General features: G+C 65.0%; 103 protein-coding genes, 2 tRNA genes and 2 pseudogenes (2 of these 107 cut by a window edge). 47 read left to right on the top strand and 60 right to left on the bottom strand.

Features of this window, described 5'->3' with window-relative positions:
• The 3 genes from NGM15_RS13205 to NGM15_RS13195 all read left to right on the top strand — a co-directional run.
• Nucleotides 1-104: the final stretch of a DUF7344 domain-containing protein gene (locus NGM15_RS13205; RefSeq protein ID WP_253431780.1), read on the top strand. The gene continues 568 nt to the left of window position 1, outside the view; the window shows 104 of its 672 coding nt (coding positions 569-672); its start codon lies off the left edge, out of view; the stop codon is at nucleotides 102-104.
• A gap of 345 nt (nucleotides 105-449) precedes the next feature.
• Nucleotides 450-1,361, top strand: a complete 912-nt coding sequence (locus NGM15_RS13200) for an acyltransferase (RefSeq protein ID WP_253431776.1) — start codon at nucleotides 450-452, stop codon at nucleotides 1,359-1,361.
• Nucleotides 1,362-1,448: 87 nt separating this feature from the next.
• Nucleotides 1,449-1,760, top strand: a complete 312-nt coding sequence (locus NGM15_RS13195; protein ID WP_253431774.1) for a DUF7577 domain-containing protein — start codon at nucleotides 1,449-1,451, stop codon at nucleotides 1,758-1,760.
• A gap of 134 nt (nucleotides 1,761-1,894) precedes the next feature.
• Here NGM15_RS13195 and NGM15_RS13190 read toward each other — a convergent pair whose 3' ends face one another.
• On the bottom strand, nucleotides 1,895-2,662 hold the full coding sequence (locus NGM15_RS13190; protein ID WP_253431772.1) for a hypothetical protein: 768 nt from the start codon (nucleotides 2,660-2,662) through the stop codon (nucleotides 1,895-1,897).
• Between the two features lie 582 nt (nucleotides 2,663-3,244).
• Here NGM15_RS13190 and NGM15_RS13185 point away from each other — a divergent pair.
• Entirely contained in the window at nucleotides 3,245-3,526 is a 282-nt protein-coding gene (locus NGM15_RS13185; RefSeq protein WP_253431770.1) for a hypothetical protein, read from the top strand.
• A 53-nt stretch (nucleotides 3,527-3,579) separates the two neighbouring features.
• Entirely contained in the window at nucleotides 3,580-4,422 is an 843-nt protein-coding gene (locus NGM15_RS13180; RefSeq protein WP_253431768.1) for a polyprenyl synthetase family protein, read from the top strand.
• Nucleotides 4,423-4,515: 93 nt separating this feature from the next.
• Here NGM15_RS13180 and NGM15_RS13175 read toward each other — a convergent pair whose 3' ends face one another.
• Together NGM15_RS13175 and NGM15_RS13170 are read right to left on the bottom strand one after the other, a co-directional pair.
• A complete protein-coding gene (locus NGM15_RS13175; protein ID WP_253431767.1) occupies nucleotides 4,516-7,452 on the bottom strand; it encodes a PAS domain S-box protein in 2,937 nt (978 codons plus the stop codon).
• 98 nt (nucleotides 7,453-7,550) lie between these two features.
• Nucleotides 7,551-8,645, bottom strand: a complete 1,095-nt coding sequence (locus NGM15_RS13170) for a DUF373 family protein (RefSeq protein ID WP_253431765.1) — start codon at nucleotides 8,643-8,645, stop codon at nucleotides 7,551-7,553.
• A 249-nt stretch (nucleotides 8,646-8,894) separates the two neighbouring features.
• Between NGM15_RS13170 and NGM15_RS13165 the strand changes: the two genes are divergently transcribed.
• The 7 genes from NGM15_RS13165 to NGM15_RS13140 all read left to right on the top strand — a co-directional run bounded on the left by NGM15_RS13165 (nucleotide 8,895) and on the right by NGM15_RS13140 (nucleotide 12,946).
• On the top strand, nucleotides 8,895-9,473 hold the full coding sequence (locus NGM15_RS13165) for a cysteine hydrolase family protein (RefSeq protein WP_253431762.1): 579 nt from the start codon (nucleotides 8,895-8,897) through the stop codon (nucleotides 9,471-9,473).
• A gap of 112 nt (nucleotides 9,474-9,585) precedes the next feature.
• On the top strand, nucleotides 9,586-10,143 hold the full coding sequence (gene thpR, locus NGM15_RS13160; RefSeq protein ID WP_253431760.1) for an RNA 2',3'-cyclic phosphodiesterase: 558 nt from the start codon (nucleotides 9,586-9,588) through the stop codon (nucleotides 10,141-10,143).
• A gap of 339 nt (nucleotides 10,144-10,482) precedes the next feature.
• A complete protein-coding gene (locus tag NGM15_RS18735) occupies nucleotides 10,483-10,605 on the top strand; it encodes a hypothetical protein (protein WP_256498870.1) in 123 nt (40 codons plus the stop codon).
• A complete protein-coding gene (locus NGM15_RS13155) occupies nucleotides 10,602-11,651 on the top strand; it encodes a hypothetical protein (RefSeq protein WP_253431757.1) in 1,050 nt (349 codons plus the stop codon). The genes NGM15_RS18735 and NGM15_RS13155 overlap by 4 nt, the downstream gene beginning before the upstream one ends.
• A 194-nt stretch (nucleotides 11,652-11,845) precedes the next feature.
• Nucleotides 11,846-11,998 carry a 50S ribosomal protein L39e gene (locus tag NGM15_RS13150; RefSeq protein WP_253431754.1) on the top strand — a complete coding sequence of 51 codons (153 nt, stop codon included), beginning with the start codon at nucleotides 11,846-11,848 and terminating at the stop codon, nucleotides 11,996-11,998.
• A gap of 2 nt (nucleotides 11,999-12,000) precedes the next feature.
• Nucleotides 12,001-12,279, top strand: a complete 279-nt coding sequence (locus NGM15_RS13145; protein ID WP_253431751.1) for a 50S ribosomal protein L31e — start codon at nucleotides 12,001-12,003, stop codon at nucleotides 12,277-12,279.
• Between the two features lies 1 nt (nucleotide 12,280).
• Complete coding sequence (locus NGM15_RS13140; RefSeq protein ID WP_253431747.1) at nucleotides 12,281-12,946, top strand: translation initiation factor IF-6; 666 nt, start codon at nucleotides 12,281-12,283, stop codon at nucleotides 12,944-12,946.
• A 162-nt stretch (nucleotides 12,947-13,108) separates the two neighbouring features.
• Here the strand turns inward: NGM15_RS13140 and NGM15_RS13135 are convergent, their stop codons facing one another.
• Nucleotides 13,109-13,423, bottom strand: coding sequence for an ASCH domain-containing protein (locus tag NGM15_RS13135; RefSeq protein WP_253431745.1), 315 nt, complete (start codon nucleotides 13,421-13,423; stop codon nucleotides 13,109-13,111).
• Nucleotides 13,424-13,646: 223 nt separating this feature from the next.
• Between NGM15_RS13135 and pfdA the strand changes: the two genes are divergently transcribed.
• Both pfdA and ftsY read left to right on the top strand, forming a co-directional pair.
• Complete coding sequence (pfdA, locus tag NGM15_RS13130) at nucleotides 13,647-14,123, top strand: prefoldin subunit alpha (RefSeq protein ID WP_253431742.1); 477 nt, start codon at nucleotides 13,647-13,649, stop codon at nucleotides 14,121-14,123.
• 14 nt (nucleotides 14,124-14,137) lie between these two features.
• On the top strand, nucleotides 14,138-15,595 hold the full coding sequence (gene ftsY, locus NGM15_RS13125) for a signal recognition particle-docking protein FtsY (RefSeq protein WP_253431740.1): 1,458 nt from the start codon (nucleotides 14,138-14,140) through the stop codon (nucleotides 15,593-15,595).
• 49 nt (nucleotides 15,596-15,644) lie between these two features.
• Here the strand turns inward: ftsY and NGM15_RS13120 are convergent, their stop codons facing one another.
• The gene (locus NGM15_RS13120; protein WP_253431737.1) at nucleotides 15,645-16,283 is read right to left on the bottom strand and encodes a DUF502 domain-containing protein; all 639 of its coding nucleotides are present in this window, start codon (nucleotides 16,281-16,283) and stop codon (nucleotides 15,645-15,647) included.
• A gap of 215 nt (nucleotides 16,284-16,498) precedes the next feature.
• On the opposite strand from NGM15_RS13120, the gene NGM15_RS13115 reads away from it, so the two are divergent.
• On the top strand, nucleotides 16,499-16,876 hold the full coding sequence (locus NGM15_RS13115; RefSeq protein ID WP_253431734.1) for a thiol-disulfide oxidoreductase DCC family protein: 378 nt from the start codon (nucleotides 16,499-16,501) through the stop codon (nucleotides 16,874-16,876).
• 180 nt (nucleotides 16,877-17,056) lie between these two features.
• Nucleotides 17,057-19,687, top strand: coding sequence for an ATP-binding protein (locus tag NGM15_RS13110; protein WP_253431731.1), 2,631 nt, complete (start codon nucleotides 17,057-17,059; stop codon nucleotides 19,685-19,687).
• Here NGM15_RS13110 and NGM15_RS13105 read toward each other — a convergent pair.
• Together NGM15_RS13105 and rio1 are read right to left on the bottom strand one after the other, a co-directional pair.
• The gene (locus NGM15_RS13105; RefSeq protein WP_253431728.1) at nucleotides 19,632-20,627 is read right to left on the bottom strand and encodes a transcription initiation factor IIB; all 996 of its coding nucleotides are present in this window, start codon (nucleotides 20,625-20,627) and stop codon (nucleotides 19,632-19,634) included. The two genes, NGM15_RS13110 and NGM15_RS13105, sit on opposite strands and share 56 nt — an antisense overlap.
• Before the next feature lie 109 nt (nucleotides 20,628-20,736).
• Complete coding sequence (gene rio1 / locus NGM15_RS13100) at nucleotides 20,737-21,603, bottom strand: serine/threonine-protein kinase Rio1 (protein ID WP_253431725.1); 867 nt, start codon at nucleotides 21,601-21,603, stop codon at nucleotides 20,737-20,739.
• Between the two features lie 162 nt (nucleotides 21,604-21,765).
• On the opposite strand from rio1, the gene NGM15_RS13095 reads away from it, so the two are divergent.
• A complete protein-coding gene (locus NGM15_RS13095; protein ID WP_253431722.1) occupies nucleotides 21,766-22,944 on the top strand; it encodes a M24 family metallopeptidase in 1,179 nt (392 codons plus the stop codon).
• A gap of 132 nt (nucleotides 22,945-23,076) precedes the next feature.
• Here the strand turns inward: NGM15_RS13095 and NGM15_RS13090 are convergent, their stop codons facing one another.
• A complete protein-coding gene (locus NGM15_RS13090; RefSeq protein WP_253431719.1) occupies nucleotides 23,077-26,265 on the bottom strand; it encodes an FAD-binding and (Fe-S)-binding domain-containing protein in 3,189 nt (1,062 codons plus the stop codon).
• 6 nt (nucleotides 26,266-26,271) lie between these two features.
• Nucleotides 26,272-27,243: an NAD(P)-dependent oxidoreductase gene (locus NGM15_RS13085; protein WP_253431716.1), complete on the bottom strand. Its 972-nt coding sequence runs from the start codon at nucleotides 27,241-27,243 to the stop codon at nucleotides 26,272-26,274.
• 147 nt (nucleotides 27,244-27,390) lie between these two features.
• On the opposite strand from NGM15_RS13085, the gene NGM15_RS13080 reads away from it, so the two are divergent.
• Together NGM15_RS13080 and ilvA are read left to right on the top strand one after the other, a co-directional pair.
• Nucleotides 27,391-28,698: an amidohydrolase gene (locus tag NGM15_RS13080; RefSeq protein ID WP_253431713.1), complete on the top strand. Its 1,308-nt coding sequence runs from the start codon at nucleotides 27,391-27,393 to the stop codon at nucleotides 28,696-28,698.
• Nucleotides 28,695-29,933 (top strand): threonine ammonia-lyase, encoded by a 1,239-nt coding sequence (ilvA, locus tag NGM15_RS13075; protein ID WP_253431711.1) that lies wholly within the window; start codon nucleotides 28,695-28,697, stop codon nucleotides 29,931-29,933. Before NGM15_RS13080 ends, ilvA begins: the two co-directional genes overlap by 4 nt.
• A 196-nt stretch (nucleotides 29,934-30,129) precedes the next feature.
• Here ilvA and NGM15_RS13070 read toward each other — a convergent pair whose 3' ends face one another.
• From NGM15_RS13070 to NGM15_RS13045, 6 genes and pseudogenes are all read right to left on the bottom strand, one after another.
• Complete coding sequence (locus NGM15_RS13070) at nucleotides 30,130-31,494, bottom strand: aminotransferase class III-fold pyridoxal phosphate-dependent enzyme (RefSeq protein WP_253431709.1); 1,365 nt, start codon at nucleotides 31,492-31,494, stop codon at nucleotides 30,130-30,132.
• A gap of 134 nt (nucleotides 31,495-31,628) precedes the next feature.
• Nucleotides 31,629-33,341 carry a BCCT family transporter gene (locus tag NGM15_RS13065; protein WP_253431706.1) on the bottom strand — a complete coding sequence of 571 codons (1,713 nt, stop codon included), beginning with the start codon at nucleotides 33,339-33,341 and terminating at the stop codon, nucleotides 31,629-31,631.
• Between the two features lie 372 nt (nucleotides 33,342-33,713).
• On the bottom strand, nucleotides 33,714-34,361 hold the full coding sequence (locus NGM15_RS13060) for a DUF8102 family protein (RefSeq protein WP_253431703.1): 648 nt from the start codon (nucleotides 34,359-34,361) through the stop codon (nucleotides 33,714-33,716).
• A gap of 143 nt (nucleotides 34,362-34,504) precedes the next feature.
• A complete protein-coding gene (locus tag NGM15_RS13055) occupies nucleotides 34,505-35,785 on the bottom strand; it encodes an amidohydrolase (RefSeq protein ID WP_253431700.1) in 1,281 nt (426 codons plus the stop codon).
• A gap of 157 nt (nucleotides 35,786-35,942) precedes the next feature.
• Nucleotides 35,943-36,336 (bottom strand): annotated as a pseudogene (locus NGM15_RS13050) (Rid family hydrolase).
• Nucleotides 36,333-37,712 carry an aspartate aminotransferase family protein gene (locus NGM15_RS13045; protein WP_253431697.1) on the bottom strand — a complete coding sequence of 460 codons (1,380 nt, stop codon included), beginning with the start codon at nucleotides 37,710-37,712 and terminating at the stop codon, nucleotides 36,333-36,335. The pseudogene NGM15_RS13050 and the gene NGM15_RS13045 overlap by 4 nt, the downstream one beginning before the upstream one ends.
• Before the next feature lie 308 nt (nucleotides 37,713-38,020).
• Between NGM15_RS13045 and NGM15_RS13040 the strand changes: the two genes are divergently transcribed.
• Entirely contained in the window at nucleotides 38,021-38,467 is a 447-nt protein-coding gene (locus NGM15_RS13040) for a DUF2391 family protein (RefSeq protein ID WP_253431694.1), read from the top strand.
• A 49-nt stretch (nucleotides 38,468-38,516) separates the two neighbouring features.
• A complete protein-coding gene (gene ligA / locus NGM15_RS13035; protein ID WP_253431692.1) occupies nucleotides 38,517-40,658 on the top strand; it encodes an NAD-dependent DNA ligase LigA in 2,142 nt (713 codons plus the stop codon).
• 74 nt (nucleotides 40,659-40,732) lie between these two features.
• Here ligA and NGM15_RS13030 read toward each other — a convergent pair whose 3' ends face one another.
• Both NGM15_RS13030 and NGM15_RS13025 read right to left on the bottom strand, forming a co-directional pair.
• On the bottom strand, nucleotides 40,733-41,599 hold the full coding sequence (locus NGM15_RS13030; RefSeq protein ID WP_253431689.1) for an ABC transporter permease subunit: 867 nt from the start codon (nucleotides 41,597-41,599) through the stop codon (nucleotides 40,733-40,735).
• Nucleotides 41,596-42,519 carry an ABC transporter ATP-binding protein gene (locus tag NGM15_RS13025; protein ID WP_253431687.1) on the bottom strand — a complete coding sequence of 308 codons (924 nt, stop codon included), beginning with the start codon at nucleotides 42,517-42,519 and terminating at the stop codon, nucleotides 41,596-41,598. Before NGM15_RS13025 ends, NGM15_RS13030 begins: the two co-directional genes overlap by 4 nt.
• A 129-nt stretch (nucleotides 42,520-42,648) precedes the next feature.
• On the opposite strand from NGM15_RS13025, the gene NGM15_RS13020 reads away from it, so the two are divergent.
• Together NGM15_RS13020 and NGM15_RS13015 are read left to right on the top strand one after the other, a co-directional pair.
• Entirely contained in the window at nucleotides 42,649-43,299 is a 651-nt protein-coding gene (locus NGM15_RS13020) for an AAA family ATPase (RefSeq protein ID WP_253431684.1), read from the top strand.
• A 1-nt stretch (nucleotide 43,300) separates the two neighbouring features.
• Nucleotides 43,301-43,717, top strand: a complete 417-nt coding sequence (locus NGM15_RS13015) for an RNA-binding domain-containing protein (protein ID WP_253431681.1) — start codon at nucleotides 43,301-43,303, stop codon at nucleotides 43,715-43,717.
• A 48-nt stretch (nucleotides 43,718-43,765) separates the two neighbouring features.
• On the opposite strand, the gene NGM15_RS13010 is transcribed toward NGM15_RS13015, so the two are convergent.
• From NGM15_RS13010 to NGM15_RS12995, 4 genes are all read right to left on the bottom strand, one after another.
• Entirely contained in the window at nucleotides 43,766-44,824 is a 1,059-nt protein-coding gene (locus tag NGM15_RS13010; protein ID WP_253431679.1) for a heat shock 70 family protein, read from the bottom strand.
• A 154-nt stretch (nucleotides 44,825-44,978) separates the two neighbouring features.
• Nucleotides 44,979-45,641 carry an HAD family hydrolase gene (locus tag NGM15_RS13005; protein WP_253431676.1) on the bottom strand — a complete coding sequence of 221 codons (663 nt, stop codon included), beginning with the start codon at nucleotides 45,639-45,641 and terminating at the stop codon, nucleotides 44,979-44,981.
• Between the two features lie 79 nt (nucleotides 45,642-45,720).
• The gene (locus NGM15_RS13000) at nucleotides 45,721-47,148 is read right to left on the bottom strand and encodes an oxidoreductase (RefSeq protein WP_253431673.1); all 1,428 of its coding nucleotides are present in this window, start codon (nucleotides 47,146-47,148) and stop codon (nucleotides 45,721-45,723) included.
• An 80-nt stretch (nucleotides 47,149-47,228) separates the two neighbouring features.
• Nucleotides 47,229-47,316: transfer RNA gene (locus NGM15_RS12995), tRNA-OTHER, on the bottom strand.
• A gap of 161 nt (nucleotides 47,317-47,477) precedes the next feature.
• Between NGM15_RS12995 and NGM15_RS12990 the strand changes: the two genes are divergently transcribed.
• Nucleotides 47,478-49,403: a helicase C-terminal domain-containing protein gene (locus NGM15_RS12990; RefSeq protein ID WP_253431670.1), complete on the top strand. Its 1,926-nt coding sequence runs from the start codon at nucleotides 47,478-47,480 to the stop codon at nucleotides 49,401-49,403.
• A gap of 182 nt (nucleotides 49,404-49,585) precedes the next feature.
• Here the strand turns inward: NGM15_RS12990 and NGM15_RS12985 are convergent, their stop codons facing one another.
• Both NGM15_RS12985 and NGM15_RS12980 read right to left on the bottom strand, forming a co-directional pair.
• A complete protein-coding gene (locus NGM15_RS12985) occupies nucleotides 49,586-50,764 on the bottom strand; it encodes a class I SAM-dependent methyltransferase (protein WP_253431667.1) in 1,179 nt (392 codons plus the stop codon).
• Nucleotides 50,757-51,878, bottom strand: a complete 1,122-nt coding sequence (locus NGM15_RS12980; RefSeq protein ID WP_253431664.1) for a 60S ribosomal export protein NMD3 — start codon at nucleotides 51,876-51,878, stop codon at nucleotides 50,757-50,759. The genes NGM15_RS12985 and NGM15_RS12980 overlap by 8 nt, the downstream gene beginning before the upstream one ends.
• A gap of 651 nt (nucleotides 51,879-52,529) precedes the next feature.
• Here NGM15_RS12980 and htpX point away from each other — a divergent pair.
• The 6 genes from htpX (at nucleotide 52,530) to NGM15_RS12950 (ending at nucleotide 58,292) form a co-directional block, all read left to right on the top strand.
• Entirely contained in the window at nucleotides 52,530-53,420 is an 891-nt protein-coding gene (gene htpX, locus NGM15_RS12975; RefSeq protein ID WP_253431661.1) for a zinc metalloprotease HtpX, read from the top strand.
• 286 nt (nucleotides 53,421-53,706) lie between these two features.
• Nucleotides 53,707-54,414 carry a class I SAM-dependent methyltransferase gene (locus tag NGM15_RS12970; RefSeq protein WP_253431659.1) on the top strand — a complete coding sequence of 236 codons (708 nt, stop codon included), beginning with the start codon at nucleotides 53,707-53,709 and terminating at the stop codon, nucleotides 54,412-54,414.
• Nucleotides 54,415-54,466: 52 nt separating this feature from the next.
• Nucleotides 54,467-54,913, top strand: a complete 447-nt coding sequence (locus NGM15_RS12965; RefSeq protein ID WP_253431656.1) for a RidA family protein — start codon at nucleotides 54,467-54,469, stop codon at nucleotides 54,911-54,913.
• A 3-nt stretch (nucleotides 54,914-54,916) separates the two neighbouring features.
• Nucleotides 54,917-55,495 carry a hypothetical protein gene (locus NGM15_RS12960; RefSeq protein WP_253431653.1) on the top strand — a complete coding sequence of 193 codons (579 nt, stop codon included), beginning with the start codon at nucleotides 54,917-54,919 and terminating at the stop codon, nucleotides 55,493-55,495.
• Between the two features lie 64 nt (nucleotides 55,496-55,559).
• Nucleotides 55,560-56,165, top strand: coding sequence for a PspA-associated protein PspAB (gene pspAB, locus NGM15_RS12955; RefSeq protein ID WP_253431651.1), 606 nt, complete (start codon nucleotides 55,560-55,562; stop codon nucleotides 56,163-56,165).
• 105 nt (nucleotides 56,166-56,270) lie between these two features.
• A complete protein-coding gene (locus NGM15_RS12950; RefSeq protein ID WP_253438077.1) occupies nucleotides 56,271-58,292 on the top strand; it encodes a MutS-related protein in 2,022 nt (673 codons plus the stop codon).
• 67 nt (nucleotides 58,293-58,359) lie between these two features.
• On the opposite strand, the gene NGM15_RS12945 is transcribed toward NGM15_RS12950, so the two are convergent.
• On the bottom strand, nucleotides 58,360-58,809 hold the full coding sequence (locus tag NGM15_RS12945; protein ID WP_253431648.1) for a hypothetical protein: 450 nt from the start codon (nucleotides 58,807-58,809) through the stop codon (nucleotides 58,360-58,362).
• A 160-nt stretch (nucleotides 58,810-58,969) separates the two neighbouring features.
• On the opposite strand from NGM15_RS12945, the gene NGM15_RS12940 reads away from it, so the two are divergent.
• Nucleotides 58,970-60,100 (top strand): ORC1-type DNA replication protein, encoded by a 1,131-nt coding sequence (locus NGM15_RS12940; protein ID WP_253431646.1) that lies wholly within the window; start codon nucleotides 58,970-58,972, stop codon nucleotides 60,098-60,100.
• A gap of 83 nt (nucleotides 60,101-60,183) precedes the next feature.
• On the opposite strand, the gene NGM15_RS12935 is transcribed toward NGM15_RS12940, so the two are convergent.
• Both NGM15_RS12935 and NGM15_RS12930 read right to left on the bottom strand, forming a co-directional pair.
• Complete coding sequence (locus NGM15_RS12935; RefSeq protein ID WP_253431643.1) at nucleotides 60,184-61,539, bottom strand: carboxylate--amine ligase; 1,356 nt, start codon at nucleotides 61,537-61,539, stop codon at nucleotides 60,184-60,186.
• A 105-nt stretch (nucleotides 61,540-61,644) separates the two neighbouring features.
• Nucleotides 61,645-61,926: a DUF7553 family protein gene (locus NGM15_RS12930; protein WP_253431641.1), complete on the bottom strand. Its 282-nt coding sequence runs from the start codon at nucleotides 61,924-61,926 to the stop codon at nucleotides 61,645-61,647.
• A 168-nt stretch (nucleotides 61,927-62,094) separates the two neighbouring features.
• On the opposite strand from NGM15_RS12930, the gene uvrB reads away from it, so the two are divergent.
• On the top strand, nucleotides 62,095-64,149 hold the full coding sequence (uvrB, locus tag NGM15_RS12925; protein ID WP_253431639.1) for an excinuclease ABC subunit UvrB: 2,055 nt from the start codon (nucleotides 62,095-62,097) through the stop codon (nucleotides 64,147-64,149).
• A gap of 21 nt (nucleotides 64,150-64,170) precedes the next feature.
• On the opposite strand, the gene NGM15_RS12920 is transcribed toward uvrB, so the two are convergent.
• From NGM15_RS12920 to lipA, 8 genes and pseudogenes are all read right to left on the bottom strand, one after another.
• A complete protein-coding gene (locus tag NGM15_RS12920) occupies nucleotides 64,171-64,422 on the bottom strand; it encodes a hypothetical protein (protein ID WP_253431636.1) in 252 nt (83 codons plus the stop codon).
• A 74-nt stretch (nucleotides 64,423-64,496) separates the two neighbouring features.
• Nucleotides 64,497-65,171: a helix-turn-helix domain-containing protein gene (locus tag NGM15_RS12915; RefSeq protein ID WP_253431633.1), complete on the bottom strand. Its 675-nt coding sequence runs from the start codon at nucleotides 65,169-65,171 to the stop codon at nucleotides 64,497-64,499.
• A 143-nt stretch (nucleotides 65,172-65,314) separates the two neighbouring features.
• A pseudogene (locus tag NGM15_RS18930) lies at nucleotides 65,315-65,431 on the bottom strand (molybdopterin-dependent oxidoreductase); the annotation flags it as partial.
• Between the two features lie 74 nt (nucleotides 65,432-65,505).
• Nucleotides 65,506-67,179, bottom strand: a complete 1,674-nt coding sequence (locus tag NGM15_RS12910; RefSeq protein WP_253431630.1) for a Na+/H+ antiporter NhaC family protein — start codon at nucleotides 67,177-67,179, stop codon at nucleotides 65,506-65,508.
• Between the two features lie 106 nt (nucleotides 67,180-67,285).
• Nucleotides 67,286-68,875, bottom strand: coding sequence for a dihydrolipoamide acetyltransferase family protein (locus NGM15_RS12905; RefSeq protein WP_253431627.1), 1,590 nt, complete (start codon nucleotides 68,873-68,875; stop codon nucleotides 67,286-67,288).
• 1 nt (nucleotide 68,876) lies between these two features.
• A complete protein-coding gene (locus NGM15_RS12900; RefSeq protein WP_253431624.1) occupies nucleotides 68,877-69,863 on the bottom strand; it encodes an alpha-ketoacid dehydrogenase subunit beta in 987 nt (328 codons plus the stop codon).
• A 1-nt stretch (nucleotide 69,864) separates the two neighbouring features.
• A complete protein-coding gene (gene pdhA, locus NGM15_RS12895; protein WP_253431621.1) occupies nucleotides 69,865-70,974 on the bottom strand; it encodes a pyruvate dehydrogenase (acetyl-transferring) E1 component subunit alpha in 1,110 nt (369 codons plus the stop codon).
• A gap of 309 nt (nucleotides 70,975-71,283) precedes the next feature.
• Nucleotides 71,284-72,240 (bottom strand): lipoyl synthase, encoded by a 957-nt coding sequence (lipA, locus tag NGM15_RS12890; protein WP_253431619.1) that lies wholly within the window; start codon nucleotides 72,238-72,240, stop codon nucleotides 71,284-71,286.
• A 137-nt stretch (nucleotides 72,241-72,377) separates the two neighbouring features.
• Here lipA and NGM15_RS12885 point away from each other — a divergent pair, with 137 nt between their 5' ends.
• Nucleotides 72,378-73,775, top strand: coding sequence for an MATE family efflux transporter (locus NGM15_RS12885; protein WP_253431616.1), 1,398 nt, complete (start codon nucleotides 72,378-72,380; stop codon nucleotides 73,773-73,775).
• A gap of 58 nt (nucleotides 73,776-73,833) precedes the next feature.
• Here the strand turns inward: NGM15_RS12885 and NGM15_RS12880 are convergent, their stop codons facing one another.
• Together NGM15_RS12880 and NGM15_RS12875 are read right to left on the bottom strand one after the other, a co-directional pair.
• Complete coding sequence (locus tag NGM15_RS12880; protein WP_253438075.1) at nucleotides 73,834-74,442, bottom strand: DJ-1/PfpI family protein; 609 nt, start codon at nucleotides 74,440-74,442, stop codon at nucleotides 73,834-73,836.
• A gap of 157 nt (nucleotides 74,443-74,599) precedes the next feature.
• A complete protein-coding gene (locus tag NGM15_RS12875) occupies nucleotides 74,600-74,767 on the bottom strand; it encodes a DUF1059 domain-containing protein (RefSeq protein ID WP_253431613.1) in 168 nt (55 codons plus the stop codon).
• Nucleotides 74,768-74,944: 177 nt separating this feature from the next.
• Here NGM15_RS12875 and NGM15_RS12870 point away from each other — a divergent pair, with 177 nt between their 5' ends.
• From NGM15_RS12870 to NGM15_RS12850, 5 genes are all read left to right on the top strand, one after another.
• Nucleotides 74,945-76,702: an excinuclease ABC subunit C gene (locus tag NGM15_RS12870; protein ID WP_253431610.1), complete on the top strand. Its 1,758-nt coding sequence runs from the start codon at nucleotides 74,945-74,947 to the stop codon at nucleotides 76,700-76,702.
• Between the two features lie 101 nt (nucleotides 76,703-76,803).
• Entirely contained in the window at nucleotides 76,804-77,295 is a 492-nt protein-coding gene (locus NGM15_RS12865) for a GNAT family N-acetyltransferase (protein WP_253438072.1), read from the top strand.
• Nucleotides 77,296-77,371: 76 nt separating this feature from the next.
• Nucleotides 77,372-77,665 carry an SUI1 family translation initiation factor gene (locus tag NGM15_RS12860; protein ID WP_253431607.1) on the top strand — a complete coding sequence of 98 codons (294 nt, stop codon included), beginning with the start codon at nucleotides 77,372-77,374 and terminating at the stop codon, nucleotides 77,663-77,665.
• 127 nt (nucleotides 77,666-77,792) lie between these two features.
• On the top strand, nucleotides 77,793-78,062 hold the full coding sequence (locus NGM15_RS12855) for a hypothetical protein (protein ID WP_253431604.1): 270 nt from the start codon (nucleotides 77,793-77,795) through the stop codon (nucleotides 78,060-78,062).
• Nucleotides 78,063-78,349: 287 nt separating this feature from the next.
• Nucleotides 78,350-79,534, top strand: coding sequence for an MFS transporter (locus tag NGM15_RS12850; RefSeq protein ID WP_253431602.1), 1,185 nt, complete (start codon nucleotides 78,350-78,352; stop codon nucleotides 79,532-79,534).
• 104 nt (nucleotides 79,535-79,638) lie between these two features.
• Here the strand turns inward: NGM15_RS12850 and NGM15_RS12845 are convergent, their stop codons facing one another.
• Nucleotides 79,639-80,097 (bottom strand): hypothetical protein, encoded by a 459-nt coding sequence (locus tag NGM15_RS12845; protein ID WP_253431600.1) that lies wholly within the window; start codon nucleotides 80,095-80,097, stop codon nucleotides 79,639-79,641.
• A gap of 143 nt (nucleotides 80,098-80,240) precedes the next feature.
• Here NGM15_RS12845 and NGM15_RS12840 point away from each other — a divergent pair, with 143 nt between their 5' ends.
• Entirely contained in the window at nucleotides 80,241-81,179 is a 939-nt protein-coding gene (locus tag NGM15_RS12840) for a DUF7983 family protein (protein ID WP_253431598.1), read from the top strand.
• 66 nt (nucleotides 81,180-81,245) lie between these two features.
• On the opposite strand, the gene NGM15_RS12835 is transcribed toward NGM15_RS12840, so the two are convergent.
• Both NGM15_RS12835 and NGM15_RS12830 read right to left on the bottom strand, forming a co-directional pair.
• Nucleotides 81,246-82,112, bottom strand: a complete 867-nt coding sequence (locus NGM15_RS12835; protein ID WP_253431597.1) for a hypothetical protein — start codon at nucleotides 82,110-82,112, stop codon at nucleotides 81,246-81,248.
• A gap of 218 nt (nucleotides 82,113-82,330) precedes the next feature.
• Nucleotides 82,331-83,224 (bottom strand): hypothetical protein, encoded by an 894-nt coding sequence (locus NGM15_RS12830; RefSeq protein WP_253431595.1) that lies wholly within the window; start codon nucleotides 83,222-83,224, stop codon nucleotides 82,331-82,333.
• A 113-nt stretch (nucleotides 83,225-83,337) separates the two neighbouring features.
• On the opposite strand from NGM15_RS12830, the gene hjc reads away from it, so the two are divergent.
• Nucleotides 83,338-83,859, top strand: coding sequence for a Holliday junction resolvase Hjc (gene hjc / locus NGM15_RS12825; protein ID WP_253431593.1), 522 nt, complete (start codon nucleotides 83,338-83,340; stop codon nucleotides 83,857-83,859).
• 50 nt (nucleotides 83,860-83,909) lie between these two features.
• Here hjc and NGM15_RS12820 read toward each other — a convergent pair whose 3' ends face one another.
• Nucleotides 83,910-84,116 (bottom strand): zinc ribbon domain-containing protein, encoded by a 207-nt coding sequence (locus tag NGM15_RS12820; RefSeq protein WP_253431591.1) that lies wholly within the window; start codon nucleotides 84,114-84,116, stop codon nucleotides 83,910-83,912.
• 61 nt (nucleotides 84,117-84,177) lie between these two features.
• Here NGM15_RS12820 and NGM15_RS12815 point away from each other — a divergent pair, with 61 nt between their 5' ends.
• Nucleotides 84,178-84,438: a DUF8143 family protein gene (locus NGM15_RS12815; protein ID WP_253431589.1), complete on the top strand. Its 261-nt coding sequence runs from the start codon at nucleotides 84,178-84,180 to the stop codon at nucleotides 84,436-84,438.
• Nucleotides 84,439-84,462: 24 nt separating this feature from the next.
• Here NGM15_RS12815 and NGM15_RS12810 read toward each other — a convergent pair whose 3' ends face one another.
• The 5 genes from NGM15_RS12810 to NGM15_RS12790 all read right to left on the bottom strand — a co-directional run bounded on the left by NGM15_RS12810 (nucleotide 84,463) and on the right by NGM15_RS12790 (nucleotide 88,884).
• Entirely contained in the window at nucleotides 84,463-86,346 is a 1,884-nt protein-coding gene (locus tag NGM15_RS12810) for an acyl-CoA dehydrogenase family protein (RefSeq protein WP_253431587.1), read from the bottom strand.
• 109 nt (nucleotides 86,347-86,455) lie between these two features.
• Entirely contained in the window at nucleotides 86,456-87,085 is a 630-nt protein-coding gene (locus tag NGM15_RS12805) for an SWIM zinc finger family protein (protein WP_253431584.1), read from the bottom strand.
• A 207-nt stretch (nucleotides 87,086-87,292) separates the two neighbouring features.
• Nucleotides 87,293-88,012, bottom strand: a complete 720-nt coding sequence (locus NGM15_RS12800; RefSeq protein ID WP_253431581.1) for a rhodanese-like domain-containing protein — start codon at nucleotides 88,010-88,012, stop codon at nucleotides 87,293-87,295.
• Nucleotides 88,013-88,155: 143 nt separating this feature from the next.
• A tRNA-Gln gene (locus NGM15_RS12795) sits at nucleotides 88,156-88,228 on the bottom strand.
• 65 nt (nucleotides 88,229-88,293) lie between these two features.
• Complete coding sequence (locus tag NGM15_RS12790; protein ID WP_253431578.1) at nucleotides 88,294-88,884, bottom strand: cupin domain-containing protein; 591 nt, start codon at nucleotides 88,882-88,884, stop codon at nucleotides 88,294-88,296.
• A 128-nt stretch (nucleotides 88,885-89,012) separates the two neighbouring features.
• On the opposite strand from NGM15_RS12790, the gene NGM15_RS12785 reads away from it, so the two are divergent.
• The gene (locus tag NGM15_RS12785) at nucleotides 89,013-89,606 is read left to right on the top strand and encodes an IMP cyclohydrolase (RefSeq protein WP_253431575.1); all 594 of its coding nucleotides are present in this window, start codon (nucleotides 89,013-89,015) and stop codon (nucleotides 89,604-89,606) included.
• A 79-nt stretch (nucleotides 89,607-89,685) separates the two neighbouring features.
• On the opposite strand, the gene NGM15_RS12780 is transcribed toward NGM15_RS12785, so the two are convergent.
• Entirely contained in the window at nucleotides 89,686-90,279 is a 594-nt protein-coding gene (locus tag NGM15_RS12780) for an NAD(P)/FAD-dependent oxidoreductase (protein ID WP_253431572.1), read from the bottom strand.
• Nucleotides 90,280-90,513: 234 nt separating this feature from the next.
• Here NGM15_RS12780 and NGM15_RS12775 point away from each other — a divergent pair, with 234 nt between their 5' ends.
• On the top strand, nucleotides 90,514-90,975 hold the full coding sequence (locus NGM15_RS12775; RefSeq protein ID WP_253431570.1) for a hypothetical protein: 462 nt from the start codon (nucleotides 90,514-90,516) through the stop codon (nucleotides 90,973-90,975).
• Between the two features lie 225 nt (nucleotides 90,976-91,200).
• On the opposite strand, the gene NGM15_RS12770 is transcribed toward NGM15_RS12775, so the two are convergent.
• From NGM15_RS12770 to NGM15_RS12720, 11 genes are all read right to left on the bottom strand, one after another.
• On the bottom strand, nucleotides 91,201-93,261 hold the full coding sequence (locus tag NGM15_RS12770) for a DEAD/DEAH box helicase (protein WP_253431568.1): 2,061 nt from the start codon (nucleotides 93,259-93,261) through the stop codon (nucleotides 91,201-91,203).
• A gap of 261 nt (nucleotides 93,262-93,522) precedes the next feature.
• The gene (locus NGM15_RS12765) at nucleotides 93,523-94,221 is read right to left on the bottom strand and encodes a hypothetical protein (RefSeq protein WP_253431565.1); all 699 of its coding nucleotides are present in this window, start codon (nucleotides 94,219-94,221) and stop codon (nucleotides 93,523-93,525) included.
• A 180-nt stretch (nucleotides 94,222-94,401) separates the two neighbouring features.
• Nucleotides 94,402-95,712 carry a DUF7345 domain-containing protein gene (locus tag NGM15_RS12760; protein ID WP_253431563.1) on the bottom strand — a complete coding sequence of 437 codons (1,311 nt, stop codon included), beginning with the start codon at nucleotides 95,710-95,712 and terminating at the stop codon, nucleotides 94,402-94,404.
• A gap of 206 nt (nucleotides 95,713-95,918) precedes the next feature.
• Entirely contained in the window at nucleotides 95,919-96,572 is a 654-nt protein-coding gene (locus NGM15_RS12755; protein ID WP_253431562.1) for a hypothetical protein, read from the bottom strand.
• 198 nt (nucleotides 96,573-96,770) lie between these two features.
• Nucleotides 96,771-97,691 carry an ABC transporter ATP-binding protein gene (locus NGM15_RS12750; RefSeq protein WP_425494481.1) on the bottom strand — a complete coding sequence of 307 codons (921 nt, stop codon included), beginning with the start codon at nucleotides 97,689-97,691 and terminating at the stop codon, nucleotides 96,771-96,773.
• Between the two features lie 134 nt (nucleotides 97,692-97,825).
• On the bottom strand, nucleotides 97,826-98,989 hold the full coding sequence (locus tag NGM15_RS12745; protein ID WP_253431558.1) for a FecCD family ABC transporter permease: 1,164 nt from the start codon (nucleotides 98,987-98,989) through the stop codon (nucleotides 97,826-97,828).
• Nucleotide 98,990: 1 nt separating this feature from the next.
• The gene (locus NGM15_RS12740) at nucleotides 98,991-100,175 is read right to left on the bottom strand and encodes an ABC transporter substrate-binding protein (RefSeq protein WP_253431556.1); all 1,185 of its coding nucleotides are present in this window, start codon (nucleotides 100,173-100,175) and stop codon (nucleotides 98,991-98,993) included.
• A gap of 67 nt (nucleotides 100,176-100,242) precedes the next feature.
• On the bottom strand, nucleotides 100,243-100,641 hold the full coding sequence (locus tag NGM15_RS12735; protein ID WP_253431554.1) for a cupin domain-containing protein: 399 nt from the start codon (nucleotides 100,639-100,641) through the stop codon (nucleotides 100,243-100,245).
• Between the two features lie 362 nt (nucleotides 100,642-101,003).
• Nucleotides 101,004-101,198 carry a cold-shock protein gene (locus NGM15_RS12730; protein ID WP_252701219.1) on the bottom strand — a complete coding sequence of 65 codons (195 nt, stop codon included), beginning with the start codon at nucleotides 101,196-101,198 and terminating at the stop codon, nucleotides 101,004-101,006.
• Between the two features lie 110 nt (nucleotides 101,199-101,308).
• Nucleotides 101,309-101,548: a hypothetical protein gene (locus tag NGM15_RS12725; protein ID WP_253431553.1), complete on the bottom strand. Its 240-nt coding sequence runs from the start codon at nucleotides 101,546-101,548 to the stop codon at nucleotides 101,309-101,311.
• 159 nt (nucleotides 101,549-101,707) lie between these two features.
• Complete coding sequence (locus NGM15_RS12720; RefSeq protein WP_253431551.1) at nucleotides 101,708-102,475, bottom strand: carbonic anhydrase; 768 nt, start codon at nucleotides 102,473-102,475, stop codon at nucleotides 101,708-101,710.
• 976 nt (nucleotides 102,476-103,451) lie between these two features.
• Here NGM15_RS12720 and hemL point away from each other — a divergent pair.
• Nucleotides 103,452-104,798, top strand: coding sequence for a glutamate-1-semialdehyde 2,1-aminomutase (gene hemL, locus NGM15_RS12715; RefSeq protein ID WP_253431549.1), 1,347 nt, complete (start codon nucleotides 103,452-103,454; stop codon nucleotides 104,796-104,798).
• A 582-nt stretch (nucleotides 104,799-105,380) separates the two neighbouring features.
• Nucleotides 105,381-107,846: an ATP-dependent DNA helicase gene (locus tag NGM15_RS12710; RefSeq protein ID WP_253438069.1), complete on the top strand. Its 2,466-nt coding sequence runs from the start codon at nucleotides 105,381-105,383 to the stop codon at nucleotides 107,844-107,846.
• A 134-nt stretch (nucleotides 107,847-107,980) separates the two neighbouring features.
• Here the strand turns inward: NGM15_RS12710 and NGM15_RS12705 are convergent, their stop codons facing one another.
• The gene (locus NGM15_RS12705; protein ID WP_253431547.1) at nucleotides 107,981-109,354 is read right to left on the bottom strand and encodes an ABC transporter substrate-binding protein; all 1,374 of its coding nucleotides are present in this window, start codon (nucleotides 109,352-109,354) and stop codon (nucleotides 107,981-107,983) included.
• Nucleotides 109,355-109,604: 250 nt separating this feature from the next.
• Between NGM15_RS12705 and NGM15_RS12700 the strand changes: the two genes are divergently transcribed.
• Nucleotides 109,605-110,141, top strand: a complete 537-nt coding sequence (locus NGM15_RS12700) for a DUF5518 domain-containing protein (protein WP_253431544.1) — start codon at nucleotides 109,605-109,607, stop codon at nucleotides 110,139-110,141.
• Nucleotides 110,142-110,170: 29 nt separating this feature from the next.
• Here NGM15_RS12700 and NGM15_RS12695 read toward each other — a convergent pair whose 3' ends face one another.
• Together NGM15_RS12695 and NGM15_RS12690 are read right to left on the bottom strand one after the other, a co-directional pair.
• Entirely contained in the window at nucleotides 110,171-111,463 is a 1,293-nt protein-coding gene (locus NGM15_RS12695) for an ABC transporter permease (RefSeq protein WP_253431541.1), read from the bottom strand.
• Nucleotides 111,463-112,398, bottom strand: a complete 936-nt coding sequence (locus NGM15_RS12690) for an ABC transporter ATP-binding protein (protein WP_311136449.1) — start codon at nucleotides 112,396-112,398, stop codon at nucleotides 111,463-111,465. Before NGM15_RS12690 ends, NGM15_RS12695 begins: the two co-directional genes overlap by 1 nt.
• A 195-nt stretch (nucleotides 112,399-112,593) precedes the next feature.
• On the opposite strand from NGM15_RS12690, the gene rpiA reads away from it, so the two are divergent.
• Nucleotides 112,594-113,066 carry the 5' portion of a ribose-5-phosphate isomerase RpiA gene (rpiA, locus tag NGM15_RS12685; RefSeq protein WP_253431539.1) on the top strand. It continues 241 nt past the right edge of the window, so the window shows 473 of its 714 coding nt (coding positions 1-473); it begins with the start codon at nucleotides 112,594-112,596; its stop codon lies beyond the right edge, outside the window.

Genomic DNA, 113,066 nt, shown 5'->3' with positions numbered 1-113,066 from the left:
GCGAGAAGGGCGTCATGTACGCCGACGACCACCTCGAGGACGGAATCGTCGACACCGACTTCATCACGCCCTCGCGTCCACTCGTCGCTGGAACGTCGCTCTGATCGGTCCGCTGGCACCGAATCTCGACACGACAGCCGCTTTCCGTCTTCTCGCCGCGCTCGTGCGTCGTTCGAACGATCGCCGTGCTCGAACAGTTCCGATGGTCGCCAAGCGTGCCCCATCGGAGAACGCCCAAACAGTCGGTACTGATGGTAAAACCGATTCGCGAGCGAGAGAGACTCGATCTCGAGTTCGAGAACCCGTTCTCGAGTTCGGGGAATCGCTACCGACGAATCCTCGGTATGGATCGATCGGTAGCGTCGGGCTACTCCGATATCGATAGCTCTCGGGAGGGAGAGAAAATCGAGAACCGAACGTCTATGACCTTCGCCACAGTACACCGCCACATGACCAAGCGGTACGTCTCGCTGCCGGACGAGGCGGAAGCGGGGATGCGGGAGTTCGTGACGACCGTCGACGAGCGCCTCTCGAGCGACGAGAGTACCTGTTCGGTCGTCGAGGACGTGCTCATCGACCTCTCGGGAGACCGGGACGCCTACGAGCGCTGGCAAGCCGGTGGCGACGTCTCGTCGGCCGAACTCGTCAGACTCCAGAGCTACGACCCCTGTAACACGACCCTCGAGAGCGAGTACTACGCCGAGAAGGACGAAGCAAAGTTCAAGCGGTCGAAACACCTCCAGTGGCTCTGGCGACAGTTCGACAGCCTGCCAATCGCCGACAACGTCGAGTTCGCTCTCCGGTTCAGACAGATGCTCGCCGACCACCTCTTCGAGGAGTGCGGGGAGAACTGCCGCTTCTTCAAGGGGATCACGTTCACCTACGGCCACAACATTACAGTTGGCGACAACACGATAATCCACGATGACGTCCACCTGGACGACCGCGGCAAGCTCACGATCGGCGACCGGGTCTCCATCTCCGACGGCGCACACCTCTACAGCCACGACCACGACGTCGTCGACCAGACCGAAGTCCGAAACTTCCACACCGTCATCGAAGACGATGTCCGCCTGACCTACGACTCAATGGTGCGCGCGGGGAACAGGGTCGGCGAGAACGCCATCGTCGGCGCCCGCGCCATCGTCCAGAACGACGTGCCGGCCCACCACATCGCCGTCGGCATGCCCGCGAAGAGCATCAAGATCAAACCTGGCTGGGAAGACGTCGCGACTCCGCTGGAAGACGCCGGCGAGAACCGACAGGCCGAACGCGAAATCGAGTACGACCTGGACGACGGCCTCGAGCAGTTCGACGAGTTCCAGCGCGACCTGACGCCGCCCGGACGCCGAACGAACTGACAGCGAGCGTTTTCTCGAGCCTGTGACCGTCACAGAGAGCGATAGTTCGGGTAATAGCCAAGTGGGTTGAGAACGTATAGCACACCAATGAGCCTCTGGGTCTGGCTCGTCGGGTACGTGCTGTTGTTCGCCTTACTCCACCTGGTGCTCTACTACGCGTACGCGCGCCGCGACGGCGAGACTGGCCTTCCCGCGTCCGTCACCGACGGCGAGCACGCCGGCCTGCAGTCGGCGCCGCGATTGGATCGGGGTCGCACTCACCACGACGGCGCCGACTCACTCGACGCCGAACTCGATGTCGACGGCGAGACGACGGCCTGTCCGCACTGCGGTGCGCCGAACGAACGAGAGCCGACGTTCACCTACTGCCGGGTGTGCGTCTCGCCGCTCAGACGGTAGCCGCGAAGAATCCGTGTTCTCGGTGCAGGTCGGCCCATCGAGTTCGTCGTCACCGCGTCCACGTTCGCGTACGTATTTTCGTCCCGTCGTTGTTGCGTGTCGTCGTCACCCTATGCCATCGTTCTCGCGGGCCGTCACCGCTGCGAGCCGCCGTCACTGTCACTATCGGCCAGCGCCGTCTCGAGCGCCCGCAGGTGATCGACGCCGACGACGGCGACGACCGACCCCTCCGCCCGGAGCGACTCGAGGTGGTCGGTCATACACGACTCCCGCGTCTCGTCGCGGTACGTCGTCGCGTCCGGCCCGTCGTCCTGGAGCTGGAGGAGCGTTTTGACGCCGGAGACGTGTCGTCGCTCGTGCTCGGCCTGCGTCGCGGGTGAATCGTCCGGTGAACAGGCGTACTCGATTGGATCGCCGCAGGCGATGGTCACCGACGTCGCGTTCGAGACGGTGGCGGCGACGCGACAGGTCAGCGCCGTTCGCGTTGCCCCACTGAGACTCGAAAAGACCCGTCGAGCGGTCGACGCCGGGACGCGGTCGGCGAGCAGGCGGGTGGAGAGGCGGCGGAGAAACGACCAGTTGGGGGCGTCGATGCCCACGACGTCCGCCTCCGGTGCGGCGCGAATCGCGGCCGCCATCTCGCCGCCGAACTCGGGCGAGGGCGTCCCCTCGCTGTCGCGAGCGTAGGTTCGATACAGCGGAACGGCCGCACCCGGGAGTTCCAGGGCCAGCGTGTCGGGCTCGAGGTACTCCAGGACCGTTTCGACGCGGGCGATGCTTGCAGGGTGATCGTGAACGACGCCGAGGAGCGTCACGTCCGTCTCGCCAGAGAGTTGGCGGCAGAACTGCGTCGTAATCCGTGGATCGTCGAAGTGGTCGACGAACGACGGGTCGCCAGTCATGAATCGAGTAGTAATATGCGACTACCGTCATAACCCTTCTGGCCTCGAGTCGCGTGCACGTCGTTCGGATGTAACGTCCGTTGGAGCCGATCTCCCGCCTCATCGTCGCCCCGGCGGCGTGTAACCGTCGCTTACCCGCGTGTGGAGCGACGTAAACGATCGTTGTCGGCGTCGCTCTCAGGTGTCGTCGTAGACGTGCGCGGTAGCGATGAAGTACGGTGGCGACGAAACACGGCACGACGGAGCGCGGCAGTGACAAAATACGGCACGACGAGGCGCGTAGAGAACGTCTATACCGTATCGAGAACGTATCTGAAACGACAAGACATATCGAACGACGAGCAAACGACAACCGTTCGCGACATCCAGCAACCTGGGCACAGCCCGGCACCATCGGAGCAGGGACGTACCCCCTGGCGACGTTCATGGCCGTTCCACCACCTCTGCTGTTGCTGGCCACCGTCGCCACGCAGTACAAGGGAAACGGACGTCTTCAGCGTTGTGGCCGTCGATGGCGTTGCCTGGTGAACGTACCACCAGGCGTGAAAACGCGCTTTTCTCCCCGTGAGGCGTATTACGCGTATGAACGCCAAACAACGCCACACTGGACGCGGAGTTCCCGGACGGAGACCTGCGGGACGGGGCGCCGCCGCGCGACGAACGGACCAGCGACTCGAGGCCGTGCTCGCTCGACTCGAGGCGACCGAGCGGCGCCAGCAGTTGCTCGAAGGCACCGTGAGCGGCCTGGCTCGAGAGCTGGGCGCCTCCATCGCCGGGTCGTGCGGTCGTTGTGAGCGGAGCTACCTCCTCGTTCGTTCCGACGCGCTGTACTGTCCGGCCTGTGGCTACAGACGCGCGCTGTGAAGACGGTGGTGGCAACCGTCACCTACTTTTGAGGGCCGTCCTAAGCCCTGTCAATGGAACTGCTGGAGCACCGTCGAGCGCTCCTCGAGGAGCGACTCATCGAGGTCGTCGACGGCGTCGAGCCGGAGGCGCTCAACGACGGCGTTCGTCACGCCACCCTCGCCGGCGGAAAACGCGTCCGCCCGACGGTGACCGTCCTCGCCTGTGAGACCGTTGGCGGGGAGGCGAGCGACGCCGTCGACTTCGGCGTCGGCATCGAACTCGTCCACACGGCATCGCTCGTCGTCGACGACATCATCGACCGCTCGGAACTCCGGCGCGGTACCACCAGCGCCTGGTCGGAACTCGGGTACGGCCCCGCGATCATCACCAGCGACGGCCTCCTCGGGGAAGCCTTCGCGCTGTTCTCGAGCGACCCCGCCGCGATGCAGGTCGTCTCCGAGGCGATGGTCGAACTCGGCGTCGGCGAGGCCACCGAACTCGAGGCGAAACCCAAGACGGAAGCCGAGTACATGACCCTTGCCCGGCGCAAGACCGGCGCGCTGTTCCGGGCGGCCGCCGAACTCGGCGCCATCGCGGCCAACGCGGACACGTTCACGGTCGAAGCCCTCGGCGAGTACGCCGAACGGGTCGGCGTCGCCTTCCAGATCCGCGACGACGTCCTGGACGCCGTCGCCGACCCCGAAGCGCTCGGCAAGCCGACCGGACACGACGCCGTGATGGAGCGTCCGTCGCTCGTGCAGATTACGGAGATGACGCCGTCCGAGGCGAACGGCCGGGCCCGAGCGGAGGCCGACCGGGCCATCGACGCGCTCGGGACCGTCGACGTCGTGAACGCCGAGGCGCGAGACTACCTGCTCGAGCTGGCGGAGTTCGTCGTCGAGCGAGAACGCTAGTGGCGTTCCAGGCCTGAGCTGATGGGTGAAACCGATAGCGATCATCCGGTTTCACGCATCAGTCGACGTTTGGGAGAGTACTAACGCCGACCGTCAGGCCGTCTCGACGCCGTGGAACTCGAAGCGAGCGCCGCCGTCTTCGCTGTCCGTGATCGAGACCTCCCAGCCGTGAGCCTGGGCGATATCGCGAACGACCGCGAGCCCGATGCCGGTGCCGCTACCCGACGTGTAGCCGTACTGGAGTACCTCGTCCCGTCGTTCGGGCGGGATTCCCGGCCCCGTGTCCTCGACGGCGAACCCGTCCTCGAGCGATCGGAGGCGGACCGTGACCGCCTCGCCACCGTACTCCACGGCGTTTCGAAACAGGTTCTCGAGGAGCGAGTGGAGCTGGTCCTCGTCGACGAGCACCCGCCCGAGGTCGTCGCCCACCTCGAGCGTCGCCTCGGCCGTCTCGACGTTCTGCCAGGCCTCCGTCGTGGTCTCGGAGAGCGAAACGGGATCTGGGTCGGAGACGGTCCGGCCCTCGCGCGATGTGGTCAATAAGTTCTCGATGATCGTCTCCATGCGGTCGAGGGACTGCTCGATCTGATCGAAGTCCTCCGGGTTCCCGTCCCGCCGCGCCATGTCGGTGTAGATCTGGGCGATACCCAGTGGATTGCGCAGGCCGTGGGAGACGACGCTCGCGAACTGCTCCAGCTTCTGGATGCGTTCGTTGCGCTCGGTGATGTCCTGGGCCATCGCCATTCCGGCCGTGGAACCGCCCTGGACGTCGGTGATCGGTGCGGTGTGGATCGACCACTGCCGACCCCCGTACTCGACTTCGATCGACTGCTCGGTTCCGTCGAGTGCCTCCTGGAAGGCCGACTCGAGCGCTCGGCTGGCGCTTTCGTCGATCATCTCCACCGGCACCCGTCCCTCGAGTTCGTCAGCGGAGATGGGCAGATTCTCGAACGCCTGTCCCGCCGCGAGCGTACACCGGAGGTCCTCGTCGAACAGCATCACGACCCCGTTCGGGAAGTGCTCGGCGAGGGTGCGGTAGCGTCGCTCGGATTCGGCCAGCTGTTGTTCGCGCTCGATGCGCTCGGTGACGTCCCTGAAGTAGACGGAGACGCCGGTTTCGGAGGGGTAGATGTTCGCCTCGACCCAGAAGTCGAGGAGGTCGAAGTAGCGTTCGTAACTGGTCTGTTCCTGGGTATCCATCGCCGTGTGGAACGCGTCCCAGACCTCGTCGATCTCGGCTGCCTCCGGAAACACCTCCCAGAGCGATTCGCCGAGCAGTTCGTTCTCGCTGGCCTGGAGCAGTTCCTCAGCACGTTCGTTCACGTGTGTAAACCGGTACCCCTCGTCGAGTGCGTAGAACGCGTCGGAGATGCGCCCGAGCAGTTCCCCGAGTTCGGACTCGAGTTGTTGCTCGCGTTTTTTGACCCCGGTGATGTCCTCGGCCGTGGTGATGATTCGCTGGAGGTCGCCGCCGTCGTCGAACACGGGGGCGGCGCTCACGGAGAGCCATATCCGGTCACCGGAGGGGCGTTCGACGACGACTTTCTGGTCGAGAACCTGATTTCCGGTTTCGAGAACGCGAACTGCAGGCCGATCCGACGGCGAAAACGACGTGCCGTCAGCGTGCGAAATCGTCCACTCCTCGAAGTCGTCGAGGCCCCCGGCGAGGTCCGGCTCCGTGAGGCCGAACAGCTCTCTCGCGCGGTGGTTCGCCAGGAGAAGCGAGCCGTCGGCGTCCCGGACCGAAATCGCGATCGGCGAGGTCCGCAGGAGTTGCTCGGTCTGGTCGCGCTCGCGACGGAGTTGCTCCTCGTGCTCTCGCCGCTCAGTCATGTCTCGCGTGACCTTCGCGTACCCCACCGGGTCGCCGTCGTCCCTGATCGCGGTGATGACGACGTTCGCCCAGAACCGCGAGCCGTCCTTCCGGACGCGCCACCCCTCGTCCTCGACCTGTCCCTCCTCGCGTGCCGTCGCCAGGAGACGCTCCGGTTTCCCGTCCGCGGCGTCCTCCTCCGGGTAGAACGTCGAGAAGTGCTCGCCGACGATGTCGTCGGTGGTGTAACCCTTGATCTCCCGGGCACCCGTGTTCCACGTGACGACCTGTCCACTGGAATCGAGCATGAAGATCGCGTACTCGTCGACCGCCTCGACCAGCGTCCGCAACTGCTCTTCCCGTTCGTACAGCGCGACCTCGGATCGTTTCCGGTCCGTGACGTCGTAGTAGAGTTCGATTCGCCCGCCCGCGTACCGACCGGCCGTGATCGGATTGCTCCGGTGTTCGAGCCACCGTTCATCGGCCCCATCTCGGGGTCGGAGGCGACACTCGAATCGCTCGGAGACGGTGTTGTCCTCGTAGCTCGAGCGGACGACGTCGACGAACGACTCCGGATCGGCCACCCGGTCCGCAATCGTCTCCTCGAGCACGTCGCGTTTGTCGCGGCCGACGACGGCCTCCCGGTCGAGGCCAAAGAACCGCTCGATCGTCCGGTCGGCCCACACGATCTCGAAGTCCGAATCGAGGAGGAAGACGCCGACGTCGGCCTCGTCGAGGACCGACGCCATCGACTCGAACGCGTCCTGGACGCTCTCGAGTTCGGCCTCTCGTCGCACCCGGTCGGACACGTCGCTGACGACGCAGACCGCCCCTCGGGACGGCCCGTCGGCCGACACGACGTTGAGTCGAAGTTCGCAGGGAATCGATTCGCCGGCGGCGGTTCGGATCGTGAGTTCGAGCGTCGAGACGTCGGCCGTGTCGGTCGTCAGTCGTGATCGAAATTCGGCGTCCAGTCGGTCCCGGTCCGCGTCGTCGTCTGCGAGGAGCGCAGAGGCGTGTGCACCTACCAGTTCCTCGCGGTCGTATTCCGTCAATTCGACGAGGGCGTCGTCGACGGCGACGAGGCGACCGTCCGCATCGAGTTGACAGACCCCACCGGGGACGGCGTCGACGAGCGTTCGATAGAGTGCCGAGAAGGAGGCGTCTGCGCCGGGTGGTGAAGACGCGACCCCGTCGTTTTCCGGACGTTCACCCATATACCCGTTTGCCACTCACTGGACGTATAAATACTCTGTTACCCGCTGTATCAGTTCGTACGGGCGTTTGCGTGGCAGCGTGCACCTGTCATCGGCCGTCAGGCACCCTCGGCGCGTCGACTCCCCTCCGCCAGGCGCGACTCCGCGACGGCGAACGTGAGCGTGCTCACGATCCCCAGGAGCGTCCCGCCCGTCAATGCCGTCGCGAGGTACGGGATGCCGGCCCGATCGAGGAAGAAGGCGCTCACGGCGTGGAGAACGATCGCCATCGCGATCACGTAGAACGGGGCGTTGAGGTAGCGCAACTCGAGGCTCCCGGCGATGTACTCGTCGGTGATCTGGCCCAGACTGGTCGTGATACCGGCGGCCGCGATCCACTGGATCGAGCCGTAGACGAACGCCGCGAGCACGACCGGAACGCCCCCGCCGGTCTCGTCCTGGACGGTCTCGATCGTGTCGAGACCGCTGACGCCCCCGAGCACCATCAGCGTGGCGGCGACGACGTACGCGATGAGGGTCATCCGTCCGGCGTACAGCGAGAGCCGAAGTCGCTCGACGCTCTCGTCGAGGTGCTCGCCGAGGCCGAGGCCGCGCGAGATCAGGTACAGGCCGAGCAGTGCCGAGGTCACCCCCAGCATCAGCCCCGGCAGGTTGAACAGGCTCCCGAGCAGCGCGAGGGGGTACACCAGGAGCAAGATCCCGATCGGGATCAGGACCGTCCCCCGGGTCTCGGGGTCGGCCAGCACCTGCTTCATCGTGTAGTACATCGATTCGAGGTTCTGGGCCTGGCGGACGACGACCCGGCGGACGCCGTCGATGGGTACCCGCGAGCGGATGATCGGAACGACCGACTCGTCCTGGGCGCCGTCGGTGACGAGCAACGCGGTGACGTCCTCGCCCGTCGTCAGGCTGGCCAACACGGTGTCGACCTCGTCGCCGACCTTGCGGTTGGCTTTGACGTCGGATCCCTCGAGACCGGTGACGACGGCGACCTCGACGCTCTCGTCGCGAGAGTCGAGGTCGTCGTAGATGTGCAGTCCCTGGAAGACGACGTTGACGTCGGAGTCCTCCGGGTCCGCGGTTGCGAGGGCGACGGCCGCCTCCTCGACGTCCTCGCGGCCGATGACTGGCGTCGAGAATCCGGTCTTCCGACCGAGGTCGTCGTCGAGGTCGACACAGAGGACCAGCAGCATCGTGGGGACGTTGGGTTGCCCAGTATTTCCCTCTTCTGGGAATGAGAGGGCATGTCACACCTTCTGAGAGCGAGCGGTGGTCACCCTCTGCTGTGAGCGAGACGGCGTGTTGCCATTTTTGGTGAACGAGGCGGCGTGTCGCGATCGAGGCCTGGTGACAGGCAGCGCGCTCGAGCAAAGCGAACGACCGCAGGAGTTGCCTCGAACGCTGGTCGAAGCGTTCAACGCACTCGAGCGACACCTATCGGCATGAACGGACTCGAGACCGCGCTCCCCGCGAACGCGACGTTGCTCCTGGTCGACGTCCAGCGAGGCTTCGACGACCCCGTCTGGGGCGAGCGTAACAATCCCGACGCCGAGGCGCGAATCGCCGACCTGCTGGCGGCCTGGCGCGAGACCGAGCGGCCGGTCGTCCACGCGAAACACTGCTCGACCGAGGCGGACTCGCCGCTGCGAGCGGGTCAGCCGGGAAACGCGTTCAAGGCCGTCGGTGAGCCCGAGGCGGGAGAGCCCGTTCTCGAGAAGCGAGTCAACGGCGCGTTCGTCGAGACGGACCTCGAGGAACGCCTGCGTGACTGGGACGTGGAGACGGTCGTCCTCTGTGGCTTCACCACCGACCACTGCGTGTCGACGACGACCCGAATGGCCGAGAACCGCGGCTTCGGCCCGGTCGTCGTCGCGGACGCCACGGCGGCGTTCGACCGCGAGGGCCACGACGGCAGGGCCTACGACGCCGAGACGAGCCATCGACTCGCGCTCGCCCACCTCAACCGCGAGTTCGCGATAATCGCGGACGCGGCGACCGTGGTGGACGCAGCTCGGGCGTGATCGGCCCTTGATATATGATATGGTTTTCATAGTATAAGAATATAATTTCTGTAGTTATAGGACTGCCACGCCCGCCACCAGCATTCAAGCCCGTACGCGCCGTAGCACCGGTATGCGACTGTTCGTCAGCGTCGACCTCCCGGAATCGCTCGCCGACGTCGTCGCCGCGGTCCAGGAACCGCTCTCTGACGCCTCGGGAATCCGACTGACCGACCCGACGCAGGCGCACATCACGCTCGTCTTCCTCGGCGACGTCGATCCCAACCGCGTGCCCGACATCGAACGAGAACTCGAGGCCGCCGTCGACGATGCCGGGATCGACCCGTTCGAGGCCCGCTTCACTGGCCTGGGCGTCTTCCCAAGTCTCGAGTACATCCGCGTGGTCTGGCTCGGCGTCCAGGACGGAAGCGAAGAACTGACGCGCCTCCAGGCGGCGGTCGAGAATCGGACGACGGCGATGGGCTTCGAGGCCGACGACCATGAGTTTACGCCCCACGTCACCCTCGCGCGAATGGACCATGCCGGCGGGAAAGAGCGCGTCCAGTCGGTCGTACGCGAGCGCTCGTCGACCGTCGGCACGACCATGGTCGACGAGATTCGGCTCACCGAGAGCCGACTCACCGACGACGGCCCCGTTTACGAGACCCGCGGGCGCTTCCCGCTCGAATAGCCGGTTCGCCGCGACTTTCGCTCGGGTAGCCGGTTCACCGCGACTTTCCGCTCGAGTAGTCGGTTCACTACGCCCCTCGCCCGAATCGGTTTCAACGTCCCGTGTCCCGTCGACGAACCACCTGTTCTCTCCGCCCACTATCCGTCGTTCGTGACAGTCCGAAACCCGCGTCAGTATCGCTCGAACGACCGTCATCAGAAATAGACTGTTTTGTGATACGTACGCGTACATCTCGATTCAAGTAGAGTCATCGAACAACCATTAGAGATTCTGTAACACAAGTTATCGACGAAATACAGCGAGAAGAGTAATACCAGGTTCTGTTGTAACAGAACAGGTATGATCGAGGTGACAGGGACGGTCGACGTCGGTCGCGACCTGACTGTCGTGAACGCAAACGCGTCCGTGAGCGCGACCGCCACCGCGGTGGTCGAAGCGGGCCACGATCGACCGACCTCATGACCGAGGCCGACGGATCCCGTGATTCCGGAGGTGACGGAACGACAGTCGGTACGACAGCGGACACAACGGCCGGCACGGCGGACGACACGACGGGTGATACAACGACCGGTGCCACAGACGACACGTTCGTCGACGGCGTCACGACCCGACGAGAGGTGCTGGCTGCCCTCGGCGGCGCGGCCGTTCTCTCCTCGACCACCGAAACGACGACCACGTCGGTCACCGAAGGTCCGGTCCACCTCCGCGTCTACCCTGGCGCCCTCCCGACGACCGGCTGGGCCCGTTACGGCTGGCAAGGCGTCTCGAGCGGCTGGCCGCCGCCGTACGAGGACGCCCTCGATGCCATCAGGGACGCGTTCGACCAGGTGACGGCGTACGCCGTGGACCAGGGACGGCTCCAGGACATCGAGGTGATCGTCGAACGTGGCGGCCAGGTCGACCTCTCGCTCGCGTCCGGGTCCTCCCCGCGAGACGCCGTCGCACCGACCCAGCAGGGCGTCCTGGACGCCTTCGCCGAGGTGCTCGATGAGCGAGGGGCCGTCACGGGGCGATGTAGCCACCTCCTGTGCTGGTGGGGGCCGGTTCACTACGCGGTCGGATACGGCGGCACCCGGCGGCCGAACCACCACGTCGATGCGGTCGAAGGCGAGGACGCGCAGGTCGTCGCCAATCTCGGCGCCACGGAGACGTGGGACTCCCGCGACGTGACGAAGAACGTCGCCATCCACGAGGCGTTCCACACGTTCCTCACCGGCAACGTCGTCGAGACGGTGATCGACAGCCGGTGTGAACACGACCTCGGGTCCGCCGTCCGCGTCGACGAGGACACCCTCGAGGTGTCGCCGATGGCGACCGCCTACGCGGGCCCGGACGAGGTCGGCGGCGGGACGCAATTCCACGGCACGACCTGTCACGACCACGACTCGTTCTACCGCCACGACGGCTACGACGGGGTCGAGAACTGGCGGTACACGACGACCGTCAGCGAGGCGACCCTCGAGGCCGTCACAACCTACATCGAGCACTATCTGCTCGAGGAAGGGTGACTCGGGGCGTGTCGCTCGAGCGTGCCTCGACGGACGATCATGACGTGCCCCTAGATGCCTGAAGTCACGGGTACGGAAAGCGGGTAGTCGCGGATGGGGATTTGGGTCAGCATCCAGGACTGCCCGAGTGCACGCGAGTCCTCGACGGCCAGATGGACAAGATTTTAAGCCAGCGTCGGTTACCTGCGTCCACTATGGGTAAAAAATCGAAGGGCAAGAAAAAGCGGCTTGCCAAACTCGAGAACCAGAACAGCCGCGTCCCCGCGTGGGTCATGCTCAAGACCGACATGGACGTGCAGCGAAACCCCAAGCGACGCAACTGGCGTCGAAACGACACTGACGAGTAACCATGAGTGCAAGTGATTTCGACGAACGCGTCGTCACCGTCCCGCTGCGTGACGTGAAGAAGGGGCCAAACCACGAGGCCGCCAACTACGCGATGTCGGTCGTCCGCGAGCACCTGGCGAAACACTTCGCCGTCGACGAGGACGCCATCCGCCTCGATCCCTCGATCAACGAGGAGATCTGGGCCAACGGCCGCGCGAACCCGCCACGGAAGCTTCGCGTTCGTGCCGCCCGGTTCGAAGACGCCGGCGAGGCGATCGTCGAAGCCGAGGTCGCCGAGTAACTTGCTTCGCGCCGCGTTCGGCGGGTCGTCGTACATCGGCGTCTTCGCCCGTACGACCGACTCGCACCTGTTCGTCCGCCCCGACGCCGACGACGACCTCGTCGCGGACCTCGCCGAGGAACTCGCGGTCGAGGCCGTCCAGACGACCGTCGGCGGCTCCTCGACCGTCGGTGCGCTAGCGATGGGTAACGAGAACGGCCTGCTCGTCAGTTCGCGCGTCCTGGAGTACGAGCGCGAACGGCTGGAGGAGACCCTCGACGTACCCGTCACCGAGTTGCCCGGACAGATCAACGCCGCCGGAAACGTCGTCCTGGCGAACGACTACGGCGCGTACGTCCACCCCGACCTTCCCCGGGAAGCCGTCCAGGTCGTCGGGGATGCCCTCGAGGTGCCCGTCGAGCGCGGCGACCTCGCCGGCGTCCGAACGGTCGGGACCGCGGCCGTGGCGACGAACGACGGCGTCCTCTGCCATCCCAAAGCCACTGATGGCGAGTTAGACGCCCTCGAGGACGCCCTCAACGTCCGCGCGGACGTGGGGACGATCAACTACGGCGCGCCGCTGGTCGGCTCTGGCCTGCTCGCCAACGCCCAGGGGTACGTCGTCGGCAGAGACACGACGGGACCGGAGCTGGGCCGGATCGAGGACGCACTCGGGTACATCGACTGAGGGTGTTTCTTGCCCGCGTTGGCCGGGTCGGCCAGCGGGTTCTCCTCTACAGTGCACGCGTGAGCGCTGGCGACCTCGAGCGGCGGCTACACTTCACCGCTTCGTCACCGATTCCCGACGCTCGAACGTCACTCACTACCCCCGATGCTCGGTGTTCACCCCCTACTCCCGACGCTCGAACCGATGGCGAACGACCTCGCTCTCGTCGTCCCACTCGAAGTTCTCGTGAGCGCGCTCGAGCAGGTCGCGATACGCCTCGAGGCTCTCGACGCCCTCTCTTCTGGCGTCGGCGTCGGTCAGATCCCCGAGGGTTCGCTCCGTGACGTCGACGACCTCGAACATCGCGTCGTCGACGACGAACGTATCGCCCACTTCGGCGTAGGCCCGTCCGCGGTGAATCTGGGTGATTTCGCCGTCGGAAACCTGCGATCGCATCCGAGGCGAGGGGAGCAGGATATCCGGCTCGAGTTCGGGCATACCCGGCATTCGGTCGGCGTGGCAAAAACGCTTGAGCCTACGGTGGGGATGGTCTCGAGCACGGCTGGCGTCTCGGAGCCCGGATTCATCGATCCCGAGTAGTCGGGTCGGCAGGGAAGGGAACATTCTTCCGACTGCCTGACGGACCAATAGCCATGCGAACAATCGATAGCCGCGAGGCGACACACGCGCGAACCGACGCCGCAACCGAGGTGGCTCACTGATGGGCGCTAGTCAGCAACAGCTGCAGGAACTCTCCCAGCAGCTCCAGGAGATCGAAGAACAGATCCAGGTCCTCCGGGGCGAGGTCGAGCAAGTCCGGGACGAACAGGACGCCGTCGACGAAGCGACCGACGCCATCGAACAACTCGAGACCGGCTCGACGGTCCAGGTTCCCCTGGGCGGCGGCGCCTACGTTCGAGCGACGATCGACGACATCGACGAGATTATCGTCGAACTCGGTGCCGACTACGCCATCGAACGGGACCAGGACGGCGCTGCCGAGACGCTCGAGCACAAGAAAGACCGCCTCGGCGATCGAATCGACGACCTCGAGGAGGAGATCACGGAACTCGAGAGCGAGAGCGGTCAGCTCGAACAGCAAGCTCAGCAGCTCCAGCAGCAGGCGATGCAACAGCAGATGCAGCAGATGCAGGGTCAGGGCCAGGGTCCGGGATCGGATCAGGGTCTCGACGAGTAACGTAGGCGACGCCCATGTTCGACAACCTGAAGGAGAAACTCGGCAGTTTCCGCAAGGACGCCGAAGAAGCCGCGGAGGCGAACGTCGAAGACGTCGACGAGGACGAACTCGAGGACGGCGACCTCGAGGAACCGGTCGACGCGTCAAAGGCGGAACCCGCGGAACCGGAATCTGAACCGAACGCCGAGGACGGACCAGCAGCGACGGCGGCAGCTACCGCGTCCGACTCGCGCTCGGGTGTCGAGTCCGACTTCGAGGACGAAACGGCCGCTGGTGCGGGTACCGAATCTGAACGCGAGGTCGCGGAGACAACTGACGCTGGCGCCGAACCTCGAGCCGACGCTCCCGTTGCAGAGACCGACGCTGCACCCGTCGAAGACGGAGCGTTCGAGGAGGAAGCCACGACCGACGAGGGGTCCGTCGAAAGCGGTTTGGTGGGCGAAGAGGGAGACGAATTCGAAGACGAGGAGGGCCTCGAGGACGAATTCGAAGACGAGGAGAGCCTCGAGGACGAAGTCGAAGCCGAAACCGAAGTTGAAGCCGAATCCGGAGCTGAAGCCGAAACCGACGCAGACGACACCGGCGGCATCGGCTTCGGCCGCAAGGCCAAATCACTCGTCCGCGGCAAGTTCGTCATCGAGGAAGAGGACCTCGAGGGGCCACTCCAGGAACTCGAACTGGCCCTGCTCTCGAGTGACGTCGAAATGGGCGTCGTCGACGAGATCGTCGACAACATCCGCGAGGAACTCGTCGGCGAGACGCGCACGTTCACCACCTCGACGGGCGCGGTCGTCGAGGAGGCCCTGAAGGACGCCATCTACGACGTGATCAGCGTCGGTCAGTTCGACTTCGACGAGCGAATCGCCATCGAGGACAGGCCGGTCGTCATCGTCTTCACGGGCGTCAACGGCGTCGGCAAGACGACCTCGATTGCGAAACTTGACCGGTACTTCGAGGAACGTGGCTACTCGACGGTGATGGCCAACGGCGACACCTATCGCGCCGGTGCAAACGAACAGATCGGCGAGCACGCCCGGGCACGCGATACCAAACTTATCGCCCACGACCAGGGCGGCGACCCCGCGGCCGTGCTCTACGACGCCGTCGAGTACGCCGAGGCCAACGACATCGACGTCGTCCTCGGAGACACTGCCGGGCGCCTCCACACCAACGAGGGGCTGATGGACCAGCTCGAGAAGATCGGCCGGGTCGTCGATCCCGACATGATCCTGTTCGTCGACGAGGCCGTCGCCGGCCAGGACGCCGTCAACCGTGCTCGTGAGTTCAACGCGGCCGCCGAGATCGACGGCACGATTCTCACGAAAGCCGACGCCGACTCGAACGGCGGGGCAGCCATTTCGGTGGCCCACGTCACCGGCAAGCCGATCCTCTTCCTGGGCGTCGGCCAGGGCTACGAGGACATCGAGCGATTCGACCCCGACGAGATGGTCGAACGGTTGCTCGAGGAGTAGGTGCCGACGCTCTCACAGCGGACGACGTTTTTCGAGGGCATCGAGTAAATCAGCGATCCTCGTCCACGCCGTTAGACGCAACGCCGAGCGTCGCGGTCATTCGCACGGCTTCCTCGACGCTGACGTCGACGTCGGAGACGGCGTCGTCGGGGACGTGGACGATGAACCCGTTCGTCATCGGATTCGGGCCGAGCGGGATCATGATCGTTTGCATGTCCCCCGCATCCGCACTCTCCTCGATCACGGTCGGAGTATCGGCGGTCAGAAAGCCGAGGACGTGCGCGCCTCGGTGGGGAAATTCGACGAGTTTGACGTCCTCGAACTGGTCGACGTCGTCGTCGATCAGGACGTTGCTCGCCTGGCGAACGCTCGTGTAGATCGTTCCAATGCCGGGAATCGCCTCGAACGTGCGGTGGAACCGATGGGAGAGGTACGTCCCGGGGGTGTACTCCGCGACGAGCCCGACGAGGAGGAAGAACGCGAGCAGCGCGAGGATGGTCAGCACTTGCATGACCGCCGTCGACGGCTCGTTGTCCCAGAGGTAGCCGACGCCGGCGATCGCCGGCGAGAGGAGACCGAGGAGGAACTCGAAGACGACGAGGAGGACGATGAGCGTGACGATGATCGGAATCGTGATCACGATCCCGTTGACGAACCACCGCCTCAGCCGCGACGACAGCGCGTTCATACGTCCGGTATACGATACGAATCCCTGAAATTCGTTCGGCCTGCAGTAATCGCGAACCTGGTCGTATCGATGCGTTGGTTTCTATCGGTCACGGTCATTGCAGCGTTCGAGGACTGCCAGTGATACGGTCGCACCGGTGCTCGAGGAAGAACGGCGACCGACGACTGAAACCAGCGAGGGACAGACCTTTCGGCCGGCCGGCCGTCGATAGGGACATGACAGCAACGCCACTACCGCGACTCGTCTACGACGACGACTGTGGCTTCTGTACCTGGTGTGCCGAGTACGCCGACGCCCGCGGCGCGTTCGAGCTCGTCGGGTTCGAGGACCTCTCGCCGGATCAACTCGCCCGACTGCCCGACGACTACGAAACCTGCGCCCACCTCCTCACCCAGGACCGGGTCTACTCCTGCGGCGAAGCCCTCGAGGAGGCCGTGGCCCGCCTCGAGACGCCCGACCGGTTCGTGGCTCGAGCGTTCCGGCGACTCCCCGGACACGGTCGATTGCGAGAGTGGGGATACCGCGCGGTTGCGGACAACCGGGTCCTGTTCGGCAAAATCGCGAGCCGGGACCCACCGGCGAGACAGCAGTGACAGCAGCCGTCACCTCGTACGAACGATATTGATCCTCGCTATACCATCTATACTATTACCGAACAACGAGTCTCGAACGTCTCGGGTGGTCGAATTACTCAGGGAACAAGAGAGTCAGGCTGACCACTTTCAGCCGGCTATACGACCATTTATACCCCATGGCGACCCTAGACGATTTCAATGGCGCAAGCGGGCAACTCTGAACTCGTCGACGCGTTCGAGCAGTTCTTCCGTAACTACTACGACAACGAGATCAAGCAGCTCGCCCAGCGTTACCCCAACGAACAGCGCTCGCTGTCGGTCGACTGGCAGGACCTCTACCGGTTCGACCCGGACCTGGCCGACGACTTCCTGAACCAGCCAGAACAGCTCCAGCGCTACGCCGAGGAAGCCCTCCGACTCTACGACCTGCCGATCGACGTCAGCCTTGGACAGGCCCACGTCCGCATCCACACCCTCCCGGACACCGAGTCCCCCGAGATCCGCGAGATTCGCGCCCGCCACATGAACACCCTCGTCCAGGTGCGCGGCATCGTCCGGAAGGCTACCGACGTCCGCCCGAAGATCGAGGAGGCCGCCTTCGAGTGCCAGCTCTGTGGCACTCTCTCGCGAATCCCCCAGTCGACCGGCGACTTCCAGGAACCCCACGAGTGCCAGGGCTGTGAGCGACAGGGCCCCTTCCGCGTGAACTTCGACCAGTCCGAATTCGTCGACTCCCAGAAACTGCGCATCCAGGAGAGCCCCGAGGGACTGCGCGGCGGTGAGACGCCCCAGGCCATCGACGTCAACATCGAGGACGACATCACCGGCGAGGTCACCCCCGGCGATCACGTCTCTGCGGTGGGCGTCCTGCGCCTCGAGCAACAGGGCAACCAGCAGGAGAAGTCGCCCATCTTCGACTTCTACATGGAGGGAATGTCCGTCAGGGTCGACGAGGAACAGTTCGAGGACATGGACATCACCGACGAGGACAAGAAACAGATCTACGAGATTTCCCAGCGCGAGGACGTCTACGAGGACATGGTCGGCTCCATTGCGCCGGCCATCTACGGCTACGAAGAGGAAAAGCTCGCGATGATGCTTCAGCTGTTCTCGGGCGTGACGAAGCAGTTACCCGACGGCTCGAGGATTCGCGGGGACCTGCACATGCTACTTATCGGAGATCCTGGTACGGGGAAATGTGTTTCGGGTGATACTCGAGTGACGCTCAGTGACGGGCGCAACGTACCTATTCGGGAACTCGTCGAGTCGAACCTCGAGGATCCGAAACCCATCGACGACGGTTGGTGGGACGAAATTGACCTGCAAGTGCCTTCGCTTCAACATGACGGCACCATATCGAATCAACGAGCCACCAAGGTCTGGAAGCGTGAAGCGCCCGATCAGCTGTATCGAATTCGGACCTCGAGCGGGCGCGAAATCGAAGTGACGCCGTCGCATCCGTTGTTTGTCGCAACCGATCGCGGGTTTTCGCCACGCCGTGCGGGAGAACTGAAACGCGACGACACGATCGCGGCAGTTCCGGAACCTCGAGATTTCTCAAGTAGTTCGAAGCCAACACCGGCGCTCGCAGACGGTGGATCAGACTGTGCCACAACGGCACAAATAGCGTCCATCAGATCCATAGAACCCAAAGAGGATTGGGTCTATGACCTCGAAATCGAAGGTACACACAACTACATCTCGAACGGGATCATCTCACATAACTCTCAGATGCTTGGGTACATCCAGAACATCGCACCCCGTTCGGTCTACACCTCGGGCAAAGGCTCGTCCTCGGCAGGGCTTACCGCTGCTGCCGTTCGCGACGACTTTGGCGACGGCCAACAGTGGACCCTCGAGGCCGGTGCCCTCGTCCTCGCCGATCAGGGAATTGCAGCGGTCGACGAGTTAGATAAAATGCGCCCGGAAGATCGCAGCGCTATGCACGAAGCCCTCGAGCAACAGCAAATCTCGGTCTCGAAGGCGGGCATCAACGCCACGCTCAAATCCCGCTGTTCGCTGCTCGGCGCAGCCAACCCCAAGTACGGCCGCTTCGACCACTACGAACCCATCAGCGAGCAGATCGACCTCGAGCCGGCGCTCATCTCGCGATTCGACCTGATATTCACCGTCACGGACCAGCCAGACGAGGAGAAAGATCGCAATCTGGCAGAACACATCCTGACGACGAACTACGCCGGCGAGTTGACGACCCAGCAACGGGAGATGCCCCAGCTCGACGTCTCCACCGAGGAGATCGAGGCGATGACCGAGGAGGTCGACCCGGTGATCGACGCCGACTTGCTGCGTAAGTACATCGCCTACGCCAAGCAGAACTGCCACCCGCGGATGAGCCAGGAGGCCCGTGAGGCGATCCGGGACTTCTACGTCGACCTCCGCTCGAAGGGCACCGACGAGGACGCTGCGGTGCCGGTGACGGCCCGAAAGCTCGAGGGCCTGGTCCGCTTGTCGGAAGCCAGCGCACGGATTCGCCTCTCCGATACGGTCGAGGAGGAAGACGCCACGCGTGTGATCGAGATCGTTCGCTCGTGTCTCCAGGACATCGGCGTCGACCCCGAGACCGGAGAGTTCGACGCGGACATCGTGGAGGCGGGGACCTCAAAGTCCCAGCGCGACCGGATCAAGAACATCAAGCAACTCATCAGCGACGTCGAGGAGGAGTACGACGAGGGCGCGCCGATCGATGTCGTCCTCGAGCGGGCGGACGAGATCGGCATGGATCAGTCGAAAGCCGAACACGAGATCGAGAAGCTCAAGACGAAAGGCGAGGTCTACGAGCCGAGTACGAACAACTTGCGGACGACGTAGACGCTACTCGCACTCGGCGTCGTCCACTGCGGAAATGATCAATGCGAAAATAATCGCTCCGAATCCTCACTCCACCTGGTCGACCAGTTCGACCGCCGATCGGATCGTGGTCGGCGAGGTCGGCGGCGGCCTGCTGGGTGATGGTCTCACAGTCGAGAACGAGCGAGGCGTGATACAGACAGCCAGCGGCGACGCCGCCCGGATTGCGGCCACCGATCACACCCTGTTCGAGGAGGGCGTCGACGCGTTCCTGGGCGTGTCGCTCGACATCGGCATCGAGGTCGAGTTTCGACGCGAACCGCGGCAGGTACTGGGATGGGTCGATCGGACCGGTCGGCAGGCCGAGTTCGCGGTTGAGGGCGTCGTAGGCGGCCTTGAGTTCGTTTTCGCTGGCACGGGAGACGGCGACGATTTCGTCGATAGTGCGGGCGATCGACCGCGTTCGACACGTCGCGTAGACCGAGGCCGCGGCGAACCCCTCGAGGGACCGACCCTGCAACAGGTTCTCCGACTGGGCCGATTTGAAGAGGGTACACGCCTGTTCGCGGACGGATACGGGTAGCGAGAGGCGACTCCGAATGCGACGGATCTCGGTAAATCCGTAGACGCGATTTCGATCCGCTTTCGTCGCGATGCGAGCGCGGTTGTGTTCGCGCCTGAGTCTGGCGAACTGACGACGTTTTCGGCCGGTGAGACGCGTGCCCGAACCGTAGCCGATTTCGGTCGAGAGACCGCGGTCGTGTCGTGACCGCGTGAGCGGCGCGCCAGTTCGGCGCCGGGATCGGTCCTGGTCGTCGTAGGCTCGCCACTCCGGTCCAGGATCGATCGCGTATTCCCGACAGACGGGTCCACACTGGCTACAGATCTGTTCCGTCTCCGTCGATCGGATAGTCCCCTCACATTCGGGACACCGGTCCTGATGTGCACCTTGTTCCACCATACATTCGTTGGTACGTTGATAGTATTTAAATTATCCTATTGGGAATTGTCTTCAATTTATCTATAATTTCCTAAAATACGGTTATACCTGGTGTCGAAATTCCACCGTGTTAGGCTCGAGTCGGGTCCGGTTCGGGCTGGGTGACAAACTCGAGAACCTCGTCGTCGGTCACCTCGAGCCCCTGTCGCCGGAAGAACGAGGCAACGTTGTGGCAGTCGCGTTCGAGGAAGCCCCGACTGTTGGGGTGGTGAACGGTGACGGCCTGGCCGAGGTCGATGACGATGAGTTGATTCTCGTGGACGATGACGTTGTACTCGCTCAGGTCGCCGTGGATCAGGCCGGCCGAGTAGAGGCGACGCATGTACTCCCGAATCACCTCGTAGGCCGTCTGCGGGTTCTCGACGTGAACCTCGCCGAGGCGCTTCGCTCGACCGTCCTCGTCGTTCCCGAGGTACTCCATCACGAGAACGTTTCGTTCGGCCGCGATTGGCTCCGGAACGCGAACGCCGGCGGCGCGCGCACGTTCGAGGTTGGCCAGCTCCTTGCGGACCCAGGCGAGGACGACGTCCTTCTTCTTACCGCCCAGTCCCTCGAACCGGGGGTCGCCCTCGAGGTAGTCTCGCATCTGGCGGAAATTCGAGGCGTTGATCCGGTAGATCTTCACGGCGACCTCCCGGTCGTCGCCGAGAGCGTGGTAGACGTTCGCCTCTTTGCCGGTCGAGATGGGGCCACCGAAGGCCTCGACGTAGCCGTCCTGGACGAGTTTGTACAGCGCGGCGAAGGTGGCGTCGTCGAACACCGACTGTTCGACCTTGAACTGGTCGGCGTCCTTGATGCGTTCCTCGAACTGCTCGAACTCGCGGTCGCGCTTGCGGGCGATGCGGTCGGCTTCCGTATCGGTGACGTCGATTTCCTCCCACTCGTCACCGGGGGTGTCCGCTTCCTCGAGGTCGACCAGTTCGAACGCGGCTGTCATCTAGCTATAGATAGGGCGCGAAACGGGTAAAGGGTGGGTATGAGTGACTGGTCGGACTCGGCAGCAGCGACGACCGGGGGAAGAAGTAAACGGTATCTGTATCCATTATACACGAAAAACTTTTAGTATTCCTGGTGGACCACCACTACAGGGCCTGTTACCATGTCTCGAGATGTCTTCGACGAACGCGAGTACGAACGTCGGGTCGAGCGAGCGAAAACACGGTTGCGAGAGGAGGAACTCGACGCCATCGTCGTCACCGACCCGGCTAACATGAACTATCTCACCGGCTACGATGGCTGGTCGTTCTACGTCCACCAGGCTGTCGTCGTCACGGTCGACCGCGACGAGCCGGTCTGGGTCGGCCGCGAGATGGACGCAAACGGCGCCCGGGCGACGACCACCCTCTCCGAGGAGAGCATTCGGGCGTACAGCGACGACCACGTCCACTCGCCGTACGACCTCCACCCGATGGACTACGTCGCGGGCGTACTCGAGGATCTCGAGGTCGCTGACGGCCGAATCGGCCTCGAGATGGACGCCTCGTACTTCACCGCGAAGTCCTACACCCGGTTGCAGGAGAACCTCCCGGAAGCCGAATTCGAGGACGCGACGCTGCTGGTCGGCTGGGTCCGGGTCAAGAAGTCCGAGCAGGAACTCGAGTACATGCGCGAAGCCGCTCGCATCTCCGAGAACGCGATGGAGGCGGGCCTCGACGCAATCACCGAGGGCGTCCCAGAGTACGAGGCCGCGGCCGCGATTTACGACGCCCTGATCACCGGCACCGAGGCGTACGGCGGGGACTACCCGGCGATCGTCCCGCTGATGCCCTCAGGCGACCACACCGGAACCCCACACCTCACGTGGACCGACCGCCCGTTCGAGGATGGCGATCCCGTCATCATCGAGCTTTCGGGGTGTCGTCACCGGTATCACTCACCGCTGGCCCGGACGACGTTCGTCGGCGACCCGCCCGCGGAACTCGAGCGAACCGCAGACATTGTGGTCGAGGGGATCGAAGCGGCCCTCGACGCCGTCGAGCCTGGGGTCACCTGCGAGGCCGTCGAGAAGGCCTGGCGCGACACGATCGCCCAGTACGGCCTCGAAAAGGAAGACCGGATCGGCTACTCGATGGGGCTCGGCTACCCGCCGGACTGGGGCGAGCACACCGCGAGCATTCGCCCGGGCGACGAGACCGTCCTCGAAGAGGACATGACCTTCCACATGATCCCCGGTATCTGGACGGAAGAAATTGGGATGGAGATCAGCGAGACGTTCCGCGTGACGGGAACCGGCGCGGAGACGCTGGCCGACTTCCCACGTCGGTTGTTCAGGGCGTAGCCACCACGGTCGTACGGCCGACGGAACGAACGGCGGAGTTCGTCGCGAACTGGCGCTCAGTTCGGCGCCAGTCACCGTTCGTCGCTGACTCCAGGGCGAAATTTCGCCGAACCGGGTCGAAGCGATCGGCCGTCACTCGGCCGACAGCGCCGCCGCCACCGTCTCGATGGGGTGTGGCGGCTCGTCACAGCCGTCGTGTGCGGAGAGCTGCGTTCGACAGGACGCCCCTGGAGCGACGACCACCTCCCCGTCGCTCGCGTCGACCTGATCGAACAGGACGTCGCCGATGGCCCGACTGAGCGAGTAGTGTTCGGCCTCGTAGCCGAAGGAGCCGGCCATCCCACAACAGCCTGAATCTAGAACGTCGACTTCGTAGCCGACGGTCTCGAGGACGGCTGCGGCGTGACCGTCCTTCTTCGTCGCCTTCTGGTGACAGTGGCCGTGGTAGGTCAGACGACGGCCGGCCCCGTCGGCCGGCAGTTCGCCGGCCAGGTCGAATCGATCGAGGTACTCACAGACGCCGTAGGTGTTCCTCGAGAGTCGTTCCACATCGGGACCCGACAGCAGGTCCAGATAATCCGACTGGAGCATGACCGCGTCGGAGGGTTCCACCAGGACGACCTCCCACCCGTCCTCGAGGAACGGCGTCAACGCGTCGACGTTAGTCCGGGCGCGTTCGCGGGAGAGGTCGAGGAACCCCTTCGAGTGGGCCGGACGTCCGGTCGAGGTCACGCCGTCGGGAAGTCGAACGTGAACGCCAGTCGTCTCGAGGACCTGCACCGCCGCCTTGCCGGCCCGCGGATGGTTGTAGTTCGTGTACGTATCCGGAAAGAGGAGCACCTTCCGGTCCGCCGCCTCGAGCGGGATTCGGGAACCGCGCGCCTCGAACCAGTCCTCGAAGCTCTCGCTCGCGAACGTCGGGAAATCGCGCTCACGGGCGATTCCGACCGTTTTCTCGGCGACCGTCCCCGATCCCGGTAGCGACGCAGCCCAGTTCGACAGCGGCGCAAGCGCCGAGCCGACGGCGTTGAGCCGGTCGACGTTCGCGAAGAGGTGGTCCCGGAGAGACGCCCCGTTTCGCTGGTGGGCGGCGTGTTCCACCTCGGCTTTGAGCTTTGCCATATCCACCTCGCTCGGGCAGTCGCGCTTACAGCCCTTGCAGCCGATACAGAGGTCCACAATTTCGGCCAGAAACTCCTCGTCGACCGCGTCGGCGTCGAGTTCGCCACTCATCGCCCCCCGGAGCGCGTTCGCGCGGCCGCGGGTGCTGAGGCTCTCTTCCTCGGCCGCGCGGAACGTCGGACACATCACGCCGCCGGTCGTCTCCTGGCCGCTCCGACAGCCAGCACAGCCGTGACAGAGGTCGACCATCCCCTGGAAGCCGTTCTCGTTGTCCCAGTTCAGGCTCGGCTCGAGCCCCGGGTCGAACGCGTAGTCGGGGTCGAACCGGAGGTGCTCGGTCATGTCGTGGTCGCCACAGACGTTCCCGGGGTTGAGCAGCCAGTCAGGGTCGAACGCCGTCTTCAGGTCGCGAAAGAGGTCCCACACGTCGTCGCCGTAGAGCTTGTGATTCCACTGCGTGCGGGCGCGGCCGTCCCCGTGCTCGCCCGACACCGAGCCGCCGTACTCGACGACGAGGTCGGTGACGTCGTCCGCGAGCGACTCGAACGCCTCGAGTCCAGCCGGGCTCTTGGTGTCGACGAGCGGGCGCATGTGCATACAGCCCGGCCCCGCGTGGGCGTAGAAGCTGGCGAACGTGTCGTACTCCTCCAGGACGTTCTGGAAGTCCGCGACGTAGGCCGCCAGGTTCTCGGTCGGGACGGCCGTGTCCTCGATGAACGAGATGTGCTTCGCGTCGGACGTTCGCGAGAGGAGGATTGGGGCCGCGCTCTTGCGGAGCTTCCAGAGTTCGGCGATGCCTTGCGGGTCGTGGGCTTCGATGGCGTCGAAGGCCCGGACGGGGTCGCGCTCCGGGTTTGCCGCGGTGTCCTGGTCTTCCGAATCCGCTTCGTCGGCCCCCGGATCCGGGACGTCCGTGTCCGGCAGGCGGTCAGACAGCAAGTCCGCAACCTGCTCGCGGCCGTGGTCGTCGTCCTCGGCGTAGAACTCGACGAGCAAGGCGGTTTCGGTGCCCGCGGGGAGTCGTTCGGCGACGGCCGCGAACTCCTCGGTTCGTTCGGCGAGGTCGATCAGCACGTCGTCGATCGCCTCGATCGCCGCCGGATCGTGGTTGCGGACGATCGTATCGACGTCGGCCATCGCTTCGAGCAGGTCGTGGTAGGTCAACAGCGCCACGGACGTGGTCTCGGGCACGGGCTCGAGCGAGACCGTCGCTTCCGTCACGACGCCGAGGGTTCCTTCGCTGCCGGCGAGCACCCGGGCGAGGTTGACCGTCGCGTCGGGGTCGGGATCGCCGTCGATCACGAGCGGGCCGTCGCCACGCTCGTCGAACGCGTCGGGCCGCCCGTAGGCCTCCGCGACCAGCCGGTCCAGGTTGTACCCCGAGACGTTGCGCTTCAGTTGCGGGAAGGCCTCGCCGATAGCGCCTGCCTCCTCGTCGATCACGCGGCGCAACGCCTCGTAGATTCGGTCGAGCAGGTCGCCGTCCGGGTCCGCCGTGTCCCGGAGGTCGGCGACCGTCACCTCGCCGAAGCGCTCGACGGAGCCGTCGGCGAGGACGACCTCGCACGTCTCGACGTAGGCGTCGGTCTTGCCGTACTGCAGCGAGTGGGCGCCCGTCGAGTTGTTTCCGATGGCGCCGCCGACCGTGCTGCGGTTGCCGGCGGCAGGGTCGGGCGCGAACTTCAGCCCGTGGGGCTCGAGCGCCGCGTTCAGGTCGGCGAGAACGGCCCCTGCCTGGACGGTCGCCCGGCGTTCGTCGGGGTCGATCGTGCCGACTGCGTCCATGTGCGCCGTGAGGTCGAGGACGACGGCCTCGTTGACCGCCTGGCCGGCGAGGCTCGTGCCGGCGCCGCGGGGCAAGACGGGAATCTCGCGGCGAGCGCAGTAGCCGACGACGCTCGAGACGTCCGCCGTCGATCGCGGCAGAACGACGCCGACGGGCGTCCGTTCGTACGCGCTCGCGTCGGTCGCGTACAGCTGACGGGTGTACTCGTCGAATCGGACCTCGCCGTCGATTCGGGCGTCCAGATCCGAGACGAGAGCCGGTCGATCGACGGCCCCGCCGACGTAGTCGTAGTTCGCTCGCGAATCCGCCGCGGGACTGGGTCCTCGATCCGCCGCCGAATCGGATTGGTTGGAGGCCACTTCCCCCGTTTGGTCGGTGCGGTCGGTCGTGGAGGCGGGATCGTCGGTAGCCACCGTCGGTCACCCCGACGTCGGCTCGAGGACGGCGTTCTCGAGGGCGTCGCCCGACTCCAGCGCGCGGACGTTGTGGGCGACGATGTCGGCCAGCCGATCCCAGTGTTTCGGCGTGTGGCCGCCCGTGTGCGGGGTGATCAGACAGTTCTCGAGGTCCCACAGCGGGTGGTCGCCGGGCAGTGGCTCGGGGTCGGTGACGTCGAGAGCGGCCCCCCGGATGCCATTGAATTGCAGCGCCGAAACGAGCGCGTCGGTGTCGATGAGCCCTCCTCGAGCGGCGTTGACGACGACGGCGTTCGGCGGGAGCGTCGCTAGTTCCGCCTCGCCGACGAGGCCGCGGGTCGTATCGTTGAGCGGGCACGCCAGGACGACGTAGTCGCTGCGCGAGAACGCCTCGTGCACGTCGTCCGCCTCGAAACCGAGGACCTCGTCGGTCGGGCCGCCCTTCGACGGCGTGTACCGGATGCCGATCGTCTCGACGTCGAACCCCTCGAGCCGTGTGACGATCTGCTGGCCGATCGAGCCGAGGCCGACGACCGTCACGGTGCTGTCGGTGAACTCGTGGGACTGGAAGTGGCGCCACTCGCCATTTTGCTTGCGGCGCCACCCCTCGTGGAGGTTTCGCGCGAAGACGAGCATGTTAGCGATGGACTGCTCCGCGATGCCGGGTGCGTGGATGCCACCCGCATTGGTCACGGCGACGCCGTGGTCGGCCAGCGCATCCATTGGGACGTGGTCGGTCCCGGCGAACGTACACGCGAACAACTCGAGGAAGTCGGCGTACTCGAGCATGGCCTCCTCGATCGTGATTCCGGTCACCACTCGCGCCTGCGAAACGAGTTCGCGCTCGGCCGCCGGCGTGCGAGCGAGCGCGATGGTGCGTTCGGGGAGGCGCCCGCGAAGCGTTTCGGCGTACGATTCCATCGACAGGCCTTCCGTACCCTCCCGGAGAACGACGATGTCTGGGTTCGTGCTCATGTGAATAATCCTCTGTCACAGCGACGGCCCACCGTCCCTGAAACGTTCGTACGCTACGGTTGTCACACGCTCCCTTATCCTTTTTGTGTACCCGTCGTTAACACTGATTGTGTATAATTAAGTGCGTGGGTCGCGTCAGCGTCTCGCATGAGCGAGCCGATACGGGACCGACTCGTCGCCCTCCGTCGCAGCTTCCACCGGCATCCGGAACCGGCCTGGCGCGAGTTCCGGACGACCGCCCGCGTCGTCGAGGAACTCGAATCCCTCGAGGTCGACGAACTCGCCGTCGGGGCGGACGCGTACGACCCCGCCGACCGAATGGCCGTTCCCGACGACGAGGAACTGGAGCCCTGGCTCGAGCGGGCGCGCGAGGCCGGTGTTCGCGAGGACCTCCTCGACCGGATGGAGGGAGGTTACACGGGGGTCGTCGCGGTACTCGATCGAGGCGACGGGCCGACCATCGGGCTTCGAGTCGACATCGACGGCCTGTTCATCGAGGAATCGACCGACGCGGATCACGAACCGGTCGCTGAGGATTTTCGGTCGGCGGTCGACGGCACGATGCACGCCTGCGGCCACGACGCCCACATGACCTGGGGGCTGGCCACGCTCGAGGCGATCGTGGAGAGCGACTTCGGCGGACGATTGGTCGTCTTCTTCCAGCCAGCCGAGGAGGCCGGCGGCGGCGGATGTCCGATGGCGAAGAGCGAGTTCGCGGCGAACCTCGACTACCTGCTCGCGATTCACGTCGGCCTCGATCACCCGACGGGGGAGATCGTCGCGGGTATCGAGAAACCCCTGGCGATGTGCCACGTCGACGCGACGATCGAGGGGACCTCTGCACACGCGGGAAAGGCCCCCAACGAGGGGGACAACGCCTTACACGCCATGGCCACGGCGATCGAGAACGCCTACGGCATCCCCCGCCACAGCGACGGGATGACCCGCGTGAACGTCGGCCGTGCGGAGGCGGGAACCGCGAGCAACGTCATCGCCGAACGGGCCCACATCGTCGCCGAAGCCCGCGGCGAGACCACGGCGCTGATGGAGTACGTGAAGGAGCGACTCGAGCGGACGATCAAATCGGCCGCGACGCTCCACGGCTGTCGGGCGGACGTCGAAATCGTCAGCAAATCGCCGCGGGCCGACAGCGACCCCGAACTGCAGGCGCTCGTGAGCGAGGTCGCGACCGAGGTGGCGGGCGTCGAGTGCGTGCTCCCCTCGGCCGACTTCGGCGCGAGCGAGGACGCGACCTTCCTGATGGAGCGCGTCCAGGAGGAAGGCGGGCTCGCATCGTACCTCATCGTCGGCACCGACCACCCCACCAGTCACCACACGCCGACGTTCGACGTCGACGAGCGGAGTCTCGCACACGGCGTCGACGTGCTCGTCGAGACGATCCGCGAACTCGAGCGACGGCATCCGGTGTCTCGTCGCGACGAGAGCGAGGCATGAGCGAGAGTCGCGTTACCCTCGCGGACGTCGAGGCGGCCCGGGAGCGCATCGACGACGTCGTCCACCGCACCCCGCTCGACACGTCGCGCACCTTCGCCGAGATGAGCGGCGCGGCCTCGGTGGGTCTCAAACTCGAGAACGTCCAGCGAACGGGCTCCTTCAAGATTCGAGGTGCGTACAACGAGATGTCCCAGCTCTCCGACGTGGAGCGAGAAGCGGGGGTCGTCTCCTCGAGTGCGGGAAATCACGCCCAGGGCGTGGCGCTGGCCGGCCAGTTGCTCGGCATCGAGACGACCATCGTCGTCCCCGAGGTGACCCCCGCCACGAAGATCGAGGCTACTCGTGGCTACGGCGCCGAGGTGGTCGTCGAGGGCGACATCTACGAGCGATCGTACGAGTACGCCCTCGAGCGGGCCGACGAGACCGGCGAGACGTTCGTCCACCCCTTCGACGATGAGGAGATTATCGCTGGCCAGGGAACGATTGGCCTCGAGTTGCTCGAGCAGTACCCCGAGATCGACACCCTCCTCGTCGCCATCGGCGGCGGCGGGCTGATTTCGGGCATCGGGACGGTGCTGAAGGCCCACGATCCCGAGATCCGCGTGATCGGGGTCCAGCCGGAGGGAGCCGCTCACGCGAAGCCCTCGCTCGAGGGGGGCGAAATTCGGGAACTCGAGACCGTCGACACCGTCGCGGAGGGCATCGCCGACACCCGGATGCTGGGGACTACCTTCGCCATCGCCCGCGAGGTCGTCGACGACGTGGTCAGCGTCACCGACCGGGAGATTGCGGCCGCGGTGACGTTGCTGGCCGAACGCGCGAAGACCGTTGTCGAAAGCGCGGGTGCGACGCCGCTTGCGGCCGCGCTGTCGGACGAAGCGAGCCTCGATCTCGAGGGAGTACACGTCGGCGTGATCGTCTCCGGGGGCAACGTCGGCCTCACCGAACACGCGGAACTGACACGGACCGGTCTGCACGAACTCGGACGCTACGTCGAGGCAAGGTTGGCCGTCGACGGGTGGCCCTCGATCGTCGGTGACGTCGCGGAGACCGTCGGGTCCGAGGGCGCCGAACTGGACGTCTTCGAGCGCGCACGACGCGGTCCCGTCGACGAACCGAATCGAGTTCCGGTGACCATTGGTCTCGAGGGGAGCGGACGGGAGCACCTCAAGGACGTACTCAAGTCGCTGGACGGCCTCGAGGGCGTGTCAGTGGTCGAGCGCTCGATCGACTGAGCGGCGGAGCGCCCGTTCCTGGCGCGTTGAACCGCGACAGAGTCGTAGTTCGACGGACGTGGAAGGTGAGTGAGCGACTATCGGGAGCGAGCGAATCGCTCTCGAGTCGATCACCGTCGAGTCGATCGCTGAATCACATCGAGGCGACATCGAGAACGAGCGTCGAAGCGACCGCCGATTCTCGACGAGCGCCGTCTCAATCGGCCACTTTTGCGCTCGGCCCGACCGCCTCGATCGCTTCGAGGAAGATGCCGATACCCAGTTCGATCTCGCGCTCGCTCGAGTCGAGCGGCGGGAGCAGCCGAATCGTCTTCTTGCCACAGCCCAGGGTCAAGAGGCCGCGTTCGAGGGCGGCCTCGACCACGGCGCTCCGGCGCTCGGGGGTATCGAACTCGACGGCCAGCATCAGCCCCTTGCCGCGGACGTCCTCGACGTACTCCGGTGCGTCGTCGCGCAGGAGTTCTTTCGCCTGCTCGCCACGGTCGGTGGCGTTGTCGAGCAGGTCGTACTCCTGGATGGCCTCGAGCGTGAACGCGCCCATCATCGAGCCGAGCAGGTCGCCGCCGCCGAAGGTCGAGCCGAGCCGGTTCTTCTCGTCGGGGAAGACCTCCGAACGCGAGATCGTCGCGCCCACGCGAAGTCCCTTCGCGCTCGCGATGACGTCGGGTTCGATCGGGTAGTGATCCGAGGCCCAGATCTCGCCGGTGCGACCGAGACCGGCCTGGATCTCGTCGACGACCAGGGGGATGTCGTACTCGTCGGTGACGTCCGCCACCTCCTGCATGAACGCCTCGCTGGGGAAGCGGTAGCCGCCGACGCCCTGGATCGGTTCGAGCGCGAGGAAGGCGATCTCGTCGGGGTCGATGTGGCCGCCCTCGGGCGCGAGCATACTGCGGAGCTGGGAGTCGCCGCCGGCGAAGAAGCCGCAGTCGCAACTGTCGGCGTCACAGCCGCGATCGGCGCAGAACGGTACCGTCTCGATCCCGCTGATCTGGGGGTAGTGGCGCGTGTAGACCTCTTTGGACTTCGTGATCGAGAGCGTGCCGAGCGTCCGGCCGTGAAAGCTGCCGGCGAAGGCGACGCCGTACTTCGCCGGGGCGCGGTGGTCGTTCGTGATCTTCATCGCGTTCTCCATCGCCTCTGCGCCGGAGTTCGAGAGGAACACTGTGTCCATCCCGTACTGGCTCGAGACTTCGACCAACTTCTCCATGAGGTGACTCGAGCCAGGTACCGCCGACTCCTCGGGCGTGGGACCGGCGCCGAAGTACAGGTCCTGGCCGGCGATTTTCATCGGTTCGACGAGGTCGAACGCCTCGAGTTTGTCGAGGACCTTCTCGTTGTTGTAGCCGAGGGGTGCAGCACCGATGTGGCAGGTGAAATCGAGCAGGACGTTTCCGTCGACGTCCGTGACGAACGGGCCGTCGGCCTCGCGCGTGATATCCCAGACGAAGTCGTGGGAGTACTCGCTGGGCGCGGAGTGCGCCTGATGGAAGTCGACCCATCGCTGGGCGTTCGGACCCGGAAGCGCGTCCGCATCGGGTTCCGCGGTGTCCCTATCCATACACAGATTATGTATACGCCGTACATTAAATCTTGGTATAGGGCAGGGAACGAGTCGGTCCGTCGCACGAAAAAGCGGGACGAAACACGGAAGGGGAGGGGCGACTGGCAGCGAGGCCGATAGCCGCAGGCGACTCAGTCGTCGTCGGATTCGACGGGGCCGCCGGGGCCGGTTGGCGGTGAATCAGTTTCCGTTTTCCTGCTCGAACCGATGAGCACGGTCTCGTCCTGCAGTAACACGCGGCCGTAGTTCGAGCCGAAGTCCTTGATCAGTGCGAGCATCGCGAGGAAGCAGACGAACGCGAAGGGAGTGCCGGTGATGATCGCTGCCTGCTGGAGCGTGTTCGCACTGCCGCTGCCGCCGAGGATCATCAAGATTGCGGCGGTCATTCCGAGGACGACGCCCCAGAAGACTCGGTTGATGGTCGACGGCTTGGCCTTCCCGCCGGTCGTCATCATCGAGACGGCCAGCGTCGAGGAGTCCGCGGACGTGACGAAGAACGTCGTCACGAGGATCAGGAACATGTAGATCAGAACCCCGCCGACCGGGATGGCGTACGTGCCGAGTCCGACGGCGCTCAAGTCGATCGTGAACTGCAACGCCTCGAAGAGAATGAAGCCGGAAATCTCGGCGCCGGCATCACCGGAGAGCACCGCGCCGAAGTCCGCGACGTCATTATGTTGGGCCCACACCGCCGTCCCGCCGACGAACGTGAACCACGGGATGGTCGCCGCCGACGTCGCGACGATGCCGGTGAAGGCGACCTCGCGGACGGTCCGTCCCTTGGAGATGCGGGCGATGAACAGTCCCGCGAACGGGGACCACGACAGCGCCCACGCCCAGTAGAAGACCGTCCAGGCGTTCATCCACTCGGTAGCTGCCGGATCACCGTTGCCCATCGGCCCGGCGCCAGTGAAGAGACTCATCGAGACGAAGTCAGTAATCATGCCGCCGAGGGCCTGAGAACCGAGCAATACCAGAAACAGCGTCGGCCCAACGATGAACGTCGCGAGCATAAGCACGACGAATAGGACCATGTTAAAGTTCGAGAGGCGTCGGATTCCCTTGTCGACACCGAGAACCATCGAGATCGTAAACAGCAACGTCATCATCGTTACGACGGCGAGGATTCCGATATTCCCCATACTGATTCCCCACTGGTAGTCGAGGCCAGTGACGAACTGGCTACCGATGAATCCCAGCGAGGTCGCCACGCCGCCGATCGTCGCGAAGACGGCGAGGATGTCGATGACTTTGGCCGCCGGTCCATCGAGATTTTCCTTCCCGAGAATCGGCGTCAGTGCCGAGGATACGCGCAACGGGACCGAGTCGTAGTTGTACGCGAAGTACCCGATCGCGATTCCCATGATCGTAAATACGGCTAGCTGGGGCAATGCCCAGTGGAACAGCGTCTGCTGGATCGCAATGGGGATCGCTTCGGCCGTCCCACCCTCGACGTTGAACAGCGGCGAGGGACTATCGTAATAGAACAGTCCCTCGGTCGGCCCCCAGAACACGACACCCGCAGCGAAGCCAGCCGAGTATAACATCGCGAAGAACGACAGGAAGCTGTACTCGGGATCCTCGTCACCGAGTTTGATCCGTCCCCAGGGTCCGACGATTAGAAACAGAAGGAAGACCACGATCAGGAACACGATCACCAGCAGCGCCCAGTTGAACGCGCCGAGCATCGAATCGTTCAGCGACCCGATCCCCTGCTCGACGGTATCGGGGCTGATGAAGAACGCCGCGATCACGCCGACGGTCAGCAACGCCCCGAACGCAAAGACGATGGGATCGATCTCCTCCCGGAACTGATCGATCGCTCCCCTCTCGGCGTCACTCATTCCGACTCACCCCCCGAACCGAGCGACAGCCCACTGGTTGACTGAGCCTCCACCCACAGGTAGCCATGCTTCGTGTTGGCATACCGCTACCATTTACGTCGTATACAATAAGTGTTTCTCACTCTCACAAACCATCTACGGATTGCGTTTATTCTCGTCCACTTGAGAGACGAACAGCGTGCGAGAATTACCGCGCCGCGTCGCGCCGAATTTCGGGGGAACGGTCCAGGGTCCAAACAGTGCTCGACGGTGAAACAGATGGTAGTTAACGTGTCAGTCCCGTCTACCTGCTATCGGAGCCAGACGCTACGAACGATCGTCGGGAACGACGAACTGGGCTCTGAAAACGGAGTTCGATGGCAATAACGGCCGTCAGTTCGTCAACTCTTCGAGCGTCCGCTCTCGAGCCTCGGCACTCTCGGCCACCCGCTCGGCGAACTCATCGACGCGATCTTTGATCTCCTCGCGGGCCGTCTCGGGTGAGAATCCCTCGGACATCGTCAACAACCTGACGAACGCGCGAAGTTCCTCGTCGGTGAGCTGAGCGAACTCCTCGTTCTCGAGTTTCTCGATCACCGCGTCGACGTCGATCTGGCCGACCGGTTCGACGTTGAACTCGACGTTGACCATCCGATAGTTCGACCCGGCCAGGCGCTGTTCGGCCTTGCCGACGCCCTCCGAGAGCATATCCTTGAACGGCGTGTGATAGCCCATCGTCCCGAGGTGTAGAAAGGCGAGCACGTCGGTGATCCCCTGGGTGTAGGCGTCGCGGTCCTCGTCGTCGGGATCGAACACCGTCTCGCGGTCACGTTCTTCCATGTAGGCAAAGAGAATGCTGAAGTCGAGAACCGCATTTCGCACCCGGCGCCGGATCCGATTGCGCTTCTGTTTCTTCGAGTGATCGGTGTAGTCCGTCTTCCGACCGAGCAGGAAGTCGCGATCGGAGGGGGTGAGAATGCCCCGCGGCCGATCCGAGTCCGCTGCCGTCCGGAGGGACGCCGGCACGTCGTCCTGGCTCATAACCAATACACGGGGAGCCCGCGGATTAATCCTTCTGATCGAACGAACATGACGAGACGAGGAGGCGTCCAGGAGAGCACGATTCTGGCCATGTCTGGCCGTACCTGGCCGTGCCGAGCCGTACCGATCCCCACCTGGCCGTACTACGGCCGCTGACGCGAGCACGCCCGAATCGCGTCCGACAGGACCGCCACGCCGATTTCGAGGCTCTCGTCGTCGACGTCGAACGTCGGCGTGTGGTGGTTCGTCGGGTGGTCCGTCCCAACGAGGACGTACGACGCCAGACCGCCGCCGTCCTGGACGCGTTCCATCAGGTAGGTGACGTCTTCGCTGACGCCGAAGTCGGTCGTCTCGGTCACCTGGTGGACATCCTGGACGTTCCGCGCGACCGAGGCGACGAGTTCGCGCAGTGCCGGGTCGCTGTCCGCCCGGGGCGATTCGCTGATGACTCGCGGGGTTACGTCGCAGTCGTGCATCTCCGCGGCTGCATAGCAGACGCGCTCGAGTTCCGTTCGCATGTACTCCATCAGCCCCGTGGTCTCGCCACGGACTTCCGCCTCGATCGTGATTTCCTCGGCGATGACGTTGCTCGCGGTGCCGCCTTCGATGCGGCCGACGTTCACCCGGGTCATGCCGTCGCTGTGGCGGGCGATGCCGTAGGCGTTCTGAATCGCCGTCGCCGCCGCCTGCATCGCGTTGCCGCCCTCGTTCGGCGCCTTCCCGGCGTGAGCGCTCGCCCCCTCGAACGTGGCCGTCAGGTGTGCCATGGCCAGGGGTTTCTCGATGCCCGCGACGATCTCTCCCGTCGGGTGATCGAGACCGATGTGGAGCGCGAACAGGTAATCGAGGTCGTCGGCGTACCCACCCTCGGCCATCGCCTTTCCCCCGCCCGAGATTTCCTCGGCCGGCTGGAAGAACACCTTGAGCGTCCCCGAAAAGTCGCTGTTCCCTACCGCGTCGATCGTCTCCAGGGCGATCGCGATGTGGGCGTCGTGGCCGCAGGCGTGCATGTAGCCCTCGTGTTCCGATCGGAACCCCTCGGCGGTCGGTCGGTGGTCGTCGTCGGTCGACTCCGCCATCGAGATGCCGTCGAGGTCGACCCGCAGCCCGACCGTCGGCCCTGGCCCCTGCTCGATCACCGCGACGACCCCCGTGTAACCCCCTTTCATTCGATCGAGGAGATCCGATCGGACGCCAGCCCCACGGGCCCGCTCGAGCCAGGGTTCGAGTTCGGCGGCCGACGGGACGGCCATCCGCTTGTCGGCTGCGAGCGCCTCTCGTCCGATCACGATGTCGTCGACGTCGAGGGATTCGAGTTCCTCGACGACGCGGGCGGTCGTCCGGAACTCGCGCCAGCCGGGTTCCGGATGCCGGTGAAACGCCCGACGGAGGTCGACCACGCTCGTGTGTGCGTCGTAGGGCATACCTGGTGATGATAGGACTGGCGAATATTTAACTATGGGTAACGTGTGACACCTCGTCTTTGCGCCGAGTCGACGGTGAACCGATCCGAGCCACACCTCCGCGGAGACACGGGCCAACCCGACTATCGTACCTCCGCGAAGACGCGAACCGACCCCACTACGCGAGGAAAGCGACCGCGTCTACCCCGATCCGAACGTCATCGGGTACTTTCGAGCCCTCGACGCAAACGCTTGCGGGTGGCTCCTCGCCGAATCGTGCGCCGTAGGCCTCGTTGACGCGACCGTAGTCCCCGAGGTCGGTCACGTAGTCGTCACGTGACGATGTCGGCGAGGCCCTCGCCACCGGCCTCCTCGACCACGACAGCGACGTTCTCGAAAACGTAGACGGTCTGCGCGGCGATGTCGCCGTCGACGGCTTCGTCCGTTTCGGAGTCGACGGGGCCGCAGCCAAAAACGTAAAGCGTGTTTCCCGCTCGGACGCCCTGGGGTCGGGGGTTGTCGTTGCTCGGTGTGCCGTCCGTTTCGATGGCGTTCGAACTGGACGTTGTCAGGCAACGCGTTTGGCTTCAGTCACGTGTTCGATCGCCTCCACGACGACGTCGAGCGCCGTCTCGGCCAGGTCGCGGGTGAGGACCAACGGCGGGAGCAACCGGAGGACGTTCCCCTGGCGACCGGCCGTCCAGACGAGGACGCCGCGTTCGAAACAGTACTGCTGGATCGCGTCGACGAGATCGCCGTCCGGCGTCCCGTTCGCGTCGACGAACTCGGCGCCGATGAACAGTCCCTTCCCGCGGACGTCGGCCAGTCGATCCCTTTCCTCGGCGGCCTCCAGGAGTCGGCTCTGGATGTACTCGCCGAGGTCCCGAGCGTGGGCCAAGAGATTGTGCTCCTGGATGTACTCGATGGCGCGGGCCCCGGCGCGCATTCCCACAACGTGGCCGCGGTAGGTGCCGGCGTGGTCGCCTGGCCCCCAGGTGTCGAGATCCTCGTGGTAGATGGTGGCCGACAGCGGGAATCCCGCCCCGCCGAGGGCCTTCGCGGAGGTCATGGCGTCCGGGGTAACGCCCTCCCAGTCGCAGGCCCACCATTGACCGGTACGGCCCAGACCGCTCTGGATCTCGTCGAAGACGAGCACGACGTCGTTGTCGTCGGCAATATCGCGTACCCCCTGCAGGAACCCAGCCGGCGGCGTGACGATGCCGCCCTCGCCCTGGATCGGCTCGACGATGATCCCGGCCGGGTTGGCCAGTCCTCCGTAAGGATCCTCGACGATCGCCTGCACCTCCTCGAGCGCGTGGTCGACGGCCTCGTCGGGCGTCTTGTCCTGGCGAAACGGATGGGGGTACGGCGCGTGAACGACGTCTGCGAGCAGGGGCGTGTAGTGGCCCTTGAACTTCTTGTTCGAGGTGACGCTCATCGCGCCGGTCGTCGCGCCGTGGTACGCCCCCCGGAAGGCGATGAGGCCGTCGCCGCCGGTGTTGTACTTCGAGAGTTTGATCGACGCCTCGATGGCGTCACTCCCAGTCGGACCGCCGAAGACGACCTTGTTCTGTCCCTGTAGCCCGTCCGGGGCGATCTCGTCGAGTTTTTCGATCAACTCGAGTCGTGCCTCGGTCGGAAAGTCGACCGTGTGGACGAACTTGTCGGCCTGTTCGTGGACGGCCTCGAGCACGTAGGGGTTGGCGTGGCCGACGTTGAGCACGCCGATCCCCGCGAAGAGATCGATGTACGTGTTGCCGTCGGCGTCGCGGACCGTCGCTCCCTTCCCTTCCTCGAACGCGATCGGAATGTCGTTCGGGTACGCGACCGCGCTGCTGTCTATGTCCCGCTGTTTCTCGAGCAGCGACCGGGTTTTCGGCCCGGGAACGGAATCAACGTCCGGTGCGTCGTCGAAGTGAAGGTCGGCGATCGGCGGTCCTGCCGTCATACGTGACTCGTTGTGAAACAGCTACTAATATTTTGTCCACAATATCTATTCAAGTCATACACAATTACTGAATAGGCCGCGAACTCCACGCCCGCTTCGGCGTCGGCGACGGCGTCCGCCAGCGCGTCGACGATGGCTTCGTTGTCGAGCGCACGAGTTCGGCACCACCCCGGCCGACAGCGGTACACTCTCGTCGAGCCGGTCGAAACGCCCAACCGGTGGATGGGAGCACTGAAACGGCCGACCCTCGACAGCCGTAGCCGTCTCGAGATCGGGCGATACTTGACGAGTCGTCCGCTACTTCGAGCATGCAACTTCGTCGTCCTCATCGGCCGCCCCAGTTCCGGGTGGCCGACTCCGCCCAGCAACTCGTCGGCGGATTCCTGCTGGCGGGGCCGTTCGTCGTCACCGAGGAGGTCTGGGTTCTCGCGTCGAATATGCACCTCGTGCAAGCGCTCGCGACGGTCGGCGTCGTCTTCGCGATCGGGTACGCGGCGCTGTACGCCGCAGATTCGAGGCGCAATCCCGACGTGGAGAAGGAAGTCGGCGGCATCCCGCTGCGATTTATCTCCCTCATGCTCATCTCGTTCGGATCGGTCACAATCCTGGCGCTGCTCTTCGACGCACCCGATACGTTTATCGAGGAAGCCGAAACCTCGACCCAGGTTGCAGTGATCACCGCCAAGGCGATCAGCGTCGGCTCGATCTTCAGCGTCGTCGGGGCGGCGACGGCCGACAGCGTCTTCTCGAAGTGACGACTCGCGAAGCCCACGTTTTAATCGGATCGGGACGAACGCTCGGGTAATGTCCACACCGACGACGGAGAATCCCTACCTCCGGGATCCGCCGGTCGAGTTCGATCCGGTCGAAAACCTCGACCTCGAGGCAGTCGAGGTGCAGGTTGAACGCCTGCGGGAGGCCATCCGCGAACACGACCGCCGGTACTACGTCGAGAACGATCCGATTATCGCCGACCGTACCTACGACCGACTCTTCTCTCGCCTGCAGGAACTCGAGGACGAATTCGACCTCGCTCACCCCGACAGCCCCACCCGAGCGGTGGGGGGCGAACCGCTCGAGGCCTTCGAGACGGTCGAACACGTCGCGCCGATGCTCTCCATCGACGCCAGCGGCGAGGCCGACGACGTCCGGGAGTTCGACGAGCGCGTGCGCCGGGAACTTCGCGACGCGGGCTACGACGACGAGATCGCTTACGTCTGTGAACCCAAATTCGACGGCGTCTCCATGGAGTTCGTCTACGAGGACGGGAGCCTCGAGCGGGCGGTCACCCGCGGCGACGGCCGCGAAGGGGACGACGTGACGCGAAACGCCCGAACGATCGGCTCAGTCCCCCAGCGATTGCACGACGATCCGCCGGAATCCTTCGCCGTCCGCGGGGAAGTGTACATGCCAAAAAACGCCTTCCAGGCGCACAACCGCGAGCGCATCGAGCGCGGCGAGGAGCCGTTCGCCAATCCCCGGAACGCGACCGCGGGGACGATCCGTCAGCTCGATCCCGCCGTCGTCGCCGAGCGCCCGCTCGAGGTGTTCTACTTCGACGTACTCACAGCGAGTGACCTCGCTGACAGTCACCGCGAAGAACTCGAGGACTTTCCCCGGTACGGCCTCCGGACCAACGACCGCGTCGAACTCGTCGAAAGCGCGGATCGACGTTCCGCGAACGATCGAGCGGGGGACCCCCGAGACGCGATCGACAAGGCCATCGACTACCGCGACCGCCTGCTCGAGGAACGCGACGACCTCCCCTACGAGATCGACGGCGTCGTGATCAAGGTCGACGACCGCGAGGCCCGCGAGGAACTCGGGCAGACGGCCCGCCACGACCGCTGGGCCTACGCCTACAAGTTCCCCGCCCGCGCGGAGGTGACGCCCATCGTCGACGTCGCCGTCCAGGTCGGGCGAACGGGGCGGGTCACGCCGGTCGCGCTCCTCGAGCCGGTCGACGTCGGCGGCGTCACGGTCTCGCGAGCGAGCCTCCACAACCCCGAGGAGATCACCGCGAAGAACGTGAACGTGGGCGACACCGTCAGGGTCCAGCGTGCTGGCGACGTCATCCCCTACGTCAAGGAGGTCGTCGAGAAGGGGAGCGAGGGACACTACGAACTGCCCGATACGTGTCCCGTCTGCGGGAGTACGGTCGAACACGACGGCCCGCTGGCGTTCTGTACGGGCGGCCTGGCCTGCGACGCCCAGCGTCGGCGATCGATCGAGTACTACGCGAGCGACGACGGCCTGGACCTCGAGGGGCTGGGCGAGAAGACGGTCCGACAGCTGGTCGACGCGGGGTTGCTCGAGAGCGTCGCCGACCTCTACGAGTTACCGGAAAAGCGAGACGCACTCCGCGACCTCGAGGGGTGGGGTGAGACGAGCGTCGAGAACCTGGTGAACGAAATCGAGGCGAGTCGCGAGCCGCCGTTAGCGGATTTTCTCTCGGCACTCGGCATCCCCCACGTGGGGCCGACGACCGCTCGCGAGCTGGCCCGCGAATTCGGCTCCTTCCGGGCTTTCCGCCGGGTCGCCGAGGACGACCCCGCGAGACTCGAGGGCGTCGACGACGTGGGCGAAACCGTGGCCGAGACGATCCACGAGTTCTTCGCGAGCGAGGCGAACGCGGCGGTCGTCGACGCCGTGCTCGAGCACGTCTCCCCACAGGAAGGCGACCTCGAGGACGGTAGCGACGAACTCGCGGGCCTGACGTTCGTCTTCACGGGGAGTCTTGGAGGAATGACCCGAGGCGACGCCCAGGAGCTGGTCGAAGCCTACGGCGCGAACGCGACGGGGAGCGTCTCCGGCAACACCGACTACCTCGTCGCCGGCGAGAATCCGGGGACGACGAAGGTCTCAGACGCCGAGGAGGGGGGCGTGGACGTACTCGAGGAGGACGCGTTTCGGGCGTTGCTCGAGCAGCGGGGTATCGAAGTCTGATCCGGTCGGGGGCTCGCGGCGAGGATTCGAGAAGGGACAAAGGCAAAGGCGGTCGGCGGGTACCGAGCGACGCACTACAGGTCGATCTTTTCGAACCGGGCGTACCCGATTGCGAGCGGAACCGCGATCCAGAGCGCGAGAATCACGAACGCGAACCAGTGCTGGAGGTAGAACGGCTGAGAGATTGCATCGACCGCTTCCGGATTCTCGACGAAGAGCGGCCCGCCGACGAACGACGTGTTCGGGATGTCGTGTCGGAGCGAAAGGAGCGCCATCAGCGAGTCCAGGAAGACGACGAACAGGTCGAAGCGCTGGATGAAGAGCAGCAGGTCGCCCGAGAACAACTCGAGTCGGCCGTTGACGTACCCGAACAGGCTCTGCCAGAAGTACAGCAGGAAGAACGCGCCGACGCCGCCGATGGTGGCGCGAGTCTCGGTGCTGGTGAACGCCGACACGCTGAGGCCGATGGCGACGAAGACGACGCCGAAACAGATGGTCACGAACACGAGTGCGACGTACTCGAAGAACGGCAACTCGCCGGTCTGAACGAACATGATGATCGCTGCGGGGACGAACCCGGCGAGAATCGCGGCAGTCAGCAGACCGGCGCGGCCGATAAACTTGCCGAGGATCACTTCCTGGCGGGTGTGGGGCAGTGAGAGGAGAATGCGGATGCTCCCGAGTTCTCGTTCGCGGACGATGGATTTGATGCTCACCACGAGGCCGGTCAGCGGAACCAGGAAGATGATAGCAGCGACCACGGAGAGACCGAGCAACGCGAACAGCGCGACGCCCGAGTCACCAGACTGTCCCTCGAACCCGCGAGTAGCGACGTAGGTGAATCCACCCATCGAGAGCAAGAACAGCGCCATCAGCGCCCACAGCAGACGCGAGCGGATCCCGTCCCGGAAATCCTTCCGGACAATGGCGGTAACGCTCATGCCGTCACCTCCGTATACCGCTGGAAGACGTCCTCGAGTGACGCCTCCGCCGTCGAGAAGTCCTGGACGACGATACCGGCATCCTCGAGTGCGCTGAGCACCGCCGTCTTCGAGCCCGTCGTCTCGACGGCGACGACCGCCCCGTCCGAACCGGATTCGAGAGCTTCGGCGCGTTCGACCCCCTCGAGCGCGCGGACGGCCTCGAGCGCGGGTTCGGTAATCCGGTCGGTCTCGATACGCAGTTGGCTGGCCGTCGAGACGGAGTCGCGAAGCCCCTCGACGCTGTCGACGGCGACCATCTCGCCGTTTCGAATAATTCCGACGCGATCACAGACCGCCTCGACCTGCTCTAAGATGTGACTCGAAAAGAAGATGGTCGTCCCGCGGTCGTTCTCCTCGCGAATGAGCTGGCGCATTTCGCGGGCGCCGTTGGGGTCGAGGCCGGTGGAGGGCTCGTCGAGGATTAGCATGTCCGGGTCGCCGACGAGGGCCATCGCGAACAGGAGTCGCTGGGACATCCCCTTCGAGTAGCCGCCGGCCTTGCGGTCGCCGTCCTCTGGAGAGAGGCCGACCCGCTCGAACAACAGGTCCGGCTCCTCGGTCGCGTCTTTGGACTCGATGGCGAACTCGAGGTGCTGACGACCGGTGAGGCGGTCGTAGGTGGTGAATCCCTCGGGGAGGACGCCGAGGCGCTGTCTGATCGCTTTACTCTCCGCCTGGGCGTCCATGCCGAGCACGGAGACGGTGCCGTCGGTCGGCCGGATGAAATCGAGCAGGAGGTTGATCGTCGTCGACTTTCCGGCCCCGTTCGGTCCCAGGAAGCCGAAGATTTCGCCGTCTTCGACAGTCAGCGAGAGGTCGTTCAGGGCGGTGACGTCACCGAATCGCTTCGTGACGTTCGTGACCTCGATTGCGTTCATACGGTCCGCTACTAAATGCAGGGATAAATACCCACCGATAGTATAGGAATGTCAACACGATTCGTCGGGGAGCCCGCCGTGACTCGCGAGACACAGCCCTTATGCACACGTCGCCTGTACACGCATCCGATGTACGTTATCGGAACCGTCGGACTCCCGGGAAGCGGCAAGGGCGAAGCCGCGACGGTCGCCCGCGAGCGAGGAATCCCGGTCGTCACGATGGGCGACGTGGTTCGACAGGAAACCACCGACAGGGGACTCGACTCCAGCAAGGACCACGGGACGGTCGCCCAGGCGCTGCGGGAGGAGAACGGTCCCGCCGCCATCGCCGAACGCTCCCTCCCGATGCTCGAAGACCGCCTGGAGGACCACGAGGGCGTCCTCGTCGACGGTATTCGATCCGGCACCGAGGTCGACGTCTTCGAGGAGCGCTTCGGCGAGGACTTCACGCTCGTGAGCATCGAGGCCCCCTTCGGCATCCGTCGCGAACGCGTCGTCGACCGCGGCCGGGACGCCGACGAGGACGACGGCGGCGAGGGACTCGAGGCCCGCGACGAGCGCGAACGCGGCTTTGGGATGGACGACGCGATGGCACGTGCGGACGTCGTCGTCGAGAACACCGAGAGCCTCGAGGCGTTTCGGTCGCAGATTAGCGAGGTGCTCCAGGCGGCGGCCGACGGTACCGACGTCGATTCTGGCGAAGAGTCCCAGGACGCCGACAATGTCGAAGACGTCGAAGATGCCAAAGATACCGAACCGACCCTCGAATCCGAACCCTGACATGACCACGCTCTACCGCGTCGACGTCGAAATCACTGCCCCCGTCAACGACACGGAAGTCACGAGCCGGGTCGAAGACGCCATCAGGAACCTGTTTCCGAACGCCGAGCCCGAAGAGCGCTTCGGCGAGGTGACGGCGACAGCCCACTCCATGGAGCACTTCTCCGAGCAGCTCCACCGCCAGGAGATTCTGGATACTGCCCGTGGCGAGTTCTTCTCGAGCCGCGAGGGCGACACGTTTCACTTCGCGCTGAAGAAGCAAGCGGCGTTCGAGGGACGCGTGAACTTCTCGGTCGGCGAACCCGACGAACTCGGCGAGATCGCCGTTCGCGTCCGCGTCGAGGAACCGTCGCTCGAGGCCTACGTCGATCACGTCGCCCCGCGGACCGAGGGCGGGCGGCCAGTCGACTCGTCGTAGTCGGTTCCGATAGTCGCGAATCGTAATTCATACCGGTGTTCGCTTTCCTTATGCCCCGCACGCTTCCGCCAGCTCGAGTTGCTCCTCCGCGTCGGCCTCTCGCTCTTCGGCCGTGCGCCGGTCTCCGTCGTCGGCCGCCTTCGCCGCCTCGTTGAACGCGACCGCCGCCCGCTCGAGGTGGTCGGACTGGCACAACGCCGTCTCGAAGTACGCGACTAGCCCCTCGGGAGCGTCCGCGTAGCCGTCCTCGAGCAACGCTGCGGTATCCGCGTAAATCGTCGCAGCGTCGTCGAAAGCCGTACACGCCGCGTCGAACGCTTCTTCGTCGGCCAGGGTACCGCCTTCCTCGAGGGCCTCATGGCCGGCAACGAGGGACACGAGAGACTCCGAGAGGACGACCAGGGAGTCGACGACGGACTCGAGCGTCCGGACGCCGTCCTGGACGGCCGCGAGGTCCGTGATCGCGAGGTCGGCGAGCCGGTCGGCATCGAGGGATTCGACGCCCTCGAGCGCGGGTTCGAGGGTCTCCTGGGCGGGGGCGAAGGTGTCGACCAGCGACTCGGCGACCGACCGGGCCGTCACGAGGTTCTCGTCGACGATGGCGTCGTTGACCCGATCGACCTCCTCCTCGAGACCGTCGTCGGTGACGACGGCCGTCACCTCGATGGCGGGGCCGAGGACGGCCGCGTAGGCGTTCAGTTCCTCGATGTCGGCGCGCTGTGCCTCGGTCGGGCCGGCGTCTTCGGCCGCCTCGAGCGACTCGAGGGCTTCGTCGAGAAACGCCTGGGGCTCCTCGGGATCGTAGTCGGCCGATTCGGGATCTTCGAGGGAGTTGCGGGATTCTCGAAGCGAGGCGCCGGCGCGGTTCAGTCGCCCGGCAGCCATTCGAATCTCGCGGTCGGCTTCGTCGCGTCCGGCGCTGCCGCCGGTTGTGGAGTCGTCAGTGCCGTCGGTGCTGCCGGTGCCGTCGTCCTCCGCCCCGTCGCCGTTCCCAGCCGTCCGGTCGGCGTCGCTTCTGGATGTCGCCTGGAGATCGTCGAGACAGCCAGCCAGACCGCCCACGGCGAGACCGGCGGCGATCGTCTCGAGATAGCGACGTCTGTTCATGTATTCACTAGTGACGCTCACGACGTTTGAACGTACTGGCCAAAGAGGGGGTTGTTAGCAGGGATCACAGGGAGTGTCAATACTAGAGACCACAGAGAGCACCAATACCAGAGACCACAGAGAGGGTCGTCAGCAGAGGCCACAGCAAGTCACGTTAACGAGAGCTACCCTGGACTCGCTCGAGAACCGCATTGCGCAACTCGAGCGGGGCGTCGACGACCGCGTCGGCAGGCGAGTAATCGACGTCGTCGTGAGCGTCGATCTCGTAGGCGATGCAAATCGTCCCCGCACGGGCCGCCGCGCGGATCCCGTGCTCGGAGTCCTCGAGGACGACGCACTCCCCGGGTTCGACGCCGAGTTCGGCCGCAGCGTACTCGAAGACGTCCGGTTCCGGCTTGCCCGGCCCGTCGATCTCCTCGGCGCTGACGATCGCGTCGAACCGATCCGCGAGGTCGAAGCGCTCCAGGACGACGTCGATCCAGTCGTGGGGCGACGAGGAGACGATGGCTCGTGGGACGCCCTGCTCCTCGAGTTCGTCGAGCAGGTCGTGAGTGCCCTCGAGGAGGGTCACGCGATCGCGGTAGAGGGTCTCGGCGGCGTTTTCGAACAGGTTCAGGAACTCCTCGCGGGAGACCGCCGTCTCGTACTCCGCGTCGAGGTAGTCGTAGATTTCACGGTAGTTCATTCCGGTGATCTCGGCGACCTCGACGTCCTGATCGGGGACGACCTGTGGGAGGAGTTCTTCGCGTTCGAGGGTGACCCAGTAGTCCTCGGAGTCGACGAGGACGCCGTCCATGTCGAAGAGTACTGCGCGCATGCTGGCTCGAGGTTTCGGGCGGCAGAGCATAGGCGTTCGGCTGGCAGCCGGGGACCGGTGGCCAACACGGGGTGGGAGGTCACTCCCGGCCGTCGTAGGCGCCCTCCCGCTCGAGTTCGCCCCGTTTGCTGAGCACCGACGGCGTGCGACAGATTCCCGGAGCGCTTGTTACTTGCGGCACCGTACAGTTGTTGCAATTCTCACAGAGAACCCGCGTTTCCGACGTGAGTTCGCGGCTCTCGCCGGTGGCGTCGGGCACAACCACGCCAGCGGAGTCGACCGTGGCAGCGGACGCAGATTCGAGCAGTCGCGCGCCCAACCGGGGCTCGGCGTAGAACGGGCGAGCCATGCCGACGGCGTCGCAGGCGGGGTCCGCGTTCCTGGCCGTCCCATCGTCGGTCTCGCCAGCCGCGCCCAGCAACCGGTCCATCTGCCCGCGCTCACGAATCCCGCCCTCGGCGAGCACCGGAATCGACACCCGCTCGCGGACGCGACGGCAGAAGTCCTCGTTCCAGGCCGGCTCGAAGTCGTAGACCAGCGACTCGAGCCGGTTGCCCAGCGCGACGAGTCGCCGCCGCCGCGGGCCGCCGAATGCCTCGTCGTACCCCTCGCGAAGGGCCTCGTTCTCCCAGGCCCGTTTCGGATACCGTCCGCGGACGATGCTCATGTCCCAGGCGACCGAAGTCTGGACCGGAACCACACCGTCGTAACCGATCCGCTCCAGACGCCTCGCGATTTCGACGCCGTCCTGGAGGGAGAGCTTCCGGCAGACGATCGGCCAGGGCGGGGCTGGCGTCTCGGCGGGAACCTTGGTGATCAGCGGGATGTCTCCCGCTCGGTCGCGAATCTCGTCGTGGACGGCATCCAGGAAGGCGAGTCGGTTCTCTGGTGAGCCGCCGAACTCGTCGTCACGGCGGTTGTAAAACGGCGAGAGGAACTGCTGGACGATACCCATGTTCGCCCCCGAGATGTGGATGCCGTCGTAGCCGGCGTCGACGCAGTACGCCGCCGAACGGCCGAAGTCGACGGCCAGTTCGTACACCTCCTCGGTCGTCATGACGTGTGGGTCGTAGGCCAGAAAGCCCGCCCGGTCGAGTGCGCGAAGCGGTGCCGGGAGAGGGGAGACGGCGAGTTGCTCGAGGTCCGGGTGCTCGCGTCGGTAGCCGGCGTGCCAGGTCTCCATGCTCCGGAGGCCCCCGTGCTCGAGTTGCACGAAGATTCGACTTCCGTGGTCGTGGACCCGGTCGGTGAGCCGCGAGAGTCGGGACACGAAGTCGGGGTCGTGGACGCGAGTCATCCCTGGAGCAGCACAGCCGCCCTCGCCGCGAACGATAGTCGCCCCCTGACAGAGCAATCCGACGCCCGACGCGGCGGCCGGTTCGAGGTCTTCGATCAGCGTCTCGACCGCGTCGGGCCCGTTGCCCGCACACTCGAGGACCGGCGCACGGTAGAGTCGGTTCGGGATCTCGACGCCGCCGATCTCGAGCGGGTCCTCGAGGCGTGCCATAGCATCCGTTCGCAGGCGGTGACAAAGAGCGTGGTGCTCGGCTCACGGCATGGCTATAGAAAATATAGCAAAGGCGGGAGCGGAAGGGGTGGGATTCGAACGCCACGAGGCCGGACGGCCCCCGCGGGTCAGAGACGCCGCGGTGCTCTTCCGCTGAGCGACCCTTCCGTACGTCGTTCGAGGCCAACGATCCGGATTGTAATTGGGTTCCTACCCTCGCGTAAGCCGGGCGTTCTCACCGGAAGCTCACCTCGAAGTCGACCGGCGTAGATTCCAGGACGCGCGAGACTCCGCAGCCTTTAGGACCACGCCCGCCGGTGACTCGAGTGGTGAATCCCGACCGGATCTTCGAGGCGTTCCCCGCGCCGAGCTACCGGGGCAACCAGGAGCAGGCCCTCCGCGACATTCGCGACGCCTTCGAGGCGGGCAACGACGTCGTTCTCGTCCGCGCGCCGACGGGCAGCGGCAAGTCCCTGCTGGCTCGTGCGGTCGCCGGCTGTGCCCGTACGGTCGACGAGGCCGACCCAGTGGAGGCGACCGGCGCCTACTACACGACCCCGCAGGTCTCCCAGCTCGACGACGTGGCCGGCGACGACCTGCTCCAGGACCTGAACGTCATCCGCGGGAAGTCGAACTACACCTGCATCCTCCCCGGCGAACTCGACACGCCGGTCAACCAGGCCCCCTGCGTCCGCGAGCGGGGATACGACTGCTCGGTCCAGCACCGCTGTCCGTACTTTTCCGACCGGGCCATCGCCTCCAATCGCTCCATCGCGGCGATGACGCTCGCGTACTTCATGCAGACCGCGGGCAGCGAGGTGTTCCGTAAGCGCGACGTCGTCGTGATCGACGAGGCCCACGGGCTCTCCGAGTGGGCCGAGATGTACGCGACGATCCAGCTTGGCCCCCGGACGGTCCCGTTCTGGGACGACCTCCGGGTGCCCCAGGTCGACTCCGTCGAGGGAGCGGTCCGCTACGCGGAGGCACTCGCCCGGCGATGTACCAGCCGGAAGGACGAGTTGCTCGCCCAGGAGTCGCTGTCACCAGGCGAGGTCAGAGAACGCGACCGCCTCCAGGAACTCATCGGCGAACTCGACTTCTTCGTCGAGGACTATCGCGATCCACAGAGTCCGACGACGTGGCTGGTCGACCAGGACGATGACGGGGACTCGAGTCGTGATCGTGACAGAGGGGCGAACGCGAGGGGCAGTGGGGACGAGGACGAAACCGAGAACCCCAACGGCGGCCCCCTCACCATCAAGCCGATGGACCCCGAGCGCTACCTCCGGTACACCGTCTGGGACCGGGGCAACAAATTCGCGCTCCTCTCGGCCACGATCCTCAACAAGGACGCCTTCTGCCGACACGTCGGTCTCGAACCCTCCCGCGTCGCTCTCGTCGACGTTGGCCACACCTTCCCCGTCGAAAACCGTCCGCTCTACGACGTTACCCAGGGAAAGATGACCTACGAGCATCGCGAGGAGACCCTGCCAAAGATCGCCCGCACCATCGTCCGTATCATGCAGGCCCACCCCGACGAGAAGGGGCTGGTCCACGCCCACTCCTACGCGATCCAGGAGCAACTCGAAGCCCTCCTCACCGATTTCGGTGTCGGTGACCGCGTCCGGGCGCACAGTCGCGACGACCGGGACGCCGATCTCGAGTCCTGGAAGGCGTCCTCGGAACCGGACGTCTTCCTCTCGGTGAAGATGGAGGAAGCCCTCGACCTGAAGGGCGACCTCTGTCGCTGGCAGGTGCTCTGTAAGGCACCCTTCCTGAACACGAGCGACTCGCGAGTGGCTCACCGACTCGAGCAAGGGCAGTGGGCGTGGTACTACCGGGCGGCGCTCCGGACCGTGATTCAGGCCTGCGGCCGGGTGATCCGCGCCCCTGACGACCACGGGGCGACCTACGTCGCGGACTCGAGCCTGCTCGATTTGTTCGATCGGGCCCGGACGGACATGCCTGACTGGTTCGCGGAGCAGGTCGACCGGCTCGAGGAACCCGATCTGCCGGAGTTCGAACCGCGAGCGGCGCTCGCCTCGACGGACGAGAGCGGGGAGTACTCGAGGACGTTATCGGGTCGCGGGTCGGCACGCTCCGGGTCGTCGAGTGCTTCGGGGACCGGCTCGAGTGAGAAAGCGGCCGAGGACGACTCGAGCGGTGCACGAGGCCGGTCCCGTTCACGGTCGCGACGCGGCCGACGCTCCTCGAAGCGCAGCCCGCTCGCGGACGTCTGGGATACGGAGAGTTAGAAGATAAACGTCGCACCCCAGGCGACCATCGAGGTGATCATCAACAGGGCGAACAGTGCCGCAATAATCTGATTTTTGTTCATACCGAGACGGTTCGAACCCCGGTCGTATCAATTTCACGCCCGAAACGTTCGTGAAAGGTGCAACGCCGGCAGGTGTAAACGGGTGCCGAGGCCGCTCGGTCACTCCACCCGGACGTCCAGGACCACGTGCTCGACCCCTGCGCTGTGTGACTTCACGCGCCGCTTCTCGAGCACCTCGAGGGTTCGCCCTGCCCGTTCGACGGCGGCCTCGAGTCGACCGATCGGTCGCTCCCAGAGCTCCGATTCGGGCGTCGCCTCGTGGTAGTGGACGACGCCGCCCGGTTCGAGGGCCTCGAGGGCCGCGGGGAGAAAGTCGACGGCTTCGTCGGTTCTCGCGCCGTGTCCCGCCTCGTCTTCGCTGTCGGCGTAGCCGTAGTACCCCATGACGACCCGGTCCGCGCGAACGTCGGCGACCAGGTCACGACAGTCACTGTGGTAGGCGTCGACCCGACTCGAGACGTCGTTGGCCATCGCGTTCTCAAGCAGGTAACGAAACGCCGTCGGATTCAATTCGGTGGCCGTCACCCGTGCCCCCGCTCGTGCCATCGGGAGCGTGAAGTAGCCGATGCCGGCGAACATGTCGAAGACGCGCTCGTCGGGCTCCACGACCTCGGCCATTCGCCGCCGTTCGGCCTGATTCCCCGGCGAGAACATGACGCGAGCGGGGTCGAGTCCATACTGCGTCCCGTCCTCGACGTGGACCGTCTCGGTGTCGCCCGAGCCCGCGAGCAGTCGCGTTCGGGGTTCGCGGTAGGTGCCGCCGTCGCCTTCGCCCTCGTTCGAAATCCCCTCGTCGGCGAGCACGCTGTCGGCCTCACCGTGGAGTGCGAGTAAGGCCTCCCCGAGTTCGGTCTCGTCGTAGCAGTCGTCGGGAACGCGAACGAGAATCACCGAGCCGATAACGGCCCAGGAGCCGGGCGCCGTCTCGAGGTCGGCGTCGGTCCACCCCCGCTCGCGGAGGTGGTCGGCCAGGTCGCGGGTGCGGTAGGCGGGGTCGATTTGACGGACGACCTCCAGGACGGCCGTCTCCGTGGGTGGCTCGAGCACCGGGAGCGCCACGGTCTCGGAGCCGTACTCCCGCACCCGGCGGTCGTCGTCGTAGACGCCCTCGGCCCGCAGGGATTCGATCGCTGTCTCCGAGCGCGGTTTCTCGACGACGACGGCGAGCGGGTCGTCTCGGGGTTCGATCGCGGTCGAATCCGACGAGATGAAATCTGTCGTATCGGCGTCGGTACTCGAGTTCGAATCGTCGTCTGAACTCGAGGGGTCCTCACTCATCGTCCTTCGGCAAAATGTGCAATCCCGCACGACTCTTCAGCGCCGGTACTTCCTCCGCGTCGGCATCGACGTACTCGGGCCGGGAAATCGTCTTCGCCTGGTAGGTCTCGGGGTCGAGCACCTGGATCGAACGCTCGTCCTCGACCGTGACGACGGTCGCCTCGACGGCGTCCTGGCGCTCCCCGAGTTTGCGGGCCTCTGGGGCGTTCCCCTCCTCGTAACTCGCCTCGTAGCGCTCGCCCGTCCGTAACCGGATCCCCTTGAGGTTGCCGTGGGCGCTGCTGACCAGGACGGGCCCCTCGTCGTCGTTCGCGAGGTCGATCACGTCGCCGGGGACGTACGGCGGGAGACGAACCGCGAACGTCACGCGGTAGACGCCGTTGCCGTCCTCGTCCTCTGTCACCAGGGTTTCGGCGTCGTTGACGGTGCCGCCGAACTCCTCGACCATCTTGTTGGCGATTTTCTTGCCGATCTTGTTGGTCGAAACCCGCATGTTGAGGCCGTCGTCGGTCTCCGTGGTCTCGGTGATGAAGGCGTTCCGGTCCCCGGTCGCCTCCATGTCCGCGACGATGTTCTCAGCGATTTCTCTCGCCCGCTCGAGTTCTTCCGTCGTGGGCGTCCGGCCCTCGGCCCGGATCTGGACGATACTGGCGTAGTAGTCCCCGGCGATGCGACCGCACCGGGTGCAGGTCTGGCGGGCGATTTTCACCGGGATCATCACCTGCTCTTCGACGGGCGTTCCGCGAACCGTTCCCGTGAAGAAACAGTGCATCCGGATCGTGTTCGGGCCGACCTCCTCGGGTTCGACCTGCCAGGCGACGTCCTCGACGTCGACGTGGACGGCCAGGGCCTCGCTCACCTCCTCGATGGCGACGTCGGTGTAATCCTGTGCGCCGATGTCGACCCAGCGGCGGCCCCGGTGAACGGCCCCACACTGGGCGCAGACGCGCACATCGATCCGGTCGGGCGCGTCGATGAATTCGAAGTCGTCGAAGTAACAGCTGTCACAGAGGTCGACGTCGGTCCCCGGTCGGAGGGGGTCCGTCGCGTCGCCTTCGCTCCGCTCCGGCACCGGATCGCCACAGCGGGGACAGAACGCACGCGAATCGGTCATGTCCCGTGGTTGGAGACTGAGGGAGTTAAGCGACGCGTTCGTCACCGACGTCGGCCCGTTTCCAGCGGGACGTTTCCACCCGAAATAGAGGGGTTCGACGGGCCGTTCGGTCATAGCGTGTGGGAGCTCCACCCGAAATTAAGGGGTTACGGATCGTGTTATCAGACCACACGGTATTCGTCTCCGCTGAGCGCGGTTTTCGAGCGAGAAGTCGAATCTCCCCCGTTGCTGTCGGTTTCGGTCGAGGTGTTACCGATCATCAAACATCTAGAGCGACGTATTTCACGCTCGTCTGACGTTTCCGGTGGAACTCGAAGACGGTACGTCTGACGCGTGGCGTACGCACGAGCGTCGATACCGGTGGTCGCCCCCTCGTGCTCGACTTTCCAGGGGAAATAGAGGGGTTTGGGAACGCTCACTCGGCGCTTCGACGTACCCGCTCGAGCACTCGCGACCCAGCTGAAAGATGAGATTGGGGTAGCAGAACGTATCGAGGGAGCAATATCGTCGGCTATCCGTGTCGCTGCTGGAGGTCGACAGGGTCGATCACGAGCGCGACTCGAGGACGACCGCGAGCGAAGCGCTCGGTCCGGCGACCCGCTCGAGGCGCGTTCGCGGCGGATTTATCCGCACTCGGTCCATTGTTCGAGTATGGACTGGAAACCGGACTGGGGATTGCGGTTTCGGATGTTCCTCACGATGTTCCTGCTGTTCGCCCTGTACATCGTCTTCGCAGGGGTGTTGACGGCGTACATCGCGGGCGGAGCGAACCTGCTGATCTTCGGCCTGCTCTTCGGCGGGATGTCGCTGGTGCAGTACTTCTTCAGTGACACCCTCACCCTCAAAACAATGGGCGCAAAGACGGTCTCCGCCGAGGAGTACCCACAGCTTCACAGCGCCGTCGAACGCCTCTCCCAGCAGGCCGACCTCCCGAAGCCGAAAGTCGCCGTCATCGACTCGAAGGTACCCAACGCGTTCGCGACGGGGCGAAACCAGAAGAACGCCGCCGTCGCCGTCACCACGGGACTGATGCGGACACTTGACCGCGACGAACTCGACGGCGTCCTCGCACACGAGCTCGCCCACGTCAAGAATCGAGACATGATGGTGATGACCATCGCCTCGTTCCTGTCGACCATCGCGTTCATGATCGTCCGCTGGGGCGCCTTCTTCGGCGGCGGCCACGGTCGCGGCCGCGGCGGCGGTGGCGGCGTGATCGTCGCCATCGTCGTCTCGCTGGTCGTCTGGATCGTGAGTTACCTGCTAATCCGGGCGCTCTCTCGGTACCGCGAGTTCGCCGCCGACCGGGGCGCTGCGACGATTACCGGCAACCCCTCTGCGCTCGCCTCCGCGTTGCTGAAGATTTCGGGCGAGATCGACAAGGTTCCCGACAGGGACATGCGCGAAGAAGCCGAGATGAACGCCTTCTTCATCATCCCGCTGAAGTCCGGCATCGTCGGAAAACTGTTTTCGACGCACCCCTCGACCGAGCGGCGAGTCGAGAGTTTGCGCCAACTCGAGCGCGAGATGGAGACAGTATAGATCCTCGCTCGAGTTTCGACAGTACCGGATCCGGTGAGAATCCGCGACGAACGCCGAAAACTATTTAACCCGCCACACCGAATTATTACATACAGAAAGTAAACGAATTAAAATCGGTGCTTTCTTTTATCACTACCAATACGTGTAGCTACAGCGCTCGAAAGTCCTGATCTCGGGCGCACTGTGAAACGACGACTCGCCTTCGATCCCACAGCGACGGCTCTCTCCACGAGTCGACCGCTCCCACCGACCGACACCCGATCGTACGGATAGCAACTCCTCACGCATGACAGACACCCCTTTCGGGCAGACCATCGACTGGAACCGCTTCTGGGAGACCGCCGACGCGGACGACCGCGCCGGCGCGACCCCCAGTACCCACCACCTGACCGACCTCCTCGAGGACTTCATCGCCGCGAAAGGAGTCCCTGATTCGGTCGCGGACGTCGGCTGTGGCCCCGGCGAGGTCGCCTTTACCGTCGCGAAACGCCACCCGGAAACCAGCGTCGTCGGCTACGACGCCGCCGACTCGATTCTCGCGGCGAACCGCGATCGAGCGTGCTCGAACGGGGTCGAGAACGTATGCTTCGAACGCGCCGTGCTCCCCGAGTTCGATCCCGGTCGGCAGTTCGACCTCGTGTGCTGTTACGCGACGCTGTGTTACGTCGACGACACCGAACGCGCGCTCCGTGCGCTGTACGACGCGGTCACCCCCGGAGGCCACCTCGTGCTCGGCTACATCACCGAGGCCGGGCGCGATCACTACGACGGTCGTCTCGCGGACTCCGACGCGTGGCGCGAGCACGACCCGGACTTCGATCCCCACGGGTTCGCCAGGCGGTTCCGGCTGGTGTTCGAGGGGGAAAGTACGCTCTCCGAATCGGCAATCGAAGACGCTCTCGGCACTCCGCCGCGGCAGTTCTGGGAATTCACCGAGAAACCCGAGGAGCGTTGGGCCTGGGATCACGTTCCGTTGGTCTGGTTGCCGAAATGAGTCCATTCCAGGAACGCGGCGAATCCAGTCGAAACGCAGACACGAGATACAGATGAAGAAAACCGTCATCGCACCCGGACAGGGCACGATTGAATCGGACGTCATCGACGAACCACAAATTTCGCTCGCAGTGGCGACGCATCACGACACGCACACGCACGTCGAGATCAACGGCCTCGTCTACCCCGAAGGGGACGTTCGTGAGCAGACTCGGCAGATGCTGGGCCTCGTTGAAAAGATACTCAAGGACCTCGAGGGGTCGATGCACGACATCGTGAAGTTCCGATGGTTCGTTCGCGAGGATGTCCTCGACGACGAAACCAGAGGGACGATTCACGATGTCCGATCGGACTTCATCGACTATCCTCACTACCCGGCTAGTTGCATGGTCGGGGTTGCCAGTCACAACGTCGACGGAGCCCTCGTAGAACTCGAAGTGCGGGCGACGATTCCCACCGACGGCGAGTGGACAGTTCGAACGACTACCGGCGACGAATAACTAATGACGGAGAAATCACCACGATCCGCGACCAGCTCGACGCGCACCGACTCCCTGACCGACCTCGAGTCGCTCACCGACCCGGCTCGGTTTCGAGACCGCGACGACGTTCACTACGAGGAACGCACCGAGATCCACGCCGACGAGAACCACTGCCGCGCCCACAGTCGCGGGATGGCCGTCGTCGGGGTCACCGCCGCCGACGGCTCGGTTCTGATCGCCACTCACCTCGAGGAACCCGTCGCCCTGTTGCCGAACGCTCGCCTCGAGGACGAAGACGGCGGTAACTGGCTCGCGGCTGCCGATCGAGCGGTCGAACGGCTCACGGACGAGCCCGTCGACATCGGCCGTCCAATTCGCGTGCGAGCAGTCGAGCACGTCCTCGAAGGAGAAGAAACGACACACACCTCGAGTCACACCGTCGTCTTCGAGGCATCCCCGGAAGTGGACGGGGGGACGGCGGCCGATCTCACCGCCAGGACGACCTGTGGCTGGGACGCCGACTGGTACACTTCGTTCCCCGACGGCTGTGCGGAGACGCCCGAGCAGCCGGCGGCGGACCTTCAGTTGTTCCTCGAGTGAGCGTGCCGAACGCCTTCGAGCAAGAAAACGCGAGCTTTCAAACCCTGGCCGTCCAACGAGGGGTATGGGACTGCTCGACGGACTGCGATCCGTCCTCGGCATACGCGCCGAATCGGACGCCAGCCGGGACGCCAACCCCGAGGACCTCTTCGGGATGAGCACCGCGTATCTGACGATGGAAGCCGACCTCGGCTACGACTCCGCCGACGCGGGCGCGCTCTGCTTCGCCGGCGTCGATTCGAGCAGCTTTCGCGACGCCGTCGAAAACGTCGAAGCCATCCTGGAGGCCGGCAGCGAAGACACCGGCACCGACTTTCGCGTCACCGAGGACGACCACGGCTACCACTGGGTCGTCCTCGAGGACTCCGACCCCGAGGACCTGATCACCAGCCTCCACTTCGCGGCGGACACGTTCATCGAGGAAGGGTTCGGCTCGCGGCTGCTCGCAGCCGTCTTCGCCTACCGAAACGACAGCGGGCCCGCCTACTGGATCTACTCCTTCCGGCGCGGAGCGTACTACCCCTTCGCGCCACGGGCCGGCCGCGAGCGCGATTCGGGAACCGAGTTCAAACTCGAGTCCGTCCTGGATGGCGAACTCGAGATCGAATCCGACAAGGAGTACTGGTATCCCCTGTGGCCGAGCACGAGCGGGCGTCATCCCTGGGAGTAGCGTGCTCACCGGGGGCGTGCGATCCACGACTCGAGAGTCGAGAGTCGGCCCGAGAACGGGGCGGGACCTTTTTCTCGTCTCGGCGGGACGTGGCGGTCGATGGCAATGGACCTCGAGTCGATCCCGGGCGTCGGCGCGAAGACCGCCCGTGCACTGGACGAACTCGACGACCCCGAGCGGGCCCTCGAGAGCGGCGACGTGGCCGCACTCGCCAGCGCGCCCGGCGTCACCGTCGGCCGAGCCGCTCGCATCGCCCGTGGGGCGATCCGACGCGAACACGACGACCCCGGCGGCTTCCTGGCGACCGATCGGGGGCGCGAGATCTACCGACAGGTGCTCTCGCTGTGCCAGGATCGAACGGTGACCGACTACGCGGCCCACCGCCTCGAGACGCTGTACCCCAGTTCCAGGCAATCGCGCATCCAGGAGGTGCAGAACTTCTCCCGTCGAGCGATCGAGCGCGACCCCGGTTCGGCCGTGCTCGAGGCCCTCGAGGGCGTCGAACCGCTCGAGCGTCCCGGCGACGTTCGCGTCCGGGACCGGTGTCTGGCGACCACCGACGCCGAGCGCTACGCCGAGGCTCGCGAAGCGATTCCCGAGATCTCCGTCGAAATCGTCGAGGATGCCCAGGGGCTCGCCGAACTGGCGAGAGGCTATTCGACGGTGGTCGCGATCGACGAGTCCTTCGCCGGGGTCGAGGTCGAGGGCGACGTACAGGTTCGCCCGGATGCGCTCGCAGATCCCGCCGACGTGGTTCCGGAGCGCCCGCTCGCGTTCTTCGCCCGCAACCGGGAGCGACTGCGGGCAGCGGTTGCGGTTCATCGTGCGATCGACGGTGGTGGTGGTGATACCGGCTCGCAACTGGACGCGACGGTCGACCTCGACGCCCTCGAGAACGGCCTCGAGCGCCTCGACGACGACGGCACCGTCGCCGGCGACCCCGAACTCGACCGGCTGACGGTCGCCGTCGACGACCTCGACGCGGTCGCGGGCGTCGCCGAGAGCGTCGCCAACGACCGACTCCGCGAGGCGATCGAGGAACGAGACGTGACCATCGAGGGCGCCGATCTGCTCTCGCTCGTCGAACGCGGTGCCGGCGTTGACTCGCTGCTCTCTCGCGAACTCGCCGACGAGTTCGCCGCAGCGATCGAGGCCGCCCACGAGCACCTGGTCGACGCCCTCGACCTGGATGTCGGCGAGGCCGAACTCGCCCGCCACGTCTTCGACGACGAGCCGACCTTCCCCGTCGAGCGCGACGAGAACGCCACGGCACGGCTTCGCGAGGAACTCACCGTCGCCCGGGACCGGCGGGCGGCCCAGCTCAAACGCGACCTGGCAGCCGACCTCGCCGCTCAGCGCGAGGGCGCCCACGGCCTGGTTCGCTCGGCGCTCGAACTCGACGTCGAACTCGCGATCGCCCGGTTCGCCCGCGACTTCGAGTGTACGATGCCCGAGTTCGTCTGGGACGGCGGAGACGCCGAGGGAACCGGGTTCGCCATCGAGGGCGGCCGGTCGCCCGTCCTGGAGGAGCCACTCGAGGCGATCGAGCCCGTCGACTACGCGGTGTCGGGCACCACCCTACTCTCGGGAGTCAACAGCGGTGGAAAGACTTCGACGCTCGACCTGGTCGCGAGCGTCGTCGTGCTCGCGCACATGGGTTTGCCCGTACCCGCCGAAGGGGTCCGACTGCGTCGCTTCGACGACGTACACTACCACGCCAAGACGCAGGGAACCCTGGACGCGGGGGCGTTCGAGTCCACTGTCCGGGAGTTCGCAGACCTCGCCACCGGCGGCGAGGGATCGCTCGTTCTCGTCGACGAACTCGAGAGCATCACCGAACCCGGGGCGAGTGCGAAGATCATCGCCGGTATCCTCGAGGCACTCGCCGAGAACGGCGCGACGGCCGTGTTCGTCTCCCACCTGGCCGGCGAAATCCGGGAGATGGCCGCCATCGACGTGGCCGTCGACGGCATCGAGGCCGTCGGCCTGGTCGATGGCGAACTCGAGGTCAACCGGTCGCCGGTCAAGGACCACCTCGCCCGGTCGACCCCCGAGTTGATCGTCGAGAAGCTTGCCCAGGAGGGGAACGCCGCATTCTACGACCGGTTGCTCGAGAAGTTCGAGTGAACGCGGTCGGGAGAGCGACCACGGAGTCGGAGAGTGAACACAGTCGGAGATCGACCTCGAGGTCGGATCATCTGCGGGGCTCGCTCCCGGCTGGAGTCGCTGTCTCGGTGGCGGCGGCCGCCTGCATCCCTCGATACCCTGCAACGGCGACGAGCACGCTGGCGAGGGCGGCGACGTAGAGGCCTGGTTCCGGCGAGACGGTGACGTAGTGGGCGGGGTAGCCGACGGCGAAGACGTTCTCGAGGGAGGTGTAGATCACGCCCAACAAGAGGAGCGCCAGGACGCCCACGGCCGCGGTCACTTTGGCTTCGAACGCGGTCCACTCGCGAAGGGTCACCAGTCCGAGGGCGACGAAGCCGGCGACCGGGACGGCGTAGCCCATGCCGGTGAATCCGTTCGTCGTCGTCGATATGTCGAACACGTCGATGCTGGCCCAGGGGAGGAACGCGCTGCCGACGAGGCACGCGCCGCCGAGGGCGGCCAGACGCTCGTTTCCGTCCGCAGGTACGTCGATCATCGGTCCGTTCTGGCCCCGGCTTCGTATATAAAGTCGTGGACGCTGTGTCGGTGATTGCGTACCAATATCCCGTTTCGACGGTCTCGAGGCGGTGAGAATCCGTCTTCACGCCGAAAACGACCGCAAACAACTAAGTAGCTTCGAGAGCGTGGTGAAAGTGATGACTGGCGACCCCGAGGAGGGGATGTTGTCGTGGGACGAATCCGTGTTCAGGAACGAGCACGTCTTCGAGATCGATTACGTCCCCGAGACGTTCCGCCACCGCGATTCGCAGATGCAGAGTCTCACGTACGCGCTGCGACCCGCGGTCCGGGGCTCGCGCCCGCTGAACGTGATGGTCCGCGGACCGCCGGGAACGGGGAAGACCACGGCGATTCAGAAGCTGTACGACGAGGTCGGCGCCCAGACCCGTGACGTCCAGACGATCCGGGTCAACTGTCAGGTCAACTCGACGCGGTACTCCGTCTTCTCGCGGCTGTTCGAGGGCTGTTTCGACTACGAACCCCCGTCGTCGGGCATCTCCTTCAAGAAGCTCTTCGGCCAGATCGCCGAGAAACTCGTTGAGGACGACCGCGTGCTCGTCGTCGCGCTCGACGACGTCAACTACCTCTTCTACGAGAACGAGGCGTCGGATACGCTCTACTCGCTGCTGCGCGCCCACGAGGAACACCCGGGGGCGAAGATCGGCGTCATCGTCGTCTCCTCGGATCCGGCGCTCGAGGTGATCGACGCCCTGGACACCCGCGTCCAGAGCGTCTTCCGGCCCGAGGACGTCTACTTCCCGGTGTACGACCAGCCGGAGATCGTCGACATCCTCCACGAGCGCGTCACGCGGGGGTTCCACGACGGCGTCGTCGCCACGGACGTCCTGGAGCGGGTCGGCTCGCTCACGGCCAAGAGCGGTGACCTCCGGGTGGGGATCGACCTCCTCAGGCGGGCCGGACTCAACGCCGAGATGCGGGCGAGCCGAACCGTCGAACTCGAGGACGTCGAGAAGGCCTACGAGACGTCGAAGTACATCAACCTCTCCAGGAGCCTCAACAGCCTGAGCGAGAACGAGCGGGCGCTCCTCGAAGTGCTCGTCGACCACGATGGCGCCCAGGCCGGCGAGGTATACGAGCGGTTCAGCGAGGAGACCGACCTCGGTTACACTCGCTATTCGGAAATCGTCAACAAGCTCGACCAGCTCGGTCTCATCGACGCCGAGTACGCCGAAATCGACGGACGTGGACGGTCGCGGTCGCTGACGCTCTCGTACGAACCCGAGGCGATTCGGGAGCGACTCGAGTGAGCCGCCGGTATGTGCCACCCAAACGGTGAGGAACCTGCTCGGGGACGATAGATCGTCAGACGCCGATGCCCGACGATTCGGCGTCAGTTCGTCCGTCCGCGCTGGTCCTCGAGAGGCTCGATGTCGGCCGTTGCCGGCTTCGATGCGAGTTCCTGCTCGGCGAGTGCTGGCGACCCGACGGCTGGCGACGATTCGTCGGCTTCACCCCCCTCTCGAGCGGCGCTGAGTTGCTCGGCGGCGGCCGAGCGGACGAAGTTCCAGCCGTCCTGGACGAACGGAACGGGGTCGTCCGCGACGGCGTAGTCGAACCGGGGCTCTCGAACCATCGACGTGGCGACGTCGCTGACAGCGGAGAGAAACGAGGGGCGTTCGACCAGCGGGTAGTTCTCGGTCAGGATGCTGTGGAGATGACAGAGTTCCCCCCGGAGCAGGTGGCCGCCGATGCCGACCTCGTAGTCGGGCTGGCTGATCGGCTCGCCGCGTGCGAGCTGCCAGTAGTAGTAGGGGAAGTCAGCGCCCGCACGAACGGAGAACGGGAGCGACGACCAGAACCGCGGATTGATCTCCATCAGCTCGAACGACCCCGTCTCGGGGTTGCGCAGGAACTCGACCATCGCCAGACCGTGCCACTCGAGTTCGTCCAGCAGCGCGAGGCCGGCAGCCTCGAGTTCGGGGATGTCGGTCGACTCGCGGTAGGCACTCGGCCCGCCGCTGTACTTGTAGCCCCGTTTCTGGCAGTGCTGGAAGGTGGCGACTGCCTCACCCTCGTCGTACAGCGCGAAGAAGCCGTACTCTCGGGAGTCAGGGACGTACTCCTGGACGATGGGGACGTGACCCCACTCGTTGAGCGACGATTCGACTGCGGGCGGGGTTCCGGGTTCGTGGTAGACGGTCGAGCCGATGTCGCTGAGCCCGGCGTCGTGACCGAGGTACTCGGGGGCGGCAACGGTGTAGCGGGGCTTGATGATCGTCTCACGCGACCAGTCGTCCCACTCGTCGAGCAGGGTCGTCTCGGGCGTCTCGACGCCGGCGCGCTCAGCGGCCGAGAAGAGTTCGACCCGATCTTGCACCTGTCGCAGGGTCTCGAAGTCCGGCCACGGCGTCGCGACGTGCTCGGCGAAGGCGTCCCTGTTCGCTGCGAGCGTGTAGACGTCCTCCTCGCGGACGGGGATGATCGTCTCGACGCCGGGTCGCGCCGCGAGCGAGAGGAGGACGTCCCCGTAGGCCTCGATGTCCGACCGCGGGTCGGGGAGCGTGACGAATCGATCGCAGTACCTCGAGACGGAGCCGGGCGTCGTCCGATCCTCGGAGCCGACGATGGTGTAGATCCCGCGCGGCCCGAGCGACCGCAGACAGGCGACGGTGCTGGGGGCCGTGATACCGGGAACGATGACGCGTTCCCGCGCCTCGCGTGGTTGGTCGTGCGCAGCCGATTGCATACGCATTGGAGGGGGCCACGAGGGTATTGTTATGGGTCCGTTACCCTCGTAAGGCTACCCTACCGGGGCGAAAACCGACCCCCGAGGACCGGTTCTCGAAAGGGCTCACGCTTGCTCGAGGCTCTGGCGATAGCTCTCGGCGTGTTCGATGGCGCCCTCGAGTCTGTCGGCCGTCTCGGCATCGGATTCGCGTCGTGCCTGCCTGAGGGTGTTGAGGTGCTCGTCGAAGACAGCGTGGTCGGCCTCGCTCTCGCTTGCGGCGATTTCGGCGAAGGCGGCCGCCGTATCCCGGATCGTCTCCCGTACGTCGTCGCCGGCGGTCTCGGTCGCCAGCTCGAGGTCGGCTCGAGCCTGCTGTAAGTCAGCGTCGCGGCTGGAACTGGACATACGTTCTCGACGTCGACTGGCGTCAAAGACGTGGGGGCGGCATATGCGCGGCGGCCTCTGTCAGCGGGCCCGACAACCGTAGCCGTGGCCGTCAGACGAGGGGCTTTCGAGCCGGAGCCCCTGGAAGACGAGCGGCTTACGTAGCCCGAGCCCCTGGTCACGGATACGATGAGCGACACTCGAGGCCCCCTCCAGCCGGATCGACCCGAGGCCGCGAAACCGTTCGCGGTCGACGCCCCGTTCGAGCCCGCGGGCGACCAGCCCCAGGCGATCGAACAGCTGGCGACGGGCTTCGCCGACGGCATGGACCGCCAGACGCTGCTCGGCGTGACGGGGTCGGGCAAGACCAACACCGTCTCGTGGGTGATGGAGGAGGTCCAGGAGCCGACGCTTGTCATCGCCCACAACAAGACCCTGGCCGCCCAGCTCTACGAGGAGTTCCGGAACCTGTTCCCCGACAACGCCGTCGAGTACTTCGTCTCCTACTACGACTACTACCAGCCCGAGGCCTACGTCGAGCAGACCGACACCTACATCGACAAGGACGCCTCGATCAACGACGAGATCGACCGCCTCCGTCACTCAGCGACGCGCTCTCTGCTCACGCGAGACGACGTGATCGTCGTCGCCTCGGTCTCGGCTATCTACGGACTCGGTGACCCGCGAAACTACGTCGAGATGGCGATGCGCCTCGAGACGGGCGAGGAGATCGGCCGAGACGAGTTGTTGAAGCGGCTGGTCGACCTGAACTACGAGCGCAACGACGTCGACTTCTCCCAGGGGACGTTCCGGGTTCGCGGCGACACCATCGAGATCTTCCCGATGTACGGCCGCTACGCCGTCCGTGTCGAGTTCTGGGGCGACGAAATTGACCGCATGCTCAAGGTCGACCCGCTCGAGGGCGAGGTCAAGAGCACCGAACCCGCCGTCCTCGTCCACCCCGCCGAGCACTACTCGATGCCCGAGACTCGTCTCGAGCAAGCCGTCGAGGAGATTCGGGACGACCTCGACTCGCGGATTTCGTACTTCGAGCGTAAGGGCGACCTGCTCGCCGCCCAGCGAATCGAGGAACGAACCACGTTCGACCTCGAGATGATGGAGGAGACGGGCTATTGCTCGGGCATCGAGAACTACTCGGTGTACCTCGACGACCGCGACCCCGGCGACACGCCCTACACCCTGCTGGATTACTTCCCGGACGACTTCCTCACCGTAGTCGACGAGTCTCACGTCACGCTGCCCCAGGTTCGGGGCCAGTACGCCGGCGACAAGTCCCGGAAGGACTCGCTGGTCGAGAACGGATTTCGACTCCCGACCGCCTACGACAACCGCCCGCTCACGTTCGAGGAGTTCGAGGAACGAACCGACAATACGCTGTACGTCTCCGCGACGCCGAGTGACTACGAGCGCGAGGAGAGCGACCAGATCGTCGAACAGATCGTTCGTCCCACCCACCTCGTCGACCCCGAGGTCGAGGTGGCAGACGCGACCGGCCAGGTCGACGACCTCATGGACCGCATCGGCGCCCGCATCGACCGCGACGAACGAACCCTCGTGACGACGCTGACGAAGCGGATGGCCGAGGACCTGACCGAGTACCTCGAGGAGGCGGGCGTCGACGTCGCCTACATGCACGACGAGACCGACACCCTCGAGCGCCACGAGATCGTTCGCTCCCTCCGCCTCGGGGAGATTGACGTCCTCGTCGGCATCAACCTCCTGCGGGAGGGCCTGGACATTCCCGAGGTCTCCCTCGTGGCGATCCTGGACGCCGACCAAGAGGGGTTCCTCCGATCTGAGACCACGCTCGTCCAGACGATGGGGCGGGCGGCCCGCAACGTCAACGGCGAGGTCGTGCTGTACGCCGACGAGGTCTCGAACGCAATGGAGTCGGCCATCGAGGAGACGCGGCGCCGCCGCGAGATTCAACGCGAGTTCAACGAAGAACACGGCCACGAACCGATGACCATCGAGAAGGAAGTCGGCGAGACCAACCTGCCCGGGAGCAAGACCGACACCTCGAGCGTCGCCGGGACGGACCTCCAGGACGAAGAGGACGCCGCCCGTTACGTGGCCGAACTCGAGGACCGGATGGAGGAAGCGGCGAGCAATCTCGAGTTCGAACTCGCGGCGGACATCCGGGATCGGTTGCGGGAGGTTCGCGAGGAGTTCGACCTCGAGGGGAAGGACGAGGGTGTCGCCCCGCCAGCCGAAGAGTTCTAGCGGCTCAGTCCTCGCTGCTGCTCACTCGATGACGTCGAACTCTTTGCACCCGCACCGACAGCCCGTTCGCCGGCCTATCGGTTGGACCGTCCCGTCGGGCCACAACTGAGCGGCGTAGACGTTCGAACAGGATTGGCAGGCGGCCGCGACCTTTCGTTTTCCGTTTTCTTCGACGTCGCTTTCGCTCCCGTCCGGTCTGTCGACTCTATCCGGCCGCGGTTCGGACCGCGAGGAGGGCTCGGCGCTCGTCTTCGACCGTGGCGGCTCGGCCATAGTATTCTCCATCACGGGAACGAGGAAAGCCGAACTGCTTTGAGTTAGAAGCTACTTATATACCCGAGGATGGATCACGACCGCTCGAGGTCCTCCGCCCGCTCCGAGGAAACCGTGAGCGTATTTCTGGTGAGGTTGTTCGTCGCCCGACGGAGCCGCTGTGAGACGGCGTTCGTCGAGATGTCGAGGGCGTCCGCCAGTTCGGCGATCTGCGTCTCGCGCGGGACGGCGAAGTAGCCCATCTCGAGTGCGGTGACCATCGCCTCCCGTTGCTGGGGCGTCAGGTCGTACTCGCGTTCCTTCGGGTCCGTCACCTCGTAGAGCCGCTGGAGTTCGAAGGAGTAGCCCCGTTCGTCGAAGTAGTGCTGGAACGACTCGAGTCGCCCCTGCCCGACGAACTGGAGTTTGAGATACCAGGTTCCGTTCGTCGCTGCTGCCTCCTGGACGATACCGTGTTGGTCGACGACCTGGTCGATCAGTTCCTGGACGCGTTCGGTCCAGTGGACGTTGAAGTAGCCGACGTTTCCGGTGCGATCGACCGTGTTCACTTCCGTGACGGAGGAATCGGCCCGTATGGCCGCTTTCGCCGCCTCGAGGTCGTCCGCAGTCGCCCACAGGAACGGCATGACCCACTCGCGGCTGTGCGTGGCGAGTCGCTCGATCTCGATCGTGAGGTTCGGGATCGTCTCGAAGGTCTCCTCGAGTGCGAACGCCTCGGCCGGGAGTGTGAACTCGGTCACGATGCTCATGCGGTGGCTGACGGAGTCTACCTGTATAAGCCATCGCCAGGATACCGCCACTAAGCCGTCGAGAGGAGCCGATCAGCGGCCCCACTTCCCTTGACCCGACGGTCGAGCGCGTCTCACTCGAACCTGCTCGCCCGCGTCGCGAGTCACTGGGCTGGATCGGCGCAGCGACGGATCTCGACTCGCTCGATCCACTTCACCCACTGGAAGCCGTGGCGACCGAGCGCCACGAGTCGCATCGGCGCTTCGTCCTCGTGACGGAGTGCTCGAGCGACCGACTCGTGACGGAGTGCTCGAGGCCAAATCGGAGCCTCACGATTCGGGCGGCCTGGAACCGTCAGTCGTCGCCGGAGGCTTCCCGGCGCTGGGCACCGGCGAACGGCTTGGCGGACACGTTCTTTCGCCCGGCGTCGAGTTCCGAGAGAGCGTACACGAGACCGACGAGCAGGACCGCGCCGAGAGGCACCAGGACGAACGGCGAGAGGCCGAACAGACCGTACGCCAGGTAGACCATCAGCGCGACGGAGATCACCGTGACCGCGTAGTACAACTGAGTCCGGACGTGGTCGATGTGGTCGGCACCGGCGAACGTCGAGGAGAGGATCGTCGTGTCAGAGATGGGTGAGCAGTGGTCCCCGAAGATGGCCCCCGAGAACACGGTCCCGACGGCGAGTGCCAGCACTTCCGGCGAGCCGTTGCCGACCTCGTAGGCCAGCGGGATGGCGACCGGCGTCACGATCCCCATCGTTCCCCACGAAGTACCGATCGAGAAGGCGATCACGGCGGTCGTCAGCAACACGACCACCGGGAGCAGCGTCGGCGTGATGAACCCGGCGGCGATGTCGGTGACGTACCGGCCGGTCTCGAGTACCTCCGCGACGGTCCCAATCGACCACGCCAGGACGAGGATACTCACCGCGGTGAGCATGATTCCGAACCCGTCCAGGACGGTCTCCATGGACTCCTCGAGGTCCATCACGCCGTAGTACAGCGACATCGCGACGGCGGTCGCAACCATAGCGAACGAGCCCCAGACGAGCGCGCCCGTGAAGTCGACGTTGTCCACGAGGGTGATGAGCGCGTCGCCGCCAGATGCGGCCTCGGCGGGCGTGACGCCGGCGGCCTGGAAGCCGGTGATCGCCGCCCCGCCCATGACGACGATCACCAGGGCCGCGACCGGCACGACGAACGTTCGCACCAGGGGATCCTCGACGACCGGCTCACCGAGATCTTCCTTCATACTCTGGAGTGGGGTGGCGTCCTCGCGCGTGACGTTCCCCGTGTCCCTGGCGCGCGTTTCCGCGGTGAGCATCTCCCCGAAGTCCCGACGGGTGAGGACGACGATCAGGACCATCAAGAGCGCCAGCAGACAGTAGACGTTGAACGGGATCGACCAGAGGAACGTCGCCACGGCCGAGGGCGTCTCGCCGTCGATGTTCTGGTACTCGTTCTGGATAAGGCTGATCTGAAAGGCGACCCAGCTCGAGATGCCGAAGGTCGCCACCGGCGCGGCCGTCGAGTCGAGGATGTAGGCCAGTTTCTCCCGGGACATCCGCATCTCGTCGGCGATGTCCTTCACCGCGGAGCCGACGATGGCCGTGTTGGCGTAGTCGTCGAAGAACCACACCAGGCCGAGCAGCCAGGCGGCTAGGCCGACCCGCCGATGGGAGTCCACTCGGTCGGTCGCAGCGCGGGCGATGGCGATCGAGCCGCCCATTCGCCACGTGAGGGCGATACCGGCGCCCAGCAAAAACGTGAACGTAATGATCTCAGCGTGGAACGTGTCGTCTCCGAACGAAGCGACGATCCAGCCGAACGCTTCGATTACGCCGACGAACGGGACGGCGGCGATGTCGAGGGTGCTCTCTGCGTTGTCCCAGGCGATGAGCACGCCCCCGGACCAGACGCCGAGGAACAGCGAGAGCATGGCCCGACGGGTGAGGATGGCGAGCATGATCGCCAGCAACGGCGGCAGGAGCGACCACGCGCCGAACGGGTGTGGTTGTACCATGTACACACGGAGCACGCTAGTCATATTTAAACAATACGTAATCGTAATCTTCGTGTAACTAACAAATTAACAGCTCTGCTCCGCAGCGAAGAACGCTCGAGTGCGCTTACTCGAGCAACAAGAGTTCGGGGTTCTCGAGGTACCGCATGACCTCGTTGGTGAACGCCGCGCCCTCGGCACCGTCGATGAGACGGTGGTCGAACGAGAGCGAGAGCGTCATGACCGAGCGGGGTTCGATCGATTCGGTGCCCTCGTCGTCGGTGACGACGCGGGGCTTGCGTTTGATCTCGCCGACCGCGAGAATCCCCGCCTCTGGGTAGTTGAGGATCGGCGTGGCGTACTCGCCGCCGATCCCGCCGATGTTCGTGATGGTGAACGTCGAGCCTCGGAGCTCGTCCGGGCTAATGGTGCGCTCGCGGGCCTTCGTCACCAGTTCGTCCGTTTCCGAAGAAAGCTGGAGCATGCCCTTGTGGTCGGCGTCCTCGACGACCGGCACCATCAACCCGGCGTCGGTCGCGGCCGCGACGCCGATGTTGTAGTAGTTGCGGTGGACGATCTCCTGGTTCTCGTCGTCGATCATCGCGTTCATCTCCGGGAACTCCTTGAGCGCCGCGACGACCGCCTTCATGATGAACGGCATGTAGGTCAGCCGAATGCCCTGTTCCTCGGCCACCGGCTTGAGCCGTTCGCGAGCCTCGACGAGTTTCGTCACGTCGACCTCGTCGTGGTGGGTGACGTGCGGTGCCGTGTACTTCGAGCGCTCCATCGCATCGGCGATGGTCTTGCGAACGCCCTTGAACGGCTCGCGGGTCTCTCGCGGACCGGTCTCGCCGGTCGCGACCGCGGCAGCGTCGGCCTCCTGGGCGCGCTGCTGGGCTTCGGCGTACTCCATCACGGCCTCCGGTGTGACGAACGCCTCCCCGTCGCGTTCTTCGGTCGCGGGGACGGCGTTGATATCGACCCCCTGCTCCTCCGCGACGCGGCGAGTGGCAGGAGCGGCCAGCGTGCGGTCGCGGTCGGCCGATTCGACGGACGGAGCGCTCGAGGCGCTCGCCCCAGTTCCCGTGCCCGTGCCTGTTCCTTCTCCCGACTCGGCCTCGCCGTGGGCACCCCCGGCAGCGTCGACGCCGCCGGTTCCCTCGGTCGGCTCTGCCGGAGCGGTCTCGGCGGATTCGGCGCCACTGTCGCTCGAGCCACCTGCACTCGTGGCCGCCTCGACGTCGCCCTCGGTGATCCGGCCACCCGGACCGCTGCCCTGGACCGTCGAGATGTCGACGCCCTGTTCGCGGGCGAGTTTTCGAACTCGCGGCGGGGCGAAGACGCGGCCCTCGGGGACGTCGACAGATTCGGCGTCGGGTGCAGCCTCCGCGGAGTCAGCCGAACTCGAGTCGGCCGTCTCGGTCTGGTCGGTGTCTGCTTCGGTTTCCGTTTCGGTTCCGGTCTCGGCTTCCGCCTCGCCCTCGACGTTGAACGTGATAATCACGTCGCCGACCGGGACCATCTCACCCTCCTCGGCGCGAAGTTCCGCGACCGTGCCGTTGTACGGCGAGGGAACCTCGACCAGCGCCTTGTCAGTCTCGACCTCAGCGACCGGCTGGTCCTCACTGACCGTGTCGCCGGGTTCGACCAGCCACGAGACCAGTTCACCCTCGGCCACGCCCTCGCCCACGTCGGGAAGTTTGAATTCTCGAGCCATGTCAGTAATCCATCGCGTCCCGAATTCCCGTCTCGATGCGGGCCGGTTCGGGCAGGTAGTAGTCCTCGAGCGCGTACAGCGGGAACGGCGTGTCGAACCCGCTGATACGCTGGATCGGCGCCTCCTGGTACATCAGAGCCTCCTCCTGGATGGTGGCGGCAATCTCGGCGCCCATGCCGTTCGTCTTCGGCGCCTCGTGGACGACCGCGCCGCGGCCGGTCTTCTTGAACGACTCGACGATGGTGTCGATGTCCAACGGGGAGACCGTACGGAGGTCGACGACCTCAACGTCGATCTCGCCCTCGAGGTTTTCGGCGGCCTCGAGCGTCGGGCGGGTCATCGCGCCGTAGGTGAACACCGAAATATCGGACCCCTCGCGGCGGATAGCCGCCTCGCCGATCGGCACCTCGTAGGGCTCGTCGGGCACCTCCTCGCGGAACGCCCGGTAGATGAGCTTGGGCTCGAGGAAGATGACCGGATCGGGGCTCCGAATCGCGCTCGTGAGCAGTCCCTTCGTGTCGTAGGGCGTCGAGGGGATGACCACCTTGAGACCGGGTTGGTGGACGAACATCGCCTCGCTCGACTCGGAGTGGTGCTCGGGCGCCCGGATCCCGCCGCCGTAGGGCGCCCGAATGACCATCGGGCAGGTGAAGCGACCGCGCGAACGCGTTCGCAGGCGCGCGGCGTGGGAGACGATCTGGTCGAAGGCGGGGTAGATGAACCCGAGGAACTGCATCTCGGGGACGGGCCGGAGCCCGTAGGCAGCCATGCCGATGGCCGTCCCGACGATGCCCGACTCGGCGAGCGGCGTGTCGATGACTCGGTCCTCGCCGAACTCGTCGTAGAGGCCCTCCGTCGCGCGGAAGACCCCGCCGTTCTTCCCGACGTCCTCGCCCATGACGACGACGTCTTCGTCCCGTTCCATCTCCTGACGCAGTCCGTCGCGGACCGCCTGTACCAGCGTGAGGTTTTCAGATTCTGCTGCCATGTTAGTCCTCCAGTAGCGCGTCGTCTCCGTACTGTTCGCGAATCCGTTCGAACCACTCGCGTTGTTCCGCGAGCCGTCGCGGCATCTCGGCGTAGACCTGCGAGAAGATCTCCTCGGGGTCCGGCCGCTCGACGGCTTCGGCGGCGTCAATCGCGTCCGCGACCGCGTCGGTGACGCGGCCTTCGATGGCGTCGGCGCGCTCGTCGTCGAGCATCCCGTGCTCGCGCAGGAACGTCTCCATGCGCGGGATCGGATCCTTCTGTTTCCAGCGTTCGACCTCCTCGTCGTCGCGGTAGACCGAGGGATCGTCCGCGGTGGTGTGGGCCCCAAAGCGGTACTGGACCGCCTCGATGAGCGTCGGGCGAAGTTCACCCTCACCCGGATTCTTGGCCTTCTGGACGGCCTCGCGGGTGACCTTGTAGACAGCCAGCGGGTCCATGCCGTCGACCTGAACGCCCTCGAACCCGTAGGCGCTGGCCTTCTGGGCGATGGTGTCGCTCGCCGTCTGGCGCTCTCGAGGCACCGAGATGGCCCACTGGTTGTTGTTACAGAAGAAGACGGCCGGCGCGTCGAAGACGCCCGCGAAGTTCAGCCCTTCGTGGAAGTCGCCCTCGCTCGTGGCGCCGTCGCCGAAGTAACAGAGGAATGCCTTCTCCTCGCCTCGCAGTCGGGAGGCCCAGGCGGTCCCGGTGGCGTGGGGAATCTGGGTCGCGATGGGCACGGCGACCGTGAAGATGTTCTGCTCCTCGGGGACGGCGTTACCCTCCTCGTGGCCCATCCAGTAGAGCAGCGTCTGTTTCAACGAGAGGCCGCGGACGAGCGCCGCCCCGTGCTCGCGATAACTTGGGAAGAGCCAGTCCTCGTCGTCCAGGGCGTGGGCGCTTCCGATCTGGGCGCCCTCCTGGCCCGACAGCGGCGGGTACGTCCCCATGCGACCCTGTCGCTGGAGACTCACCGCCCGCTGGTCGAAGTGGCGGGCGAGTTTCATCTGCTCGTAGAGCTCGAGGAACTCGGATTCGTCGAGATCCGGTACCTCGACGCCCTCGAGGACGCGACCGTCGTCGTCGAGTACCTGTACTCGATCACTGGGGTCGTGCTGTAGCGTGCTCACGGGTATACCCACCTTCGCATACCCTAATGGTCTATCGCTCACGTTAAAGGAGTTTCGTAAATAATTTACTATCAGCACGATTCTTGCCATTGATTACCAAAGTTCGCCGTTGTTTTCGGATGAGGCCGACCGAACGTCCAAATAAACGCGAGGAATCGCGAGAATAGTTTGGAGTATCACGGATTATGTCCACGTTACTGGACGGATGTTCGTCGGTCGTGTGGGTTCCAGGAGCGAACCGCCCGTGCGGCGGCCCGGTACGATATCGAATCGCGTCTGAAAGGTGATGGAATCGCGGGGAGAGATCGCTCAGTTCGATGCGGGGCTCCGACGGGCGCTCGCTCGAGCATCCTCGACGCTCTTGCCTTCCCGAAGCACGGCGTCGACGAACAGTTCGCCGGCCTTGTACGACGAGCGAACCATCGGCCCGCTGGCACAGTACAGGAAGCCGAGTTCCTCCTCGGCGACCCGTCGCCAGGTCTCGTACTTGTCCGGGTGGTCGTAGCGCTTGACCTCGAGGTGGCTCAGCGACGGCTGGAGGTACTGACCCAGCGTGACGATGTTGACCCCGCGTTCGCGGAGGTCGGCCAGCGTCTGGTAGACCTCGTGGTCGTACTCGCCGTGGCCGAGCATTATCGAGGTCTTGGTGTAAATGTCCGACTCGCGTTCGACCTGCTCGAGCACGCCCAGGCTCTGTTCGTAGCCGGCCCGACGGTCCCGGACGGGAAACTGCAGGCGCTCGACTGTCTCGACGTTGTGGGCGATGACGTCTGGCTGGGCGTCGATGATCTTTCGGACGAGGCGTTCCTCGCCCTGGAAGTCGGGAATGAGGACCTCGACGAGAACGCCCGGATGTCGCTTTTTGATCTCGCGGATCGTTCGCGCGAAGTGACCCGCCCCCTGGTCGGGGAGGTCGTCGCGGTCGACGCTCGTCAGGACGACGTAGTCGAGGCCGATCTCGGCGATGGCCTTCCCGACGTTTTCGGGTTCGTCCGGGTCGAGCGGTTCCATCCCGCCGGTCTCGACGTCACAAAAGTTACACCCGCGCGAGCAGCGATGGCCCATCAGCATGAACGTCGCCGTGCCGCCGCTGTCCGATTCGCCCGTTCCGTTTCGGCCGCTCCAGCACTCGCCCAGGTTCGGGCAGTTCGCCTCCTCACAGACGGTGTTGAGGTCGTGCTCGCGCAACGTCTCCTTGATTCCGGTGAACTCCCGGCCCGACGGCGGCCGCATCTTCAGCCAGTCGGGCTTTCGCGAGCGACTCATACCTGATCCTGGACGGCGATGGTGAAAAGTCGTGGTGGTTCTCGTCGAAATTCGGCCGCCGTTCCGTTGAGACAATGCACCAACGTGAATGAACAGTTATATTACGCCCCGTGTGCCAATGTAACAGGTCACTGACGATGCTATCCGCTTCGCGTGAGGAAATTTCGAACGGCTCCCTCCCGAAAGTCCTCCTCGTACTCGCCGCGCCGCTGCTCGTCCAGAACCTCGTCCACGTCGCCAACCAGGTGATCGACGTCTTCTGGCTCGGTCGGTTGGGCGGTGACGCCATCGCAGCCGTCGGGTTGAACTTCCCGATCATCGCCCTGCTGTTCACCGTCGCCATCGGCATCTCCGTGGGCACGCAGGTCGTCGTCGCCCAGCGCGTCGGCGCCGAGAACCTCGAGGGGGCCCGTCGCGTCGCCGTCACCGGCACCCTCGTCGGCCTGATCGGTGGAACGATCCTCGGCATCGTCGCATTCGTCCTCGCACGAGACGTCATGGGGCTGTTCGCGGCCGAACCCCAGGTCATCGAGGCCGCCGCCGCCTACCTCGCGGTCATTGCGCTCGGCATTCCGCTCGCGACCGCCAGCGACGCCCTGGAGTCGGGTTTCGTCGGCTGGGGCGACGCCCGTGCAGCGCTCTACATCAACGTCGCCACCGTGGTCGTCAACGTCGCTCTCGATCCGTTCCTCATCTTCGGCTGGTGGGTGTTCCCCGAACTGGGCGTCGAGGGAGCGGCCGCCGCGACTGCCATCGGCTACGCGGCGGGCTTCTTCTTCGCGGTCGGCCTCGCCGTCTACGGGCGGGACGACTTCCGGATCGGCCTCCGTGATATCGGCTTCGACCTCGAGGACGCCCGCGAGATCGTCGACGTCGGCTGGCCGAACGCCGGCCAGTACGTCGCGAGCCAGTCCGTTCGCGTGTTGATGGTCGCCATCGTCGCCGTCGCCGGCGGATCGGCCGCCGTCGCCGCCTACACTATCGGCGCCCGGGTTGCGTCGGTCGCGTTCATCCCCGCCCAGGGCCTCCAGCAGGCCGCCCAGAGCGTCATCGGGCAGAACCTCGGCGCCGAGAATCCAGGACGGGCGACCAGGACGACCTGGGTCGGCGTCGCCATCGCCGCGGGTGCCCTCACCCTCGTCGGCGCCGTCCAGTGGCTCGTTCCCGAGACGCTGACGACGGTCTTCGTGCCCGACGCGACGCCCGACGAGGTCGCCCACACCGTCGCGTACCTCGAGATCCTCGCCTACGGCTACTGGGCCATCGGTGCGAACTACCTGCTGATGGCCGGGTTCAACGGCGCCCGGCGGACGCGGACGAGTTTCATCGCCACGCTCTGTCAGTACTGGGCCGTTCGCCTCCCGGTTGCCGCCCTCGGGATTTACGTCCTCGGCATGGACGCGACTGCCGCCTTCTGGGCCGTAACCATCTCGAACGTCGTCGTCGCTGTCGGACTGGGACTGTACTACTGGTACGAGACTGGCTCCGGGATGAATCAGCGCGCGGTCGACGTCGCGGCCTCGAGTACCGATTGACCGTCTCTTATTTCCCGGCTCGCTCGACGTTCGGCCCCTCGATTACGAGGCCACCCCCTCAGCGCTCGACCACCTCGCCCCGACGCTCGTGTTCCATCTCTTCCGTGACCGCCGCCGCGACCGCCTCACCGAACTCCCGTTCGAGGAACCACAGCGCCAGGTCGATGCCCGAGGTGACCCCGCCCGCGGTCAACACGTCGCCGTCGTCGACGACCCGCGCCGAGCGCACGTCCGCGAACGCCTCAAGGGCCTCGAGGGCGACCCGGTGCGTGACGGCGGGTCGACCGTCCAGGAGACCCGCGTCGGCGAGCACCATCGCGCCCGTACAGATCGATGCGACGACGGTTCCGCTCGCGTGACGGTCGGCGACGGCCTCCGGAAGTCGACCCTCGTCGATCACGCGACTGATGCCCCCATCGTCGCTCGTCCAGCCCCCGCCTGGGACGACGAGCACGTCCGGGTCGTCCAGGACACCGTCGGGCTCGACACGCAGGCCGTGGCTCGCTCGAACCCGGTCCACGGACTCGAGGGTGACGAGTTTCGTCTCGAGGGGTGCACCGGCTCGAGCACCGTTCTGGAAGACCTCGAAGGGACCGATGGCGTCGAGTTCGTCGAAACCAGGGAAGAGGACGATTTCGACAGTGGTCGTGGTTTCGGTGTCGGACATGTGCTCGAGGACGGGCCTCGAGACGAAGCGTGTTTCGCGTTCGTCGGCGAGGATTACGGCGTCGACATTCGCTCGTCGCTGCCTGGAGCGTTCGTCGCTGGGCGGTGCGTTCGTCCCCGGCAAGGCATCACCGCGACAAAAATGAGACCGCAGTCGCTCAGACCTCGTTCATCAGGCCCTGGACATCGTCTCGAGAGACGGACTTGTCGTGTGTCCGCTCGGCGTGTTGCTGGACGAGATCGACCATCTCGTCTTCGTTTTCGTCCCGGATGACGAAGTCACAGTCCTCGAACCCCGCGTCTTTGCATTGTACCTCTTTGACCATAGGAATCACTCGCCTCGCGCCGGCAGGGATTTCCACACCATCGACCGCAATAACGGTTGTCGGAGGCGGGAATGACAGTCACTCGGAGCGAAGACTCCGGACCATCCGACGAACGCGGCGGCGCCATCCGGGGACGGTACACTGAAACCCCTCGCCCCGCTAGAGGCGTCGATAGCGATGGACGCCGAGACGCTTCGCGAGCGAGCCAGCGATCTCCCTCGAGAGCCCGGCGTCTACCAGTTCCGCGACCGTGACGGCGAAACGACGCTGTACGTCGGCAAGGCCGTCGACCTCCGCTCACGAGTGCGTTCGTACGCCGACCCCCGGAGCGCCCGCATCCGACGGATGGTCGACCGCGCCGACGACCTCGAGATCGCCGTCACCGACACCGAGACCCAGGCGCTGTTGCTCGAGGCGAACCTGATCAAGCGCCACCAGCCCCGGTACAACGTCCGGCTGAAGGACGACAAGTCCTACCCGATGGTCCAGCTGACGGCCCACGAGGCCCCACGGATCGAAATCACCCGCGACCCGGCCGAGGCCGCGACCGTCTTCGGCCCGTTCACGAACAAGGGCCGACTCGAGACCGTCGTCAAAGCGCTGCGGGAGACCTACGGTCTTCGCGGCTGTTCGGACCACAAGTACGCCGGCCGGGACCGCCCCTGCCTCGACTACGAGATGGGGCTCTGCACCGCCCCCTGTACCCGCGAGATCGACCTCGAGAGCTACCGCGAGGACGTGCAGTCGGCCGTTCGCTTCTTCGAGGGCGAAACGGGCGTGCTCACGGATCCCCTCCGGCGGGAGATGGAGACCGCCGCCGGGGGCCAGCAGTTCGAGCGCGCTGCCCATCTCCGGGACCGCCTCGAGACCGTCGAGGCGTTCCACGGAGATGCCGACGACGCCGTCCAGTCGATGGGCGAGGGCCAGGAGCACCTCGTCGACGTCGTCGGGGTCGCGATTCGCGGCGAGGACGCGACCGTCGCCCGCCTGCGTTCTGACCGCGGGAAACTCGTCGACCGCGACCGTCACACGCTCGAAGCGCCCGCGACCGACGAGGGGGCGGAGAGCGCCGTCCCCGCCGTCCTCGCGGCCTTCCTGGTCCAGTACTACGCCGAGCGACAGCTGCCGGACGCGCTGTTGCTCCCCGAGCGCCACGGCGACCCAGAGGTGGCCGGCTGGCTCGAGGCCGAGGGCGTCGCCGTCCGCGTGCCGGGTGCCGGCCGTGAGGCGAAGCTCGTCGAACTGGCGCTGAAGAACGCCCGCCAGAACGTCGGCCGACGGGACGAGTGCGGCATGCTCGCCGACGCGCTGGGTCTCGAGCGGGCAAGGCGACTCGAGGGGTTCGACGTGAGCCATGCCCAGGGCTCGTCGGCGGTCGGCAGCAACGTCGCCTTCGACGACGGGAGCGCCGACAAGTCAGGCTACCGCCGAAAGAAGCTCACCGACGAGAACGACGACTACGCCAACATGCGCCGACTCGTCACCTGGCGCGCCGAGCGAGCCCTCGACGGCCGAGACGACCGGCCCGACCCGGACCTGCTGGTGATCGACGGGGGTCGGGGGCAGCTGGAGGCGGCACTCGAGGCCCTCGAGGAGACAGGCTGGGACGTGCCGGCCATCGGACTGGCGAAAGCCGAGGAGCGTGTCGTCACCCCCGATCGAGAGTACGACTGGCCGCGGGACGCCCCACACCTCCACCTGCTCCAGCGGGTGCGCGACGAGGCCCACCGGTTCGCCGTCCAGTATCACCAGACGCTCCGCGACGAGGTGTCGACGGTGCTCGACGACGTCCCGGGAATCGGGCCAGAGACGCGAAAGCGACTGCTGGGACGGTTCGGCAGCGTCGAGAACGTCCGGGCGGCAAGCGTCGAGGATCTGCAGAGCGTTCCCGGCGTGGGCGAGCGAACGGCGCAGACGGTCAAGGAGCGGCTGTGAGCGGTAGCCACTGTGAGCGGTCGGTCGGCGAGTCGATCTCGACTTTCGTCACGAACCCCGACCACCTCTTTGGTACTAGATGACGTAGATCGAGTATGGACATCGACATCCGCCCGGCCACCGCGGACGACTGCGACGCCATCCGCGAACTCGCCCGCGAGACCTGGCACGACACGTACGCGGAACTCGAACCCGACACGATCGACGAGACCGTCGATTCCTGGTACAGCGACGAGGAACTCGAGCGCGCGCTCTCGACGCCCGGTACCACGATGCTGGTCGCTGAAGCGATCGAGGGAGCGGGAATCGTGGGGGTCGCCCACGGCGTTATCCAGGAGGACGAGGGCGATGTCCTCCGACTCTACGTCCACCCCGATCACCAGCGCGAGGGTATCGGCACGGCCCTCCAGGAGCGACTTCGCGAGAACCTCGAGGACTTCAACATGCGTCGCATGCGGGCGATCGACCTCGCGTCGAACGCCGGCGGACGGGCGTTCTACGAGGATCTAGGGTTCGAGAAGACCGGCGAGGCGACGGTCGACATCGGCGGCGAGTCCCGTCAGGAGGTCGTCTACACGCTCGAACTCGAGTGACGTCTCGTTGCCTCGAGTGACAGTCAATTCGGGTGAGAGACAACACTTTGGCACTCGAAGACGTATCATACGTACCGTGTCAAACGACGACCTCGACGACCTGCTCGACGAACTCGACTCTCACGACGACCTCACCGTCGCCGAACAGGTGCTCACGATTCGCCTCGAGAAGCGCCGGTACGGCAAACCCGTCACGATTCTCGAGGGGTTCGACCTCTCGACAGCGGAACTGAAGGCGACCGCCTCCGAACTCAAACAGGCGCTCGGGACCGGTGGCACCGTCGAAGAGGGGCGAATCGAACTTCAGGGCGATCACCGCAGTCGACTCCCGCCGCTCCTTCGCGAGCACGGGTTCCAGGTCCAGGAGTAGCGGTCGTATCGAATCCGCCTCCACAGCGTCGTCGAGCGTCAATTTTTGAACGTGTGCACGTGGGAGCATTACTCGGTATCGGAAAGTCCCCGTTGGATTTTTGATGATACCAGGAGTGGGTACCGGCATGGCGACCGACGAAGAATCGGCCAATGCTGACGTCCCGTTCAGGACGCGCCTCGCGAGGGTGGTCGTCTCCGTCGTCATCCTGACCGGCGTGACCGTCATTCTCGGATACGGCGGCTGGCTCCTCTTGACGCTCACTGCCAGGATCAGCGGATTCGATCCGGAGACGGCCGACGGCGAGTTACTCCGCGATCGGTTGCTAGCGTGGCCCGACCGCAACAGAGAGGTCATGCGCTCAGATGGCAGAACGAGGGTCCCGTGGAGGCCGTAGGTGACGGCGCCGTCGACGGTAATTCACGACGTGGTAGAACGGAGCCTCCCCCGATATTTCAGTGGTAGGTATTCGTTCACCGTCTTGGTCCCAACGACCAGTCAGCGGATCACGGTCTGCCGCAACCGACCGTACTTTGTCGCCCGATTCGGTAGAGACACACGACCTCGACCTCGAGCGTCGGCGGAACCGACGTGGGAAGTTGCGACGCGGCCACCCGGTCGCTGCCTCGAGGCGAAACTGACGACGAACGGCGAAACTGACGACGAACGACGAAACCGACGACGATGAACCTGCTGAATCGCTGGCGCTACCGAGAGACTGTCCTCGCACTCTGTACGCTCGCGTTCTTCGCGACGATGGTCGCCCGACTGGTGATCAGCCCGGTCGTCCCCGACGTCACCGGCGCCTTCGGCGTCTCGAACTTCGTCGTCGGCATCGCGCTCACCGGCCTCTGGATGACCTACTTCCTCGTGCAGTTTCCCAGCGGCATCCTGGCCGACCGCTTCGGCGAGCGACCCGTCATCCTGGTCGCCGTCGGCGGCACGGCCGTCGCGAGCCTCTTCATCGCCATCTCCCCCGCGTTTCCGATCTTCCTGCTCGCGACGCTCGCGCTCGGGGCCGTCGCGGGCCTCCACTACACCGTCGCGACGACGCTCCTGACCCGAACATACGACAACATCGGCTCCGCCATCGGCGTCCACAACGGCGGCGGCCCGCTCGCCGGTCTCGTCGCCCCGGCCCTGGCCGCGTGGGTCGCCGTCGTCCTCGGCTGGCGCTACGCCATCGCCCTCGGCGTCGTTGCCGCCGTCCCCATCTACGTCCTGTTCTCCCGCTACGTCGAGCCGACCGAGCCGCGCCGCCCCGACCAGCCGATGCGCGAACGGTTCGAACTCGAGCCCCTGCTCGAGGTGCTCTCGCGCCCACCCATTGCGTTTACCGTCTGTCTGGCGATCCTCTCGGCGTTCGTCTGGCAGGCGCTGTCGTCGTTCCTCCCTACCTTCCTGATGGAACACCGCGGTCACTCCCAGACCCTCGCCGGCATCGTTTTCTCGGCGTACTTCGTCGTGCAGGCGATCACCCAGGTTGGCGTCGGCGCCGTCTCCGACCGCTACGGTCGCGACCTCGCCGCCGTCGGCTGCATGGTGCTCGGCTCGAGCGGCCTCCTGCTGTTCGTCTTCGGCCCTGGCTTTCCCTCGATCGTCCTCGCCGTCCTGCTCGTCGGAACGGGCCTGGGCTGGGGAGCCGCCCTCCTCCCGCGAATCATGGACAATCTTACCGACGAAGAGCGCGGGGCCGGCTTCGGCCTCGTTCGGACGGTCTACGGCGTTGTCGGCTCGCTCGGCTCCGTCGCGACCGGCCTCTTCGCCGACGTCCTCGGCTGGGGCATCGCCTTCACGATTCTTGCTGGTCTCCTGGTCGTCGTCCTCCTCGCGCTCGTCACGAATCGAACTCTCGGCCTGGGATACTGACCGGGTTGGCCCCGCGAACGGGGCTCTCCAGGCGGCCCACTGATTCGCTTTTTTACTATAGAGAGTGTAGTTTTGGCGAGCCGACGACGATCGAAGCGACGGAATCAGTGCTCCTCGTTCAGTTCGCGCTCCTTCGTCACCGTCTGGTCGCCCTCCGGCGGAGCGTCCTCGATGTCCGCGGGACGAGACGCACCCGAATCTTCGGTTTTCGCCGTATCGACGCCGCCCTCGCTCTCGCCGTTGCCCGCCTCCCGCTCGTCCCAGGACGGCCCCTCGCTCGAGGGAAACTCCTCGAGTCGGATCGTCTCGTCGACCGCCTGGACGTCGCTCTCGTGGAGCGGGACGGCGTCCTGGGGGTCGGACGACCAGCCGAGGGCTGCCCTGAGCGAATCGACGACGCCCGGCTCCGGTTCGACGAACGCGGTTTCGTCCTCAACCGAAACGACGACGCCGACCGCCGCTCCCTCGTCGTTTTCGACCGTCTTTCCGACGTCGTCAGCCGTGAAGGTGGCGCACATACACTGGGCTAGCCCCGCCTCGAGCGAATAGTGTGGTGCCTGCATCGGCTGGCAGGTCCGGGAGGGTCGTTCGAGCGTAGACGCCGTCCCATCGCCGGCGGCGGCGTCAGAATCCCATCGTCGGAGTCGAGCCACCACCCAGCACACACGCGGCAATGGCTTTTCGAGGTGGCCGTCGACCGTTGCCCATGGACTGGAATGCCCTTCGCGACGCCTGTACCGACATCGAGCCGGGAACCGAACTCGTGACGCCGGTCTCCGAGCGCGCGTTCCGGATCACCGACGCGCTCGAGGATCGACTCGTGGTCCAGTTCGTCGACAGCGGCGAGGAGCGACCGCTCTACCGCGAGCAGTTCGACGTGCTGGCCGAGCAACTCGAGGGTGGCCCGATCCCGCTCGCAGAACTCCCGCCGGGCGTCGAACCGTACGCGAGCGTGCTGAGCCTCTCCGTCGAGCACGTCTCCGACGGCGAGACCCTCGAGCGCGCTCCGGAGGAGGCCGTCGCTGGGGAGAGCCCGCACCTCGTTCCACCCGAAGAAGCTCGGACGAGCCTCGAGCGGGTCCACGACGACGCCACCCTGCTCGCCGATCAACTCGAGCGCCTCGAGCGCGACGGGCGCGACGAGCCGTCGACACTCGACACGGAGACCCTGACCGACCTGTACGTCCTGCTCTCGGACGTCCAGCGGGGATCCGATCGGGTGCGGCGAACGGCCGGCGAGACGCTCCTCGAGCGACTCGGCCCCGATCAACAGCTCCACGGTCGCTTCGGGACGGTCCGGCGAACGACCCGCGACCGGCGCCAGCCGAAGGACGAAGACGTCGTCCTGGACGCCCTCGACGAACACGGCATCCCCCACGAGTGGGTGCTCGGGATCGACTCCGGCAAGTTGGACATCGTCCTGGCGGTCACCGATCTCGAGCCCGACGCCGTCTACGACGTCGAGCAGCAGGTGTACGTCCAGAAGACCGGCGTCGACGAGGGCGAGAAGTACTCCCGGCTGCAGGGGCTGGCCGAGCGCCTCGAGGACGTCGATGCGGAAACTGCCGGTCAACTCGACGAGTCGCTCTACGACGACCTCAGTAACCTCGAACAACGGCTCGAGGACGCGCTCTCGGCTGGGTGATCGGGTAGCGGGACGTGCGACGGTCGGTACCTCACCCGGGCTAAAACGGTAGAGGGAGTGCGACTCCTAGCGCTTCGAGCGGTTCGATTCGTCGTCTCGTTCGTCAGACCGCTCCTCATCACCGCTTTCCGTTCGGCGTTTTTCCCCCTCACCGCGTTCCGCCTCGACGTCTTCGGAGCCCGACCGCCCCGAACCCTCGACCCCCTCCCGAACCGCGTCCGGTTCGACCGCCGCGTCGGTCCGTTGGCCGACATCCTCACCTGGACGAACCTCGGCTTCCGGGTCACGGTCCGTGAGTTCGGTCGGGTCCACCTCGAGTTCCCGACGCTGGGCTTCCTCGATCTCTTCGAGTTCCTCGAGGTCTGCGGCCGGGTCGATCGAGCCGCTCGAGTCGCCGTCCGCGAGCGGATCCGTCTCGTCCGTAGCGTCGATTTCGCCGATGGGGTCCGTGACGTCCGCCGGGTTGCCGGCCGGTTCTCCTCGACGCTCTTCGTCGCCGTCGATTCGGTCGCCCGCGTCCGCCCCTGGGTCCGGATCGTCCTCCCCGGGCGGCGCCGACGGCTCCTCCTGGTCGCTAGTGACCGGTTCCCCCGGTGTGTACTCCTCGTCCGGAGCGGGGGTGTTCTTCCCCGAGGCTTCCGACGATGGCAACTCGGAGTCGGCCGGGCTCGCGTCGCTCGTCAGGTCCTCGCCGGGAAACGACGGGGACAGCCGAACAGCGTCGTCCGTGACCCGGTCGACGGCGTCGTCCGCGAGGGGAACGGCGTCCTCCTGGCCGCCCCACCCGAGTGCGGCCCTGGTGGAGGCCGCCATCTCCGGGTCCGGTTCGACGTAGGCCGTCCCGGGGTCGACGGCAGTGACGATACCGACCGTGTCTCCCGAGGCGGTCTCGACCGACTTGCCGACGTCGTCCGCGGTGAATACTGGACTCATACGAGTCGATCTAACACAGCCCGTTCGAAGTGGTTCGTGCCTGCATGGTCCTGCCTCGGCCAGTCCTTTCGATTCGCGCTGTAATCCCCCTTCACGAACCGCCTTCAGCGTCCCTCACGACTGCTCGAGCACTCGGTCGGTGTTGCTCATGGGTTGATCGAGACGCATCGGCGACAAACAGGCGATCACTGCTCACGCAACCCGCGGGCCGAAGTCCCTCAACTCGAGTCGCGTCGGTCCGATTCGATGTCCTCGGGCGCCGGCTCGTACCGCAGGACGGGAGTGGCGTCGGCGTCCTCGGTCTCGCCGACCCGCGAGACGCCGGGAATCTCGAGCAGGAGGGACGAAAGCACCTCGGCTAGGCCATCGCTCGACTCGTCTTTCGTCGAGTGCCCGTCCTCGATCGCTTCGAGGAGGTCGTCGACCGTCGCCCGTCTGCGCTCGGCGAGCACGACGAACGCCGCCCGAGCAGTCGCTCGCTCCGCTGGCGAGGGTTCGAGACTCTCGAGGGCGTGTCGGGCGCTCCCGATCGAGTGTCGAACAGACGGCGGGTCCGGAACGTCCCGTCCGTCGCCGTTCTCCGGACGGTCGATCACGGGAGTCCCCTCGTAGCGCCACTGTTCACCGAGGTCCTCGTCGCCCGAGCGCGCGACGGTCGGCAGGGCCTCGAGGTGATCGCGAACGCACTCGGACCACCACCGCTCGGCCGACTCGTAGCCCGCGGGGACCTCGCTGTAGGTCGCGTCGATTACCTCTGCGGCTGTGGCCTCTCCCCAGTACCGGAGAAACGAGAACGCCGTACGGACGGCCGACGCCTCGTCCGGTCGCAGGTCGCGCGACTCGAGTGCCCGTTCGACCTCGTCGGGGGTGTCGATTCGATAATCACGCCCGCCGACGGGGGTCGCTTCGAGAACGCGCCGGCCGCTGTCGGTGAGCCCGTACCCGTCGTCGTCGTGGCTCACGAGTCCGTTGTCCGCGAGCCGAGAGAGGCGTTCCTCGAGGGCGTCGCGGTTCGCCTCGAGCGTCGACGCGAGGCGTTCGCTGTCGGACGTGCCGTCCTGGAGCGCCTCGAGGACGGCCCGATCCCGACCGTCGAGCGTGTTCGACGCCATACGGACGTCTCCGCCGTCGAGTATCCTAAGTCGAACGCTGGCCATCGAAAGGCGATCGCGGAGCGCGACGCGGTCGGCCCGTTTATAACGATCCGGTGACGAGACAGGGGTATATGTCTCAGGCGAAGGGCGACCGCCGGGAACGCGAACTCGTCAACCTGCTCGACGAGGCCGGGTTCGCCGTCATGCGAGCGCCCGCCAGCGGCTCTGCGACCGAACGCGAACTGCCCGACGTGCTCGCCGGCGACGGCGAGACCTTCTACGCGATCGAGGCCAAATCGAGCGCCGGCAACCCCATCTACCTCACCGGCGAGGAGGTCGAGGCGCTCATCTACTTCGCCCAGAACTTCGGCGCGAAACCCCGCATCGGCGTCCGGTTCGACCGCGAGGACTGGTACTTCTTCCACCCCGGCGACCTCCACGTCACCGACGGCGGGAACTACCGCGTGAAAAAGGAGACCGCCGTCGCCGAGGGCACCGACTTCGACGAGTTCGTCGGTCGCTCGCAGAAGATCACCCTCCAGGAGGTTGGGGACGCCACTGACTCGGGACCGGACCCCGAAATCGTGCGCGTCCTCCGGGCGGTCGAGCAGGGCGTGATGGACGTCGAGGAAGCGGCGGCAATACTCGAGTAGCGTCGAGTCTAGATAGAGGTCTCGAGTCGAAACGGTACCCTCGAGCCGGCTCAACCCAGAAAGAGGTCGATCATGTCGTTGCTCGAGTTGCCGCGGTACAGTTCCGAGTAGCCGCAGTTGGTACACGAGACGACGCGGAACCGCCGGTTCTGGATGTCGAAGATCTTCGAGAGGCCGGTGCCGGAGGTGGCAATATCGTCGACTTCCGTCTCGGTGTGGCCGCACTTCGGGCAGCCCTGATCGCTATCGGAGACCATACGCGCCGTTCGTGACGGATGGTTGAATACTTTATTGTCACTGGACGTCGGATCGCTACTCATGACTGCCGGGTTCGTCGCATTCGTACTCCTCCTCTCGCTACTGGTGCCGCTCGTGCTCTACGTGCTGATCAGCGACGAAACCTCGACTTCGGAGGTCGTCGATCGAGAGACGGCCGAACACGAGGCGATGAGTCTCGGCGGACGCGAAAATCGGAGTCACACGGAGGAAAGTGAGAACGATCGAGCCGGGTCGATATCGAACTCGAGCGAGCGCGACGAAACCGACTCGTGGGGTTACAGCCGCCTGGAGGACGAGTGAGGAGGGTCGGGGAAGGGACGACGGTCAGTCCTCGAGCGTCGCCGGGTCAACCGTACCGTAACCCACTACGGCGTCGAAGTGCTCGAGCGCGAACCGGTCGCCGCTCGTGATCCCGCGGGCCGCCCGAGCGCCGAACTGTCGGTCGGCGAATCGCCGAGCGACGAGTGAGAGGCGGGCGTCGGGATCGCCGCCGTCGCGTCCATCACGTCGACCCTCGAGCGCACGCTGAGCCTCCTCGAGCAACAGCGCCCCGGTGAAGACGTCGAAGACGTAGTGGGTCAACTCCTTGGCCTGGAGCTGGGCGTACTCCGCATCCGTCGTTGCCAACTCGGCGAAAGAGGTAGTGAGTTCGTGGAACGCCGCTTCGACCGCCTCGACGGAATCCGCGAGGAGTGGATGCGAAACGGCCTCGAGACGCGCCTCCACGACCTCGAGGAACGGTTCGTGCGCGGCCTCGCGCTCGAGGGCGCGGAGCACGTCCAGGGAGAGGATGTTCTCGGTTCCCTCCCAGATGGGGAGCACCTGGGCGTCGCGCAGCAGGCGGTTGGTCACGAAGTCGTTCACGTAACCGTTGCCGCCCTGAATCTCCATCGCGTAAGAGGCGGTGTCGACGGCCATCCGGCCCGTCCGGGCCTTCGCGATGGGGATCAGGAGCCGCATGAGTCGGTAGGCGTGTTCCGCTTCGGTTTCGAGTTCCTCGAGCGTTTCGTCGCCGCCGTCGGTGCTGGGAGCCCTGTCGGTGCTGGGAGCCCCGTCGGTATCGACCGAGAGGTTCCCACGTGCCGCCCGCTCGGCCCGCTCCCGGATCGAAAACAGCCGTGCGGCTTCCATCGTGAACGCCGTCGCCGCCTCGTGGTCGACGGCCATGTCGACCAGATCCTGGCGCATCAGCGGGTGCTGATCGATCGGTTTTCCGAAGGCCTCCCGGTTGGCCGCCCTGACCTTGCTCTCGAGCAGCGCCCGACCGATGAGCCCGCACGACGCCGCGGCGTTCGAGAGTCGCTCCAGGTTGAGCATCTCGGCCATCTGCCGGAAGCCGTTCTCTGGTTCGCCGACGAGGAACCCTTTCGCACCCCGGAACTCGACTTCGCCCGTTGGAACTGCGATGGTCCCCAGTTTGTCCTTCAGGCGGCGATACAGCTGGTCGTTCAGCTTCCCCTCGAGTTCGTGCGGCACGAGAAACAGCGAGAGCCCGCTCGTGCCGTCGGGTGCGCCTTCGATTCGAGCGAGCGCGAGTGTCCCCTGGGCGTCGACGTTCGAGCAGAACCACTTCTCGCCGGTGAGACGGTAGCACCCGGCTTCCTCGTCCCACTCGGCGCGGGTTTCGGTGGCGCCGACGTCGCTGCCGCCCTGCTTCTCGGTGAGGAACATCGCCCCCTCGATCAGGTCGTCGTATGTGCGGCTCGTCAGGCCGTCGTAGTAGGACTCGAGGCTCCCGTCGTCGAATTTCTCGAGGACCAGCGCGGCACCGGCGGTCATCGCGACCGGGCAGTCAAACCCAACGTCTGCGTAACAGAGCAGGTACTGCATCGCGAGGTTGTGCGCCAGGGGCATCGGTTCGTCGCGACCAGGCGGGGCCTCGAACGCGTCGGCGACGATTCCCGACTCGTAGACCAGGCGCTCGTTCTCGAGCTGTTCGGGCGGGTAGCGAACCCGGTTCTGCACCTCGCCGTGTTTGTCGTAGGGCTCGAGTTCCGGGCCGTAATCGTCGATCACGTCCGCGTTGTCGGCGACCGTGTGTCCAACGAGGTCACCAAAGGACTCGAGGCGCGGACGGGCCCACTCGAGTTCGTTCTCGGTGTAGATGCGGGCGACCTCGCGCTGGAGCGTCCGGTCTAGGGTCCAGTAGTTGACGTGGCGACCCTCCTGGAGGGTGCCGTAGTCGATCCGGTCGTCCGTAATCGTCATACTCGGGTACTCGGACTCGGACGACGATAAAACGGGGCGGAACCAACGGGTGGGGTGTTTCGCCTGGTTGTCGGCAGTAGCTGACCTCCCAGCGGACTCAGAACGGGGCTCAGACCTTCTCGAGGCGCGTCCGCGGGAAAACGTACACCCGCAGCGACTCGGGAACGGGGCCGTTTCGGGCGACCGTGGCGTGGGGGTACACCGCGCCGACGACCGGCACGCCGGAGTCGTAGCGCCTGTTGGTGACGTAGTCGGCGACGGAGGTGTCGGCGGCGCTGATGTGGACAGCGTCGGCCCGGAGATCCGAGACGTCGACGACCGTCAGGCGGTCGCCGGTTTCCCGATCTCGGACGCGATCGCCGGGGTAGACGGCGTGCTCGTCGCAGTAGGCCGGACCGTCGGCTTCCGGGCCGTCCTCGTCGACGAACGTCGGGTCGCCGCAGTCGAAACACGGGACGGCGAGCTGGCCCGGCGGTGGCGTTCGCCCCTCGGTGATCTCGATGGCGATTCGGCGAACGTGCTTGCACCGCGCGTCCCGGAAGACGTGATCCGGGCAGGTACACCGACCGGCCTCGAGGTCGACCAGGTAGGTTGCGCCGCTGCCGGCCTCGACTTCGTAGAGGCCGTCGCCGAGCGGGAGCACGGACATGCGGTCGGTTCGCGCCCGAACCGACCGATCGTCGAGGTGTCGGCGGGGCGGGAGGGGAAGCGATGCTTTCGGTGACGCGACTGTGTTCATGGATGCGTCGATGGTGGTGGATTCGGTCGTCGGGCTATTCGACAGTGATAGGGGCTCGAGCACCCTAAACCCTCGTTCAGCCGATGCTGACTGTTCAGAACAACTCGGTGCGCAGGCCGTCTCGAGTTGACGCCAACGCGGAAAGTGTGAGTCCAGCAGAGAACACGCCAATCGGACCGAATCGAGCGGAAAAACGTCGAACGTCCGTCAGGCGTCCACGACGCCGCTCGTCAACTCACCGAGGGTCGCCTCGAGCGCGTAGTCTGGTGCCTCGAGCGACAGGACGGTTTCCTCGTCGACGTCAGCAAAGCGAACGAGGAGTTCGTAGGAGCCGTCGGCCTCGACCTGCGAAATCTCCTGCTGGGATTCGTCGAGCGTCGAGAGCCAGACGTACTCGCCCTCGTGGTCCGGCGAGGACCGACCGACGATCTCGTAGGTCCGCATTGACTCGGCGCTCTCGCCCGCGGTCGGATAGCCCGCGTCTGTCCACCCGTTGTAGCCCTCGTCGAGCGCGTAGACGTTCTCGAAGCCGTCTGCGAGCAGTTCGCTCGCCCGGAGGACGGCCAGCGAGTGTGGACACCCGCAGTAGGTGACGATTCGGGTGTCCTTGCTCCACTCCTTCGTCGGGTCGTCCTCGACGCCGTCGGGCGCCGTGCTCAGGTGCGCCCCTTCGATGTGCGAGGCGCCGTACTGTCCCGCTCCCCGCGTGTCCAGGAACTCTGCCCCGTCGGCCTCGTACCACTCGTAGGCGTCCTGGAGCGGGGCCAATGGGACGGTCTGGCCGCCCTGCGATTCCGTGTCGTAGCCCTCGTCGTTTGTAGCATCTCCGGCAGGCGAATCCTCGTCCTCGAGGATCGATCCGAGACAGCCCGATAGACCCGATATCGAAGCGGTTCCGACCGCCCCGAGAACCGTACGTCGTCGCATACCGGTTTTCAGGTCGCGCCACCGTCTAAACCTTCTGGTGTGAACCCCGCTTCTCGCCGGCAATTTCGATGAGAGAACCCCTTCATTTCGAATGGAAACCGCTAGCAAGGGCTACGATCGGACTCGAGTCGAAGTATGAGAAGTAGACCCACCAGGATTCGAACCTGGGTCGAAGCCCCCAGAAGGCTTCAGGATTGGCCGCTACCCCATGGGTCTGCGAGCGCAGAACGAGATTCGCGCGGCCACTACTTATGGCTGTCGTCTCGGACCAGACGGAACGATCATCGCTCGGAAATTGGCGGTTCCTCGAACGTCTCCTCGCAGCCGTGACAGCGAACGATAGCTGACTCGATGCTACCGTCGGCGCCTGTTCCTCGAGCGAACGCGAGGTCCTCGCCCCCACAGACGGGGCAGCGGTCGGCCTCGAACGTACTGTCGCAGTTCGGACATTCGAATGTGACCATCCCCTCGTCGGTTCGCAGTCGCAGGGGTTCGTCCCCACAGTCCGAACAGGAGGCAGGTACCCGAACGTCCTCGGATTCCCGTGGTGCGCCGAGCGCCAGCACCACCAGTTCCGTGTCACCACCGTTATTGCCGGACTGAAAGGTTCCGCGACCGAATCGCACCGCCTCGCTCTCTGCGACGGTAACCGTACCCGACAGCGTCTCGAACGTCGCGACGCCCGACAGGATTACGAACACCTCCTCCTGGTCACGGTGTGCGTGCAAACCACCCGGAAACTCCCCGCCCGGCGGGATCCGGTACTCGTTGATCGCGAGATCCGACGTTTCCAGCGCGCTTGAGAGTTCCCGCCGTCGACCACCGTCGGCGTACTCGACGGGCTCGAGGGCGTCGATTTCGACGGGGTTCATACGCGAGCGTTTCGCTCCAGGAAGATAAAAATCGCGTCCAGGACGACCGACAGCGGGTGGCGCCACCGAAGAAGGACGGTCGTGCATACATCGACACCTATTTTCCCTCGAGATACACACGAACGCGTATGTACGTCGGACGATTCGTCGTCGTCGGCCCGGACGCGGGCGCCTACCGCGTCTCCTCCCGCTCGTTTCCCAATCGCCAGATTACTGCCCGCGAGGACGCGCTCACCGTCGGTCCCACCCCCGACGCGCCCGAGACGGACAACCCCTACGTCGCCTACAACTGCCTCCGCGTCGTGGAGACGCCGACCGGCGAAACGGTCGCCTTCGGCAACGGCTCCCACGTCGACCCCATCGCGGAGAAACTCGAGCTTGGCTACCCCGCTCGCGACGCCCTCGTCACCGCGTTGCTCGCGCTAGACTTCGAGAAGGACGACTACGACACGCCCCGAATCGCGGCGACCATCGACGCCGACGGCGAGGCCCTGATCGCCACCGTCCGTCGGGACGCCCTGCTCGTCGAAACCGTCGAGGAACCGACGCTCGTGGCCACCTACGAGAAGGCCACTCCGGAAGCGTTCGACTTCGAGCCAACGGACGCCCTGGACGCGGCGAGCGAGGTACTCGAGGCCGAGTTCGAGCATGCGGTCTGTGCCGCTGGCGTCGTCCGAACCGACGAGGGGTTCGAGACGGCCATCGACAACGGCGAGAACTGAATAGAACGGGTGCAGTCTGCCCGAGTCTAGAACCGAATACGGAAGCGCGAGTCCGGAACTCGAGCGTTTCGAGAACGCGTTACTCGTCGCCGTCGTCCACCAGCGAGCCGAACAGCGCCTTCGCGTCGTCAGGCACGTCGAAGTCGTGGTAGTGCTCGCCCTTCTCCTTCGTCAGGATGTTGAGCGCCGCCGCCGCACCGTCGCCCGCCGAGATGACCGCCTGCCACTCCTCGGCGCGTCCCATCGCGCCCGTGGCGTAGGCGTTCTCCAGGCTGGTCTCCATCGTGACGTCGACGTCGACGACCTCATCGTCCGTGAAGTCACAGCCCAGGTCCTCCGCGAGGTCGCGGTTGGCACCCGTCGCAAGGACGAGGTAGGTGGCCGTCTCCTCGCCGTCTTCGGTCGTGACGCGGTAACCGTCGCCCGTCGACTCGACACCTGTGACTTCGACGCCCTGCTGGCGGTCGACGCCGAAGTCGTCGACCTGTTCTCGGAGGGTTTCTAAATATCGGGAGCCGTCCATCGACTGGACGCCGGGGTAGTTGAACAGGTGGGCCTTGTGCATCCACGTCGCATCCGTGTCGTAGACGGTCGTCTTGAGGCCGTTCTTTCCGGTGAACATCGCCGCGCTCAATCCAGCTGGACCGCCGCCGACGATCAGTACGTCCGTCATAGGTCGTGCTACCACAGGGACGCGAATAAGCGTGTGGGAGGCGGCGAACTGGCCTCGAGTGTCCGTTCTTCTAATTTTTACGGCTTTAGTATCTCGAGGATCCACACGGTGTGACCTCCTCAAAAGTGCAGCCCTGACCTCCATTTCGATCCCTATATCCTACGGATGATGTTTGAATCCAGTATAAATTACATATAGTGAACATATATACGAGAGGGAATAATATAGAGAGGTATGGACGATAAACCAGATGTAATTCTCTTCGGAATAGCCTTCGTTTACGGTCTGGTTGTTCCGGCTGGAGTTATTTATCTGATGAGATATGTCAGTGATGTATTCTCAGCGTCCCCGTCTCTTTCGTTTGTGCTTCCAGTCGCCTGGTTTGCGCTGGTTACACTCGGGGTAGTGTTCCTGGGTCGCAGTCTTCAACTTCCGACGGATTCACTACTGGGAGGAGGTATTCTGGGAACGGTCGCTGGATTTGGACTGTTTGACGTTCTGGTTGGGTGGAGCTTCGTGATGTTCGCCATTGCACTAATCGCGATACTGGCGGTTATTCTGGGTTCGTGGATTGCCTACGAGTGGAATCGTCGCTCGAGAGACATCGCGGAACCGCCATATGTCACCTGGCACCACATTTTCGTGCTGGTAGCGATACCGCCGATTGTCATCGGATTCCTGTTACTTGTGACCTGATAGATCGGTCGACAGAGAATCAGTACAATACTCACCTGCACTGACTGTTAGTCGGGAGCAGTCAAACGGAGACATTGGAAAGCACTCGTCAGACGACCATCTCGAGCCTTTCGAACAATTCGAGGAGTATCGAGCCACAGCACGTTGTCCTCACTGAAACGCCGCCTCGAGGATCGCAACAGAGTCTCACAGTCCTATTTCAGGCGTCGTCAGACCCGAAAACCGTTACAGATCGGATTCCCGCAACTCGATGTCCGCGATCAAGTCGTAGGCGTGAGCGTCCTTGCGGATGCCGTCGACGATCGCGAACGCCTCCCCGGGCGAGAGGAAGTGTTCCGTGACCACTCGCCCCAGCGGCGTCGGCGAGAAGCCGTCGATGAAGTCGTACTCGAGCAACTTGCCGATGGCGTGGGTGGTCGGCACCTCGCCGAGCATCCGATCGTTGAGCGCCTTCGCCGCCTTCCCGCCGACCGTAATGTTCGCCAGGGTCTCCTCGATAGCACCGTCCTCGTCGTAGTGGGTCATCACCGGCTCCATCTCCCCCTTGAGGAGTTTGAAGGCCACCTCGTCCTCGGTCATCTCCATCGAGTTGTGGTAGCTACAGTCGGGTTCCACGAGGACGTAGACGGTCCCCTGGTCGTGGTAGTCCGGTCGTCCCGCCCGCCCGAGCATCTGGTGGAACTCCTGGACGGAGAGCCACTCGATGCCCATCGCCAGCGAGTCGAATATCACCTGCGAGGCCGGGAAGTCGACGCCCGCAGCCAGCGCCGCGGTGGTGACGACCGCCGCGAGGTCCTGGTCGGCGAACATCTTCTCGACGCGCTTTCGCCGCCGGTAATCGAGTCCTGCGTGGTACGGCGCCGCGTTGTACTCGAGCTTTCGAGAGATTTCGTGACACCGCCTGCGCGAATTGGTGAAGATGATCGTCTGGCCCCGATACCCCTTCGAGGACTCGGTGTCGAACTCCCGTCTGACGAGTTTGTTCTCGACGTTGACCTTCTCCTGGCCATCGGCGAACGTGACGTGACGCTCGATGGGAACCGGGCGCTCCTCGAACTCGATCAGGGTGGCCTCGAGCGCTTGGCCTAGCTGTTCGGCGTTGCCGACGGTCGCAGAGAGGTAGATCCACTGGGCGCCGCCGTAGTTCTCGCGGGCCGCCGCACGCTTTTCGGTCGTGTACTTCAGCCTCGAGATGAGGCCGTCGAGGCGGTGACCTCGCTCTTCTTCCTTGAGGGTGTGGACCTCGTCGATGACGACGGTGCCGATGTCGCCCATGTCCTTGCCCGTCCGGAGGGCGTGATCGATCCCCTCGTAGGTGCCGACGATGACGTCCGCGTTCGGGTCGAACTGGTTGCCAGAGTCGGCGATTCGGCTCGCGCCGACGCGGATGGAGACGTCCACGAGGTGGCCGTACTCGTCCTGGAAGTCCTCGTACTTTTGATTGGCCAGCGCGACGAGGGGCACGAGAAAGAGCAGTTTGCCCTTGCCGTCGAGCACGCGGTTGAGCCCCGCGAGTTCACCCACGAGCGTCTTTCCAGTCGCCGTGGCGCTCACGACCAGTTGGTCGTCTCCCTCGAAGAGACCGTTCTCGACCGAGAGGCTCTGGACTGGCAACAGGGTGTCGAACCGGTCCTCTAGCAGGGTTTGCAGCCCTGGATGCAGATTGAGGGTGTCGACGCCCACCTGATCGACCTCGTCGGTCGTCGCCGAGATGGTGTCGAACTTCGTGAGGTCCGGGTCCAACCGCCCCTTCAGCAGGTTCGTGATTCGCTGGAGATCCTGCACCTCGAGCATGAGGTCCTCCAGGCGGTCCTTCGCTGCCCCCGTCACGTTCCCGACGTAGGAGAGTTCTCGCTCGAGTTCGCGGGCCGCACAGTCGGTGCAGATCCAGTCCTCGTCGTCCTTGATCGCCGTCTCGGTCGTGATCGGAGAGTACCGGCCCGAGGACGCACAGTATCGACAGGTCCGGACGACTTTCGTCTTCTCCTCGAGCTGATAACCTTCGAACATATCCTCGAGTTCCCGGCGGCCCTCGGGAGATGTCTGCTCGGAGATGCGGATGCGGCCGGCGCGGCGAGCGAGGTCGACGAACTCGTCGGGTTGACGAGGCTCTTCGCTCGAGTTGCGCTTGACGCGAAATTTCGCGGGTCGTGGGCCCGCCGAGGTCTCCGAGACGCCGAGTTTTGCCCGGAACAGCCGCTTTCCGTCCCGGGTGACCACCACGAGGTAGTCGTTCCCGGTCTCGTGACAAAAGAGCGTCTCGACCTCGGGGACCTGTTTTGACACGCCCGTCAGTAACAGCGTAGCGTACTTGAGCGGTTCGGACTCGGTCGATTCCCAGTGTGTCTATACTATAAATACCATAGTTGAAGGTGTGCTATGCAATAGCCGTTCTGGCAGAGAGCAAGATCATCTACTCGAGGCCATGAAGAGCGATCGAGTTCGAAGGTCGATGCCGGTGCTGAACCGCACCGTCGGCGATTTCCCGAGATCACCGCCCGTTCGACGACTCCCCGAGATTACCGTCTGTTCAATGAGAACGCAAGATCACCCTCCGTTCGACGATCCCTCGTCATCGCTCTCGTTTCCACGATCTCCGGCGGTCTCGTTCCCACTGTCTCGAGCCGTTTCGTCGTCGCCGCCGGGCGACGGAACGTCCGTCGGCTGGCCAACTCCCGCACCGGCAATCGACCGCGCCGTCGCTGCGACGTCGGGTCCACCACGTTCGCCGGCTCGCTCCTGGAGCGTTCGAATCTCGTCGACGTCGACGCCCTGTGCCGAGAGAACGTCCGTCGGCAACTCACCAGCGGCGTTCGCGCCGATGGCTGCCCGTCGCTCGACGCTCCCCATCTCGGCGACGACCTTCGCGACCTCCGCGCGATAGCGACCCTCACTGATCTCGCCCGCCTCGCGGGACTCGTTGAGTACTTCGAGTCTGCCCTCGAGTTCATCGAGGCGCTCTTCGTCTTCTCCGTGGCGCTCGGCGATGATCGCTGCCTTCGCCTCGTCAGACTCGGCGTTCGCCAGCTCGAGACCGAACGCTCGTTCGGAGACGTCGCCCTCGAGGTCGGCGTCCTGGACACCGACGGCGGCCGAGAGCTGTTCGCCGGGGGCTATCGATCCGTTCTCAGTGTCGGCGCCCTCCTGGACGGCGCCGTTCGGGACGACGCTCGTGGCGGCGAGCGGAACCGCTATCGCCACGACCAGGAGAGCGATCGTCAGTGCCATCGATGTGCGTCGATTCATTGGTGGGTAGTGTACTGGTTCGGTGATATACGTTGGAGTCGATGGCCTCGAATCAACGACCATCAACGCGATTCAACGCCGTTTTCGATTCGGTTCCGTCTATCGATTTCGTCGATTTGGGCGGTTCTGGCGATTCCGGCATTGCCATCACCGCAGACTCGAGGCAGACGGCCGAACGGATCACGGTCGTCCATCACCTCCGTCATCTCCGGCACCTCCATCACCTCCGTCATCTCCATCACCGCCGGCTGTCGGCGAGCCGTCGCTCCCAGAATCCGCCCCTCCCGGGCCCTCCACCTCCGGAAGCGAGAGCACGTTTTCCCGACCCAGTCGGAACGACTCGAGTTTGCCCTCCTCGCGGAGGCCGGTGACGACTTTACTGGTTTTCGCGTCCGTCCAGTCGAGCTCCTCGACGACCGATTGCTGTTTCATCCGGCCGCCACGGGACTCGAGGAGACGGATGACCTGCTCTTCGTTGCTCAGAAGTTCCACGTCAGGAGTCCCGGCGATGGGCGACGCCGATTGTTCGGCCGACGACGGTGGCTGATCGGCCGATGACGCCGACTGATCAGGCGGCGACGTCGACCGATCGGCCGGCGGTTCAGACGCTGGTCCGTCTCGAGTTCCCGGTTCGTCCCCGGAGTCGTCGAGATCGGCGCCGGTTTCGTCGACTCGAGACGCTGCTTGTACACCGGAGTGGGTGACCGTATCCCCACTGCCGCCGTCCTGGCCGGCTGGCTGATCGCGATTTCGATACCACCAGGCCCCACCGGCGGCGAGTGCGACGACGGCGAGCGCAGCAGCAACCACGGTCGTCGTGCTCGGGCCCCCACCGGCGGCGAGGACCACTCGAGGCTCCCCGGAGACGAAATCGGTCTCGCCGCCGCGCCAGATCACCGCGCGATCGCGTTCGTCGTCGGGATCGGGTGCGACCGCGGTGCGTTCGTAGCCCTCCGGCCACTCGACGAGCAGTCTCGTCCCCTCGTCGAGATAGATCCCTTCGATGGCGTCGCCGACGCGGATCTCGCCGTCTTCGACGGCAGCGAAGCCGTGCCAGTCGAACGTGTACCTGACGACACCGTACTCGCGCGCGAGCGACTGCCGCTGGGTCTCCACATCGAACCCGTCGACGGCCATCTCCCGACCCGTCGATTCACTCGCCGTCGCGGCCGTCTCGGTCATCCGGTCGGCGAACGATTGTGTGTAATTGTCGGGATTATCGCGGATGTCCTGGCGCAACGATTCGAACGCCGCCTCGCTCTCGTCGTCGTCGAGCCGAATCCAGAACTCGAGCGTCCACTCGGCGGTCCCGTTGGACTGAATAGCGACGTCCATCCGGACCTCGTCGGCGTCGATCTGGTCCTGCTGGAACGCGTTCGATTCGGGTTGCGTCGCTCCGGCCACGGCCGTCCCGAATACGCCGGCTGTCGGTCCGACGACGGAAAAACAGAGCAAGACCACCAGGACAATTGCGCCGACGCGACGATTCATACGAGTCGATGCTTGCCACGTCGCTTAAAATACACGAAAGTGAGAAAAAGCGGGTATCGGTTCGGGTACGTATCGTCCAAAACGGTCGGTCGGAACGATATCGAACAGCCTCGAAGACGACAAACATATCAGGGTGGGCAGATTTCTGGAGCTGTCACGTCCATCTCGAGTGTCGGTGACTCCGTCGCGTGGGGCGAAGGTTCGTCTCAGTCGTCGCTGTCGTTCGAGTCCTCGACGTCGTCAGCGTCTTCCGCGTCTTCGCCTCCTTCGTCGTTTTCGCCGTTTTCGTCGCTGTCGTTGGTCCCCTGCTCGTCGTCACTTTCGTCCGTGTCTTCGCCTCCTTCGTCGTTCTGCTCGTCGCTTTCGTCGCTGTCGTCGCCACCCTCGTCGCTTTCATCCGTTTCCTCGTCGTCGGCCTCGTTACGTTCGTCGCTTTCGTCGGACTCCTGCCCGTCGTTTTCCTCCTCATCACCTGGCGTCACGTCACGGACCGCCTCGCCGAGCGTGCCCTGGAGGCTGCCGTCCAGGAAGGCCGCGATACGGTCGTGGATCGCGGAGACGTGATCGGGGACCTGCGCGGGCAGGTCGACGTTCGGACCCTGTCCCTGGCGGGTGTCCGCACCGCGGTCGGCGCCAGCGGCGTTCCCACGTCGGTCGTCGGCGATATCTGCGTTCTCGCCCCGGTCCTCGGCTCGATCGTCGGCACGGTCGTCAGCACTGTCGCGATCGTCCGCCGGAACGTCGGAGCTGTCGTCGTCCGCACCCACGGACGTGGGCGCGTTTCCGGGTACTGCGGCGGCGAAGCCGGTCGTTACGACGAGCACTGCCAGCACGGTTGCGATCAGCGTTGTTCGGTTCATGGCTGCACTCGACTCTGCTCGCCAGACCCACTTCAAGCAGTAACTCAGTGGAATCGGATTTCCGGGGTTTGACGCCATTTGGCGGCCGTTTTCCTCGGTTTTCCCCCGTTCAACGCGGCTCGAGCGAACGTTGTGCGGCCGAAACCCCGAACGACGAATAGGCCGATCCCGATGGCCCTCGAACGCGCTCGCGCGTCGTCATCGGTCGACCGGATGGTGAGGCTGGATGATCGGGCCCTCTTCGCCGTAGCCGACCGTCGCGACCACGCCGAAGACCTCCTCGAGCAGATCGTCCGTGACCACCTCGCCCGGCGGCCCCCAGTCGTAGACGCTACCGTCTTTGAGCGCCACCAGATTGTCCGCGTAGCGGGCCGCCTGGCCGATGTCGTGCAGGACGACGCCGACCGTCACGTCGCGTTCGGTCGTCAGCGCGTCGACGACCTCGAGCACCCGAAGCTGGTGGTGCAAGTCGAGGTAGGTCGTCGGTTCGTCGAGCAAGAGGACGTCGGTCTCCTGGGCCAGGCTCATCGCGATCCAGACCAGTTGCTTCTGGCCGCCGCTGAGGCTTCCGACGTCTGCCTCGCGGAGGTGGTCGACGCCCGCCAGGTCGATGGCGCGGTCGACGGCTTCCGCGTCCGCTTCGTCGACCGCGTCGAAGAACCCGCGGTAGGGATAGCGGCCGTGATAGACCAGTTCCTCGACGGTGATGCTCCCCGGCGAGTCGTGTTCCTGAGAGAGGAGGCCGACCTGCCGGGCGAACGCCTTCTTCCCGAACTCGTCGGTGTCGTCCCCGTCCAGGAGGACGGCGCCCCGGTCGGGTGCCAGCTGGCGGGCGAGCGACTTCAGGAGCGTCGATTTCCCGCTCCCGTTCGGGCCGACCAGTGCCGTCACCTCGCCTGCGGGGAGGTCGATCCGTTCGCACTCGACGACCGGTTCGTCGGTGTCGGGGTAGCCGATCTCGAGTTCTGTGCCGACGAGTTCGCTTCCCGTTCGCGCAGGTCGGACAGTGTCCGAGGGCGCCTGTGTCGCGTCGGGGACGCTCGAGCCGCTCGAACCCGCGGCGTCCGATTTCGAGTCGATATTGTCGGTCGTCGAGGTGGATTCGGGGCTCGAGGTCAGTTCGGAGTTCGAGCTGGTCGTTTCGTCGTCAGTTTCCGGGGCGTCGGGTTCCGAGTCAGTCGAATCAGTCGAATCAGTCGTGTCCGTCTCCTCTTCTCGAGCGCTCCCGCGGAGGTTTGGCAGGCGTTTCATGACTAGAGATCACCCAGGTGCTTGCGTCTACGCATCAGATACAGGAAGTACGGCCCGCCGATCAGGCCGGTCAAGATACCGACCGGAAGCTGGTTCGTGCTGCCGAAGAGGACGGCCATGCCCAATCGCGCACCCACATCTGCGGCGACCAGCAGTGCCGGGCCGACGAACAGACAGCCCACGATGAGGCGCTTGTAATCCGAGCCCACGAGCGTTCGTACGGCGTGAGGGACAATGAGTCCGACGAACCCGACGATGCCCGCCGCGGCGATCGACGACGACGCTGCCACGATCGCGATTCCCGAGAGGCCGAACCGGACGCGCTCGACGGACATCCCGAGCGCGCCAGCGGTTCGTTCTCCCAGCAGGAGGACGTTCAACTGTCTCGCGCCCGCCAGGGCGAGGATCGAGGTGAGGATCGTCCAGGGGAGGACGAGACGGACCTCGTCCCAGTCCGCGCCGGTGAGCGTCCCGGTCGTCCAGGAGATCGCCGTCTGTACGGTTGCCATGTCCTGGGCGAACAGGAGGAGGGCCGTCTGGAGGGAGTTGAAGACGGTGCCGACGATGACGCCAGCGAGGACGAGTCGAACGGGGTTGGTTCCGCCCTTCCAGGCGATGGCGTAGACGAGGACGAACGCGAGCGCACCGCCGAAAGCCGCGCTAATCGGAAGCAACGCGGCCATTCCCGAGAAGATCACGAGCGTGAGCAAGATCGCCAGCCCGGCGCCCGAGGAGACCCCGAGGATGTACGGACTCGCGAGTTCGTTTCGGGTCACCGCCTGGAAGATCGCCCCGGAAATCGCGAGGTTCGAGCCGACCAGGACCGCGGCGAGGACCCGCGGCAAGCGGCCGTTCCAGACGATCGTCGTGTTCCGCGCCAGGTTGGGGAGTTCGTAACTCTCGGGAACGAACAGCACGGTCCGCATCAGGTCCTCGCCGAGGAGAAACGACAGCAAGACCCGCTCGTCGTACCAGACGTCGGCATCCAGGACGGCGTACCACGCTTCCGTAATGGACATCGAGTACACGCCGAAGCTCACCTGGACGAACAGCGAGACGAGCACGACCCCCACGCTCGCGAGCGCGACCCCGATCAGTCGAGCGTCTATCCACCCGTAGCTCTCGAGTCGCGCGGAAAATTTCTGTGACGCGCTCGAGTCGCCCATCTCAGGGCCCGTCGGTGACGATTTCGGCGACTCGCTCGCGGTCGAACAGGTCGCCCTCGAACCGGTCGGGGAACAGTTCCACTGCGGCGCGCTCCGTCGTGAACAGGTTGATGATCGGACCCTGGTAGAGCGGACCGCCGCGGAAGACGCGCTCGTCCTGGACGGCGGTGAGGTCGCTCGCCATGGAGTGATCTTGCATGAACGCGAGCACCGAGTCCTCGAACTCTTCGGCGGACTTTGCCTCGTGTCCGCGCACGAGGAGCACGTCGGGATCGACCTCGAGCATCGTCTCGTAGTCGATCTGGCCGCGGTCGTCCGTGCTCAATCCATCGACGCCGGTTCCCTCGAGGGCGTCCCCGATGCCGAGGTCGCGCCACTGTTTCTTGCTCGTCCCCTCGCCGAGCCGGTACGGCGAGAACGCTTCGGGCTCCTCGCCACCCCAGACGAGCAGGGCGTTCGGCCGCTCGGATTCGGGCGGTAGCTCCGCCTGGACGTCCGCGATGAACTCGTCGTGGAGCGACGCGAACGCCTCGTAGCGCTCCTCGCGCTGGAATATCTGGGCGACGATCTCGAACGCCTCGTACAGCGAGTAGTACCGGTAGTCGTGCCACGGATCGGTCTGGCGGAAGATGACGTTCCCCATGAACGGCGCGATTTCCGTCGAAATCTCGTCCACGTCGGACTGTTCGAGGTTGAACGCGCCGTTTTCGACCAGCCAGTTTGGATCCATCAGGTGGAGGTCGGCCTCGAGTTCGTAGAACACCTCCTTGTCGATACCGCCCTCGCCGATTAGCTGGACGAGGTCGTCCTTCTGGACGGAGACGCCCTCGAGTTCGTCGTAGTACTGGGTGTGATACCGGGGCGCGTTGCCGACCGAGAGGAGGCCGTCGCCGACGCCGAGGGCGACGCCCATGTCCGCGTACCCGGAGAAGTACGTCGCCCACCGCTCGGGCGGCTGATCGAACTCGAGAGTACCGACGGGTTCCATCGTGACCGAGTAGGAATCGCCGCCCCCGTTTCCATCGGTGTCGTTCGAGTTCTCGCTCCCTGTCCCGTCCTCGGTGCCGTTTCCGTCGTTCGATTCGGGATCTTCCTCCCGGCCGGTGCCGCTTACGCACCCCGCAAGACCGGCGAGTGCCGCCGTTCCAGTCGCCAGAACCGCCCGTCGCGTCCGGTTCGAAGTCATACGTTTTAGGCTAGCCTAACAGTTTAAAAGTGCGTTGATTTAGGCCGGCCGAAACGAGTCGATTCGCTTACTCGAGCAGTTCGATTTCGTCGTCACCGTTGGGGACAGCACAGAGGAACGCACCCTCGACGTCGGTTTCGTTGCGGTACCAGTGGACGGTTCCGGCCGGAATCAGGAGTGAGTCGCCCGCTTCGACGTCGTACTCCTGGTCGCCGATTCCGACGACGTACTCGCCCTCCAGGACGTACTGTTCGTGTTCGACGGCGTTCGTGTGCGGTGGAACCTCGGCACCTGGCTCGAGGGTGAACCGGCGAATCGCGAAGTTCGGTGCCCCGTGTTCGGCCGCGATGAGGACGCCTTTCGCGAGTCCGTCCGCGGCGTCGACGGGTTCGTAGTCGACGTCGTCGCTACGGCGAATCGCCACCTCGGAACCTGGATTCGATCCGGCGGATTCGGTGTCGTCCATATCTGTCGTGAGCGCGTGAGCGACAAAACGGTTCGGACTCAGCGACCAGAACCGGTTCGATGTGCGCCTGGTCGCGTCGACGAGAGCTCCCATCGATGTAGGCTGGCACCGACGACGGTTCTCGTCGACGAGGCCTCCATTTCGTGTCGAGCGAACTTCGTCGTATTCGAGGACATCGAGGACCTTGAGGGCGTACTCGAGGATCCACCAGAGGACCGTATCTGAGGACCGTATCCGAGGCATAAACTCGAGTCAGGGACAGTGTTGATGTTCGAATCGCGAGCGCGAGAGCGCGAACACGAGCGTCGTCACTCACGGTCGAAAAATATAGTTCAAAAACGATACCTCAGTGAATTCCCGATTTACAGGCGCTCGACGTTCGTCGCGCGCGGGCCCTTGGGGGCCTGCTCGATGTCGAACTCGATTTCCTGGCCTTCTTCCAGGTCAGGGCCGCCAACGTCTTCCATGTGGAAGAAAACGTCGTCGTCCGCGTCCTCAGTCTCGATGAATCCGTAGCCGCCAGTGTCGTTGAAGAAATCAACGGTTCCTTTCGCCATTGCTTTTGAAGAGAGTCGGGGAAGACGGATAACCGTTCCGATGTTCCCTCCAGGCGAAATTGACGGATGATAGGTCTCGATAACCGTTCTAGCGCCGTTTCGGACCGCAGTTACTCCTCGTTCTCGAGTCGCTGGGCGAAGATCGAGACGAAAAAGACCAGCATGAACATGGAGAACCCGACGACGATTCCGAGGAAGCCGCCCTGGGTGAGATCTACCGAGCTGATCAGCGAGACAGCGACGAACGCGACGACGAAGATGGTGATCGTGAGAAACCCGATGGCATAGTAGAAATTGGTGTCGTTCTCGAGGAAACCCCACAGCGAGTCCCAGATCGGGGGTTGTGGCATAGTGGAACGTTCGAACGCGAGGACGAAGAACGTTCGGTCCTTGGTTCGTGGACAGCGATTCGTTTTCCTCATCCCGATCCGAGCACTCTCGATGCTTCGCTAGCCGCCGGCATGTAGTGTGAGAAGGATCGTCGTCCGTATCGGCGGCGGCTATCGCGGTCAGTAGAGCAGGCTCGAGACGCTATCGGCGTACGTATCGGGAAGGTCCATCGCGATGGCTCGCGGGTCGGTTTCGCCGTCGAGGTTGACCAGGTAGGCTCGCCCCGGCTCGGACCCGTAGGTTTCGTGAAAGTCGTAGACGAAGCCGTAGCAGGAGACCGAGGACGGGATCGATTCCGCCATTCGAAGGTACGAGACCTGTCGGTGGACGTTGTACTCGACGAGCTGGTCGATAATTGCGGTGTCGGCGTCGGCATCAACGTCATCGTCGGATCCAATATCGGTATCGACCAGTTCGCTCTCGAGACCCGACTCGACGACAGGAACGAGCGCCTCGACCCATTTGGTGACCCCGCGTGGGCCCGGGGGTTCCTCGTCGCCCGATGCAACCTCGTAGGCAGCCGTGACGGCACCACAGCCGGTGTGACCGACGACGGCGACCGCCTCCGTGTCGGTGTAGTGAATCGGGTACAGAACGCTCCCGTCGACGAATCGCTCGCCGTCCTCGACGTCCCAGATCTGGTTTCCGATCGTACTCGGCGTGAAGATGGCTCCAGGACGGTCGATCGACCACATGCCTTCCTGTGAGACCCGCGAATCCGAACAGCACATGGTGACGACATCGGGGTGTTGTCCGTCTCGTACGGTGTCGAAGTAGTTGTCGGAGAGGGAGTCGACGTGGCGTTCGTTCCCCTCCAGGAGGTCGAAGAGGACGGTTTCGTGGTCGTTTCGAGCGTCCGCTGAGTCGGGGTCGGAGTCGGATGTCATGGGAATCGTGTGGAGTTTCACGTGAATGGTCGACGAGAAGTGTATAATTGTGTTGGGGATTTCGGTCACGGAGCGACCGGCCGTCGTCGCTTCGAGCGAGTGGTGACGACTGGCTGCTGCTTGAAATGGTTGGTGAAGGGCTCGATTTTGAACGTAGAGGGCAGGAGGAATCGAGAGGCGGAGGGTGAGAGGAATCAACGGCAGAGAGTGAGAGAAGGATTGGAAAGAACGGAGTGTGGTAGGGGACACAGATTTAGTAGAGAGAGAACCGGGTGACGTCGGGAATCCCAACGAGATTGGAGAGTTGTGAGTGGAAGCCACGAACCATGAGGTACGATAACGCGATCTTTCGGGAGAGGGTTTGGAGGGGAACCCCCCACCCCTTCGTTTCAGGTGGAGACCGGAAAAGGAGGGTAGGGGTGGGAAGGGTTTCTAGGACGGGAAGGTTTAAGACACCTCCCGACGAATTAGTCCGCAGCACTAGCAAATAACGCATCTTACTAGGTGAGTTGGTTTTTGTTACTAGACTCTACTAGAAACGTCGTTCTAGACGGCTTGAGTTACTAGATCGCCAGAACCCTCCGAATTCACGGCTTTCACGGCTTCTCCTGCCGTCTCAAGCAGAAATCGCTCCCACTCAATCATCGATTTGGCTCTTCGGTCCCACGAAACCCACCACTCCTTCGTCCATCTCCACCTGAAACGAAGGGGTGGGGGTGTTATATCCCTGGCAAACCCCTCAGAACAATTCACTTTCTCTACCTCTCCGGTAACGACAAATATCTAACAACAACTCCCGCAGGACCAAACACCCCTTCGTTTCAACTCGAGAATCACTACGCTTTCAGGCACGGTCCAACCGCCAACACACCAATCTCCGATCTCGACGGAACCGAACCTCACATCAACCTCCAATCTCGACGGAACCAGACCTCGGTACATCTTTGCCGTCCGCAACCAAAGCGCCGACCATACCATGAACGACGAACGCTCACGCGCGCTGTACGACCGGGCGCTCTCAGTCATGCCCGGCGGCGTCAACTCCGCCGTCCGGGCAGCCATCGAGCCGTACCCGTTTTTCGTCCAGAAGGGCGACGGCGGCCACGTCGTCGACGCCGACGGGAATCGACTCGTCGACTGGGTCATGGGACTCGGGCCCCTCCTTCTCGGACACGATCTCCCCGAACCCGTCCAGGCGGCGATCCAGCGAGCGGCCAGCGAAGGACCGATGTACGGCACGCCGACCGAACTCGAGGTCGACCTCGCCGAGTTCGTCGTTCGGCACGTCCCGAGCGTCGAGAAGATTCGGTTCGTCAACTCCGGCACCGAAGCGACCGTCTCGGCGGTTCGCCTCGTCCGCGGAATGACCGGCCGAAACAAGATCGTCATCATGCAAGGCGGCTACCACGGCGCTCAGGAGTCGACGCTGGTCGAAGGCGATGCCGACCACCCTGCTCCCTCCTCTGCTGGCATCCCGCAGGCGTTCGCCGAACACACCCTTCCCGTCCCGTTCAACGACGAAGACGTCGTTCGCGAGGTGTTCGAGGAACACGGCGACGACATCGCGGGCGTCCTCGTCGAACCGATCCTCGCCAACTACGGCATCGTCCATCCCGTCGACGGCTACCTCGAGACCCTTCGCGAGCTCACCGAGGATCACGACTCGCTCCTGATCTTCGACGAGGTCATCACCGGCTTTCGCGTCGGCGGGCTGGGCTGTGCACAGAGTCACTTCGGCATCACGCCCGACCTCACGACCTTCGGCAAAATCATCGGCGGCGGGTTTCCCGTCGGCGCCATCGGTGGCCGCGCCGAGTTGATCGAGGGATTCGCGCCTACCGGGGACGTCTTCCAGGCCGGCACTTTCTCCGGCCACCCCGTGACGATGGCCGCCGGACTCGAGACGCTCACGTTCGCGGCCGAAAACGACGTCTACGACCACGTCAACGGGGTCGGCGAGATGCTCCGGAGCGGTCTCACCGACGTTCTCGCGGACCAGGCGCCGAACTACACTGTCGTCGGAACCGACAGCATGTTCAAAGTAATCTTTACGCGCGAAGGGCCGTCCCGAGACGAACTCGAGGGCCAGTGTGAAGCCGGCTGCCGCCAGAATCCCGACTGCCCGCGCTACGAGTACTGTCCGAAGAACGCGGCCGACGTCAAGCGGGCCGAAACCGAACGCTGGCGGCGAATCTTCTGGGGCGAGATGCGCGAGCAGGGGATCTTCCTCTCCCAGAATCAGTTCGAGAGCCAGTTCGTCAGCTACGGGCACACCGAGGAGGACGTCGAGCGGACGCTCGAGGCGTACAAGCACGCACTCTGATCGCTCCTCGAGTCGCTGGCTGCTCGTCGATATACTCTGTGAACGTGGCCGCCCGTCGTCTTATTCTGTGAACCCGGACACAGTCGTTTCACTGTGTGAAAGGTATCCAAAGGTTTACGTTTCGAGCCACCGCCTTTTCAAATGGCCACTGGGGGGTGGCCACCTGGGAATACAGGGTCGCGGCTGGTCGTTCCGATGGCCGGCCCGTGTCTTTCGTGGTGCGTTACAGTGGTGGGTTTCCGAATCGTCAGGTGGTGTTCTAGCGAGCCTCGCGTTTCAATGCAGCCTCGCGTTTCAGTGCAGCCTCGCTTTCCAGAGCTGCGTTTCGCACTAGCACCGCTTCACGTTCCAACCTCGCTTCCTGCACCAGCATCGCCTCGCGTTCCAATCGAGACGACGGTCCACCGGGCTCGACCTACGAGTCGATTCGACTGCAACTTCGAGTGACGACGATTAATCTCGTCGCTACCGATCGACGATTCGTTTTTCGACTGTAAACACCGTTGCCGATTCTTTATATACCATACCGCGGCCAGATTAGTCCGTCAACCCTATGCACGACCGACGATGAGTACGGAGGAGATGACGGATTGGCGCCCAGTATTCGGCCATGACGAACCCTACGACGAGCAAGTCGACGGGATCGAGACGGCCATCGAAACCGCTACCGAGGACGGGTACACGGTCATCGAAGGAGCCTGTGGGACCGGCAAGACGATGATCGCGCTCACGGCGGGCATCGACCTCGTTCGTGACCCCGACAGCCAGTACGAACGGGTGTTCGTCCTCACGAGCGTCAAACAGCAACTGCGCCAGTTCGAAACGGACCTCGAGACGATCAACGAGTCCCTGCCAGCCGACTGGAATCCGATTTCGGGACTCACGCTCGTCGGCAAGGCCGACGTCTGCCCGTATAATCGAGAAAACGCAGGCGGGATCAGCGACGATAACGTCTACGATCGGTGTGAAACCCTCCGCGACCGCACTCGCGACCTCACCGGCGAGGGTGGATCGACGACGGCCGGCGCGCTCGCTGCCCAGGCCCGAAGCCAGCAGATCGGCCTGGCCGATAGCGGAATCCGGGGCGGGGGTCGCTCCAGTGGAACTGAAGGGGGTACCGATGGTGGGGGCGGTGGCACAGGACCGGGCGGATCGACCGTCAGCCGCGCCGGCGCGCGCTATCTCGAGACGGCCGGCGAGCCGACGCCGTACCCACCGGAGATGCCGGAGTACAACACCGGCGGCCCCGCCGGAAGCGAGGTCGAGTACTGTCCGTTCTACGCCCAGTATCTCGAGGACCTGCCGGAGGAGGGAAGCGACGCCGATCCAGTCGAAGCCGTCCCCTTCGACGTGACCGAAACCGGCCTGCTCACGCCGGAGGACCTCGTCACAGGGTCGGTTCGCCACGGCACCTGCCCGCACTCGGTGATGGGGGCCGTGCTCGGCCACGTAGAAGTCGTCATCGGCAACTACTACCACGCGTTCGATCCCACCACGACCGCCGCGTTCACCGGCGCCCTGCTCGACGACTCGACGTTCGTCGTCTGTGACGAAGCGCACATGCTCGAGCCCCGCGTTCGCGATCTAGTGAGCGACAGGGTCGCAGATACCACGCTTCGCGACGCCGAAACGGAACTCTCGCGGGTGCTTCAGCCGGTTCGATTCGACCAGCAGGATCGCCAGGCTCAGGGTGGCTCGAAAACCGCCGACGCAGACCTCGTTCGAGCCGAACTGAACGACACCGACGTGTCCATCGAGGAACTCGAGCGCACCCTCGAGTTCGTCCAGGACCTCCGCGGGGAACTCGACCGTCGAGTTCGCGCTCACCTGGAGCGGACAAATCGGGCCTGGAAGACCGATCTGACGTCGCTCGAGGACGACGAAATCCCGCTCCGCGACCCGACGGTGCCGGCCGAGGACGAGATTTCCGAGTGGGCGGCCGAGGCGGGGTACAGCGACGCGGTCTGGGTGCGAGCCGAGTCGGTCGGCGCGGTCGTCGAGCGAATTCTCAACGAGGCCGAAGAGGAGGAAAAGACCCGGGCTTCGCCCGCCGTCGGCCGCTTGTTCGGGGAGTGGTACCGTCGCGATCACACAACGAACTTCCGAGAGATCGAACTCGAACGAACCTGGGATGAGATGGAACCGGCCGACTCCTGGCGGCGGGCGTACACGGCTCGACTCACCCTGCACAACTGCGTTCCCAGCGACGCCATCGGCTCGCGACTATCGGCGTTCGGCGGCGGCATCTTGATGAGCGCGACTCTCGAGCCGATGGACGCCTTCCGGGAGGTCACGGGTCTCGAGTACCTCGCGCGCGAGGAAGGGCGTCCAGTCGTCGAGCGGCAGTACGGCCTGCACTTCCCCGAGGCGAATCGCGAGAGCTTCGCGGTTTCGGTGCCGAAGTTCACCTACGACAACCGGGGGCCGCCTGGAGAGGAGACGCCGACACGGACCGCGTACGCGGACGCGTTGGCGCAAGTCGCCCAAGTTCCGGGGAACGTCCTCGTCGGAATGCCGAGCTACGGCGAAGCCGAGTGGGCCGCGTCGGTCCTCGAGGCGCGTCCTGGAGTCGACAAGCCCGTCTTGCTCGATGCCTCGAGCAGCGACGACGCCACGGAATCGCTGAAAGACGAGTTCTTCGCGGGTGGGGGGAAGGTACTCGTCACGAGCCTCCGTGGGACCCTGACAGAAGGCGTCGACTACAGCGGGGATCGGCTCGCGGCGGCGGTCATCTGCGGCGTTCCGATCGTCAACACGGCGAGTCCGCGGACGAAGGCGATTCGGCGGGCCTACGACGACGCGTTCGGCGACGGGTTCACCTACGCGCTGACGGTTCCGGCGGTTCGGAAGGCCAGGCAGGCGATCGGCCGGGTCATCCGTAGTCCCGACGACGTCGGCGTCCGCATCTTGCTCGACGAACGGTACGCTCGCGACAGTTGGGATTCGGTTCGTCAGTTCCTTCCTGACGACGACGAGTTTCAGCCGGTTAGCCCCGACATGCTCGAGTTTGGCCTCGAGCGATTTCGCGAGCGACTCGACTCGGGCTAGTAAGGCCTCCTGATCTTCTCGGCAAGATGTCCCCGCCTTCTCGGTGAGGGGCCCGCTATGCTCAGCAAGACGCAACATCTTCTCGCTGCAGAATATTCTGGCACTCCTCGATTCAGCGCCGTCTCGCGGCGTTCTCAGTACCCAAACTCTTCCTCCCAGGCACCGCGCCACTCTGGAAGGTCGTCTCGGCGGGTTTCGTACGAAAACGTCACGATGGACGGCGGATCTTCGGCGTGGTCGGCGTAGACGTCGAACTCTTCGGGAAACTCGAGTTCGGCGATAGGGCGCACCGGGTACTGCCCGAGGCGTGGAGCGAGTCCGGCCTGGATCTCCGGCGAGAGCGCGAACTCGAGAAACGTGTAGGCCAGGTCGACGTTGATCGCGTTTTCGAAGATAGCCATCTGGAGGGGTTCGGCGTAGGCTTCCCCGTCGAGGTAGGTGACTCGGTACTGATCTGGGTCGCCGACGACGTCGGTCGCCTCGTCGGTGGAGTCGCCGTCTGAGTCGTCTGCGCTCGAATCGTCGCCGTTGGAACCGTCGCCGTCCGCGTCCGACCTGTCATCGGCACTCGATTCGTCGGCGTCGTCGTCCGTGCCCGAATCGGTGGAACCGTCGCCATCGGCCCCGGTTCCGTCGGTCGCATTGTCTAAGCCATCAGTTTCGTTTTGCTCGCTCCCCCGCGTCTCGTCGGTATCTGACGTCACTGCCCGGTCGATCGCCGCGAGCGCATCCGCGGCGTAGGCGACGGTCACCGCTCGATCGCGCTCGACGTACGCCAGTAGCGTCTCGAACCAGGTGTCGTAGACATCGAGTCCGTTGTCCTCGAGTTCGGCCCACACGGTCAGCGCGTCGTCGGGACCGACGGACTCGAACAGCCAGTCGAGAAAGGCGCCGCCGCGACCGCGAGACGGCGTCGGCGTGAGTAGCGAGTCGGCGTAGGCCGGCTCGCCGAGTTCCTCGAGTCGGGTGGGCGGGTCGATACGCGTCTCGTCGACCATCAGACAGGAGTACTGCGTACTGACAGGAACGATCCGTCCGTCGGGATCCTCGAGGTCGAGGCCGTCGACGACGCCGTCGATCGTCTCGATTCGATCCCGGTTGAGTTCTCGAAACAGGCCGCCCTCCTCGAGATCGCGGTCGACGGTCGCGAGGTTGGCAGCCGAGAGACCGACGTAGGCGTCGACGTCCGGGAGAAATCCGCGCTGTTCGCGTTCGACGTAGTGACCGATGCCGGATTCGGGAATAACCCAGTCGACTTCGACGTTGTCGAACGCCTCCTCGAATCGGGTTTTGAGCCAGGCTGACGCGGGATTCTCACCGTGGGCGAAGGCGTCCGTCGTCGCGACCCGAAGGACGCCTTCGTCCTCGGGTTCGGCCGGTTCGTCGTCGCCGTTTGGTTCCTGGGGCTCTGGTTCCGATTCACGGGTAGCACAGCCCGCGAGTGTCGTCAGGGCGAGCGTCGTGGATCCGGTTGCGACGCGAAGGTACGACCGCCGATCCAGTCCCATCGTGCGAGATATCGTCGCGCTGGTGCATAAGTCCGATGTCAACGCGTTCAAAGGTTTCCGATTGAGATCGTGTCGCTTCTCGACACCTCGAGACTGAGTCGCTTCCTGACCCTTCGAGACTGAGTCGCTTTTCGATTCTCCGAGATCGCATCGTTCTCGAGGATCGACACTCACACCCACCACGAGCGACGGATTCACGGTAGCTCTCTCGGGCACTGTGTTTTTCCAACTCGGCGTCCTACGTTCACGTATGGTTCGTTCGTCGACACCAGTTCACGCGGTCATCGGAGCGATCGTCGGGGTAGTTCTCTCGTTTCTCCCACTTTCGACCGTCCTGGGCGGTGCAGCGTCTGGCTTCCTCGAGGGCCGTGACGCTCGTGGCGGGACCGTTTCGGGTGCACTCGCGGGTGCGATCATGACCGTGCCGATCGCCGGCGTACTCTTCCTGTTCCTCGGACTGTTTGGCTTCGGTGCCGCCCTCGGTGGGTTTCCCGTGGAGGGGTTCGCCCTCGTGCTGTTCTTCGTCCTGGCGTTCGGCGTTGCGACCTGTCTCTACACCATTGGCGGTGCGGCCGTCGGCGGCTTCGTCGGATCGATGCTCGCTGCCGAATATCCGGACGAACGGCGTCGGCTCCAGCGATCGCTCGGGCTTACGCCGGTGAGCGGCGTGGATGACGCTTCTCGCGGGCGGGATCGTCGAGAACTGGATTCAGAATACGAATCGGAACGCCGGGGAACAAATCTCGAACCCGAATCGGAACGGCGACAGGAGCGGGACCGCCGATAGTTCGGATCCGGTTCGTCCAGGACCGTCGCTCACTCGTACCGAAGCGCGTCGATCGGATCCGTCCTCGCGGCCCGCCAGGCCGGATACAACCCGGACACGACGCCGACCAGGATGCCGGCGACGATGGCGAGGGCGACGTACTCGAGCGGGTACACCAGCGGGATGTCGATGTAGCTGGCGCCGATGGCCGCGACGGCCAGTCCGAGGGCGGTTCCCAGAACGGCTCCGATGACGCCGAGGATCACGGCTTCCGTGAGGAACAACCCGAGGACGTCCCGGTTCTGGGCGCCGACCGCTTTCATGATCCCGATCTCGCGGGTCCGCTCGGTGACCGACACGAGCATGATGTTCGCGATACCGATCGAACCGACGACGAGCGAGATGGCGGCGATGCCGACGATGAAGCTCTGAAGGATGTCCAGGATGTCCTCGAGTTGCTGGAGTAACTCGGTGCTCGTCTGGAGCGTGACGGCGACGTCCTCGCCGAGGAACTCGCTCGCGTCGGATTCCTCGCTCTCGAAGTACGCAGTGGCGGCCTCTCGAGCGGCGTCGACGTCGTCTTCGTCGGCGCTGGGGGCCTCGACGACGATGGCGAGGTAGCGGACATCGTTTTCCGGTTCACTCTCCTCGTTCCCCTCACTCGAATCGCCACCTCCATCCGCCGGACCGACGGCTTGCTCGAGGTAGAACGGATCCGTCGGGACGTACATCCGTGGCGCCGCGTCGAACCCCTCGAACGGACTCAGCCCTTCCGAGGTGTCGGTGATCCCGACGACGGTGACCGTTTCGGTTCCACCGGTGGCGATCCGGACCTCGAGTTCGTCGCCGACGCTGACGTTTTCCTCGAACTGCTCGGCGGCCGCGGGGTTGATGACGGCCTCGCGTTCGCCCATTTCGAACTGGCGTCCCTCGCGCAGGGAGGACTCGCGAATGTAGGACGGGCCGGCGGCGATCAGGCCGCTGCTCTGTAACCGGGTATCGCCCGCGTGGGTCACCGACTGGGCGTCGATGGTCGCGTAGCCGTACGCGGCGTCGACGCCCTCGAGTTCCGCGACGGCCTCGAGGTCGTCCTGGCTGAAGACGAACTGGGCGCCGGCGAGCGGTCCACCCTCGGTGTCCGGGTCGGCCGCCCAGCCGTAGAGATTCCGCTGGTCGTCGGGGCTGATGTCGCCGATGATGCCGGCCTGCAGGCTCGCGCCGAGGGCGACGAAGGCGATGACGGCGGCGACGCCGATGATCACCCCGAGCGTCGTCAGCGCCGACCGAAGTCGGTGACCTCGAATCGACCGCCAGGAGAGTCGGAGCGACTCGAGTGGATTCATCAGGGCTCCTCTTCGCTCGTGGTGGGGTCGTCATCGCTCGCGATGGGGTCGTCATCGCTCGCGGTGGGATTATTATCACCCGAGGACACACTGTCGCTCGAAGATAGACCATCGTTCGAGGTCACATCGTCACTCGAGGGTCGATCAACAGTACCTTCCTCCGCAACTTGGCTCCGAACAGCCTCGACAGACCCCTTCGTTTCCACTCGAGAATCGCTACCAGGGGACGCCTTCTCACCCGCACCTTCCAGGAGTTCGATTCGTTCGACGTTCCCATCCAAGAGGTGGACGATGCGTTCGGCGCGTTCGGCGACGTGGCGCTCGTGGGTAACGACGACGAGGGTCGTCCCGGCGTCGTGGAACTCCTCGAAGAGGTCGAGCACGTCCGCTTCCGTTTCGGTGTCCAGGTTGCCGGAGGGCTCGTCGGCGAGGACGATTGCCGGATCGTTCACCAGCGCGCGGGCGAGGGCAACCCGCTGGCGCTGGCCGCCCGATAACTCGTTTGGGAGGTGATCGAGTCGGTCGCCGAGTCCGACGCGCTCGAGCAGGCTTCGCGCGCGGTCGTGGCGCTCTGTTCGGCCGATGCCGCGGAACAACTGGGGGAGGGCTACGTTCTCGAGGGCGTCCAACCGCGGCATCAGGTTGAACGTCTGGAAGACGAATCCGACTCTGGTCCCCCGAAGGCTTGTCCGCTCGCGTTCCGAGAGCGTCGAAATGTCCTCGCCGTCGACGGCGACGGTGCCCGACGTCGGGGTGTCGAGACAGCCGACGAGGTTCATCAGCGTCGACTTCCCCGACCCGCTCGGGCCCATGATGGCCGTGTACGACCCGCGCGGGATCGACAGTGAGACGCCGTCGAGTGCGTGTACGGGCTCGCCGACGCGGTACGTCTTTCGCACGTCGATCATCGTCACCGCGTCCTCGCTCGATCCCATCGTCCCTCTACAAGGTTCGCTCGAGCCAAAAACTTTGGCGGGGTGGGATTGACTCACCTCGGCCGGTCGGCTGAGGTTCGGCCTCGAGAGCCCACGATCGCCCGGCCGAGGTTCGGCCTCGAGAGCCCACGATCGCCCGGCCGAGGTTCGGCCTCGAGGGCTACGTTTTTCTCCTCGCCGCCCACTCGTGACGATATGAGCGCGAAATCGTCGGGCGGAGCCGACGCCCACAAGCGCCGTGCGGGGGAACGAGCGGCCGAGGAGGTCGAGGACGGGATGGTCGTCGGCCTCGGCACCGGATCGACGACCGCCCACGCCATCGAGGCGCTCGGCCGCGCAGTCGAGGACGGTCTCGAGATTCGAGGGATTGCGACCTCCTTCCAGTCCAGACGACTGGCCCTCGATGTCGGTATCCCGCTGACCGACCTCGACGCCGTCGACGTGATCGACCTGGCCATCGACGGGGCCGACCAGGTCGTCGACGACCCCGACTCACCCGCCCACGGGGCGCTGATCAAGGGTGGCGGCGCGGCCCACGCCCGCGAAAAACTCGTCGCCGCCGCGGCGGACCGGTTCGTCGTCGTCGCGGATTCCTCGAAACTCGTCCTCGCACTCGAGGCGCCGGTTCCAGTCGAAGTGCTGCCCTCGTCACACACCGTGGTCGCGAA

The sequence above is a fragment of the Natronosalvus halobius genome (genome assembly GCF_024138145.1).
In the GTDB taxonomy this organism is placed as follows: Archaea; Halobacteriota; Halobacteria; order Halobacteriales; family Natrialbaceae; genus Natronosalvus; species Natronosalvus halobius.
Note: the sequence above shows the minus strand (reverse complement) of the source record. Positions and strands in the feature narration are given on the sequence as shown.

Coding starts and splice junctions, on each gene's coding strand:
- NGM15_RS12965 (WP_253431656.1), top strand. CDS start 54,467: ATGAAGAAAACCGTCATCGCACCCGGACAGGGCACGATTGAATCGGAC.
- NGM15_RS13020 (WP_253431684.1), top strand. CDS start 42,649: ATGTACGTTATCGGAACCGTCGGACTCCCGGGAAGCGGCAAGGGCGAA.
- NGM15_RS12765 (WP_253431565.1), bottom strand. CDS start 94,221: ATGAATCGACGCACATCGATGGCACTGACGATCGCTCTCCTGGTCGTG.
- NGM15_RS12810 (WP_253431587.1), bottom strand. CDS start 86,346: ATGACGATTACGGACGACCGGATCGACTACGGCACCCTCCAGGAGGGT.
- NGM15_RS13150 (WP_253431754.1), top strand. CDS start 11,846: ATGGGTAAAAAATCGAAGGGCAAGAAAAAGCGGCTTGCCAAACTCGAG.
- NGM15_RS12755 (WP_253431562.1), bottom strand. CDS start 96,572: ATGAACCGAACAACGCTGATCGCAACCGTGCTGGCAGTGCTCGTCGTA.
- NGM15_RS12845 (WP_253431600.1), bottom strand. CDS start 80,097: ATGCAGGCACCACACTATTCGCTCGAGGCGGGGCTAGCCCAGTGTATG.
- NGM15_RS12945 (WP_253431648.1), bottom strand. CDS start 58,809: ATGATCGACGTACCTGCGGACGGAAACGAGCGTCTGGCCGCCCTCGGC.
- pspAB (WP_253431651.1), top strand. CDS start 55,560: ATGGGACTGCTCGACGGACTGCGATCCGTCCTCGGCATACGCGCCGAA.
- NGM15_RS12880 (WP_253438075.1), bottom strand. CDS start 74,442: ATGTCCGACACCGAAACCACGACCACTGTCGAAATCGTCCTCTTCCCT.
- NGM15_RS12950 (WP_253438077.1), top strand. CDS start 56,271: ATGGACCTCGAGTCGATCCCGGGCGTCGGCGCGAAGACCGCCCGTGCA.
- NGM15_RS13165 (WP_253431762.1), top strand. CDS start 8,895: ATGAACGGACTCGAGACCGCGCTCCCCGCGAACGCGACGTTGCTCCTG.
- NGM15_RS12705 (WP_253431547.1), bottom strand. CDS start 109,354: ATGGGACTGGATCGGCGGTCGTACCTTCGCGTCGCAACCGGATCCACG.
- NGM15_RS12735 (WP_253431554.1), bottom strand. CDS start 100,641: ATGGACGACACCGAATCCGCCGGATCGAATCCAGGTTCCGAGGTGGCG.
- NGM15_RS12885 (WP_253431616.1), top strand. CDS start 72,378: ATGCTATCCGCTTCGCGTGAGGAAATTTCGAACGGCTCCCTCCCGAAA.
- NGM15_RS12920 (WP_253431636.1), bottom strand. CDS start 64,422: ATGGCCGAGCCGCCACGGTCGAAGACGAGCGCCGAGCCCTCCTCGCGG.
- rio1 (WP_253431725.1), bottom strand. CDS start 21,603: ATGACAGCCGCGTTCGAACTGGTCGACCTCGAGGAAGCGGACACCCCC.
- NGM15_RS13180 (WP_253431768.1), top strand. CDS start 3,580: ATGGAACTGCTGGAGCACCGTCGAGCGCTCCTCGAGGAGCGACTCATC.
- NGM15_RS13030 (WP_253431689.1), bottom strand. CDS start 41,599: ATGAGCGTTACCGCCATTGTCCGGAAGGATTTCCGGGACGGGATCCGC.
- uvrB (WP_253431639.1), top strand. CDS start 62,095: ATGAGCGACACTCGAGGCCCCCTCCAGCCGGATCGACCCGAGGCCGCG.
- NGM15_RS13040 (WP_253431694.1), top strand. CDS start 38,021: ATGCAACTTCGTCGTCCTCATCGGCCGCCCCAGTTCCGGGTGGCCGAC.
- NGM15_RS12900 (WP_253431624.1), bottom strand. CDS start 69,863: ATGGCAGCAGAATCTGAAAACCTCACGCTGGTACAGGCGGTCCGCGAC.
- NGM15_RS12870 (WP_253431610.1), top strand. CDS start 74,945: ATGGACGCCGAGACGCTTCGCGAGCGAGCCAGCGATCTCCCTCGAGAG.
- htpX (WP_253431661.1), top strand. CDS start 52,530: ATGGACTGGAAACCGGACTGGGGATTGCGGTTTCGGATGTTCCTCACG.
- lipA (WP_253431619.1), bottom strand. CDS start 72,240: ATGAGTCGCTCGCGAAAGCCCGACTGGCTGAAGATGCGGCCGCCGTCG.
- NGM15_RS13095 (WP_253431722.1), top strand. CDS start 21,766: ATGTCTCGAGATGTCTTCGACGAACGCGAGTACGAACGTCGGGTCGAG.
- NGM15_RS12760 (WP_253431563.1), bottom strand. CDS start 95,712: ATGAATCGTCGCGTCGGCGCAATTGTCCTGGTGGTCTTGCTCTGTTTT.
- NGM15_RS13175 (WP_253431767.1), bottom strand. CDS start 7,452: ATGGGTGAACGTCCGGAAAACGACGGGGTCGCGTCTTCACCACCCGGC.
- NGM15_RS12850 (WP_253431602.1), top strand. CDS start 78,350: ATGAACCTGCTGAATCGCTGGCGCTACCGAGAGACTGTCCTCGCACTC.
- NGM15_RS12985 (WP_253431667.1), bottom strand. CDS start 50,764: ATGAGTGAGGACCCCTCGAGTTCAGACGACGATTCGAACTCGAGTACC.
- NGM15_RS12730 (WP_252701219.1), bottom strand. CDS start 101,198: ATGGCGAAAGGAACCGTTGATTTCTTCAACGACACTGGCGGCTACGGA.
- NGM15_RS13005 (WP_253431676.1), bottom strand. CDS start 45,641: ATGCGCGCAGTACTCTTCGACATGGACGGCGTCCTCGTCGACTCCGAG.
- NGM15_RS12720 (WP_253431551.1), bottom strand. CDS start 102,475: ATGACATCCGACTCCGACCCCGACTCAGCGGACGCTCGAAACGACCAC.
- NGM15_RS13185 (WP_253431770.1), top strand. CDS start 3,245: ATGAACGCCAAACAACGCCACACTGGACGCGGAGTTCCCGGACGGAGA.
- NGM15_RS13015 (WP_253431681.1), top strand. CDS start 43,301: ATGACCACGCTCTACCGCGTCGACGTCGAAATCACTGCCCCCGTCAAC.
- NGM15_RS13120 (WP_253431737.1), bottom strand. CDS start 16,283: ATGAACGCGCTGTCGTCGCGGCTGAGGCGGTGGTTCGTCAACGGGATC.
- NGM15_RS13195 (WP_253431774.1), top strand. CDS start 1,449: ATGAGCCTCTGGGTCTGGCTCGTCGGGTACGTGCTGTTGTTCGCCTTA.
- NGM15_RS12855 (WP_253431604.1), top strand. CDS start 77,793: ATGGCGACCGACGAAGAATCGGCCAATGCTGACGTCCCGTTCAGGACG.
- NGM15_RS12940 (WP_253431646.1), top strand. CDS start 58,970: ATGACTGGCGACCCCGAGGAGGGGATGTTGTCGTGGGACGAATCCGTG.
- NGM15_RS12910 (WP_253431630.1), bottom strand. CDS start 67,179: ATGGTACAACCACACCCGTTCGGCGCGTGGTCGCTCCTGCCGCCGTTG.
- NGM15_RS13190 (WP_253431772.1), bottom strand. CDS start 2,662: ATGACTGGCGACCCGTCGTTCGTCGACCACTTCGACGATCCACGGATT.
- NGM15_RS12710 (WP_253438069.1), top strand. CDS start 105,381: ATGACGGATTGGCGCCCAGTATTCGGCCATGACGAACCCTACGACGAG.
- NGM15_RS12690 (WP_311136449.1), bottom strand. CDS start 112,398: ATGGGATCGAGCGAGGACGCGGTGACGATGATCGACGTGCGAAAGACG.
- NGM15_RS12695 (WP_253431541.1), bottom strand. CDS start 111,463: ATGAATCCACTCGAGTCGCTCCGACTCTCCTGGCGGTCGATTCGAGGT.
- ligA (WP_253431692.1), top strand. CDS start 38,517: ATGTCCACACCGACGACGGAGAATCCCTACCTCCGGGATCCGCCGGTC.
- NGM15_RS12805 (WP_253431584.1), bottom strand. CDS start 87,085: ATGAACACAGTCGCGTCACCGAAAGCATCGCTTCCCCTCCCGCCCCGC.
- NGM15_RS13065 (WP_253431706.1), bottom strand. CDS start 33,341: ATGAGTGACGCCGAGAGGGGAGCGATCGATCAGTTCCGGGAGGAGATC.
- NGM15_RS12815 (WP_253431589.1), top strand. CDS start 84,178: ATGACTGCCGGGTTCGTCGCATTCGTACTCCTCCTCTCGCTACTGGTG.
- NGM15_RS13145 (WP_253431751.1), top strand. CDS start 12,001: ATGAGTGCAAGTGATTTCGACGAACGCGTCGTCACCGTCCCGCTGCGT.
- NGM15_RS12970 (WP_253431659.1), top strand. CDS start 53,707: ATGACAGACACCCCTTTCGGGCAGACCATCGACTGGAACCGCTTCTGG.
- ftsY (WP_253431740.1), top strand. CDS start 14,138: ATGTTCGACAACCTGAAGGAGAAACTCGGCAGTTTCCGCAAGGACGCC.
- NGM15_RS12725 (WP_253431553.1), bottom strand. CDS start 101,548: ATGCCACAACCCCCGATCTGGGACTCGCTGTGGGGTTTCCTCGAGAAC.
- NGM15_RS13200 (WP_253431776.1), top strand. CDS start 450: ATGACCAAGCGGTACGTCTCGCTGCCGGACGAGGCGGAAGCGGGGATG.
- NGM15_RS12785 (WP_253431575.1), top strand. CDS start 89,013: ATGTACGTCGGACGATTCGTCGTCGTCGGCCCGGACGCGGGCGCCTAC.
- NGM15_RS12960 (WP_253431653.1), top strand. CDS start 54,917: ATGACGGAGAAATCACCACGATCCGCGACCAGCTCGACGCGCACCGAC.
- NGM15_RS12700 (WP_253431544.1), top strand. CDS start 109,605: ATGGTTCGTTCGTCGACACCAGTTCACGCGGTCATCGGAGCGATCGTC.
- ilvA (WP_253431711.1), top strand. CDS start 28,695: ATGAGCGAGAGTCGCGTTACCCTCGCGGACGTCGAGGCGGCCCGGGAG.
- NGM15_RS13045 (WP_253431697.1), bottom strand. CDS start 37,712: ATGACGGCAGGACCGCCGATCGCCGACCTTCACTTCGACGACGCACCG.
- NGM15_RS13110 (WP_253431731.1), top strand. CDS start 17,057: ATGGCGCAAGCGGGCAACTCTGAACTCGTCGACGCGTTCGAGCAGTTC.
- NGM15_RS12980 (WP_253431664.1), bottom strand. CDS start 51,878: ATGACCGATTCGCGTGCGTTCTGTCCCCGCTGTGGCGATCCGGTGCCG.
- NGM15_RS12830 (WP_253431595.1), bottom strand. CDS start 83,224: ATGGCGTCGAACACGCTCGACGGTCGGGATCGGGCCGTCCTCGAGGCG.
- NGM15_RS13010 (WP_253431679.1), bottom strand. CDS start 44,824: ATGAACAGACGTCGCTATCTCGAGACGATCGCCGCCGGTCTCGCCGTG.
- NGM15_RS12930 (WP_253431641.1), bottom strand. CDS start 61,926: ATGTCCAGTTCCAGCCGCGACGCTGACTTACAGCAGGCTCGAGCCGAC.
- NGM15_RS12875 (WP_253431613.1), bottom strand. CDS start 74,767: ATGGTCAAAGAGGTACAATGCAAAGACGCGGGGTTCGAGGACTGTGAC.
- NGM15_RS12740 (WP_253431556.1), bottom strand. CDS start 100,175: ATGACTTCGAACCGGACGCGACGGGCGGTTCTGGCGACTGGAACGGCG.
- NGM15_RS12820 (WP_253431591.1), bottom strand. CDS start 84,116: ATGGTCTCCGATAGCGATCAGGGCTGCCCGAAGTGCGGCCACACCGAG.
- NGM15_RS12835 (WP_253431597.1), bottom strand. CDS start 82,112: ATGAGTCCAGTATTCACCGCGGACGACGTCGGCAAGTCGGTCGAGACC.
- NGM15_RS12840 (WP_253431598.1), top strand. CDS start 80,241: ATGGACTGGAATGCCCTTCGCGACGCCTGTACCGACATCGAGCCGGGA.
- thpR (WP_253431760.1), top strand. CDS start 9,586: ATGCGACTGTTCGTCAGCGTCGACCTCCCGGAATCGCTCGCCGACGTC.
- hemL (WP_253431549.1), top strand. CDS start 103,452: ATGAACGACGAACGCTCACGCGCGCTGTACGACCGGGCGCTCTCAGTC.
- NGM15_RS13060 (WP_253431703.1), bottom strand. CDS start 34,361: ATGAGCCAGGACGACGTGCCGGCGTCCCTCCGGACGGCAGCGGACTCG.
- NGM15_RS13055 (WP_253431700.1), bottom strand. CDS start 35,785: ATGCCCTACGACGCACACACGAGCGTGGTCGACCTCCGTCGGGCGTTT.
- NGM15_RS12800 (WP_253431581.1), bottom strand. CDS start 88,012: ATGCGACGACGTACGGTTCTCGGGGCGGTCGGAACCGCTTCGATATCG.
- NGM15_RS13080 (WP_253431713.1), top strand. CDS start 27,391: ATGAGCGAGCCGATACGGGACCGACTCGTCGCCCTCCGTCGCAGCTTC.
- NGM15_RS13105 (WP_253431728.1), bottom strand. CDS start 20,627: ATGGTGGAACAAGGTGCACATCAGGACCGGTGTCCCGAATGTGAGGGG.
- NGM15_RS12935 (WP_253431643.1), bottom strand. CDS start 61,539: ATGCAATCGGCTGCGCACGACCAACCACGCGAGGCGCGGGAACGCGTC.
- NGM15_RS18735 (WP_256498870.1), top strand. CDS start 10,483: ATGATCGAGGTGACAGGGACGGTCGACGTCGGTCGCGACCTGACTGTC.
- NGM15_RS12905 (WP_253431627.1), bottom strand. CDS start 68,875: ATGGCTCGAGAATTCAAACTTCCCGACGTGGGCGAGGGCGTGGCCGAG.
- pfdA (WP_253431742.1), top strand. CDS start 13,647: ATGGGCGCTAGTCAGCAACAGCTGCAGGAACTCTCCCAGCAGCTCCAG.
- NGM15_RS12915 (WP_253431633.1), bottom strand. CDS start 65,171: ATGAGCATCGTGACCGAGTTCACACTCCCGGCCGAGGCGTTCGCACTC.
- hjc (WP_253431593.1), top strand. CDS start 83,338: ATGTCTCAGGCGAAGGGCGACCGCCGGGAACGCGAACTCGTCAACCTG.
- NGM15_RS13025 (WP_253431687.1), bottom strand. CDS start 42,519: ATGAACGCAATCGAGGTCACGAACGTCACGAAGCGATTCGGTGACGTC.
- NGM15_RS13000 (WP_253431673.1), bottom strand. CDS start 47,148: ATGGCACGCCTCGAGGACCCGCTCGAGATCGGCGGCGTCGAGATCCCG.
- NGM15_RS12745 (WP_253431558.1), bottom strand. CDS start 98,989: ATGGGCGACTCGAGCGCGTCACAGAAATTTTCCGCGCGACTCGAGAGC.
- NGM15_RS12780 (WP_253431572.1), bottom strand. CDS start 90,279: ATGACGGACGTACTGATCGTCGGCGGCGGTCCAGCTGGATTGAGCGCG.
- NGM15_RS13170 (WP_253431765.1), bottom strand. CDS start 8,645: ATGCTGCTGGTCCTCTGTGTCGACCTCGACGACGACCTCGGTCGGAAG.
- NGM15_RS13085 (WP_253431716.1), bottom strand. CDS start 27,243: ATGAGCACGAACCCAGACATCGTCGTTCTCCGGGAGGGTACGGAAGGC.
- NGM15_RS12790 (WP_253431578.1), bottom strand. CDS start 88,884: ATGAACCCCGTCGAAATCGACGCCCTCGAGCCCGTCGAGTACGCCGAC.
- NGM15_RS13115 (WP_253431734.1), top strand. CDS start 16,499: ATGACAGCAACGCCACTACCGCGACTCGTCTACGACGACGACTGTGGC.
- NGM15_RS13070 (WP_253431709.1), bottom strand. CDS start 31,494: ATGGATAGGGACACCGCGGAACCCGATGCGGACGCGCTTCCGGGTCCG.
- NGM15_RS13135 (WP_253431745.1), bottom strand. CDS start 13,423: ATGCCCGAACTCGAGCCGGATATCCTGCTCCCCTCGCCTCGGATGCGA.
- NGM15_RS12775 (WP_253431570.1), top strand. CDS start 90,514: ATGGACGATAAACCAGATGTAATTCTCTTCGGAATAGCCTTCGTTTAC.
- NGM15_RS13155 (WP_253431757.1), top strand. CDS start 10,602: ATGACCGAGGCCGACGGATCCCGTGATTCCGGAGGTGACGGAACGACA.